The 115343-nt window shown below is 46.5% G+C and carries 102 protein-coding genes, 6 pseudogenes, 1 riboswitch and 1 other annotated feature (1 of these 110 only partly in view); of the genes and pseudogenes, 33 read left to right on the top strand and 75 right to left on the bottom strand.

All coding sequences use genetic code 11. The features are described from left to right. The 10 genes from ABIA61_RS11320 to ABIA61_RS11275 form a co-directional block, all read right to left on the bottom strand. Window positions 1-392: the 5' portion of a hypothetical protein gene (locus tag ABIA61_RS11320; protein WP_165176500.1), read on the bottom strand. It extends 16 nt beyond the left edge of the window; only the first 392 of its 408 coding nucleotides appear in the window; its start codon is at window positions 390-392; its stop codon lies off the left edge, out of view. Then, a complete protein-coding gene (locus ABIA61_RS11315) occupies window positions 385-1365 on the bottom strand; it encodes an XkdQ/YqbQ family protein (RefSeq protein ID WP_404520357.1) in 981 nt (326 codons plus the stop codon). The genes ABIA61_RS11320 and ABIA61_RS11315 overlap by 8 nt, the downstream gene beginning before the upstream one ends. Further along, a complete protein-coding gene (locus ABIA61_RS11310) occupies window positions 1362-2000 on the bottom strand; it encodes a LysM peptidoglycan-binding domain-containing protein (RefSeq protein ID WP_283656213.1) in 639 nt (212 codons plus the stop codon). The genes ABIA61_RS11315 and ABIA61_RS11310 overlap by 4 nt, the downstream gene beginning before the upstream one ends. A 39-nt stretch (window positions 2001-2039) precedes the next feature. Then, window positions 2040-3962, bottom strand: a complete 1923-nt coding sequence (locus ABIA61_RS11305) for a hypothetical protein (RefSeq protein ID WP_404520358.1) — start codon at window positions 3960-3962, stop codon at window positions 2040-2042. 177 nt (window positions 3963-4139) lie between these two features. Further along, window positions 4140-4574: a phage tail assembly chaperone gene (locus ABIA61_RS11300; RefSeq protein WP_025678604.1), complete on the bottom strand. Its 435-nt coding sequence runs from the start codon at window positions 4572-4574 to the stop codon at window positions 4140-4142. Window positions 4575-4639: 65 nt separating this feature from the next. Then, window positions 4640-5047, bottom strand: coding sequence for a phage tail tube protein (locus ABIA61_RS11295; protein ID WP_025685150.1), 408 nt, complete (start codon window positions 5045-5047; stop codon window positions 4640-4642). 63 nt (window positions 5048-5110) lie between these two features. Next, a complete protein-coding gene (locus ABIA61_RS11290; RefSeq protein ID WP_283654931.1) occupies window positions 5111-6577 on the bottom strand; it encodes a phage tail sheath family protein in 1467 nt (488 codons plus the stop codon). A 2-nt stretch (window positions 6578-6579) separates the two neighbouring features. After that, window positions 6580-6798, bottom strand: a complete 219-nt coding sequence (locus tag ABIA61_RS11285) for a YqzN/YkzM domain-containing protein (protein WP_283654930.1) — start codon at window positions 6796-6798, stop codon at window positions 6580-6582. A gap of 10 nt (window positions 6799-6808) precedes the next feature. Continuing rightward, window positions 6809-7780, bottom strand: a complete 972-nt coding sequence (locus tag ABIA61_RS11280; RefSeq protein ID WP_283654929.1) for a hypothetical protein — start codon at window positions 7778-7780, stop codon at window positions 6809-6811. A 361-nt stretch (window positions 7781-8141) separates the two neighbouring features. Further along, window positions 8142-8618, bottom strand: coding sequence for an ArpU family phage packaging/lysis transcriptional regulator (locus ABIA61_RS11275; RefSeq protein WP_404580742.1), 477 nt, complete (start codon window positions 8616-8618; stop codon window positions 8142-8144). Between the two features lie 400 nt (window positions 8619-9018). On the opposite strand from ABIA61_RS11275, the gene ABIA61_RS11270 reads away from it, so the two are divergent. The 4 genes from ABIA61_RS11270 (at window position 9019) to ABIA61_RS11255 (ending at window position 12920) form a co-directional block, all read left to right on the top strand. Beyond that, window positions 9019-9489 (top strand): helix-turn-helix domain-containing protein, encoded by a 471-nt coding sequence (locus tag ABIA61_RS11270; protein WP_404580741.1) that lies wholly within the window; start codon window positions 9019-9021, stop codon window positions 9487-9489. Window positions 9490-9500: 11 nt separating this feature from the next. Then, window positions 9501-9926, top strand: coding sequence for an ImmA/IrrE family metallo-endopeptidase (locus ABIA61_RS11265; RefSeq protein ID WP_404580740.1), 426 nt, complete (start codon window positions 9501-9503; stop codon window positions 9924-9926). A gap of 191 nt (window positions 9927-10117) precedes the next feature. Next, window positions 10118-12004, top strand: coding sequence for a 5'-nucleotidase C-terminal domain-containing protein (locus ABIA61_RS11260; protein ID WP_404580739.1), 1887 nt, complete (start codon window positions 10118-10120; stop codon window positions 12002-12004). A gap of 244 nt (window positions 12005-12248) precedes the next feature. Further along, the gene (locus ABIA61_RS11255; protein WP_283654925.1) at window positions 12249-12920 is read left to right on the top strand and encodes a 3'-5' exonuclease; all 672 of its coding nucleotides are present in this window, start codon (window positions 12249-12251) and stop codon (window positions 12918-12920) included. Window positions 12921-12964: 44 nt separating this feature from the next. Here ABIA61_RS11255 and ABIA61_RS11250 read toward each other — a convergent pair whose 3' ends face one another. The 3 genes from ABIA61_RS11250 to ABIA61_RS11240 form a co-directional block, all read right to left on the bottom strand. Continuing rightward, window positions 12965-13948: a helix-turn-helix transcriptional regulator gene (locus ABIA61_RS11250; RefSeq protein WP_283654924.1), complete on the bottom strand. Its 984-nt coding sequence runs from the start codon at window positions 13946-13948 to the stop codon at window positions 12965-12967. A 71-nt stretch (window positions 13949-14019) separates the two neighbouring features. Further along, a complete protein-coding gene (locus ABIA61_RS11245; RefSeq protein ID WP_404580738.1) occupies window positions 14020-14787 on the bottom strand; it encodes a hypothetical protein in 768 nt (255 codons plus the stop codon). Window positions 14788-15010: 223 nt separating this feature from the next. Beyond that, window positions 15011-15166: a hypothetical protein gene (locus tag ABIA61_RS11240; RefSeq protein ID WP_283654922.1), complete on the bottom strand. Its 156-nt coding sequence runs from the start codon at window positions 15164-15166 to the stop codon at window positions 15011-15013. A 304-nt stretch (window positions 15167-15470) separates the two neighbouring features. Here ABIA61_RS11240 and ABIA61_RS11235 point away from each other — a divergent pair, with 304 nt between their 5' ends. The 6 genes from ABIA61_RS11235 to queF all read left to right on the top strand — a co-directional run bounded on the left by ABIA61_RS11235 (window position 15471) and on the right by queF (window position 19720). After that, complete coding sequence (locus ABIA61_RS11235) at window positions 15471-15911, top strand: SH3 domain-containing protein (RefSeq protein ID WP_283654921.1); 441 nt, start codon at window positions 15471-15473, stop codon at window positions 15909-15911. Window positions 15912-15936: 25 nt separating this feature from the next. Then, window positions 15937-16641 (top strand): AIM24 family protein, encoded by a 705-nt coding sequence (locus tag ABIA61_RS11230; protein ID WP_404520359.1) that lies wholly within the window; start codon window positions 15937-15939, stop codon window positions 16639-16641. A 70-nt stretch (window positions 16642-16711) separates the two neighbouring features. Further along, a riboswitch (PreQ1 riboswitch) is annotated at window positions 16712-16755 on the top strand. Between the two features lie 132 nt (window positions 16756-16887). Next, window positions 16888-17571: a 7-cyano-7-deazaguanine synthase QueC gene (gene queC / locus ABIA61_RS11225; protein WP_404580848.1), complete on the top strand. Its 684-nt coding sequence runs from the start codon at window positions 16888-16890 to the stop codon at window positions 17569-17571. Continuing rightward, complete coding sequence (gene queD, locus ABIA61_RS11220) at window positions 17564-18055, top strand: 6-carboxytetrahydropterin synthase QueD (RefSeq protein ID WP_283654919.1); 492 nt, start codon at window positions 17564-17566, stop codon at window positions 18053-18055. Before queC ends, queD begins: the two co-directional genes overlap by 8 nt. Beyond that, entirely contained in the window at window positions 18048-18926 is an 879-nt protein-coding gene (queE, locus tag ABIA61_RS11215; RefSeq protein WP_404580737.1) for a 7-carboxy-7-deazaguanine synthase QueE, read from the top strand. The genes queD and queE overlap by 8 nt, the downstream gene beginning before the upstream one ends. A gap of 296 nt (window positions 18927-19222) precedes the next feature. Beyond that, window positions 19223-19720: a preQ(1) synthase gene (queF, locus tag ABIA61_RS11210; RefSeq protein WP_283654917.1), complete on the top strand. Its 498-nt coding sequence runs from the start codon at window positions 19223-19225 to the stop codon at window positions 19718-19720. Between the two features lie 167 nt (window positions 19721-19887). On the opposite strand, the gene ABIA61_RS11205 is transcribed toward queF, so the two are convergent. After that, window positions 19888-21657, bottom strand: coding sequence for an acid phosphatase (locus ABIA61_RS11205; RefSeq protein ID WP_404580736.1), 1770 nt, complete (start codon window positions 21655-21657; stop codon window positions 19888-19890). 375 nt (window positions 21658-22032) lie between these two features. On the opposite strand from ABIA61_RS11205, the gene ABIA61_RS11200 reads away from it, so the two are divergent. Then, window positions 22033-23301, top strand: coding sequence for an MFS transporter (locus ABIA61_RS11200; RefSeq protein ID WP_404580735.1), 1269 nt, complete (start codon window positions 22033-22035; stop codon window positions 23299-23301). A gap of 109 nt (window positions 23302-23410) precedes the next feature. On the opposite strand, the gene ABIA61_RS11195 is transcribed toward ABIA61_RS11200, so the two are convergent. Next, a complete protein-coding gene (locus tag ABIA61_RS11195; protein ID WP_404580734.1) occupies window positions 23411-24325 on the bottom strand; it encodes an EcsC family protein in 915 nt (304 codons plus the stop codon). 159 nt (window positions 24326-24484) lie between these two features. On the opposite strand from ABIA61_RS11195, the gene ABIA61_RS11190 reads away from it, so the two are divergent. Then, window positions 24485-25003, top strand: coding sequence for a GNAT family N-acetyltransferase (locus ABIA61_RS11190; RefSeq protein ID WP_404580733.1), 519 nt, complete (start codon window positions 24485-24487; stop codon window positions 25001-25003). A gap of 53 nt (window positions 25004-25056) precedes the next feature. On the opposite strand, the gene ABIA61_RS11185 is transcribed toward ABIA61_RS11190, so the two are convergent. Continuing rightward, window positions 25057-25485 (bottom strand): Lrp/AsnC family transcriptional regulator, encoded by a 429-nt coding sequence (locus ABIA61_RS11185; RefSeq protein WP_404580847.1) that lies wholly within the window; start codon window positions 25483-25485, stop codon window positions 25057-25059. Between the two features lie 160 nt (window positions 25486-25645). Here ABIA61_RS11185 and ABIA61_RS11180 point away from each other — a divergent pair, with 160 nt between their 5' ends. Then, window positions 25646-26401: an MBL fold metallo-hydrolase gene (locus tag ABIA61_RS11180; protein WP_404580732.1), complete on the top strand. Its 756-nt coding sequence runs from the start codon at window positions 25646-25648 to the stop codon at window positions 26399-26401. A gap of 98 nt (window positions 26402-26499) precedes the next feature. Here ABIA61_RS11180 and mmsB read toward each other — a convergent pair whose 3' ends face one another. The 6 genes from mmsB to ABIA61_RS11150 all read right to left on the bottom strand — a co-directional run bounded on the left by mmsB (window position 26500) and on the right by ABIA61_RS11150 (window position 33854). Next, complete coding sequence (gene mmsB / locus ABIA61_RS11175; protein ID WP_404580731.1) at window positions 26500-27663, bottom strand: multiple monosaccharide ABC transporter permease; 1164 nt, start codon at window positions 27661-27663, stop codon at window positions 26500-26502. Further along, window positions 27647-29197: a multiple monosaccharide ABC transporter ATP-binding protein gene (mmsA, locus tag ABIA61_RS11170; RefSeq protein WP_404580730.1), complete on the bottom strand. Its 1551-nt coding sequence runs from the start codon at window positions 29195-29197 to the stop codon at window positions 27647-27649. The genes mmsB and mmsA overlap by 17 nt, the downstream gene beginning before the upstream one ends. A 34-nt stretch (window positions 29198-29231) precedes the next feature. Then, window positions 29232-30317: a multiple monosaccharide ABC transporter substrate-binding protein gene (gene chvE, locus ABIA61_RS11165; protein WP_404580729.1), complete on the bottom strand. Its 1086-nt coding sequence runs from the start codon at window positions 30315-30317 to the stop codon at window positions 29232-29234. A gap of 252 nt (window positions 30318-30569) precedes the next feature. Then, window positions 30570-33014 (bottom strand): DEAD/DEAH box helicase family protein, encoded by a 2445-nt coding sequence (locus tag ABIA61_RS11160; protein ID WP_404580728.1) that lies wholly within the window; start codon window positions 33012-33014, stop codon window positions 30570-30572. Next, window positions 32998-33324: a phosphoribosyl-ATP pyrophosphohydrolase gene (locus tag ABIA61_RS11155; RefSeq protein WP_404580727.1), complete on the bottom strand. Its 327-nt coding sequence runs from the start codon at window positions 33322-33324 to the stop codon at window positions 32998-33000. The genes ABIA61_RS11160 and ABIA61_RS11155 overlap by 17 nt, the downstream gene beginning before the upstream one ends. Window positions 33325-33434: 110 nt before the next feature. Next, window positions 33435-33854, bottom strand: coding sequence for a hypothetical protein (locus tag ABIA61_RS11150; RefSeq protein WP_404580726.1), 420 nt, complete (start codon window positions 33852-33854; stop codon window positions 33435-33437). Window positions 33855-34272: 418 nt separating this feature from the next. Here ABIA61_RS11150 and ABIA61_RS11145 point away from each other — a divergent pair, with 418 nt between their 5' ends. Next, window positions 34273-34620 (top strand): helix-turn-helix domain-containing protein, encoded by a 348-nt coding sequence (locus ABIA61_RS11145; RefSeq protein ID WP_283654897.1) that lies wholly within the window; start codon window positions 34273-34275, stop codon window positions 34618-34620. Between the two features lie 474 nt (window positions 34621-35094). On the opposite strand, the gene ABIA61_RS11140 is transcribed toward ABIA61_RS11145, so the two are convergent. From ABIA61_RS11140 to ABIA61_RS11120, 5 genes are all read right to left on the bottom strand, one after another. Further along, window positions 35095-35817 (bottom strand): hypothetical protein, encoded by a 723-nt coding sequence (locus ABIA61_RS11140; protein WP_404580725.1) that lies wholly within the window; start codon window positions 35815-35817, stop codon window positions 35095-35097. 239 nt (window positions 35818-36056) lie between these two features. Then, window positions 36057-37349, bottom strand: coding sequence for a hydroxylamine reductase (hcp, locus tag ABIA61_RS11135; RefSeq protein ID WP_283654895.1), 1293 nt, complete (start codon window positions 37347-37349; stop codon window positions 36057-36059). Window positions 37350-37445: 96 nt separating this feature from the next. Continuing rightward, entirely contained in the window at window positions 37446-38693 is a 1248-nt protein-coding gene (locus ABIA61_RS11130; protein WP_283656211.1) for a response regulator, read from the bottom strand. Continuing rightward, on the bottom strand, window positions 38641-40734 hold the full coding sequence (locus tag ABIA61_RS11125) for a cache domain-containing sensor histidine kinase (protein ID WP_283654894.1): 2094 nt from the start codon (window positions 40732-40734) through the stop codon (window positions 38641-38643). Before ABIA61_RS11125 ends, ABIA61_RS11130 begins: the two co-directional genes overlap by 53 nt. Continuing rightward, on the bottom strand, window positions 40715-41722 hold the full coding sequence (locus ABIA61_RS11120; protein ID WP_404580724.1) for a substrate-binding domain-containing protein: 1008 nt from the start codon (window positions 41720-41722) through the stop codon (window positions 40715-40717). Before ABIA61_RS11120 ends, ABIA61_RS11125 begins: the two co-directional genes overlap by 20 nt. 198 nt (window positions 41723-41920) lie before the next feature. Between ABIA61_RS11120 and ABIA61_RS11115 the strand changes: the two genes are divergently transcribed. Then, on the top strand, window positions 41921-43144 hold the full coding sequence (locus tag ABIA61_RS11115) for an acyltransferase (protein WP_283654892.1): 1224 nt from the start codon (window positions 41921-41923) through the stop codon (window positions 43142-43144). Window positions 43145-43269: 125 nt separating this feature from the next. Here ABIA61_RS11115 and ABIA61_RS11110 read toward each other — a convergent pair whose 3' ends face one another. From ABIA61_RS11110 to ABIA61_RS11100, 3 genes are all read right to left on the bottom strand, one after another. Beyond that, entirely contained in the window at window positions 43270-43776 is a 507-nt protein-coding gene (locus ABIA61_RS11110; protein ID WP_283654891.1) for a hypothetical protein, read from the bottom strand. A gap of 408 nt (window positions 43777-44184) precedes the next feature. Further along, window positions 44185-44382, bottom strand: a complete 198-nt coding sequence (locus ABIA61_RS11105; RefSeq protein ID WP_283654890.1) for an aspartyl-phosphate phosphatase Spo0E family protein — start codon at window positions 44380-44382, stop codon at window positions 44185-44187. Between the two features lie 234 nt (window positions 44383-44616). Next, window positions 44617-46002, bottom strand: coding sequence for a helix-turn-helix domain-containing protein (locus tag ABIA61_RS11100; protein WP_283654889.1), 1386 nt, complete (start codon window positions 46000-46002; stop codon window positions 44617-44619). Between the two features lie 506 nt (window positions 46003-46508). Between ABIA61_RS11100 and ABIA61_RS11095 the strand changes: the two genes are divergently transcribed. Together ABIA61_RS11095 and ABIA61_RS11090 are read left to right on the top strand one after the other, a co-directional pair. Beyond that, window positions 46509-46955: an AbrB/MazE/SpoVT family DNA-binding domain-containing protein gene (locus ABIA61_RS11095; protein ID WP_283654888.1), complete on the top strand. Its 447-nt coding sequence runs from the start codon at window positions 46509-46511 to the stop codon at window positions 46953-46955. A 226-nt stretch (window positions 46956-47181) separates the two neighbouring features. Beyond that, a complete protein-coding gene (locus ABIA61_RS11090; RefSeq protein WP_283654887.1) occupies window positions 47182-47658 on the top strand; it encodes a L,D-transpeptidase in 477 nt (158 codons plus the stop codon). Between the two features lie 39 nt (window positions 47659-47697). Here ABIA61_RS11090 and ABIA61_RS11085 read toward each other — a convergent pair whose 3' ends face one another. Then, window positions 47698-48486, bottom strand: a complete 789-nt coding sequence (locus ABIA61_RS11085; RefSeq protein WP_283654886.1) for a hypothetical protein — start codon at window positions 48484-48486, stop codon at window positions 47698-47700. A 276-nt stretch (window positions 48487-48762) separates the two neighbouring features. On the opposite strand from ABIA61_RS11085, the gene ABIA61_RS11080 reads away from it, so the two are divergent. Together ABIA61_RS11080 and ABIA61_RS11075 are read left to right on the top strand one after the other, a co-directional pair. After that, window positions 48763-49218, top strand: a complete 456-nt coding sequence (locus ABIA61_RS11080; RefSeq protein WP_283654885.1) for a MarR family winged helix-turn-helix transcriptional regulator — start codon at window positions 48763-48765, stop codon at window positions 49216-49218. 136 nt (window positions 49219-49354) lie between these two features. Continuing rightward, window positions 49355-50233, top strand: a complete 879-nt coding sequence (locus ABIA61_RS11075; RefSeq protein ID WP_404520371.1) for a (Fe-S)-binding protein — start codon at window positions 49355-49357, stop codon at window positions 50231-50233. Window positions 50234-50309: 76 nt separating this feature from the next. On the opposite strand, the gene ABIA61_RS11070 is transcribed toward ABIA61_RS11075, so the two are convergent. Further along, entirely contained in the window at window positions 50310-50828 is a 519-nt protein-coding gene (locus tag ABIA61_RS11070; protein WP_283657658.1) for a hypothetical protein, read from the bottom strand. A 190-nt stretch (window positions 50829-51018) separates the two neighbouring features. On the opposite strand from ABIA61_RS11070, the gene ABIA61_RS11065 reads away from it, so the two are divergent. Next, on the top strand, window positions 51019-51954 hold the full coding sequence (locus ABIA61_RS11065) for a hypothetical protein (RefSeq protein ID WP_404580723.1): 936 nt from the start codon (window positions 51019-51021) through the stop codon (window positions 51952-51954). 75 nt (window positions 51955-52029) lie between these two features. Beyond that, window positions 52030-52266: an NHLP leader peptide family RiPP precursor gene (locus ABIA61_RS11060; RefSeq protein ID WP_014280157.1), complete on the top strand. Its 237-nt coding sequence runs from the start codon at window positions 52030-52032 to the stop codon at window positions 52264-52266. A 98-nt stretch (window positions 52267-52364) separates the two neighbouring features. On the opposite strand, the gene ABIA61_RS11055 is transcribed toward ABIA61_RS11060, so the two are convergent. After that, window positions 52365-54254 carry a sensor histidine kinase gene (locus ABIA61_RS11055; RefSeq protein WP_283654882.1) on the bottom strand — a complete coding sequence of 630 codons (1890 nt, stop codon included), beginning with the start codon at window positions 54252-54254 and terminating at the stop codon, window positions 52365-52367. A gap of 351 nt (window positions 54255-54605) precedes the next feature. Between ABIA61_RS11055 and ABIA61_RS11050 the strand changes: the two genes are divergently transcribed. Together ABIA61_RS11050 and ABIA61_RS11045 are read left to right on the top strand one after the other, a co-directional pair. Continuing rightward, window positions 54606-54848, top strand: coding sequence for a hypothetical protein (locus tag ABIA61_RS11050; protein ID WP_283654881.1), 243 nt, complete (start codon window positions 54606-54608; stop codon window positions 54846-54848). 8 nt (window positions 54849-54856) lie between these two features. Beyond that, window positions 54857-55042, top strand: a complete 186-nt coding sequence (locus ABIA61_RS11045) for a hypothetical protein (protein ID WP_044648047.1) — start codon at window positions 54857-54859, stop codon at window positions 55040-55042. A 93-nt stretch (window positions 55043-55135) separates the two neighbouring features. Here ABIA61_RS11045 and ABIA61_RS11040 read toward each other — a convergent pair whose 3' ends face one another. Genes ABIA61_RS11040 through ABIA61_RS11030 form a run of 3 tightly spaced genes read right to left on the bottom strand, consistent with a single transcriptional unit; the run spans window position 55136 to window position 57392 of the window. Next, window positions 55136-55807: a GNAT family N-acetyltransferase gene (locus ABIA61_RS11040; RefSeq protein WP_283656210.1), complete on the bottom strand. Its 672-nt coding sequence runs from the start codon at window positions 55805-55807 to the stop codon at window positions 55136-55138. A 36-nt stretch (window positions 55808-55843) separates the two neighbouring features. Beyond that, a complete protein-coding gene (locus ABIA61_RS11035) occupies window positions 55844-56515 on the bottom strand; it encodes a GNAT family N-acetyltransferase (protein WP_283654880.1) in 672 nt (223 codons plus the stop codon). Between the two features lie 16 nt (window positions 56516-56531). After that, the gene (locus ABIA61_RS11030) at window positions 56532-57392 is read right to left on the bottom strand and encodes a carbon-nitrogen hydrolase family protein (RefSeq protein WP_283654879.1); all 861 of its coding nucleotides are present in this window, start codon (window positions 57390-57392) and stop codon (window positions 56532-56534) included. 161 nt (window positions 57393-57553) lie between these two features. After that, window positions 57554-57826, top strand: a binding site (T-box leader). A gap of 86 nt (window positions 57827-57912) precedes the next feature. Between ABIA61_RS11030 and ABIA61_RS11025 the strand changes: the two genes are divergently transcribed. After that, on the top strand, window positions 57913-58998 hold the full coding sequence (locus tag ABIA61_RS11025) for a bifunctional 3-deoxy-7-phosphoheptulonate synthase/chorismate mutase (RefSeq protein ID WP_044648050.1): 1086 nt from the start codon (window positions 57913-57915) through the stop codon (window positions 58996-58998). Window positions 58999-59218: 220 nt separating this feature from the next. Then, entirely contained in the window at window positions 59219-60844 is a 1626-nt protein-coding gene (locus ABIA61_RS11020) for a DUF1593 domain-containing protein (protein WP_283654878.1), read from the top strand. A gap of 84 nt (window positions 60845-60928) precedes the next feature. On the opposite strand, the gene ABIA61_RS11015 is transcribed toward ABIA61_RS11020, so the two are convergent. Further along, window positions 60929-61774, bottom strand: coding sequence for a TrmB family transcriptional regulator (locus ABIA61_RS11015; protein WP_283654877.1), 846 nt, complete (start codon window positions 61772-61774; stop codon window positions 60929-60931). Between the two features lie 159 nt (window positions 61775-61933). Here ABIA61_RS11015 and ABIA61_RS11010 point away from each other — a divergent pair, with 159 nt between their 5' ends. Next, window positions 61934-62836 carry a DMT family transporter gene (locus ABIA61_RS11010; protein WP_283654876.1) on the top strand — a complete coding sequence of 301 codons (903 nt, stop codon included), beginning with the start codon at window positions 61934-61936 and terminating at the stop codon, window positions 62834-62836. Between the two features lie 84 nt (window positions 62837-62920). On the opposite strand, the gene ABIA61_RS11005 is transcribed toward ABIA61_RS11010, so the two are convergent. The 5 genes and pseudogenes from ABIA61_RS11005 to ABIA61_RS10985 form a co-directional block, all read right to left on the bottom strand. Next, entirely contained in the window at window positions 62921-63100 is a 180-nt protein-coding gene (locus tag ABIA61_RS11005; protein ID WP_283654875.1) for an aspartyl-phosphate phosphatase Spo0E family protein, read from the bottom strand. Between the two features lie 223 nt (window positions 63101-63323). Then, a complete protein-coding gene (locus ABIA61_RS11000; RefSeq protein ID WP_283654874.1) occupies window positions 63324-63452 on the bottom strand; it encodes a hypothetical protein in 129 nt (42 codons plus the stop codon). Then, a complete protein-coding gene (locus tag ABIA61_RS10995; protein ID WP_404580722.1) occupies window positions 63442-64815 on the bottom strand; it encodes a helix-turn-helix domain-containing protein in 1374 nt (457 codons plus the stop codon). Before ABIA61_RS10995 ends, ABIA61_RS11000 begins: the two co-directional genes overlap by 11 nt. A 230-nt stretch (window positions 64816-65045) precedes the next feature. Further along, window positions 65046-65186, bottom strand: a complete 141-nt coding sequence (locus tag ABIA61_RS10990) for a hypothetical protein (protein ID WP_404520383.1) — start codon at window positions 65184-65186, stop codon at window positions 65046-65048. Window positions 65187-65193: 7 nt separating this feature from the next. Then, window positions 65194-65897: pseudogene (locus tag ABIA61_RS10985) on the bottom strand (MFS transporter); the annotation flags it as partial. A 131-nt stretch (window positions 65898-66028) separates the two neighbouring features. Here ABIA61_RS10985 and ABIA61_RS10980 point away from each other — a divergent pair. Continuing rightward, window positions 66029-66286: a YqkE family protein gene (locus ABIA61_RS10980; protein ID WP_014280142.1), complete on the top strand. Its 258-nt coding sequence runs from the start codon at window positions 66029-66031 to the stop codon at window positions 66284-66286. Between the two features lie 44 nt (window positions 66287-66330). Here ABIA61_RS10980 and ABIA61_RS10975 read toward each other — a convergent pair whose 3' ends face one another. Continuing rightward, window positions 66331-66501: a hypothetical protein gene (locus tag ABIA61_RS10975; RefSeq protein ID WP_404580721.1), complete on the bottom strand. Its 171-nt coding sequence runs from the start codon at window positions 66499-66501 to the stop codon at window positions 66331-66333. 116 nt (window positions 66502-66617) lie between these two features. On the opposite strand from ABIA61_RS10975, the gene ABIA61_RS10970 reads away from it, so the two are divergent. Both ABIA61_RS10970 and ABIA61_RS10965 read left to right on the top strand, forming a co-directional pair. After that, on the top strand, window positions 66618-67295 hold the full coding sequence (locus ABIA61_RS10970) for a peptidylprolyl isomerase (RefSeq protein ID WP_404520384.1): 678 nt from the start codon (window positions 66618-66620) through the stop codon (window positions 67293-67295). Between the two features lie 688 nt (window positions 67296-67983). Next, a pseudogene (locus tag ABIA61_RS10965) lies at window positions 67984-68801 on the top strand (IS630 family transposase). Window positions 68802-68850: 49 nt separating this feature from the next. On the opposite strand, the pseudogene ABIA61_RS10960 reads toward ABIA61_RS10965, so the two are convergent. Beyond that, window positions 68851-69513, bottom strand: a pseudogene (locus ABIA61_RS10960) (tyrosine-type recombinase/integrase); the annotation flags it as partial. A 412-nt stretch (window positions 69514-69925) separates the two neighbouring features. On the opposite strand from ABIA61_RS10960, the pseudogene ABIA61_RS10955 reads away from it, so the two are divergent. Beyond that, window positions 69926-70141 (top strand): annotated as a pseudogene (locus ABIA61_RS10955) (hypothetical protein); the annotation flags it as partial. Between the two features lie 281 nt (window positions 70142-70422). Here ABIA61_RS10955 and ABIA61_RS10950 read toward each other — a convergent pair. The 6 genes and pseudogenes from ABIA61_RS10950 to ABIA61_RS10925 all read right to left on the bottom strand — a co-directional run bounded on the left by ABIA61_RS10950 (window position 70423) and on the right by ABIA61_RS10925 (window position 79036). Further along, window positions 70423-71784, bottom strand: a complete 1362-nt coding sequence (locus tag ABIA61_RS10950) for an MFS transporter (protein WP_404520386.1) — start codon at window positions 71782-71784, stop codon at window positions 70423-70425. A 519-nt stretch (window positions 71785-72303) separates the two neighbouring features. Then, a pseudogene (locus tag ABIA61_RS10945) lies at window positions 72304-73052 on the bottom strand (SDR family NAD(P)-dependent oxidoreductase). A gap of 608 nt (window positions 73053-73660) precedes the next feature. After that, window positions 73661-76090, bottom strand: coding sequence for a glycoside hydrolase family 2 protein (locus ABIA61_RS10940; protein WP_404520387.1), 2430 nt, complete (start codon window positions 76088-76090; stop codon window positions 73661-73663). 63 nt (window positions 76091-76153) lie between these two features. Continuing rightward, on the bottom strand, window positions 76154-76435 hold the full coding sequence (locus ABIA61_RS10935) for a hypothetical protein (protein ID WP_283654865.1): 282 nt from the start codon (window positions 76433-76435) through the stop codon (window positions 76154-76156). A gap of 134 nt (window positions 76436-76569) precedes the next feature. After that, window positions 76570-78852, bottom strand: coding sequence for a beta-glucosidase (locus tag ABIA61_RS10930; RefSeq protein WP_404520388.1), 2283 nt, complete (start codon window positions 78850-78852; stop codon window positions 76570-76572). 46 nt (window positions 78853-78898) lie between these two features. After that, window positions 78899-79036, bottom strand: a complete 138-nt coding sequence (locus tag ABIA61_RS10925; RefSeq protein WP_283654863.1) for a hypothetical protein — start codon at window positions 79034-79036, stop codon at window positions 78899-78901. A gap of 500 nt (window positions 79037-79536) precedes the next feature. On the opposite strand from ABIA61_RS10925, the gene ABIA61_RS10920 reads away from it, so the two are divergent. Then, entirely contained in the window at window positions 79537-80778 is a 1242-nt protein-coding gene (locus ABIA61_RS10920) for a helix-turn-helix domain-containing protein (RefSeq protein ID WP_404580720.1), read from the top strand. A 1887-nt stretch (window positions 80779-82665) separates the two neighbouring features. On the opposite strand, the gene ABIA61_RS10915 is transcribed toward ABIA61_RS10920, so the two are convergent. From ABIA61_RS10915 to ABIA61_RS10900, 4 genes and pseudogenes are all read right to left on the bottom strand, one after another. Continuing rightward, complete coding sequence (locus ABIA61_RS10915) at window positions 82666-83211, bottom strand: 5'-3' exonuclease (RefSeq protein ID WP_283656208.1); 546 nt, start codon at window positions 83209-83211, stop codon at window positions 82666-82668. A gap of 19 nt (window positions 83212-83230) precedes the next feature. Beyond that, window positions 83231-83401, bottom strand: a pseudogene (locus tag ABIA61_RS10910) (MgtC/SapB family protein); the annotation flags it as partial. 64 nt (window positions 83402-83465) lie between these two features. Next, entirely contained in the window at window positions 83466-84902 is a 1437-nt protein-coding gene (locus ABIA61_RS10905) for an N-acyl-D-glucosamine 2-epimerase (protein WP_283654861.1), read from the bottom strand. 196 nt (window positions 84903-85098) lie between these two features. Next, window positions 85099-85917 (bottom strand): YwaF family protein, encoded by an 819-nt coding sequence (locus tag ABIA61_RS10900; RefSeq protein ID WP_404580719.1) that lies wholly within the window; start codon window positions 85915-85917, stop codon window positions 85099-85101. 91 nt (window positions 85918-86008) lie between these two features. On the opposite strand from ABIA61_RS10900, the gene ABIA61_RS10895 reads away from it, so the two are divergent. After that, window positions 86009-86221: a hypothetical protein gene (locus ABIA61_RS10895; protein WP_283654860.1), complete on the top strand. Its 213-nt coding sequence runs from the start codon at window positions 86009-86011 to the stop codon at window positions 86219-86221. A 79-nt stretch (window positions 86222-86300) separates the two neighbouring features. Here ABIA61_RS10895 and ABIA61_RS10890 read toward each other — a convergent pair whose 3' ends face one another. The 8 genes from ABIA61_RS10890 to ABIA61_RS10855 all read right to left on the bottom strand — a co-directional run bounded on the left by ABIA61_RS10890 (window position 86301) and on the right by ABIA61_RS10855 (window position 96959). Continuing rightward, on the bottom strand, window positions 86301-87572 hold the full coding sequence (locus ABIA61_RS10890; RefSeq protein WP_283654859.1) for a methyl-accepting chemotaxis protein: 1272 nt from the start codon (window positions 87570-87572) through the stop codon (window positions 86301-86303). Window positions 87573-87819: 247 nt separating this feature from the next. Further along, a complete protein-coding gene (locus ABIA61_RS10885) occupies window positions 87820-89175 on the bottom strand; it encodes a hemolysin family protein (RefSeq protein WP_283656207.1) in 1356 nt (451 codons plus the stop codon). 139 nt (window positions 89176-89314) lie between these two features. After that, window positions 89315-90028 carry an SGNH/GDSL hydrolase family protein gene (locus tag ABIA61_RS10880; protein WP_283654858.1) on the bottom strand — a complete coding sequence of 238 codons (714 nt, stop codon included), beginning with the start codon at window positions 90026-90028 and terminating at the stop codon, window positions 89315-89317. A gap of 114 nt (window positions 90029-90142) precedes the next feature. Further along, the gene (locus tag ABIA61_RS10875; RefSeq protein WP_283654857.1) at window positions 90143-90946 is read right to left on the bottom strand and encodes a phosphotransferase family protein; all 804 of its coding nucleotides are present in this window, start codon (window positions 90944-90946) and stop codon (window positions 90143-90145) included. Between the two features lie 45 nt (window positions 90947-90991). Next, a complete protein-coding gene (locus ABIA61_RS10870; RefSeq protein ID WP_404520396.1) occupies window positions 90992-91912 on the bottom strand; it encodes a PD-(D/E)XK nuclease family protein in 921 nt (306 codons plus the stop codon). A 165-nt stretch (window positions 91913-92077) separates the two neighbouring features. Continuing rightward, on the bottom strand, window positions 92078-93373 hold the full coding sequence (locus ABIA61_RS10865) for a galactokinase (protein ID WP_404520398.1): 1296 nt from the start codon (window positions 93371-93373) through the stop codon (window positions 92078-92080). Between the two features lie 295 nt (window positions 93374-93668). Then, the gene (locus ABIA61_RS10860; protein ID WP_404520400.1) at window positions 93669-95192 is read right to left on the bottom strand and encodes a copper amine oxidase N-terminal domain-containing protein; all 1524 of its coding nucleotides are present in this window, start codon (window positions 95190-95192) and stop codon (window positions 93669-93671) included. A gap of 102 nt (window positions 95193-95294) precedes the next feature. After that, window positions 95295-96959: a PucR family transcriptional regulator gene (locus ABIA61_RS10855; protein WP_404580718.1), complete on the bottom strand. Its 1665-nt coding sequence runs from the start codon at window positions 96957-96959 to the stop codon at window positions 95295-95297. Window positions 96960-97298: 339 nt separating this feature from the next. Here ABIA61_RS10855 and ald point away from each other — a divergent pair, with 339 nt between their 5' ends. Beyond that, a complete protein-coding gene (gene ald, locus ABIA61_RS10850) occupies window positions 97299-98429 on the top strand; it encodes an alanine dehydrogenase (protein ID WP_283654852.1) in 1131 nt (376 codons plus the stop codon). 95 nt (window positions 98430-98524) lie between these two features. Here the strand turns inward: ald and ABIA61_RS10845 are convergent, their stop codons facing one another. The 13 genes from ABIA61_RS10845 to ABIA61_RS10785 form a co-directional block, all read right to left on the bottom strand. Beyond that, window positions 98525-99073: a mismatch-specific DNA-glycosylase gene (locus ABIA61_RS10845; RefSeq protein ID WP_283654851.1), complete on the bottom strand. Its 549-nt coding sequence runs from the start codon at window positions 99071-99073 to the stop codon at window positions 98525-98527. 12 nt (window positions 99074-99085) lie between these two features. Next, on the bottom strand, window positions 99086-99949 hold the full coding sequence (locus tag ABIA61_RS10840) for an aldo/keto reductase (protein WP_283654850.1): 864 nt from the start codon (window positions 99947-99949) through the stop codon (window positions 99086-99088). Between the two features lie 57 nt (window positions 99950-100006). Beyond that, window positions 100007-101245, bottom strand: a complete 1239-nt coding sequence (locus tag ABIA61_RS10835; protein ID WP_283654849.1) for a beta propeller repeat protein — start codon at window positions 101243-101245, stop codon at window positions 100007-100009. Between the two features lie 141 nt (window positions 101246-101386). Further along, the gene (locus tag ABIA61_RS10830; RefSeq protein WP_283654848.1) at window positions 101387-102841 is read right to left on the bottom strand and encodes a PstS family phosphate ABC transporter substrate-binding protein; all 1455 of its coding nucleotides are present in this window, start codon (window positions 102839-102841) and stop codon (window positions 101387-101389) included. A gap of 244 nt (window positions 102842-103085) precedes the next feature. Beyond that, window positions 103086-103850, bottom strand: coding sequence for a methyltransferase domain-containing protein (locus ABIA61_RS10825; protein ID WP_283654847.1), 765 nt, complete (start codon window positions 103848-103850; stop codon window positions 103086-103088). 136 nt (window positions 103851-103986) lie between these two features. After that, complete coding sequence (locus ABIA61_RS10820; protein WP_283654846.1) at window positions 103987-106083, bottom strand: ABC transporter permease subunit; 2097 nt, start codon at window positions 106081-106083, stop codon at window positions 103987-103989. After that, window positions 106058-106960: an ABC transporter ATP-binding protein gene (locus tag ABIA61_RS10815; RefSeq protein ID WP_283654845.1), complete on the bottom strand. Its 903-nt coding sequence runs from the start codon at window positions 106958-106960 to the stop codon at window positions 106058-106060. Before ABIA61_RS10815 ends, ABIA61_RS10820 begins: the two co-directional genes overlap by 26 nt. Then, the gene (locus tag ABIA61_RS10810) at window positions 106953-107342 is read right to left on the bottom strand and encodes a GntR family transcriptional regulator (protein ID WP_283654844.1); all 390 of its coding nucleotides are present in this window, start codon (window positions 107340-107342) and stop codon (window positions 106953-106955) included. The genes ABIA61_RS10815 and ABIA61_RS10810 overlap by 8 nt, the downstream gene beginning before the upstream one ends. Before the next feature lie 192 nt (window positions 107343-107534). Continuing rightward, window positions 107535-108701: an MFS transporter gene (locus ABIA61_RS10805; RefSeq protein ID WP_404520415.1), complete on the bottom strand. Its 1167-nt coding sequence runs from the start codon at window positions 108699-108701 to the stop codon at window positions 107535-107537. A 105-nt stretch (window positions 108702-108806) separates the two neighbouring features. Then, window positions 108807-109118 carry an ArsR/SmtB family transcription factor gene (locus tag ABIA61_RS10800; protein ID WP_149096077.1) on the bottom strand — a complete coding sequence of 104 codons (312 nt, stop codon included), beginning with the start codon at window positions 109116-109118 and terminating at the stop codon, window positions 108807-108809. 149 nt (window positions 109119-109267) lie between these two features. Beyond that, on the bottom strand, window positions 109268-111943 hold the full coding sequence (locus tag ABIA61_RS10795) for a PAS domain S-box protein (protein WP_283654843.1): 2676 nt from the start codon (window positions 111941-111943) through the stop codon (window positions 109268-109270). A 94-nt stretch (window positions 111944-112037) separates the two neighbouring features. Then, a complete protein-coding gene (locus tag ABIA61_RS10790) occupies window positions 112038-112973 on the bottom strand; it encodes a nucleoside hydrolase (protein ID WP_404580717.1) in 936 nt (311 codons plus the stop codon). A gap of 174 nt (window positions 112974-113147) precedes the next feature. Next, window positions 113148-115304, bottom strand: a complete 2157-nt coding sequence (locus ABIA61_RS10785) for a glycoside hydrolase family 6 protein (RefSeq protein ID WP_404580716.1) — start codon at window positions 115302-115304, stop codon at window positions 113148-113150. Window positions 115305-115343 lie beyond the last annotated feature (39 nt).

The raw sequence follows: 115343 nt of genomic DNA, 5'->3' as shown, positions 1-115343 counted from the left end.
ACCACCTTGCACACCACAACCACATCGTTGCCACTATTCACCCGAACCGCAAGTACGCGATCACCGGGCTTCAGTCCTTCGTTCAGGCTCAGATTTACATCCTCCAGCTCGTCCTCCCCGATATAAAAGGAAGTTTTCAGCTCCTTGCCCTCCCAATTCTCCGACTCTACTGCGGTTGAGGTACCTTTATACATATGACGCGGTACAGACAGCAATCCCGGCAGCTCGGCAACCAAATAATCCTGAAGCTCGTGTTTAAAATCGTCCAGCTTGAGTCCCGTGGAAGTAATCGTGCCCAGTACCGCACCTACTCCACTCAGCGCTTGCCGAGTGTGTCCTGCCATAGACGACTGCATTACACTTACAAATGCACCATAGGGGTCTTTACTCAAGAAAATACCTCCTTTTTACCATATCGAAGGAAGTCAGCTCTAAAGTCATGTTTCCTGGATTCCCCAAATCTCGACTGACTGATGTAACAATCAGCTTCAACCCTTGTAACATTACAGCTTCACCAGCACGTAGGGTATTAATATCTGGTAAATTAACTGTAAAAGTTTCCTGGATCCCAGTTAGATGACTTTTAGCAAGCTTACTGGCTCCACCAGCTGCTTTCACTTGATCATCCTCAACCAGCTTTTGCAAAGTACCCAGCGCTTTAGTATCCCCTTCTGCTACAGCCAGCACCTTAGACGGCACCTCTTGTCCGCTTCCTACATTCTCATTAGCTGTCATCACTTTAACTTTAGTTACGGCTCCCTCAAGTGTCCGCAACTGCGTAAGATCAATAAATCGGTCTAACACGTAGGGGGAAGGATTGCTGCCGATTTTAAATAGCTCCAATCCAGCACTTGTCATGCGTAACTGGTACAAATCTCCGCCCAACTTTGCTGTCTCTTTCAAATCAGCCAGCATCATGGAATATAGAGTCTGGGCACGATAGATACCTTTTCCTAACTGCACTTTCGTATCGGGTATTGAGGCGATTTGAAACTTCCAATCCTTCGCGTATTTGCGCAACCGTTGTGTGGCCGTTTGTCCTTTGGGAAATAAATATTCGTCCTCGGATTTATCCAAATAAATCGTCCTATCGTATACAACCAGAGAGTAACGTTTTGTTCCGCTGTTTGAACTCTCTACTTCCCACACAACAGCAGGATGGAGAAGTGGCACCTTCACATTTTTCCCAAATGGAATTCCACTGACACGAATAGGCATTCCCGGAGTAATCGCGGGCATACCATTTGAAGCAGCTACTCGGATGCTGGCCTGATATGCAATTTGGTTAAGAGCATCTTTTAAAGTTATTTTCTCCACCAGAGGGGTAAGATCATATTTATCTTGAAGTATTACTTGGTAGCTCATGGCATCACCAGCTTTTGACCCACTTTAATCATATTCGGGTTCTTGCCTATGACCTTTGTATTCATTTGATATATACTTTTCCATTTGGAACTATCCCCCAACTCCAGCTTTGCAATTTTGGAAAGTGAATCCCCTGTCTTGACAGTATACGTTTTAGATTTAGCTTTAAGATCCGTGCGTGGAAGGGTTTTTGAGTTCACTTTTTGGGGAGAGCTTCCAGTTCGTAGAGCTATTTTGGGTTCACGCCATGTACGCAAAGTAATTTCAAAATAGATATCCCCTGCCTCTCCTCCACGAAAGGTCGTATTATGGGCAATGATAAAAACCGGAACACTAATTAGCGTATTGGTAATAATAAATTGATATGGGTTCTCTGCTTTTAACATTGCATTTAACCTGTTCATCGCTTCATTAGGATCCGGAATATTTTTATAACGGCAATAAGATGCATCATATACCTTGGGAAAAAAAGAAGAAAAGGTGATTTCTTTCACCTTTTCTCCTTGCGGAAAATCAAACTCTCCGTGTGTAAGCATCGTAACTGTTTCATATCCCTTTTGTCGTGAAATATTCACCTCTTCAGGATTAACCGGGAATTGAAATACACTTCTACCATTAATCAAAAAAAAGTCTATACTCATGGCCCCCCTCCTTTCTACTATGATAGATTTACGTTAGGCTTGTACAACTTTACCCTTTTTAAGGGAGCTATTGTCTCCTCCACCTCTATTAATAATTGCCTGTCGCACCTCATTTACAATCCGGTGTCCCACTTGAAGTGCCATCGTGTCAAAATCAATTGAATCTTCCTGAACTGTTACCTGTACTGCCCCTGGGGGTAACGTCACACTAATCTGATTGTTCATTTCTGTCTTGAAATCCTTGAGAAAGCCTGAAAAACTGCTCATTTGCTCATCCGTTATTCGCACGAGCTGCGGAGCAGGTTTTCCTCCATTCGCTGTAGGAGCTTGTGAACCACCTGGTCCCATGCCTTGAATTACCTTAGAACGGTTTTGGGCATCCTGGATAAAAGATGGTAGCGGCAGTCCCGGATCTACCGAAGGAAATCTTGACAGAGCTAACGACTGCCCAGGTGTGGTGGAAGCGGGATTATAAGCTTGTGAGATCTTATTTTCAGATACAGCAGGTTGTGATTTTTCTGGTTCTTTTGAATAACCAAATATATTGGATAAGTCATTTTTCAAACTATCTGTTTGACTGGAAAACCAATTACCTACATCAGATGCTTTATCACTCATCCAATCCGTTGCTTGGGAAGCTTTTTCTCCAACCCAATCCTTTGCAACAGTAGCTTTTTCGCCAATCCAATCCTTTGCACCAATAGCTTTTTCTCCAACCCAGTCCATTGCAGAAGTAGCTTTTTCTCCGGCCCAATCACTCATTTCAGAGAACTTTTGAGCTAACCATTCACCTGCTAAACTATCTACTATAACACTAGCAATTGCACCAATAAGACCACCAATTACGGTACCTATACCCGGAGCAATCATTGTACCAATACCTGCACCAGCTATGGTAAGACTACTTCCTAAAACTGCTGATGTAATAGCAGCCGGACGTTCTTCCGGCGAAGCAGTAGCAATGTCTACAGCATCTAAAAGCAAGCTAAATGGTCCAAGTAACCTCTTGCCCCCCTTCATAACCCCCTTGCCTAGCTTCTTAAGTGTATTACCCGGATTCTCACCAAGTATTTTTTTTCCGAAATCAAAGATTTTTCCAAACGTTCCCTTATTTCCATTTGGAGTCGGCCGTCCCCCTGGAATTCCCGGCTTATTGGTAGGCTTAGAGCCTGGTTTTGGGTTTAAAAGACTCTTTACCTTTTCCCACAAATCAGAAAACCCTGGTTTTTTTCCAGGATTTTTTTTGTTCTTCTTATTGTCTTTCTTTTTGTATTTACGATCAGGTCCGTCTTGTTCAGGAGCGTCTCTTTTGCGGCCGCCTTTTTTTCCACAACAACAACAATCACAAATCACCTTTATTCTGGGAGAAACTCGAATGGGGCCTGTTTTCACATTGATCTTAGGAGCATACTTTGGAGCCGCCACTCTAATATTCAATCTCGGTGGTTTAACCTTGATATCATAATTAAAGTTAAAGTCAAACTTAGGATCCTTTATCTCTATGTTTGCAGTAACGCTAACAGTCTTCTCTACAATATTAGAGATATTTAAATTGTTCCCCTCAGAGCCGCCACCCCTAGCCTTCTTCTTATTTGTACCCTCTTGATCAATGCCCGTTTTAGCACGCGCAACAATGTAGACATCCTTAAGACTTTTTAGCTTTCTGATGAGCGCTTCAAGCACTGGAGTAGCCTTGTCAATTAGAAAGACTTTCGGCATAATACGCAGGCGACTAAGACGAATAGCCAAACTGTAAATGTTGCCTAGATGCCTATGCATATACTTGAGTTCAGTATTAAGCTTAATCAAGCTCTGATAACGAGCGCGCCCTAGCCGATCAGAAAGTCGCTGTATTTGCTCAATATAACGACTTGTGGCTTTAAGTTCCCGGTTTGTCATGATCAAATCCTCTACATCTGTAACAATATTAACTCTGTAACTACTTGATCCTGCCATATATTCACCTCCTAACGTATCATTGCTGTATTTGTTTGGATAATGCATCCAGTTCCTCTTGTGCAAATGCGATTAACATGGATTTTTCTCCTCTGTTTAAGGCCCAAAACTCTCCGGGACGGAGATGATGCCGTATCCACAAATGATACAGCAGCGTCGTCATCCCGCCGGAGCGAATCAGTTTTTTAGATCATCAATCTCCACACCGAAGCCGGATAGTTCCAGAACTTTGTCACCTACCGCATCCAACTCACCAGCCAAAAGCATACGACGTACTGCCTGTTCACCACCGGACAATTTGAGACGGCTAGTGATTCGCGGATCACCCCATCCATTAATTTGGAGGCCTTTGACTTCCAGTCCAGCCGTAGCTTCAGAGATAAGCAACGCATTAAATGTTTCTGTATCTACTTTTTCATCCACACGGCCTTTAATTGTTTTACGAATTGTGCAACGTTCACGGATGCTATCGACTTTGTTGGAAGTTAAGCCACGAAGTGTGAGAAGCATATCCAAGCGCTGAATACGAACAGTTTCCTCTGGTAATTTGTCTGCGGCTTCAAAAAGACTATCTAAAATTTGTTCTTCTGACATGTTTTCTGGCAAGCTCATTTTATATCCCCCTAATATTTTTTAATTAGGCCTGGATTACTCCAGGCCCACTATTAAGCAATAAATTACTCAGCGACGATAGGATCGAGAAGCTCGTAGCCTTCAAAGGTAAATGTCGTTTCCTCCGGTACTTCTTCTCCAGCGGTCCAGTTAGCCAACTGAATTTTATCTGGCATGCAGCGAATCAAACGAACACGTTCATGTCCAAAAGATTCAGGATCATCCAGCTTGGAAATAATATCGAATTTTGCAAATCCACGACGAATCATATCAGAAGTTACTTTGTAACCGCTCATTGTCCCAGTCCCTTTTTTGGCTCCATTTTTATGCACTTTCCAGGTATTACCTACCAAATTCAGTTCTCTTTTATCAATTTCCACACTGGCTTCCAGCTTGTTGACATGTGTCTGCCATACCCCGTCAATATATGCCTGACCATACGTACCTAAAATGACTCTTGAAGCATCCAACATTTATTTTTCCTCCTCAAAATGATCCATAATATAGTTTTGGATTTCTAATTTTCCACGAAATGCTTATTGCACGTAAAATGTACCGAACAGTTGCTCCATCACGTCGGTCAGCTTCACATTCCATTGCAGGAACACTTGGTCCGGCTCCGGTTTGATGACTGGCGCATCACCATAGTAGGCTGGGTCGAGAATGACATCGTAGCCATCGGCTTCGATAACGTTGCTTAGCGACAGCTGTGCCAGGTATTCTTTGATCGCACCGATGAGTGCCAGACGGCCTTCTACCGTGTTGTTGATTTTGCCGATGTAGGTCTCTTCGGCTGCACGCTGCAAGTCAGCGTTAATAGCATCCATAACGCGGATGGAACGGATTTTCTTCCATGCGTTGTTTTGCCCGGCAGCCGGGTTCACCAAGCTGTTGATCCCACGCAACGCTTTGACCTGACGGCCGTCGAAGAACAGCAGGAAGACACCATTGCGGACAGCCTGCTCCTGCTCGGAGCGTGTCCAGCGGCGGGTTACATCCTCAAAAGGCGTCACCGCATATGTGGCGGATTGATTCAGACGTTGGCCTGCGATCAGTCCGGCTACATAAGCAGCCGTTTGAGCGGAGCTGTAGTCCGTACCTGCCAGACGCACGCCAGTACCCACGTTTACGATACCTTCATGGTTGAGCGCCAGGGAGCGGGCAGAGGCCAGGCTGACAGCGGTTTTGGATACATCATCCGCCGCAGAACCACCGAACACGGCGATAACACCCTTGCCTTCGCTCCGGACACGCTTGATCCACGCGGCAAAGCTTTGCAGCAAGGCCAGATCGGCTGCATAATCCAGCGCGAGGACGTTAAATTCCTGTCCTTCCAGCGCTTCCTGCATGGCGATGTAGTCTGCATTAACCAGCTTGCTATTACCGCTGTTACCGCCTGTGAGATGTACGCCGCTGACATCCACCGGAATGCCGCCGTTGCCGACAACTTCCGCCTTCACCCATACATTTTCGCTGTTCTTGTTCATCGCTTCGGCAATCGAAGCAGCCGTACCGTCGCTGCCTTTATACGTACCCAGCAGCTTAGTGCCCTCATAGAGACGCACCTCACGGGCTTGCTCGTCACCCAAGGTTGGCTGTACCGTTACGGCAAAGCCATTACCACGACTACCTGTGTACAAAGCCTGCAAGCGCAGCACATCGGTTGGGGCCTCACCGCCGCTTTTCAGCGTCACAGTTGCTTGAGCAGCCGTGTCATCTGCCAAACGGTAGGCCAACAGCTTTTTCGGTCCACCCAGCAGAGCCAGATACAGCGTAGAATACGCTGTTGCTCCATCCAGACTGTCATTCGAAAAGATTTGGTTGATCGCCGTTTCGCTGCCAATCTCTACAAACTCACGTACAGGTCCCCAGTTGGCTTTAACCGGCACAACGACCGTACCGCGTGAACCACCTTGAATAGCTGAAGCTGCTGCTGCCTGAAAATTCATATACAAACCCGGCAATACCGGTTTATTCGTGTTTTCCCATGTTCCGCCTGCCATAATTAGTCCACCTTCGCTTTCATAAATTGTTCGATTTTAGTGTGTGCTTCTGCTACCGTGAACAGCTTGTCCTGTGTGCCAAAAAATGCGCCTGCCAGCACTTCTTCCTTCACGGAAAACAATTGTTCCGCGTGTTCCTTAAGCTCCTCCAGCGTATAGCGGGGACCGCTTGCTTCCTGCCCGGCATTAACCGGGGCTTTCCCGTTGTTGTCCAAGGTCACTCGGACCACCTCATTTCAAAATAGGATGAATTTCCACTCTGCGGATTAACGCCGCTTCCTCAGCCGGACGCATCCGCCGCTGTACCAGCGTCAGCCGGAGCTGACCGTCCAAAATCGCATCCGCCTGCAAGTCTGCGGAAGCTTCCGCCGTGGACATATAACGGCCCTTCTCCTGATCCAGAGGAAGCTGAATTTGAGCGCCAAAGCCCTCGACCAGCACGGAAGCCCCGCGGTTCTCTTCAGCAGTGTCCGGGGCAATAACGTGCCCAATGAACCGTTTGCGGAGTTCATACATGGAGGCTCCCGCCATCCTTGTCTCGCAGCCGCTTAGCCGCCATAGCACCGAGTGGCGTCCCGGCTGTGCGGGCCATGCATCGGCGTATACCGACCACGTCTCACCCAGCTGCTTCTGTGTCCAGCGGGTCAGCGCCGCCAGCCATTCATCCGGCTGTGCAACACCGTTTGCCGGAGCGGCCGCCGGACTCCCTTCCGTTTCAGGCACATACACGCCAAATCGCAGCGTTCTGTAGGCCTTGCACGTGACGGTGTCCAGCTTTTCCGCATCCCGCACGCCCAAATAGTGCGCGGTAAAAGCCGACGTGTCCTCGCCTTCGCCTGTCACCGGTTCCCGGTGCAGTCCGGCAATCAGGGCGTTCGCCCATACATCGGCCTGTGCCAGCCCGGCTTGTCCTGCGTACAGCTTGATACGGACAACCTGCCGATATCCAGCCCAGGACGACTTCCAGATTTCCTCGCCCAGCGCCATAACCGCGTACGGCTCCTCTGCCGCCTGCGACGGTGGCTGAACATCGTATACGCGCCCTTGTAGCGCTGGAACAATTTCAATGAGCTTTTGTTTAAAGGCTTGTCTCATCCTGCGGCATGCCACCTTTGCGCATCCTGCACTCGCATGTTGTGGCTGCTTAGCCAGGCTTTTTTCCACTTCCGTGTTCTCATCCGGCGCAGCCTCAACCTCATGCATTGCAGCATCCATTGCTTAGGCAACACGACTCCTCCTTTCTGTAAAACAATTCCCGGGAATCGACAGGGACGACAACCGCATGAAAAAACCGGCCCTGGTGGCCGGCTAACGTTTGACTGTGTGTGTCTTCGGTATGTCCTCTTGTCTTGATTCCCGATGATACAATCTTACACCCTTATAACGAATGCGTTGCCGGGGAAATGGACGATAAAAGCAGAGACTAGGGATGAAGTTGGGCGGATTTTTGAGAACAAGTGTTCTTATTAATAAGAAAGGCCTTAACCCCCGCCATTGCAGGAAATCAAAGCCTTTTAAGAAGCGATATTAAATTAAACATGCGAACGAATGGATAATTATTACATCATCCCAGTTTCCGATCCGCGTCCTTCTGTAAACCCGCCAGATTCAAAACACCTTGATCCGCCAGTGCAAGCGCCATTTTGTAAAAAGCCCGGGTGCGGATTTTCGTGTACGTATCCTTGCTTACTGGCGGGTCGAGCACATAATTGTAAACCTTGTAGTCGAACACATCGTCATCCTTTAAATAACGCTCACGGATGAGCAGCTGTTCGCGTTCATTCAAGCGGCCGACTACGGCATTCACCATTTCACAATAAGCCAGGCGAGCCGCAGGAGCATCTACATTATATACGGCTGTCCGTGCCGTTGGATCGCTGGTCACATTCGTCGGTCCGTTCGGGCGATCCGTATAGCCGGCAGTGATAAAACTTTCCCGGTCCATAAAGGTAATGGTTTTATAAATCCGATATTTTTCAAATACCCCCTCCAGTGCGTTCTGCGTTTTGCGTCTGTCCAATTCGGGTAGGTTATTTTTCATGTAAAGCAACACTCCTTATCTTATGCCTTTTGACAATGATGTATTTTTTAAATCCAGAATTTTGCAAAATCCGATTCCAGTCGCTCCAAAGTGCAATATATAGACGAACTAGACCCTTTCGATCTATATACTGTTCATTGGAAGTCGCTTATTGGATTTTTGCAAAATCCTCAATCGTACAACTCTTACGTTTACATTTTGTTCCCCTTTTGTTCGTATTACGAGTATAACATAGCATTATTTAGGATAGCTATCCATCGGCAAAAAAAGCGATATAGCTTCAAAAACAGGATATTCGCTTTATTTTCCTATGCCTTTTGGCATATTACGTGCTTTTACTATTTACCTAATGGTATAATGGAACTAATCTTTTATTCTGTTGCAGAAGGGAGCCGCCATTGTGGAACAACCAGCATTCGGAACATACTTAAAGCAGCAGCGTGAGCACAAGCAATGGAGCATTAACCAATTGGCAGAAGCGGCTGGCATCAGCAATTCACAAATTTCCCGCATTGAAAACGGGCTGCGTGGCGTACCCAAGCCCTCTACTCTCCGCAAAATAGCGGACGCGCTCGGCGTATCGTATACCGAGATGATGAAGAACGCCGGATATTGGGGAGACGATGATTCAGTAGAGCAGCATTCACACGACTCCTATCGTTCCAACGTACCGGAATGGGCTACTTCCAAAGACCGCCGGGATTTTAAAAAAATGCTGGAGGAAGACGGCGAATTGATGTTCGACGGCATTCCACTGGATAAAGAAGATCGTCAACGGATCAAGGATGTGCTAACTGGTCTGTTCTGGGAAGCCAAACAGATGAACAAGCATAAACCCAAATCGCCCCCAGCGGGCAGTGATCAGGAATAGCAGGTGAGCGCATGAACGAACTCATTCACAAACTCGTCCGAAAATACCGCACGAACTCCCCCTTCGATATTGCGGAAGCTCTGGGTATCCATATCCGTTACTGCGATCTGGGCCCCACAACCAAAGGGCTGTATTACCGCAAGCTGCGCAGAAGATTCATCGTCATCCACAACGGACTTACACCGGAATGGGAACGATTCGTCTGTGCGCATGAATTAGGGCATGATCGGCTTCATAAAGGCGTCAGCCGCTTTTTTATGGAGGAGCATTCCTACTTTTTCCCCGGCAAATTTGAGATGCAAGCCAATCGGTTCGCTGTGCTATTGCTCTGTGAAGGACAACCACCGCTTACTGACGAAACGCAGGAGCACTATTTATCCCGGATCGGTCTGCCCAAGGAGGCTGCCCTTTTTTTTGACCCTAAAACGGAACATTAGTTCTCATGTTTAATTGTCGTTTATTAATTCCTCTTCAATATAGGTAATTTGGCGATGGCTTTAACAACCGATATGCAAAAAAATTTAGTGCCCTAATATAAAATAGAAGTTATTTTTACAATCTTCTGATAAAATGTGGACGTAAGTGGTTTCTCTAATTCATTCATTTTATAGGAGGTTGAAAGAACAACATGAACTCATGGAAAAAAATCTCGTCCATCTTGACGACCGCCGCGCTTCTGCTCGGATGTCTTGGCACAGCAGCAGCGGACCCGGCAGTCAGTACGGGAACAGCGGGAGCTGCAACTCCTCCGGTCAGCGGGAAACACATCACCATCCTACATACGAACGATACTCATTCCCACGTGGTGGCAAACGACAAGGAAATGGGCTTCGCCAAGCTGGCAGGCATCATTGATCAGTACCGTGCTTCCAATCCCAATACGCTGCTGCTGGATGACGGAGATACTGTTCATGGAACGACTTTCGCTACTTTGGTCAACGGTGAGAGCATTGTAAAAGTGGTTAACAAGTTGGGCTATGATGCGATGGTACCAGGCAACCATGAGTTTAATTACGGCTGGAAGCATCTTGTAGAGTTGAGTAAGGAAATTCAATTCCCGGTACTCAGCGCCAATATTAAGCAAACGGACGGAACACGTTTGTTCCAGCCTTATGTCATTAAAGAGGTCGATGGCGTTAAAATCGGCATTATCGGCCTGACCACACCCGAAACGGCATACAAAACGAATCCTAAAAATGTCGAGGGCATTCAATTCACCGATCCCGCGGCTGAAGCCAAAGCGGCTGTAGATGAAATCCGCAGTAAAGTGGACGTGGTCGTGGTCCTTGGTCATCTGGGACAAGATGCTTCCAGCAAAGACACCAGCCTTAAGGTCGTCAAGGAAGTGCCTGGCATTGATATTTTCATTGATGGACACAGCCATACCGTACTGGAAAAAGGCTTGGTCGGTGACAATGGTACACTGATTGCAAGCGCGGGTGAATATACGAAGTATCTGGGCGTTGTTGATTTATGGGTCGACGGCGGTAAGGTTACCCAAAAACAAGCCAAGCTGATTGATTCGACGCAAGCAGCCGACATTCAGCCAAATGCTGAGATTACTTCATTGATCGCTTCCATTCAGAAGGAACAGGAGCCTATTCTCAAAGAAGTTGTAGCACAAACGAGTGTGAACCTGGAAGGAGCGCGTGAAAAGGTACGTGCAGGTGAAACGAATCTCGGCGATCTGCTCACCGATGCCATGCGTGATATTTCGGGGGCAGATGTGGCCCTGACCAACGGCGGCGGCATTCGGGCGTCCATCAAAACGGGAACGGTAACCAAGGGAGACATCATCACTGTGCTGCCATTCGGCAACCAGATTGTTACCCTGAAAGTGAAAGGCTCCGACATTCAGGCAGCACTTGAAAATGGCACAGCCTCCTATCCGGAGCCAAGCGGCGGTTTTCCACAAGTATCGGGGATCTCGTTTAAAATAGATACATCGGCAGCCAAGGGAAGTCGCGTCCACTCCATTCTGATTGGCGGAAAAACGCTTGATCCTGATGCCACGTACACACTGGCAACCAATGACTTTACTGCTGTAGGCGGAGATCAGTATACAATGTTCGCTAAATATCCGCAGGCAGGTATGTTCGGATCGCTTGACGAGGCGCTGATTCGCTACATGCAAAAGGTTGGCTCCGCCAGCCTGCAAGTACAAGCAGACGGCCGCATTCAAGAAGCCAAAGCAGACGGCAAGGCTTCCGTTCCTGCCGCGCAGCCTGTACCATCTGCTCCAACCGCAACACCGGCACCCGTGCAGGAAAAACCGCAAGTGGTCTCTACCCCGTCTGCGAAACCTGCACCAGCCAAAGCTCAAACAGCGAAGCCACAGCAGACACCTGCTTCTGCACAAGCTACAAAAAGCCATGTGTATATTGTAAAGTCCGGGGATACACTGTATGACATTTCCCGCCAATACGGTATCACCTGGCAACAGCTTCAAAAGCTGAACAAGCTGAAAAATCCTCACCGCATTTATCCAGGACAAAAGCTTGACCTCCCGGCCTAATTCAATAAGCTTGCAAAAGCAGCGTCCGGAATCCCAATGGTTTCGGACGCTGCTGTATGTCAGAAGGTTGTTTTTATGCGATAGTCCAAACTCATTTGGACATCGCATATTTTTTTCAAAAGCAAGCCTTTTAGACGCTGACAAGTTGTGAACCGGGAGGTATGATGGAGAAGAGCCATTCGGGCAGAAAATATCAATCCCGTTCTCTAACGGGATCAGTTACATGTGTGGAAGGAGCACAAAAATGCAATATATTATTTATGATCTTGAGTTTACCGTTAGCCGTAACGCCAGATATTCCTCCGAAATCATTGATATCGGTGCCGTCAAAGTCATGAAGGGAGACGATGGCTTGTACGTTGCGGACACGTTCCATAGCTTTGTCAGGCCCTCAAATCGGCCTGTGCTGTCTACAGATACCGTGCAGTTCACCGGTATTACTCAACGAGACATTGATGCGGCCCCGCTCTTCCCTGAAGCTGTGAAGCAATTTATCGCATGGCTCGGAACGGACTCCCCCTATTACTTATGTGCTTGGGGGCCAGATGACCGTCAGAAGCTGGTATCTCATTGCCGCACCCATCATGTGGACCTCCATTGGATTCATAATACGAATGATATACAAAAACAAATCTCCCGTCTGTCCGGCTCCAATGGCAAATACCGTCAACTAAGCCTGTCTCAGGCGCTGGAGCTGTGCAACATTGACTTTGATGGTCAACAGCACCGTGCGCTGGACGATGCACTGAATACCGCTCAGGTTTTCATGCATCATTTTGATCGTATCACATTATCCAATAACGCTTCTGACGATGAGGAAAGCCGGGGTTCGAAGCTTGTATACTCCACACCGGAAGAAGAACAGGAGCAGTACAGTCCATTTGGCAATCTCGCCAACCTGTTTAAGGACCGTTAGGAGGATAGCACCCCGGCCCGTTCCGGGGGATCTATCACCCCTTGTCATTCGTGATTCCCTGCCTTTTTATCGGAATAAAATGCCCCCCAGGTTCGCAGCATTTCCTGCATTCGCTTGCGGTATCGCAAAGGCTCCAAAATTTCCGCCTCCGCTCCATATTGAGTGAGCCAGTCCAGAAATTCACCATCATGATTAACCGTTACCTCAAACAATAGACTTCCATCCGGCAAATCCTTGAGAAAAGGCTTGATGAACAGCTCCTCTTCTTTGACCCGATATACAGATCCAGCAGAAAACCTTACCACAAAACGGATATTCTGGTCTCCCTTGGTAACCGACCAGGTTCCCTTAAAAAACATTTCCATTTCATAAGTATTCTTCTGAAACGTATACGGCAAAATCCTCATATTTCGAAAGCGGCTGATCCGAAAGGTTCTCATGGCGGCTTGCTTGTGACAAAAACCAAGCATATAAAAACGCCGATCCTGTGGAACCAGACAATAAGGATCAATCTGAACCAATGATACATCTTCATTTTGAGGCGAACTGTATTCCGCTTCAATGGTCTGCTGCGTAAGACTTGCCAAAACAATCAGCCTGAGCAGATAGGGCTGGTTTTCCCGCTCAAGTGTCGAGCCGAGCCGGACGATATTTTTCATTTCCTGCGCGAAGCTTGTCTGGTCCATCTTTTTTTTCTGACTGGAGGCCATCACTTTCTCATAAGCACTTTCAAAAGCTGGTGGTAAAAGAGGCTTTACGGTTTCCATGACATCCCCCAGCCTGGCAAAAGCCAGTGCCTCTTCTTCCGTCCAATTGAGAGGATACAAGGCGAAGTTACTAATAAATATGTATCCTTTGCCATGTCCCATATTGGCTATCGGAATATGCATAGCGCTTAGAGCCTCCATATCTCGGTAAATGGTGCGTTCTGATGTTTCACAACGTTCGGCAAGCTCTCTTGCCAATATCCCCGGATTTGCCTGAACAATAGTAATAATCCGCATTAACCGTATCAACCGATCAGTCAAGGAAGTCTCTCCTTTACAAAAAGATAGTAAATTAGACTCACTATATTACATAAATAAACTAGCATAATTGCCTACTTTAAAATATTAATTTCGGTAAAGCGAACATCCTCTACAGCTATCCCATTATTAACAAAGACTTTAGAACTATACGTTTCAAATAATCCAAAAGTCCCATTCCATTTATTGCGTACGGCAAAGAGTAATTCGGCTTCCTGCAGATATTCCATGTCTTCTGTTCTCGCCGCCCGTATAAGCAGTTCATCTGCTTGTCTGGTAAGCACAAACGCCCCTCGCTCCTGTTCCCCCTTCTCGTACATACGCAATACTTTCTTCACAACAGGAGCCGTCTCATTCAGCTTTATGTATTTTTCCACCTTCGGGTTGATTGGAATGCTCAGCAGACCGAGATGATGCGTGTAATGGATATAGAGCTGATCCGTTCGAATCAGCGTCCTTTTTTCCTGAGTTGGCTTACACCAGCTCCACTCCATCAATCCAATGATATGTCTTCCGGAAGAGTGGGCCGGTATAGAAAAGGACAAAATTGCCTGCTTATACTTCCCCCTCCGCATATCACCACAGTGAACAAGCATACACTCTCCGTCTTCCGAGCGATTGAAGCTGAGCCTGGCCCCATCCACTTTTAATAGATTTACCCCACTCTCTGGAATGAACCGGAGTTGCAGGTCACATCCAACTGTTTTCGGCATTAAAGTCCCTTTTCTTTTACGTATAGCCCCATGGCCCCATTCTATCAGCAGATTTACTTGCTCGGACCCATTCGCAGATATAGACTCTTTGTCCCATGTGTACGTTACGTTAATCATTGACTTCACCACTGGTAAATTCCCCCTAAAAGAACATGTAACTCTAAATTAACAGTGTTATCTGACACTATATTGTCAGGGAACATATGTTCGTTACCGAAAATTATACATGGTAATCTATAGGAAAGGGGGAGTACATCAATAAATAACATTTTAACCCATTTAAATTGCATGATTACGCAAAAACAGCCCGGCGTAAGCCGGGCTGCATTATAGTCTCGTTTCATATATAAAGCTAAGATATCATAGTTTCTGTCAAAGAAACATTCGCTTTTGTGAAAATATCGGGAACAGGCGCAAAAGTTATACTGTCCACCACTAGTTCCTTCGACAAAGGCTTTCCGTTTACCGTTATTTTTAACGTTTTATAGGTTTGTTCCTTTTCGTTCATCGTTCATTTCTCCTTCTATATTCTTGCTTAATATATTTATACTCATTTCTGTTCTTCATCAAATAGGGCTGGCTCTTGTACGTGCTCCCCAGAAAATTACCGGAATGTAGTTGCTTCCTTGATATACCCGTTTTGAGGTACACTTAAACTAAAATATCGACTTTTTTTGTAAATATTCCTCCCGGATTTGTCATCCTGTTATTCTAAACTTTGAACCCTAATCATTACACTATGCGTAACCATAAGATATGGGTAATTATGCTTATCATTTAACATCTTGGTGCATCAGAAGGAGGAAGATCTCTTGATACGACAAATTTCTCGCTTTGCTTTCTGCCGCCGTGTCGTCTGCGCTGCTGTAGCGCTTCTGTTTATTTTTGGCGGAAACGGAGTTCCGGGAGCACATGCCGCCTACTGGGATGATGTATACCAGGGCTTTGAGCAATTTTCCCGACTGCCTGGCGATGTATATCAGCTCAAGGAAAGCTATAAGCAAACGCAGGAAGAGCTGCAAAAGGCCCGTAGCAGCATTGAGGCTTATCAGGAGCAAAACGCTCAACTATTAGAGCAAAATCGCAAGCTGACTGACACCGTCACCGAACTGAAAAATCTTCAGGTTCAGCGCGATCAGGCTTCACACCGTAACAAGATGCTGATCCTCACAGCTGTCATTCTGCTGGCTGGTTATTTTATCGGTATCCGCCTATTGCGTTACGGGATGCGTCGACGTTCGGGAAGATACTAGCCCCCTGAAAGGATGAAAGGTCAGAATGGACATACAAGCAGGACAACACCATGATGAAAGTGTCGGTTCTGTCGTAACGCTTGATCTGGCGGAGGGCGAAAAGCTGCATGTTCTTCACCCGCAGCAAATCATCGCGTACCGCGGACCCAGCTCAGGCCGTAGTGACAAACTGATGAATATTAAAGGCATGTACCGCAAGCACAAGCTGATTCAGGCCGATTTTACAGGAGCTTGCCGCCTCATTGCCGCACTTCCTCCCGGTTTCAGTCTGAAAATGATTGAGCTGGAAGGAGGCGACGATCTGCTATACGATTTTCGCAACCTGTTCTGGTACAGCTCCGGTATCCATATGCGCACCAAGCTGCTGAGCATGAAAAACATGTTGTTCAGTCGGGATGTCATTAAAATGAAATTCGATGGCATCGGCCAGATCGGTCTATTGACTCAGGGACTGGTATGCCAGGAACAGCTTCATCCAACAGAGCCGATGTATGTCGATGCAAGCAGCGTCATTGCCTATCCCGAAAACGCCAAGCTGGAGCTGACAGTGTATGGCAACCATTTGGCCAGCCAGCATATGAATTATCATTTTAAAATGACCGGACACGGTACTGTGCTTTTTCATGCGGGTGAGCATCATCGACGGCTCCAGCAGGATATGAACGACGATGGCGTGATCAAACGCTTTTTAAGGGAAGTCATTCCATTTGGCGGAGTGTTTATCAAATAGCTCTGCCATGCTATAATGAAGGCGTCTGTCCTCTGTCAGACACCAAATGAAGAAAGTCCATGCTCCATGCATGGGAGAGGTTCGCGAACTCCCTCTATAAAAAACTAACGATGCTTTGTCCTCCGCATGAAAAATAATCGCGGGGCAAGGCCTGTTTTTTGTTGAAGTCGGTTCAAGAACTCTCCTTCTTCCATGTGACAAGACCCTGTGTCTTACACCATTCCAAGAAGATCGAGAGGTTTTTTTATGTTTGCAAACGAAAAAGCGGTCGTCGTATTTAGCGGCGGCCAAGACAGCACCACCTGTTTATTCTGGGCGAAAAAACATTTTGCCGAAGTAGAAACGGTGACGTTCGATTACGGTCAACGCCACAAGCAGGAAATCGAAGTAGCGGCCGGGATTGCCCACGAGCTGGGTGTTCCGCAATCGGTACTGGATATGAGCCTGCTCAATCAATTAGCCCCCAATGCCCTCACACGCACCGACATTGACATTACTCAGCAGGAAGGCGAGCTGCCCAGCACCTTTGTAGACGGCCGCAACCTGCTATTCCTCAGCTTCGCAGCAGTGCTCGCCAAACAAAAAGGAGCCCGTCACATGATCACAGGCGTATGCGAGACGGATTTTAGCGGCTACCCCGATTGCCGGGATTCTTTTATCAAATCGCTGAACGTTACTTTAAATCTTTCCATGGACTATCCCTTTGTCATTCATACCCCGCTCATGTGGTTGAATAAGTCCGAAACCTGGCAAATGGCCGATGAGCTGGAAGCCTTTGAATTTGTGAGAACCCGTACACTAACATGCTATAACGGCGTCATTGGCGACGGCTGTGGCGAATGCCCTGCCTGCAAACTGCGCCGCGCCGGGCTGGAACAGTATCTGGCTGTACGCGGAGCTTCGTCGCAAGGAGTTGAAGACCATGCGTGAGCCGGGCCCCTTTCGTATCGTCGACAAGCTCCAGCAGTTCGGGACGGACATTGAACGCTCCCAGCTGCGTTATCATCGCAAACGTGTACTGGTCAGCAAGCAATTTACGTTCGATGCAGCACACCATTTGCACTGCTACGAAGGCAAATGCAAAAATCTGCACGGACATACTTATATCGTCGTTTTCGGCATTAGCGGCATACCGGACGAAATCGGTCTGACCCTTGATTTTGGTGATATCAAAACGATCTGGAAGGAGCGGATTGAGCCTTATCTGGATCACCACTATCTGAATGAGACGCTGCCCCCGATGAATACAACGGCGGAAAATATGGTCGTCTGGATCTTCGAACAAATGGAGTCCGCCCTAACCTCGGAAGCATACCGCCATCGTGTGGAAGGCGGGCGCACTGAATTTGTACGGCTGTTCGAAACACCTACCAGCTACGCCGAATTCCGACGGGAGTGGATGCTGGATGAGTAATATCACGGCGACTCACCAAACAGCCGCACCTTCCCGGGGCCCAAAAACAGCCCCTATCCCTGTACTGGAGGTGTTTGGTCCTACCGTTCAGGGCGAAGGCATGGTCATTGGGCGCAAAACGATGTTTGTTCGTACCGCAGGCTGCGATTACCACTGCTCATGGTGCGATTCCGCCTTTACCTGGGACGGCAGCGCCAAGGATCAGATCCGTCGTCTCAGCGCCACAGACATTTGGCAGGAGCTTCAGGCCATCGGTGGCACACGGTTTTCACATGTGACCCTATCCGGGGGCAACCCGGCCCTGTTGCCGCAGCTTGGAGAGCTAATCACGCTGCTGCGCAGCCAAGGCATTGCCAACGCTGTCGAAACACAAGGCTCCCGCTGGCAGGAATGGCTGTATGATATCGACGAGGTAACCCTGTCACCCAAGCCGCCCAGCTCTGGTATGTCAACCAACTGGGACGTGCTGGATGACATCGTAGCCCGCCTGTCAAATCGGAAGATTACTGATTGGAAGGCAACTGGAGAGCCCTCGTCAGCGTCCAACTTCTCTACCGCAACGTGCACGAAGGAAGCTGCTAATGAATCAGTGAGATTTTACCACGGAGCATGCAGCTTGAAGATCGTCATATTCGATGACATTGATCTCGCATATGCACGCACCGTTCACGAGCGCTATCCACATGTACCGCTGTTCCTCCAGACTGGCAACCCGGATGTGAACACGGAGAACACCGGACAGATTGCGGAATCCCTATTGCATCGTTATGAATGGCTTATTGACCGTGTCATGGACGATTCACGTCTGAACGACGTACGGGTACTCCCGCAGCTCCACACCCTCGTATGGGGCAACAAACGCGGCGTATAGCACTGATAAGTAATATATTCCATATGAGCTGTATGTGATACAAAAGTTACACCAAATTCGTTGAAGTACACTTTCGACATCCAAAGTTATAAAAAAGAGAAAGCCTCGTCTCTAAAGACGGGCTTTCTCAAAGTGGCGCTCCTTTAATAAAAGAGCGAACACTATTCACTTCTGCCCCAACCTACATGTAAAACGAGTAGGGATTTTATGGTGTTGATGGCGGAGCGCCTTCCCCCTCCGATCACCATAACTCCCTCCCCCTTTTACCAAACTAAACTTAAGGAGCCTTATCCAATATGACCGGAAGAACACCCGAAGAAATGACCAACGTTACTCTGCTTGGCAATCAAGGCACACAATACACCTTTGCCTATGATCCCGCCATTCTTGAAAGCTTTGATAATAAGCATCCGTACCGCGATTATTTTGTAAAGTTCAATTGCCCGGAGTTCACCAGCCTGTGTCCAATTACAGGACAGCCGGATTTTGCCACCATCTACATCAGCTACATTCCCGATATCAAAATGGTCGAAAGCAAGTCCCTCAAGCTATATCTGTTCAGCTTCCGCAACCACGGCGATTTCCATGAGGACTGCGTCAACATCATTATGAATGACTTAATCAAGCTGATGGACCCGCGTTATATCGAAGTGTGGGGCAAGTTTACGCCGCGCGGTGGCATCTCCATTGATCCATACACAAACTACGGCAAACCGGGAACAAAGTATGAGCAGATAGCAGAGCACCGTATGATGAACCATGATATGTACCCGGAGACTATAGATAACCGTTAACATTTCACGAAATTTCACTACCAATGATTTGCTATTGTAAAGATACTTAAAACCCAATATCCTCATCATTAAACAACAAAGTGCACCCTTAGAATTGACATGGGAATAACCCTTCCGTTATCCGATGAATTCTAAAGGTGCACTTCAATTGTTGTATACCGAGTTTATTACTTTGTAACTTTTAACTGAATACTATCAGCTTTATAGACAACCTTCACTTTGTACTTGCTTGGCAATCCTGTGGTTTCAATAGAAGTAAATGCTCCATTTCGTTTACCATAAGTCATGATCGTGGCACCGTTAGCTGGTACATATTTGTTTGAAAAATTCAGACGCAATTTCCCATTAGGTATTGCAGTGCCTTTAATTTTGAGCAAATCATTTTTACTCTGAAGGTTGAGCTCAAGTGTGCCCTTGGCAGATTGTTTGTAATTGCCACCGATGATCAGCTTGCCAGAAGTATTGGTACGAAGAGTACCTCCATTATTCGCAATACTACCATTTCCGAAAGCTGTCTCCGAATTCCCCTCCAGAATGCCCTGATCGAGCTGTGTACCGCCGGAATACGTATTGTTGCCCATCAGCTTCAACGTACCTGTTCCCTTTTTAGTCAGCTTTCCAACGCCGGAGATATTGTTGCGCCAGCGATCCAAAGCATTGAAACCGCCTTTGGAAGAGTCCATGATCACGGTAACATTATTGGCAAAAGCCCCATAACCATCCGCCGCGGAAAAGAGATTAAGCCGTCCCCATCCCTCAGCATCATCCAGTACAGGATAGCCGGAAGGAAGACCTGTAGTAGCCAAAACCCAACGGCGTTGTGTGCTGTCCAGGTAAGGCAGACGTGTTTCTAGCAGCACCTCAGCTCCCTTAGGCACCTTCATTGCAGTCGTGGTCGGGTTCATTGGACTAAATCCGTAGGTCAATCGTTCAGTATAGCTTTTTTTATTGGCAGAGTAATTGCTGAACCGATCCGAGGCTGTACCCGTTTGCGTTAACAATGTACTGTGAGCATCCTGATAAGCTGCTTTCTTTAAACTGCTATTGGCCGGATCAGACAGGATGGCAGCCGCCGTCGCAGTTGCCATGACGCGCCCTCCCATAACATCAAATGGCGAATGCATACCGGCAACAATACGGTTGTTGCCCAGCTCCGAAGCTCGCGTCATCAATTCCTGATAACGTTCTGGTACGGCATAGGCCATCGCAAAAGCGCTGAGATACGCGGCATTGGTATGACCACTAGGAAAACCGCCATCCTTGCTCGGATCAGAATTTTGCGCGGGCAGCAGGGTTGGAACCACGACTGAATTATTGCTCCAGCGAAACGGACGAGGATAGCTAAAATAAGCCTTAGCCGAGCTCGTCGAAGAGTAATCACCACGCAAGGTATTGACTAAATTCACGATATTGCCTAAAGCGGAACTCGTACTGCCTGCATTGGTTCCGGCATCTTCATATTTTTTAGTCAAGGCATCTGCCGGAATGTCATTGATTGTTGTAGTTGCCCCTGCATTCTTTCGATATACATCGGTAAGCGAACCCAGACCATCGATCACACTGTAGCTCTGATTTCTGCGATCATCCAAATAAGCCGCATCTGCCTCACTGGAAGTACGGCGAGCAGCAATATCAATAACTTTTTGAATATTGGCGTCCAGTACGCTACTATTCAGCTTGGTACCTGTATCCCAGGTGGTGCCGGGAGTCCAAAGCTTATTAAATCCGGAAAGCAACCCGAGTGTCGGATTTGAACTTTCCGTCTTATTATCAGAATTATTATTTTTGTAATGATCTACGAAATATCCCCAAGACGGCTCTGGCGCAGTTACCGTTGTTGGTATGGTTGCCGCACTCGCATAACTTCCACCCAGGGAACCTATAAGTAAGGGTACAGATAATAAAGCAACTGATAACGGTTTCCTTAACAATTTCATTCTCAAATCATATCCTCTCTTGTGCTCTTCATGCGTTCTCTACAAAGCTATCACCTATACAACAAGTTGTATGATATAAAGAATCATATCTTAAGTTTGTTAAATGAAGAGCATGGTTTTGTTAAAAGAAAAAAGAGCACCCCCAGAGCCGCATATACGGACTCTTGAGACACCCTTGTTTAGTCTGTTATAGAAAATCTGGTTTTAATTCCCATGTGACGTGTAGAGAATCCAACTAAATCAAGCAATTGCGAGTATGCAGCAGGATGGGAAAGAACCACCGAGTAAAGGCGGCCTTTATGCCCCTTTCAGCCATTTGCTGCAAACGGATCGCTTCCTATATCTTAAAATATACATACATAATCGGAGGTTGCCATGACTACTAAATCTGCTACAAAAAAAGAAGCGGGCCAATTGCTCCCTCTGCCGGGACCTCAAGCGAAGGGCACCGTTTTTGCGATTCTGATTGCCATCAGCTTCGTCCATCTGTTCAATGACTCGATTCAATCGGTCATTCCTGCGATCTTTCCGATCTTAAAAGAATCCATGAGCCTGAGCTACACGCAGATCGGCTGGATTTCATTCGCCATCAATTTTACAGCTTCGATCATGCAGCCAGTCATTGGCTTGTTTTCGGATAAGAGACCTACGCCCGCGATCCTTCCGATCGGCATGGGCTTTACGCTGACAGGCATGCTGCTGCTCGCCTATGCTGCCGATTATAAAGCAGTGCTCATCGCGGTCATCTTCGTGGGCCTGGGCTCGGCTGCCTTTCACCCGGAAGGCTCGCGGGTATCGCACATGGCGGCCGGACCTCGTCGGGGGCTGGCTCAGTCTATTTTCCAGGTTGGCGGCAATGCGGGCCAATCGCTGGCACCCATGCTTACGAGCTGGATTTTTATCCCGTTAGGGCAATTTGGCGCCATCTGGTTCACAGGTATTGCTGCGGCCGGGATTGTGGTCCAGTCGTTCATCGCCCGCTGGTATGGTAACGTCCTGCGCACGGAAGGCTATGCACGTAAAAAAGCGGCGGCACGCCAGATGAAGCCCGAAGTACGCAACCGTATTATGTTTGCCATGGTTGTTCTCATTCTGCTGGTATTCGTCCGTTCGTGGTATTCGACCTCGGTCGGAAGCTACTATTCGTTTTACCTGATGGAAGTGTTTAAAATGCCTCTGGCTGATGCACAACTGTACATTTTCCTGTTTCTCGGAGCTGGTGCGCTAGGCACCTTCTTTGGCGGTCCACTGGCAGACCGTTTTGGTAAACGCAACATGATTTTCCTGTCCATGGTATTGGCCGCGCCTCTCGCGCTATTGTTGCCTTACGCCAACCAATTCTGGACGGCTATCCTGTTGCCGATTATCGGATTTATTATGCTGTCGAGCTTTTCGATTACGGTCGTATATGCTCAAATGCTCGTACCCGGCAAAATCGGAACCGTCTCCGGTCTGATCACGGGCCTCGCTTTTGGCCTTGGTGGGGTAGGTGCGCTTGTGCTCGGCAACTGGATCGACAAAGTAGGCATCACCAACATCATGTTCCTATGCGGCTTTTTGCCGCTGCTCGGCATTTTGACGTTCCTGCTTCCTACAGATAAAACCCTGAACCGCTGGGCCGAAGAAAACGGAGCCGAAGTGTAACAGGCAAGCGTGTGGCGGCCATCCCGGCCGCTTCACACCTTCGTAATTGCCTAACCTGATTCCCCTAGCAAGCCAAGAAGCATCCCCTCTTGTATCCCGAATCATCCAGTCAGCTCTCTTCTTCCGCCAAACGTAACAAAATACGGCGCTTCCTGTATAGCATTTTACCCGCCTCAGCTACGTCACGAATAGCATTTCGATTTGCAATGGAGCCAAACAAAATGCCCGCAATCGGGACCATCTGGAGTAGCTTTTTCCATCCAAACTGATCGCGGTACGTATTAACGACTTCTCTCCATCCCTGCATCTGGGAAAAGACCTGCGCCTGGCGTGAAGGATCATCAAACAAGGCCAGTTCCTCCAGCACAGCCTTTTTGCCCACAATATCGGATGAAGCGAATTGCATACATTTAATGATAAATATGCGTTCCTCCTTCTCATCAGGATTGAAGCCGTAGCACAACGCCATTTCCTGAAGTACCTTGAGCGACAAGCCGAGCAAAATAGGAATATCCGCCGCAATGGTAAACACACCGCCGATCCCCGTTGTTGCTCCCTGAGCGGTAGCAAAGGTGATGCGGCCTGATATCATATCGTCAGCGGTCTGATCCATGATCGTCAGGGGCAAATCAGCCGCCTGCTTCAATCCCCACGTCGGTTCAGAACTACTGTCCGAATCAACGTTCTCCCCATCATGAAGCCGATCCTGCGTATCAGAAGTGGAATCCGCGCCCTTTTGCCGAATCACGTGTTCACGGGCCGTCCTTTTCAGCTTATTCAGAACCGTTTCTTCTTTCACCAGATATTTACCACCGTTTTGAATAAAGCTTCCCAGCTCATTAAGCAGTTGCTCCAGCTTGTCCTTAATCATTTTGGGTGTCAGTCGATCCAGTAGCATAAAGGGCCATCTGCCGAGCTTTTCCCAGAAAAAAATATCCTTTTGCGCCTTCTCCCACGCCTCAATGGCTTTCAGCTCATGACGCAATAGATCCTGACTTTCACGATATTGTGCAGCCTGCTTCATAGAAGTACACGTCTCCTTTTAACCATGCTTGTTTATGTAATGGGTAATACGTAAGTGAGGAGAGTTCGGGTTTCTCTTTTTGTACATTTTTTAGTTCAACTGATAAAGTCAATGAGATGTTATAGTATGTTAAAAATACGTACGGATCGGAGTATAACCATGAATAAACCTACATGCACCTCACAGCCCTCCTCTACCACTGACGTAGAACTTGTACCTTACCATTGTGAGCATGATGCCATTTTACATACGTTTTATCTGCCTGAGGATCAGCAGCAGTTTACAGGAATGCCGGATGAAATGCTGGCACTTGCCAAGCGAGACCCGCACCGCCATCCTGTCGTCATTACGGCTGCCGGAAGACCGGTGGGATTTTTCATTTTGTACGGTGGAGATGAGCTGACGGACTATACGAATACTTCCGAGGCTCTGTTGCTGCGTGCTTTCTCTATTCATTACGCAGATCAGGGACAAGGATACGCTAAAAAAGGGCTGCTTCTACTGCCCCCATATATCTCCGAGTATTTCCCACATGTTCGTGAAGTCGTGCTGGGTGTCAACGCCCGTAACCTGCCTGCTTACAATCTGTATCTCAAATGCGGCTTTAAAGATGAGGGCAACACCAGGATAGGATCGCACGGCTTGCAACATATTTTAAAAATGAGCCTGCATAGCTAATCCCTATGCGTCCTCTCTAACAAAAAGCTCCCAGCACCAGCCGGGGGCTTTTATCATTTTATTTCTCCTAACGAAAAGCTTAGCTTGTAATTGCCGTACTGCGTCAGTTCATCAAGCATGGTATTTAGCTCTTCCTGTGACGACATGCGCAAGCGCATCCAGTAACAGCCCTCCCCACTAACCCGATGAATCTCAATAATAGAGGGATGCTTCCGTGCGAATGCCTGGAAAGCACTATGAACGGTTCCCGAATTCAAAAACACCGTAATAAAGGCATGAATGGTCTGCCCCATTTTTTCAGGGTTCCAGCGTAGCGTATAGCCTTCGATGATGCCTGCATCCTGCATTTTTCGAACACGCGCTCCTACCGCTTGGCCCGTAAGATGTACAAGCAGACCAATCTCCTTGTGCGATAAAGAGCTGTCCTCAATCAGATGATGAAGAATGCGCAGATCAGTGTCATCGGGTACGAATAGTTCCATAGCCATTTTTCCTTTCATGATGAAACGAGAATTCTTGTTTTCCTTTCAGCAGGCCGTAGCCTGTAGCTTCTTGCATCAGATATGATTGTAACAGAAACAAACAACTGCCGAAAATATTCGGCTAAAAATTAATCTGTCCAACTAAAAGGAGATTCCAAATATGAAAATCACACTGATCCGCAATGCAACCCTATGGTTAGAATATGGTGGAGTAAAATTCCTGATCGACCCGATGCTGAGCGAGCCTGGCGTAAATCCCCCTATCCCGAATACGGAGAACGACCGTCGCAATCCGTTGGTTCCTTTGCCGCCACAATGGGAAACGCTCGGACAGCCTGACGTTGTTATCGTTACGCATTTGCACCCGGATCACTGGGACCCGGCAGCAGCGCAATGGCTGGACAAACAGCTCCCTGTCCTCTGCCAGCCCGGAAATGAAGAACAGATCGCTGCTGACGGTTTTACGCAGGTAACTCCAGTTTGGGTGGTTGGTTCTGTGGGAGGAATTGAGATCATCCGCACAACCGGGCATCATGGTACTGGAGAAATCGGCGAACAGATGGGCCCCGTATCGGGCTTTGTATTTCAGGCTCCGGACGAGCCTGTTGTCTATTTGGCCGGGGACACAATCTGGTGCAGTGAAGTAGCAGAAGCTCTCGACAAGCACCATCCGGAGTGGACGATTGTGAATGCTGGAGGAGCGCGGTTCACAGTGGGTGATCCAATTACGATGACTGCACAGGATGTGACGACGGTTGCGCAATACGCCCCTTATACACAAGTAGTGGCTGTCCACATGGAGGCGATCAATCATTGTCTGCTCACCCGAACAGAGCTATCCGAACATATACGCAACGAAGGACTGAGTGAGCGTGTGCATATTTTGGTAGATGGAGAAAGCTTATCTGATAAATAAGCTCCGCTAGCCTCAAAAACGAACCAACAAGGAACCTCCAGCATCCACATTTCAAGTGGGACTGGAGGTTCTTTTTGTACAATCCTGGAATATGAAGCTTAGGCTGATCTTTTGTTTTTGTTGTAAATATCGAAGGCAACCGCCAGCAGCAGCACCAAACCCTTGATACCTTGCTGCCAGTCAATGCCCAGACCGATCAGGGACATGCCGTTATTCAGTACGCCCATGACCAAACCACCGATAATCGCTCCAAAAACCGTTCCGATCCCGCCGGATGCCGAAGCCCCGCCGATAAAGCAAGCCGCGATGGCATCCAGTTCAAAGTTCGTACCTGCTCTCGGCGTAGCTGCGTTCAGACGTGCAGCGAAGATCAGACCGGAAATGGCGGCCAGCACGCCCATGTTGACGAATACCCAGAACGTTACTTTTTTCGTTTTGACACCGGACAGACCCGCCGCCTTTTCATTTCCACCCAGCGCATACACATGACGGCCCATAACCGTGCGGTTCATCACGAAGGAGTATACGACGATCAGAATAAACAGCAGAACGAGAATGTTCGGGATTCCCGCGTAGCTCGCGAGCATGAAGGTGAACAGATTGATGACAGCAGCTACCACAATCAGCTTGAGTACAAATAGAGTCTGTGACGGAACCTCGAAGCCGTATTTAAGCTGGGAACGGCGTTCGCGAAGCTCGTTGACGATAAACCATACCGTGAGCGCGATGCCGACAATGACGGATACCAGGTTATAACCCGAGGAAGCAAAATCCGGCAGGAAGCCAGAACTGATTTTCTGAAAGCCACCCGGAAAAGGAGAGATGGATTGACCTTCCAGTACGATCATGGTCAAGCCACGGAAGAGCAGCATCCCCGCCAACGTAACGATAAAGGCCGGAATCCGCACATAGGCGACCCAGAACCCTTGCCATGCGCCGATCAGCGCTCCGACTACCAAAGATGCAATCACGGCGATCCACGCCGGAAGCTGCCAATCCACCATCATGATGGCGGCCACTGCTCCGACAAAAGCGGCGATCGAGCCGACAGACAAATCAATATGCCCCGTGATGATGACCAGCACCATCCCGATAGCAAGCACGAGAATGTAGCTGTTTTGCAAAATCAGATTTGTAATATTAATCGGCTTCAGCAGCAGGCCGCCCGTCAGTACCTCGAACAGGATCATAATGACGACCAGCGCAATCATCATGCCATATTGGCGGATGTTATTTTTAAATAATTTAGTTATGGTTTCCATGCTTCACGCCTCCCGACTTGGTCATATATCTCATCAATGTTTCCTGCGACGCGTCCTCACGGCTAACCTCTCCGGTAATCCGCCCGGCGTTCATGACGTAAATCCGGTCACACAAGCCCAGCACCTCTGGCAGCTCGGACGAAATAACCAGCACACCCTTGCCTTCGGCGGCAAGTCGATGAATAATCGTATAAATTTCATATTTGGCGCCCACATCAATGCCGCGCGTCGGCTCATCCAGAATCAGAATATCCGGCCCGGCAAAAATCCATTTGCTCAGCACCACCTTCTGCTGATTGCCGCCACTCAGATTACCCGTTTTCTGTAAAATGCTCGGCGCTTTGATGTTCATACTTTTTTTCATTTCCTCTGCAACGACGACTTCCTCCTGCTCATTGACGACAACACCCTTTGTCAGCTTGTTCAGGCCAGTCAGCGAAATATTACGCTTGATATCGTCCATTAGAATGAGGCCATACTCCTTGCGATCCTCGGTCACATAGGCAAAGCCGTTGTTGATCGCGTCCGTAACCGTGTTGTTCTGGATCGGCTTGCCTCCCTTGATCAGTTGACCGGAAATATTGCGTCCATACGATTTGCCGAAAATACTCATCGCCAGCTCCGTCCGTCCCGCTCCCATCAATCCGGCAATGCCGACAATTTCACCTCGCCGGATGTTCAAGTTCACCTGATCCAGCACCTTGCGCTCCGCATGATGCTCGTGATACACCGTCCAATCCTTCACTTCCAAAATAACTTTGCCAATCTCCGCATGGCGCTCCGGGTAACGGCTGGTCAGATCACGTCCAACCATCCCGCTAATAATCCGGTCCTCTGTGACCTGATCCTTTTTCATATCCAGCGTCTCAATCGTCTTTCCGTCCCGCAAAATCGTGATCGAATCGGATACCTTGGCGACCTCATTCAGCTTGTGGGAGATCAGAATGCAGGAAATGCCCTGTCTTTTAAATTCCAGCATCAGATTAAGCAGGTTTTCGCTGTCGTCCTCATTCAACGCCGCTGTCGGCTCATCGAGAATGAGCAGCTTTACCTTTTTAGAGAGCGCTTTCGCAATTTCAACCAGTTGCTGCTTCCCGACCCCGATGTTCGTAACTAAGGTATTGGGATTTTCGCTCAGACCCACCTTGGACAGCAGCTCGCGGGTGCCGACAAAAGTCTCTTTCCAATCAATCACGCCGCCGCTGGCGCGTTCGTTGCCCAGATAAATATTTTCCGCAATCGAGAGATACGGGATCAGCGCCAGCTCCTGATGGATAATGACGATCCCTAATTCCTCGCTCTGCTTGATGTCCTTGAACTCGCAAGTTTTACCCTGGAAAACAATATCCCCTTCGTAGGTTCCATGCGGATATACACCACTCAGTACCTTCATCAGCGTCGATTTGCCCGCACCGTTCTCACCACACAGGGAATGGATCTCGCCTTCCTTGACCTTGAGGTTTACATTTTCCAACGCCTTCACGCCGGGAAAGGTCTTGGTAATTCCCTTCATTTCCAAAATGATTCCAGTCATGGGATACACTCCTTTCGGTTTGAATAGCCTGCTCTTATTTCAGTCCGATTTGCTCCTTGGTGTAATAATGGCTGCCAACAATATCCTTCTCGACATTCGTCCGATCTACCGAGATCGGATCAAGCAAATAAGCAGGAACTACCTTTATTCCGTTGTTATACGATTTGGCATCATTCACTTCCGCTTGCTTGCCCTGTAAAATACTGTTGGCCATCACAACTGTTTGCTCTGCCAGCTTGCGGGTATCCTTGAACACGGTTTGCGTCTGCTCCCCGGCCACAATCGACTTGATCGAAGCCAGCTCCGCATCCTGCCCCGTAATGATCGGCAACGGCTTGTTCGCTGATCCGTAGCCAACCCCTTTGAGGGATGAAATAATACCTATGCTGATTCCGTCATACGGGGATAACACCGCGTCCAGATTCGCTCCCGAATAGTAGGCACTCAGCAGATTATCCATCCGCGACTGGGCCAAAGCTCCATCCCACCGCAGCGTAGCGATCTGCGCCATCGTCATTTGCTTGCTGCGCACAACGAGTTTGCCGGAATCGATGTATGGCTTGAGGACGGACATCGCGCCGTTAAAGAAAAAATACGCGTTGTTGTCATCCGGTGAACCGCCGAACAGCTCTACGTTGAAGGGACCTTTGCCTTCCTTGAGTCCCAGCTTTTTCTCAATATACGCCGCCTGTAGCACGCCCACCTGAAAATTGTCGAAGGTCGCATAGTACGTCAGATACGGCGTGTTCCGAATCAGCCGGTCATAGGAAATGACCTGAATCCCCCGGTCATGCGCCTTCTGGATGACGTCCGTCAGCGTGTTCCCATCCACGGAAGCAACCACCATAACGTTTACGCCCTTGGTAATCATATTTTCAATTTGGGCAATCTGGTTTTCCACCACGTCCTCGGCATACTGTAAATCCGTTTTATAGCCTTGCTCCTGAAACAGCCGGACCATATTCTCCCCGTCTCCTACCCAACGCTCGGACGATTTGGTCGGCATGGAAATGCCCACATAGCCTTTTTCCTTGCTGCCTGTTCCACTCTCCGCCAAATTACAGGCTGAAAGCATCAAGGCCAAAACCAGAAGCCAGACGACAACAGCTCCTTTTTTCATATGAAGCTCCCCTTTCCTCATGTGATGCGGGTCATTTAGCACTGATTAGAGTAGAAATTAGATAGCGCTTACAATAGAGTGGCGATGAACGCCTCTCCTTTTTTTATGTGCAACCACATGGTATCATTCCAAGCCGGGAAAGGTCTTTGCTGGTTTTGAACTTTTTTTATAAAATTTTAACCTTTGTGTGGGGGGGATTATTTTAAATAAATCAAAAAAGGCTACCCGACATGGGTAGCCCCTACTGTACACCTATTCCTTCGACTTCCGCTCAAAATGAACATGCAACCGATATAGACAAATTTCCTTCGTCCATTGATATAGTAGCGCGCGTTCGTCGGCGCCCTTTACTTTAAAGGCAAGTGTAAATACACCGTCCTCGAATCGCGTCATGCTCCCTTTCGCCGCACTCCACTTGGTCATAGGCATATTTGAAATGAGTTGTGCTACCTTCGTTTCAGTCAACGCATTCCATTCCCACAAACCTGTTGATTCCTTATCGGCAAAATCCTTCTGTCTCCGATATTCCTTTTCCGTAATATACGTATGGAAAAATAATGCCATTCCCTCCGGTGTTACTGGTTCTGTCCAGCGTGCTTCCCCGCGTTCCAGCATATAGAGGAGCACGATCATTTTGTAGCTTTTGTTCATGACAGTCCATTCAACATCCCGCAGCCACGCCTCATGGCGGACATAGGTTTCTTTTTCCTGTTCAGACAGAAGCTCTGCCCAGTAGAGAAATCCGACATAGGAACCGAACTCATTCCGGTACGCCTTACTTATTGAATTACCAAGCAAGTGCAATTCCAGATATGTAGGAATACGTCCTAATTCCTGTTTCAAGTCCAGAAAATCCCGTTGCAGCTTTTCACGGTGGGGCATCCTTTTGCGACTTAGCTCTTGCAGCAAGTTCACAACTTGTGTCTCAAGTTGGATTGCACAGCTTTCAGGTACCTCTGGTACGATAGCTTCTCGCTTTTTCCCTTTGGAATCCTCTTCCTCTGGTCCAGCAAAAAGTTTCAGCTTCACATCCGCATTCCGGTAATTTCCAATCAAATCAATGATGACACAATGCGTTTTCCCCTTAGCCAGCCGCAGACCACGACCCACCTGCTGAGTAAATACGGTCATTGATTCTGTCGGTCGAACAAACAAAAGCGTATCTACACGTGGAATATCCGTACCTTCATTAAAGAGGTCAACCGTAAATACGATCTCTAGGTCGCCCATTCCCAACTGCCGAATCGCTTCCTCTCGGGACATTTGTACAGTTCGTGAGTGCAAGCTTAATACGTTCACGCCTCTACCGTGAAAATAATTTGCCAAAAAATCCGCCTGTCGTATCGACGAACAAAACCCGATTGTCCGTGTCTGCTTGTGCCGAAGCCATGCATTATAGATTTTCTCCGCCTGTTCTTCCTGAAGCTGTACTGCCGCAAGTTGTACATCGTCATATTTTGTACCTAACCAGTGAATTTTCGAGTAGTCCGTTTGGTCGTATACCCCATAATATTGGAAAGGTGCCAGCCAGCCTCGTCGAATTGCTTCAATAAAATGCATTTGGTAGGCTACATTTCCATCACATAACGCATATACATCCTTGCCGTCCAGCCGATCCGGTGTTGCCGTTATACCCAGCAAAAATTCGGGCTGAAAATGCTGGATTACCGACAAGTACGAGGGTGCCGCTGCATGATGAAACTCGTCTACTATAATTAAATCAAACGTATTCGGCTCAAATCCCTCACGGTGCTTTCTCATCCCGAGCGTATATATGGACGCAAACACACAATCTGCTTCCCCATCCTTGAATTGCCCGTTGTAAATCCCGTAAGTACGTTCCGGCATAATCTGCTGAAAGGATCTTTGCGCCTGAAACAAAATTTCCTCTCTGTGCGCAACAAACAGTACACGCCGAAACCGTCGAGCAAAAAAGCCGGCCAGATACGTTTTTCCCAATCCGGTAGCCATGATAACCATTGCTTTGTCATATTGCTCTTCCAGCGTTCCTTCAAGAGCCTCCAATGCTGCTATCTGTGCAGGACGTGGCTCAATCGGTGTAAGCAACTGCTCATCCGATTGTTCAGACGAATTCTCCACCAGTCCCAACCCGATTTCGGCCTCTTCCATGTCTGTTATATGCCGAATCAATTCTGGGTTCTTCCGGTGAACCTTTTCGTATTCCTCCTCATAATAAGCAATAGAATCTTCATTTACTGGAAGAGTCGTTTCATGGTAAAAGCTCTGCATAAATTTGTCCAAAGCTGTCTGAAATGTGTAAGGTTCTGCCTGTGCGTCCATGGCAAGATTCCATTCATACCCCGTCTTCAATGCGGTGAATGAGAAATTGGATGAGCCTACTACCAGTAGACCTTCTCCATTGTCATAATCGAACAAATACGCCTTCGGGTGAAAAGACGTCCCCCTACTCTGCCACAATCTTGCCTCAACCCGATGATCTATTTCACACAACGCCCTCAAACCTTCCGGCTGCGTAATATATAGATAGTCCCCCGCCAACACCCGTACCTCTGCGCCACGTTCTACAGCCTGCTTTAGATGTGGAGCCAACAGCTTTACTCCGGATTGCATAATAAAAGAAGTCATAATATAAATCCCGGAGGCATGTTGTATCCCGGAGATCAGCTCATCCGCCAAATTGTCCGTAATAAGCTTGACATTAAGCTTCGTCGACATCAATTAAAAACACCCGCTCCTGAAAGCCACCCCGTGCCTCGGCTTTGTCTGCCCGCAGCCTGTCCAGTTCTGCCGCATTTGCCCCATGTACTTCTGCCAGCGCCCGGATGACTTCCAGTAAATCCGCCAGCTCTTCCAGCGCGTCCTTATCTTTTGCCGCTTCAAAATATTCCGTTGCCTCTTCACGAAGCTTTGTTCTCAGCTCCTGCTTATATTCCTCCGGGTCCAAAATACGCGTTCGGCATTCCTTACCCTGAGACGTAATGATGTGCGGAATCCGATCCCGCACCAGCTTATTATATGTAGGCATCTGAAATAACACCCTTTCTGTTGTGGAGCCTTAGGCTGCAGCCAACAACTTCCTTTTCGCCATTATATCATTTGTGAGAAAAGGTTGGGTATTATTAACATATGATTTAACTACTTCATGGACTGATTCTTTATAAAAATAGATTGATACCGCTCAGCAGGATCAGCTATAATTCGCCGAGATAAACGGTTTAAAATATGGTCCGTTCTAAAAAGAAGCCTATCGACCTCCTCCAGCTTCATCGGCTTGTTATGTGCATGATCCTCTGCGGAAATAAGGTAATGCACTGTACCCATAAACAGCACCATATCCAAACTCGGCTCAGCATCCGTGTGGATTAAAGTTGGCATATCGGTTATAGACAGGTTAATGGAGGATAGAATGATTTGATTTCGATGAACATAAACGGCCTTAGCCATAGAAAACATCGCCCGGTCACAAAGAATGAGGCAGTTGTGAAATTGATGATGATTGCGCATGATCTGTGCAAGCTTGATCTGATATTGGGCCAGCTTTTGAAAATCCATCATGCAATTCAATATGTTGGGATCGCTAGGATTAGGCTGTATGGAATCTGGATCACTATGTAGGTGGTTGCTTAAGGAGTAATTTTTCACGGGGAGTCAACTCCTGAATTTTAATTTAATGAACAGTGAGGGCATCGTAGTACCAATAAAGAACAATCAAAATGTACAAATTTCTAGCTATCGGACAAGCTTTATAATAAATATTACTATATAGTAGTTTTTAATTCAATTTACTTATTAACAGTTATTAATTAGAAGTAACTCTTTCTCTACACTTCTAACTAGAAGATTTTGCAAAAATCCAATAAGCGACTTCCAATAAATAATATATAGATTGAAAGGGTCTAGTTCGTCTATATATTGCACTTTGGAGCGATTGGAATCGAATTTTGTGAAATCCTTACTATAGAGAGGTGTAAACATGTCTGAACTTTTAGATTTAGTCGGTACACGCATTCGGGATATTCGGAAGTCCAAAGGGCTTTCCCAAGAAGCTTTAGCTGAAAAAGCAGGATTCAATTCGAGTTATATCGGTTTTATTGAACGCGCAGAGAGAAATATATCTTTGAAAAATCTGGAGAAAATAGCGAAGGCATTGAACGTGGGCGTTTATCAGTTGCTTACATATGTAAAGGAAAATGATGAGCTTACCGAAGAAGATTTGAGTGTAAAAAGTATTTTGACTCTGCTAAGAACTCGTGAATCCAAAGATACTGAGCTGGCATTGAAGATTCTTACGGACATATTTGCAAGAATTGATGAACATTAATCCATAAGTAGCTACGTTCGCATTCACTGGGTGTCAGATCGGTGATTACTTACTCCAGGTACACGAAATCCCCCCAAGGAGGGGGGATTCTTTGAAAAAGTTTACATAAAATGATCGAGAATAATGCTCATTTAAAGATTTTGTTATACAGCTTTATAATCAGGTATGAAAGTACAAAGCAGAATACAAAAGAACCCAGAAAGTCACCCATACCAAAGAAGTAGTTTTCGGCCTCTATACCAATTCTAAATACATTTTGACTACCTGTTACAACCTGAGCTGTACGTAAAGTCAGAAAGGGAAACAGCAACCCATAACTATACTCGTTGAAAGGGCTTCCTGATTCGGGGCTACTCGATCCTTGAGGTTCATATGTCGAAGGGTATATTAATGAGGCCATCATAATTAGAAATGCTAAAATCCAGTACTTTTTGGTTTTGAGAAAATTCATGAATCACCTGCCGTAAAAGTTTATTAATAATTGTGTATGCTATCCTCAAATAATACTGTAATGTCCTGAGAATAGCTGAGTGGTGTACCTTTAATTCCCCATGTTAATAAGCCTCTGGCTGTGATATCAGCGCTATTCCCGAGAGCCCTAACATCTCCATCAAGATGTTTCCAATTGTTTGCGACAGCTATGCCCGTTTGCCAACTGGTAAGCACTTTCCCTCTCATAAATAAGCCATCGTACATTCTTCCGTCACTTGAGTCCCCAATTAAAATGTTGTACTGAATATGCACATAACACCAACCTAACGATGGGACACCAGTCCATACTTCAGCTTCCCTCTTATTGTATGTCTTGTAAGTTGGTTTTATGATGTTGTCATCCTCAGGTATCGTTTTAATATTGACCAACTTGGTTTCAATTGCAGATTTATCTACAAAAAATTGAGAAAGGTATTGTTTCAATTCTTCATCACTATAATTCTTGATTTTAGCTGTATACTCATCAGTCAATAATTCTTTATCAAAACTAAGAGCTCCTTCATTTGACTTCTTTGCTTCATTCAGCTCTATAATCGCGTTGTTGAGCCTTTCAGCAATCTCATCTTTGTTATAAACGCTGTCCATTAATCCACTTGATAAGTTGTTAGAAGAACTATCATTTATATTTGTAACCTCATCTGCAAAAGCCATTGTGGGTACCAACATACTACTTGCCAGCATACCTGCAATAAATCTCTTTTTCATTTTTTCAATCTCCTTTAATTTTTCTGTGTGAACACATTGTATTCAACACATACTCATTTAACCATTATTATCCACATGATGAAATAGTGCATTAGTACCAATATGTTCCATAAAATTAATGTAATAAATTGTTGAACATTCTATAATCATGTCATTTCATGACTTACCACAAAGATAAGCAAATAAAAGAAGCCGTGCAATAACACGACTTCTCATGGAGTTGTAACCATTTGTCGCCCCTACGACAATGCCAGCATCGCCTTCATATCTTCTTCCGCGGTAGTAATCAGCTTTAAGCCAAACAGCTCTACCAACACATCCAGCACGCCAGAAGAAATAAACTCGGGCGGCTTCGGCCCGATGCGGATATCCTGCATGCCGAGGCTGAACAAGCCTAGCAGGATGGCAACAGCTTTTTGCTCAAACCAGGACAACACGATGCTGACTGGCAGCTCATTCACTGTACAACCGAAAGCATCTGCTAACGCCAGAGCGATTTTCACCGTAGAACCGGAATTGTTGCATTGCCCCAGATCAATATAACGTGGAATCCCCGTGTCCCCCACGGTGCCATAGTCCACGTCATTAAAGCGGAATTTGCCGCAGGACGTGGTTAAAATAACTGTATCGTTCGGCAAGGAAGTGGCCAACTCTCGGTAATAGTTGCCGCCTTTACCTGGTGCGTCACAGCCTGCAATAACGAAAAAGCGGCGAATATGTCCGTCTTTAACCGCCTGAATAATCTCGGGAGCGAGTCCGATGACCGTCTCGTGATGATATCCCGTCGTAAGCACCTGCTCAGATTCTACATCTGCGGGTGGCAGTGCCAGCGCGCGCTCGATCAACGGTGCAAAGTCGTCGTCCGTAATCTTGGCGACGCCCTCCAGCCCGGCTACTTCATAAGAGAAGAACCGATCTGCATATGTGCCTTTAATCGGCATCACGCAGTTCGTCGTGGCGAGAATCGCGCCTGGAAATTCCTCGAACAGTCTGCGCTGATCGTACCAGGCTTTGCCGATATTGCCTTTCAGATGTGCGTATTTCTTCAACGCAGGATAACCGTGGGCAGGCAGCATTTCCGAGTGGGTATAGATATTAATGCCCTTACCTTCGGTCTGCCGTAGCAATTCCTCCAGCGCATACAGATTATGTCCGGTCACGACGATACATTGGCCTTCAATTTTATTCTGACTGACGGTAATCGGCTGCGGAATGCCAAAACGATCCGTATGCGCGCGATCCAGCACATCCATAATCCGTACGGCTGCATTTCCGACCTTCATCGCCATGTCCAAATGCTCTTGTACATTAAAGTTAGAATTGGTTAAGGTCATATATAACGCTTCATGCGTGATACGATCCACCTCTGGATCGCTATAGCCCAACTGTCGAGCATGTGTCGCATAGGCCGCAATGCCTTTTAACGCAAAAATCATCGTATCCTGCAAGCTCGCTATCGTTTCATTCTTGCCGCACACTCCAACTACGGTACACCCGCCACTCGGCGTCTGTTCACACTGATAACAAAACATATCGTTTTCCTCCAAATATTGATAGATATTTGTTCGTTATCCACAGCGTAACAGACCCCCCAACGCGCAGGTGTGATTACACACACATTTTTCAGCTCACTCCTGATCCGACGCGATTACGCCGATCCCACCGCCTTTGCGGTACTGAACAGGGGAAACACCCATGGTCTTTTTAAAAGCCGTACTAAAATAGTGCTGGCTGTCGTATCCTGTGCGCTCTGCGATATCGTGGATTGACAGCGTGGTGGAGTCCAGCAGTTGCACCGCTTTGCGAATACGGGCGCGCGTGACGAGGGTCACGAAGCTATCGTTTAGCTCTTTTTTGAGCACACGGCTGAGATACACGGTGGATACCTGTAAACGCGAGGCGAGGGATTCCAGTGTCAGCTCCCGGTCCGCAAAGCCTTCCTGAATAAGCTGCCGTGCCCGGCGTACGAGTGGAGACAACTGCGATTCGCCGTACACACGATCACGGCACACTTGGAACGCATCAACCGCACCTTCCAGCCCCCGGGCATTTCGCTCCACATGTGTATGAACCGCTATGTTCAGGTAGCGACCAATAGCCTGCTCCATCGTTGCGCCGATGGCTTCGGGTGCCTCCTGCCACAGGCATATGCCGATCAGCCCGTTTGCATCGCGGAACAACACATGCGGCAGGCCCTCCAACAGCTCGCCAATGATATTTTCAGCAGCAAAAAGAAACAGTTGGCGGTCATTCTCACGCATAATCGTCTGCCGCGCCTCTGCCGCAGGCCACCGTACCACGCCGATCTGAACGGGTGGCCGGGTTGGAAGACGTAAAAACGCCAGTTGTTCCATCACGTCTTTTCCCGTGTTCTGCCCTTCCAGCCATTCCAGACAAAAGCGCTGGCGCAGCAGCGGAATATTCCGCTCAATCTGCCCGGCGGCCTGTTCTACATAGGCGGCACGCTTGCGCTCTTCGTCCAGCCGCTGACAGAGCTGCGACAGCGCAGCGTGAAGCTGCTCCGCATCGACCGGCTTCAATATATAATCCTCCACGCCAAGTCGGACAGCCTCCTGCGCATACGCAAATTCATCATGACCAGAAATGATCAGACACCGACATTCCGGGCGTTCTTCCCGCAGCCGTCGGATCAGCTCAATTCCGTCCATGAACGGCATATTCATATCGACCAGCAAAATGTCGATGCCAAGCCGTACCGCCAGCTCCAGCGCTTCTTCGCCATCCTCCGCCTCACCCGCAACCTCCATGTTGAGAGCCGTCCAGTCTACGCAATCTCGTATGCCCTCACGAATGATCGGCTCATCATCTGCGATCAGTACCTGATAGCGTTTTTTTGTGTAACGTTTTGCCGTCATCGTCGTCACTTCCGTTATGGTCTTGTCCGTCAGACTCGTCGTTGTCGAGGTGCCGATGGTGTGTGATTTCGTCATCCTGATCCGCTCCTTTTTCATGAGGCTTCTTCAATTGTGCCATATCCCGCAGCAACGGATGAATGATCGTAACGCAGGTACCTGCCCCTTCTTCACTGTCCAATACAATTCCATATTCCTCACCAAAAGATAGCCGGATACGCGCCTGTACATTCAGCATGCCATAGCTCCTACCGTTCGCATTCACACTGGCTCCATTTGGCTTCTGTTGTCCTTCCATCGAGTCCAGCGGTGCTTCCAGCAAATGCCGCAGCTCCCGCAACCGTTCCACCGTCATCCCTGCACCATTATCACGTACTGTCAGCAGCAGCTTATCTCCCTCAATCCGCGCCTCGACCCCAATCGTGCCCGGACCACGTCTGGCCTTGATGCCGTGGTAAATGGCATTTTCCACCACAGGCTGAAGCATGAGCTTCAACACGAACAGCTCCCCTAATTCCTCGGATACGTTTAATTCCCAGCGAAGTCTGTCCCGATACCGGGTTTGCTGAATTTGCATATAGCTTGATATATGCTCAATTTCGCTGCGTAGCGGAATAAAGTCATCCCCCTTACTCAACCCGAGGCGAAACAATCTCGATAGCGCCCCCACCATATCGGACACGTCTTCTGCCCCGTTTTTACGAGCCATCCAATGAATCGTATCCAAAGTATTGTATAAAAAGTGAGGCTTAATATGCTCCTGAAGGCTACGTAGCTCGGCATCCCGCTTCTGCCGCTCCCTTAGTTCGCCAAGCGACATCAAACGGCGAATTTGCTCCAGCATCCGGTTGAAGCTCCTGCCGAGCATCCCGATTTCATCCCCGCGGTCACTCCATTGGCGAACCGTAAGATCCCCCGTTTCTGCTGTCCGCATATAGGACATCAGGCGGAAAATCGGCTGCGCAATCGAACGCGACAACCTTAAGGATGCCGTCAGTCCGAACAGACACACAATGAAGACAAAGGAGACGACGTAGAATTGAATTTGTCGTACCTCCAGTGTTGATTCCCGCGCCGGGAATACACCCACCGTTCTCCAGCCCGTAAACTCGGAAGCCCGGAACATGAACAGCAATTCTCTCCCTCCAGCTTCACGAGTAAACATCCCGCTGTCACCTGCCCCGAACCATTCCGGGGGAATACGCTCGATCAGCGGCATATCCGGCATGTACACGCTACGTCCCTCTGCATCTGTCACCATTAAATACCCGGTTTTGCCCAGGGTTACATCTCTGGCAGCCTGCGACACGGCCCGTAGCTTGAGATCAATCATAATCACGCCTAGCACACGTCCAGTCTCCGAATCCGTCACCGACCGGACGACAGACACAATTTCGCTATCCTTGTACTGAACATGAGTCGTCACATTACGATGGCTCGGCTGTCCCAGTACGGTAAAAATACCTGCATGCTGCGACGCCTGTTTATACCAGTCCTCTTCGGTCAGACTGCGCGTGCTTCGAGCATACATTTCGTTACTAATATAGTCGCCGTGTTCGTTCACGATCAGAATACCCGCAATCTCGGGATATAACGTGGTAAAGCCCTGCAAAAATTGCTTCATCCGATACAGCGTATCCTGTGCCCTTTCCTCCTGTTGTTTCTCCTGCGCAACCGACTGCGCTACTGTACCCGTGTGACCGTCAGCCAGCGTCTGTCCTTGCCAGAACTCTCCTATATCCGGGTTAAAGCCAATCAAATACGTCATGTTCTGCAAATTTTCCATTTTGGTATCCAATGCCTCATTTACCTTGCCAATGAGCTGCATCGTATGGTCTTCCACCTGCCGCTCAATAATCCGTTCCACCGTCCAGTTGACCAGCAGACCCAATCCCAGTGACGGTACGATGCCAAAGAACAGGAATAACAACATGAGCTGATACCGTAAAGGCATATTGCGCAAGCGCAAACGCTGCATCCTTTGATCCGACCATGCGCGTATACGCTTCCATCTCCGTTGATCATCATTTCGCATAATAATCATCTACATTCGCCCGTGTGACGACGGATATCCCTGTGTCCACTCGAACAGGTAGAGGGGCGTTGTCACCGGAGGAGGAAGGAGCGGGAATCGTCAAATGATGGTGCAGATGGAACAGGTATTGAAGCGACCAATAGCCCATATTCCACGTTCCCTGAGCAATGGTTGCCGAGATCGTCCCTCCACGGATCATATCCAGGGTCGCTTTATTCGTATCAAAAGAAATGATTTTCAGCGGACGACGGCTCTTTTGGCTCAATATCGCCTCACCGACACCTGTTCCTCCCGTCGCCTCGGTCACAAAAATCCCCGCCAGCTTCGGATACGCCTTCATCAGCCGCAGCGACTCATCCCGGGATACCATTGCGTCACCGCGTCCATCCGCCACTTCCACCACCTTCATGGCAGGATACTGCCGCTGAATGGTGTCACGAAAACCACGGGAACGCTCCTCATGATTTTGCTGACCGGGTAACGTCAGAACAGCTACCTCGCCTTCCCGTCCCAGCAGCTCTGCCATTTTGTCCGCAGCAGTCACACCCGCCTTGTAATTGTCCGTTCCCAGAAAAGAATACGCCCGGCTGCCCGGTGCCCCGGCATCAAACAGCACCACAGGAATGCCCGCGTCCAGTGCCTTATTAATCGCCGGGATCAGCGAGTGTGGATCAATCGCGGAAATCGCAATCCCTGCGGGCTTCCGGGCAATCGCCTGCTCAATCACGGTCGTCTGCTCCTGCGCATCATAACGGGTAGCCCCCCGATACTCGACGGTCACACCCATCGCATCCCCGGCATCCTCAAAGCCCTTAAGGCCGCTTTTCCAATACTCCAAACCGGACTGGAACGTAATCATGATATACGTTTCTCCAATGCTGCCGCGTAGCCCTTTTTCTTCCCAGGTTCCGTTCAACGGCCCGGATTGTTCATATCTGAACACATACAACGCAAAGGCCGCAATCAGCAGAATATATACCACCAGTGTTTTTTTCATCCTTCCTCCCCCCTTTCTGTACCTATCCCAAAGTTGTGAATTCACTTAGATTGTAAACGCAATCATATCAAATTGGAACTACTTCCACTCCTCTTACTTTCAGGTAGCGTTAATCCTGCACTAATGTTCCTGCGTTACAATACCTAAATTGTGTTATGGAGAAGGTATACGATTTCTTTTGGAAAAGGAGTGATAGGGATGAGCAAGCCGCGTATCGCGGAGTGGACAGAACTGCGGGGTCTTGCCTACCTCGCTGTCGTGCTTCAGCATTGCATTGGTGAATATATTTACCGCAGCGATATCCAGCAGCCGGATTCCGTTATGCTCGCAATGCTGTACCATTTGACACGCTTTGGCACACCGACGTTCGTTTTCCTGTCTGCGGCGCTGCTTTTTTATAATGGTAACAAACCGATTGGCTATCCCCGTTACATTGGCAGGCGGTTTCGGGATATTTATCTTCCTTTTCTCTGCTGGACGGTTGTGTATTGGGTATGTAACCAGAACTGGTCGACGGCGCAGTGGGGAAATATTTATTTTTACAAGGGCATGTTCGAGGAAATGATTATACCTGTCAGCGGATATCATCTATGGTTTGTGGTGATGATTTTTCAGTTTTATATTTTGTTTCCCTTATTTGCAAAAGCAGCCGGGCATGTACAAGCGTTCCTCCGTCGCTACAGCACCAAAAAACGCAAACAGCTCGTTCTGATTGTAATGCTGACAGCAGCGGCGGCCTATGCTCTGCTCTTGCAATGGTCCTACTATGACATGTCTGCATGGAGCACCCGTTTGCCGTCCTTTTGGCAGGACTTGTTAGATTATCGCACCTATAACTTTATTATGTACTTTTTCTATTTTATGCTGGGCGCAGTGTGCGCTTATATGACGGACACCTGGCGGGGGCTGGCCAAACAGACGTTGCCGTGGAATGTATTTGTCTTTATTGGTCTGTTCATGCTCATGGGTCACACGATGCTGATCCAGTCGGGCAATACGATTAATCTGAACATTTCCACCTATCTCAAGCCAAGTACCTTTGTGCTGATTGTCTCACAGTTGCTTTTGTTATATGGACTGCTGCTCCATTTGCAAAAAGACCAGCGCTCCGAGCCGTTCCGCCGCATGCTGAACTGGATCGGACGTTATTCCTTCGGGGGATATCTGGCCCATGCGCTCGTACTGGCCTTCATATCCTACTTCACCCGCCCGCTTTCACTGGGCGATCATCATTTTACGGCGACACTGCTTACGTTTGTCGTCGTGGCAAGCGTGTCTCTCGGCATCAGCTGGCTGTTTGCCCATCTGCCGGGAGGCAACTGGATTGTCGGCTCCAAAGGCAAACAGCGCTTGACCTGGCCGTTTCGGTTTCAGCCGCTTTCCTCCAAACGCGCTTCCAAAAGCACGCAGGAGCTTGGCTAATAGAAAAAGAGAGGCTATATCACTAAAAAAGGACACTCCCGATTCATTTCGGGAATGTCCTGTTCTAATGAAAAAGGCCGGCACATTGGCCGACCTGATCCATCTTCAAAACAACTATGAGATAATTACAATTCTCCCCGTGAAGTACCTATACGAACTGCGAGTTCACCAGACATGTAAGCATTACCTGAGGTAAGGCTCACATAAAACTTACCGGTAGACCAAGCATTCGAGCTAACTTCACTATAAATCTGGCCAGGTTTTACAGTTCCAGAAAGCTTCTGCGTACCTGATGGTGAACCTTGATTTACGGAAAACTTAATTGGTTGGTCGCCGTCATTACGTATCCATACTTTAACATATCCATATCTTGAGGGAATTTCAAAATCCTCTGTAAGCTCTGTATTACGAAGAGTTCTATTGACCACCGATTTAGTTTCCTGAGGAGTAATAACATGATCTCCCGTTTTTGGCGTATTCACATCTGTCGATTCATTTGCAGACTGAGTCACTTGTACTGAGTCTGTTGTAGCTGGTGCAAGATCGGTCGTAGCTGCAGCAGAAGCAGTTAATGGAATGGCAACGGCTAAAGACAAAACAGATAATAATGAAGCTTTTTTAATACTTTTCATATTCATAGCCTTCTCTCTCATGAAATTTTGTTGTACCTAAACTGATCTTAACTCACTCTAATTGAATGGAATGAATAATAAGTGACCACCTCTTTCCAAGACAGGAATGGTCTTTATTAATCAACCCCAGTATGTATAAGTTCCAATTTTGCTATATGACTAATAAAGAATTTCCAAAAGTACAGCAATATCATTTAGCAGCTATACTTTCTACATTTTATATGTCAGCCTGGCTACTATTGCGAATGCAAAGTATGCATCTCCCTAACTTATTAACATATTATTCCATGAACATGTATTTTATTTTAAAATAAGTCATTATATAGAATAATGATAAACGTTATGAGGGAGAAGTCACAGTTTTCAATAAAAAGAATGGGGGGATGGACTGAATATAGCATCGTCTTGTCAATGATTTGGCTCTAAACATAGTGAGGCAGATTTCTGGTGAAACATACGGTTGTACTGATTAATCAGTTCATCCAAAAGCATAGACTGCTCAAGTACACAAGCGTGTCCGAAGCCATACTCTTCGTAAAGCTCATGCAAGTGTTGTCTGGCGTATTCCATCTGCTGAATTAACGTTAACGTTTCATCCCTGTTCATCCTGCATACCTCCTAGTGAATCTCATTTTAGGAGGTAATGAACAAATACTTCATGTCCTTTTTTGAGCCAAGAAATTACAAAATAATCCAAAAAAAGACCAGCAATAAGCTGGTCCATTGTAATGAATATGAAGATGTTACTTGGATCAAGATCCACTAACGTGTCCATTAGTTTGGATTATACCATAACTTGGATTCCCAGCTTGCACTGGTACTGCGAATACCCGCAATAAGCTAGTTACCGTCAAGAAGAAAACCATCTTTTTGATCAATTTTTTCCCATAGACTTTGCAACTGATCTCGGGTTTCAGAAACGGCATACGCTTTGAATCGTTCAAATAACATTGCACAATTATGCGAAAGTAGTCCTTTATTAATGAATTCAGCCTTTTCCCATGCATTTAGCAGACATTTGAAACCATATGGATATCTACCTTTATTTAGACTGTACTTAGCCATCTTGTACCAAAACCGTACGTATTCTTCCGGTAAAACTTGTTGTGTATACATGTCAGAAGATGACGGTTCCTGATAAGCTGCAATTTGGGACTCAAAACGCTGTAGAATATGGTCCACATCCACATTGTATCGGTTGGCTACTTCAATGACGTTTAGTAGCTCGGCAAGAATCTCTTTTTCACCAGCTATGTACTCCACGTAATCCGACAGGACACTAACATCTCCAGACATAAGTCTGTTTACGTAAGTATTAATTTTCGCCCATTGCTGATATTGCTGCTTCCAATAAAGCGCATCAGGGTCCTTCTCCTTCACCCAACTTAGATCGGTATAACGACGAATGTGTTTTAATGCCTGTTCATGATCTCCTTTTGCATCGCAAGCACTAGCACACAGAAGTTCGGCGTAAGTTATGTATACAAACAGCGGCCTACTTAGCTTTTTTCGTGGCTCTGTCTCTTTTCGCTTGGAGTTGTGAACCAAATTATATTGGAGCTGTCCTAATTGACCCATTTGAGATGAAAATTCATAAACCTTGTCCCACAAACTTAATGATCTGTACACGTTTGCTAAATCTTTTAAAGCATCTAATTGCTCTATCTCGTCCAAGCGATCAACAAAAGGGGCAAATTCGGTGGCAGCTTGAAGATTGACAGCCCGATCATGTCCGATGTTGATTTGGAACAGGCGATACTGGCAGATCGCCAATCGCTCTGAATGCTGGTGCTTCTCACTTTCAGCCACCTTCTTGTACAGGTATGCTGCTGCTTCATTGTAGCCGTCTTTATACACATTTTCTGCAACTTCAAAGAGCGACGGCGGATAAGTAAGGTTATCCAACAACAGAATTACAACTCGCTGCAAGCAGTCCAGTCGCCCTAGCTCAATGCATCGGTATAGGAATGGGCTGATTTTTTTCCAGTTTAGTGGAGATTCTTCAATGCACTCTTCAATGTAACGTTCGTAAAAATAATCCAGGGGTAAATTCATTCCCGCAGTAATGCAATCCAATTGGTGAACAGAAATAGAACGATTGCCCGTCACAATGCCACTAACTGTACCTACATTCAAATCAATAATGCGACCAAATTCGGTCATGGTTAAGCCTTTTCGTTTTAGATAGGTTTGAATTTCTGCCTGTATCGTAGGTGTGATTTCCATGGATAAACCACCCTTTCAGCGTGAACTTTAAATTAGTACAAATTTCAACAAAAAAATGGATTGGAAAACTTATAGTATAGTTAATATTTTTTCTATTCATGATAATACCATCTTCTGGAACAACAATAAATGCTTTTATTTTATTGCTTTTTATCTTTTTAATAGGAGAGTATTGGTTGATGGGCGTAAAAATGACAAGGAATTTAGAAACTTTTGGTAGACTCGTAATTCCCAAAGAAATACTCATAACCTGTGATATTTGTGCAAATGATGCTATAGAATTTTTCACAGATGAAGAAAAAGGTATCCTATCCCTAAAAAAATACATTGGTCAGTCTTGTAAGTTTTGTCAATCTACCGAGGGATTAAGTTACTTTAAGAGTTCTCTTATATGTACAAGCTGTAGATATATGCTCAAGAGTCATCCAAAGCCCGTGTAAGTCAGCTCATACCAAAAATGCTTGATCAGGCAGGTGACGGTTAAGAAAATAAAAGGAGAAGATCACTTGAAGAATACAGGTATGACACGTTCCTTGGATACGTTAGGCCGGATTGTTGTTCCTAAGGAAATGCGAACCTCTATGGGTATTGATGTTGGCGATCCTTTAGAATTTTATGTAGATGTTGAAACAGGATTTTTGAGTATGCGGAAGTATATTGGAGTCGCCTGCAACTTGTGCAATTCGGTTGAGTCTTTAACCTATTTCAGGGATTCATTTTTATGTAAAAAATGCATACTCGACCTGAAAGGAAACATAGGTGTGAGTCAAATTCCTGCTCCTGCTGTTAAGAAACCGTACAAAGAAAAAAGAGCAAATCGGTCGTCTTCAAAAAAACTGGCTGAACAACTAAGAAGACTCATGAGTGAGCATCCTACAGCCAAGCAAGGCGACTATGCTAAATGGCTTGGCGTGTCACAAGGTCGTATTTCCCAGCTTAAAAAGCTGTTATAGGCATCGCTCACCATTATCCACATTTTTAAGGATGATATGAACCGTGCGAGTAATTTTTTAGAAAACTTGAAAAAATACTAATGACTCGTTGTATTTATCGACTCCAAATTGCCTATCTAAGTGAAGAGCGAAATTGATACAAACACCAAAAAAGAATGTGGAGCCGTTCTGGTGTTTGCGACTCCATCAAATTCACTCTCAATAAAACAATTGGAGGCGTCTAACAATGGGTTTTCACATTCTTGCTAATTTTCCGGCTAATCGGGATTACAAAGGTATTCTGAAAGTATACAACGACAACGGTAAACTGGTATTTGGCCCTGTCGAAGCTTTGGGGCGCGGGTCAAATGATGAAGCGAACGGTGGCGACCATACCAACTGGAAACGTAAAAATGCAGATATCCCTACTGGTGTAGCTAAATGTAAAGTTTATGCTAAGGGTTCTTCGGAGTATTCTTACGGCCCCTACAAACGTGTATGGCTAAATGAAGCAGTAAGCGGGAATTTCCTAATTGCTGCACAGAACGGTCGAGATGAAATTATGGTCCATGGTGGAGATCCTGCTCCAAGCTCTTCCGCTACTTGGTATCCATTACGCCCAACCTATGGCTGTATCCGACTCTCGAATAGTGATCAGCAAGCACTGATTCAAATCTTGGAGGCAAACGGAAGTTCAGGAAAAATTACAATTTCCGAGGTTTAAAAAAACCAGGGCGGGAGCAACTCCCGCCCTTCTTGCTCGTCAATTTGCTTCGTATTTATCAAGCTTTAACCATTGTTGAAATTCTTTTTCACTTAATTTTTTAACAGTCTTCACTTTTTTAGTGATCATAGAGTACGTATACAGTCTTTTTTGATCCGATGGATATTCACTTATATAGTTGAATTGATTCCCATTTTTATTCCATAAAATCAAACTTGTACTAATGTAATCTGTTTCTCTAGGTAAAAAAGTAAACGCACCTTTTTGGGAATCATAAATAGCTATGGAGCTTTTGGCAGGATCTCCGTATGAGAAAGCAAGTTGGTCTGCTTTTGGTGACCAATTATAGGAATTTATTGTTTCAATATTTTTCTTGCCAGCAGCGCTTAACTGGTCATTTAATATTTGATGCTTTCCATTTTTCATATCCATAAGCAGCACCGTCTCCCCTGCGCTACGTCGTGTTTGTATAGCGAGCCAATCATTTGAAGGTGATACTGAAATACTCGATATATCACGCAGCTTATCATCAAAACCATCTGTTTTAATTGTGTAGTTCTTTTCTCCTTTTTGGATCGTTATGGATGTAATAACGCTTTTTTCAGAGCCTGGTACATTTTTCAGCTCCGTTTTTTTCGCCGTTACCGTAATATTCTTTTCTTTCCAAATCGCTTGGCCTTGGCTCTCGCTCTTTTTAAATTTTGTTATCGACTGATATACTGATGGATTTTGGGTTCCTGCATTAGCCATAGAAAGGCCACTCAAGCTGCCCACAAGCACTATACTCGACAGGAAAGCAGTAGCATATTTTGCTCTTAAATTCTTCATTTGAATAGCTCCTTTATAAAATGTATTGACCTACAGATATTTAGTACCACAATTTTGTTCCAAGCCTTTCCTAAAATGATATCTATATACATAGACGATCAAATCGAAATTTTGTTGCTTTTCTCAAGAATTTTACAGATAAATTTTAGATGAGCATAAAGAAGCGTCCTACCAGAAAGACCGACAGAGCCGACTGCTGTGACAAATTTCTCTGACAAAACCTGTTATTTTTGAAATAGTGTAGATACACGAAACAGCGCAAAGAATGGAGAACCTATGGCAACGACAAGGAAAAACAAGCAATCTTCGCTGGAGCGATCAGCCTCAGTCTGTACCTGCATCAATCTGCGCCGTTCCTCAATGGCTGTTACGGGACTGTATGATCGGTATCTGGCCCCAAGCGGACTCAATATTAGCCAATTCTCACTGCTCAAGCACTTAACTGTGCTGGGACCGGCAAGTGTAAGTGAATTGGCGCTGGAGATGCGGCTCGACCGAACCACGATTGTGCGCAATTTGAAGGCGCTGGAGCATAGCGGATATGTGGAGGATACATCTGCTGAGGGCAGTCGCAACCGCTGCCTTACTCTGACGGAGAGTGGAAGAACGACATACAACGACGCAGCAGAGCTTTGGGAGGAGGCGCAGCGTTTTTTGCAGGAGTCATTGGGAAACGGGGAGCTGCAGATACTGACCGCACTCTTATCCAAAATTGAAGATTTGGGTTTGTGATTAGTCACCTTCTTACATGGGCATGGGGTGATGATCAATTCGTGTATATACACGAAAAAGATTGAAATGTTTATCGCGGTATTAAGGAAAGAATGCTTTGCTGTGAACAATAACCACGGAGAGGGATGTGGATAGGATGGTTGAATCCGTACCGGATATGAGAGAAATCATCGCAGCCGAGATGAAGACCTATGTGAGCGAAGACAAAGGCAATGTTTGTGAAGAACTGCAGAGTCCTTATTACGAGGAGCCGATTATTCAATTTGCCGAGGCCAATGATCCTTTGTTTGAGGAGTACAAAAGAGTGGTGGGACCCGACCACGCCACGCCGCAGGAAGCATTTGAACGTTCCTTTGGAATGGGGAGTTTTGATGGAGGCACCGTTATCAGCGTTGTGCTGCCGATCAGCGAGACGATCCGCAAGGCTAATCGTGCCCAAAAAGATAGAGCCTCCAGGGAATGGGCGCTGCTGCGAACCTTCGGCGATGAATATTTTGTACAGTCTGCAAGGCGGCATTTGACGGGATATTTAACAGGCCTTGGTTACCGTGCGGTTGCGCCGCTGGATGCGGATTGGTACAGCATCCATGGCGCCGCAGGGGGGCCGGTCTCCAACTGGTCGGAGCGCCACATTGCATATGCTGCGGGTCTTGGCACCTTCAGTATCAATGACGGCTTCATCACCGAAAAAGGAATTGCCATCCGCCTGCTGTCCGTGGTGACCAATCTCAAAGTGTCGCCTGATGCCAGAACATCTTCAGCAACAGGCCATACCGGAAACTGCCTGCTGTGCAGCAAGGGCATCTGCGGTGTGTGCATAACCCGCTGCCCTGTGCAGGCCATCAGCAAGGACGGCGGACATGACAAAATTGCCTGCATGGAATTTGTGTACGGTCAGGCATCGCGGGACTTTGCGGTGCTCAACGGCGGCGAGGCCAAAGCGGGTTCCGGCTGCGGACTGTGCCAGACCAAGGTGCCCTGTGAGAGCAGGAATCCGATGCGGACCGCCCGGTGAATATGAAAACCTTGAGAACCGCCATTCTCAAGGTTTTTTTAGTACAAAAGGATCATGCTAGTTTTAACTTTTTAACTTAGTTTTCATTAACCGAGGTTGAGGGGGTCCCTGGCTCTTGCTTCAATTGGGCTTCATGTGGAGTCCCGGACTTACGGTCGAATGTAATCGGGCCTTTACGGTTCACGAGCCGTTTCAGATCCACGGTCATTTCATTTTTCAGCTTATCAATGAGCTGTTCCTCTTTGATACCTTTACTTTTGGCGATATCGACCAACGATTTGCCTTGTCCCAGCTCATTCTCTAACCGGGCAGGAGTGATACCCAGAAGCTTGGCGATCTTCTCGTTCAAATGGTAATTCCAGCCGCCTGGCCCTTTACCATGTCCGTGTCCATGTCTATGAACATGTCCTTGCCCGTGATGATCCTGTGGTGCAACCTTCCACTGATGAGCTTCCCCTTGCGTTGATGCGTTGGGAGCAGGAGCTTGCAATGGGTTGCCCGGTTCGGTACCGGAAGCTCCGGCAGCCCCCGCAGTCCCATACATCATCACCCCTCCATATAGAATAGCAGCGGTCAATTTCCATTGATTTTTCATGATGCAGACCCTTCTTTCGTCCTTTTCATACTATATTTTCTCTTTCTGCTTTTTTTATTCACTCTACAGATTTTCGTAAAATCCTTAATGTAAAAATAACAAAATGTTGAAAATTGCAATCTGTTTTATAATGGCGGGTAACAACTAGATATCGCTATAAAATTATCTATAAGAGATGCAGGTGATAGCGATGGAGTGGTATTTTGCATACAAAGATGAATTGGAAATTGTTTTCCGTCAAGCGGAAGAACGGACAGCCGCGTTTCCTGCTCCATTTCAGAGTCAGGGCTTGGACTATCTGGCCCGTTTTAATCCGTTAAGGGAAGACAGCACGCGAAACTACATATGCTATTTGCTTCCGTTCTGGCTGCAGGAACTCACCGGGCTGGCTCCCGAAATTTGTCGTAAGCTGTCACTCGGCAACGTGTTCGTCATGGCTCATTATTTGATTCAGGACGATGTGATGGATACAGCAGCAGACAACCGCAAAATGCAACTCGCTTTAAGCCAATTGTTCTATACCGAATGTTTGGACCTATACCGGGACCTTTTTCCGGCGTCCTCTCCTTTTTGGACGTATGCCCGAACGTATATCGGTGAATGGGCTGTTAGTGTGACATCTGAGGGAACAAAGGACTTTTTTCAGGGGGAACGACATCAGGTGGCGCTGAAAGCCAGTCCGTTAAAAATGGCTGGCACGGGTGCTTTGCTGCTCTCTGAGCGGGCCGATCTGATCCAGGCCATTACAGACATGACAGATACAGCGCTGGTTGTACTTCAAATGTCGGATGACTGGGCCGACTGGTCGGAGGACTTGGAGGAAAATAGCTACAACTGCCTATTGTCCCACATCAGCGCCGAGCAGAAGACAGCTTATCGCGAAGGACTGGGACCAGAGCAAATTCGGGAGGCGATTTATGTACGCGGGGCGCTTGCCAGTTACGTGAGCATTGCTGATCAAGCGGTCCAGCAGTTGGAAAATCTGGAGCCTGACATCCCTGGACTGCGTATGTTCACACGTTCGATCGCAGAAGAACTGGGTGAAGAGGCGGCAGAAATTGAAACCGGACGTTCACATTTGCGAAGAGGCGGACTGGATTTTTGGCTCTCCAAAAATATGAAATAATGCTAGATTTTTACGAGACTTTCGTGGTATACTCACTAGGTAAATATAACCAATTGAATGAGAGGGTGATTTTTGATGGCTACTGAAGTTCTTCAAACACAAGTCATTCAAAAAGCGTGGGAGGATGCCAGTTTTAGAGAAAAACTGATGACAGATCCCAAGTCTGCAATCCGTGATGTGTTAGGAGTCGTTATCCCCGATCATATCCAAATCAAAACACTAGAGGAAACACCAGATCAATTTTATCTGGTCATCCCTCCAGACCCTTCAGGTGTGCTCGCTTCATCTCAAAAACCACGCTCCATGTGGTAAATTTGTTTTTGTAGCTTACTGGTTTTATAATCCTTAAACACCATGCGGGTGGGTTCAGCAAGCTTCCTTCCGTTTTCCCTAGCACAAAAAGCCGGATATTATCCGGCTACGGGGAAGCGGATGGTCGCTTCTGTTCCCACTCCTTTTGCACTTGTAAAAGATATTTTGCCGTTCATCGTTTCAATAATCCGAAAGGTCACCATCATGCCCAAACCTGTGCCTTTGGTCTTATTGGAAAAGTAAGGCTCACCCAGTCTGGATAAGGTCTGCGCGTCCATTCCTTCGCCATTATCCCGAATATGAATAACAGCTTCCCCGTTCTCCACATAAGCCCATATATGAATATGACCCTGATCTCGCAACGCTTCAATGCTGTTTTTAATAATATTGATGAACGCCTGCTTGAACTTGGAGGAATTCCCGCGCACTTTGATTTCCTGGGGAATATCCAAAGAAATTTTGCCGCCTTGCAAATTAGCCATCGGACTGATGATTCCTTCAATATGCTTAAATTCATCCAGGATGGACAACGTTTTGGTCTGCTCAAATTCAGGCTTGGCAAATGTCAGAAAATCGGTGATAATCCCGGAAGCACGATCCAGCTCTTCCAGCGCGATATGCAGATAGTCTTTGTTTTTTCCATCCTCCTGCTTGCTCATCAACTGGAGAAATCCACGGGTAACCTGAAGCGGATTACGTACCTCATGAGCTACAGATGCAGCCAGATCGCTAATAATCTCCATTTTCTCCGAACGCTGAAGCTCATTATTGAACATCTCTAGCTCTCTGGAATATCGAACCACCTGCTTATGCTTTTCTGCCAGCCTTCTGCCCAAAATCGCAATCAGCGCCAGCACAAAACCGAACACGCCCCATTTCCACAGAAACATATTGTAGTGTCCGTCCCTAATAAAGAACCAGGTCAGCTCACCGATGGAAATGACTGCGAAAAAAGCAAATCCTATCGATAAAATGATCGCTTCGTGGTCTCCCTTAAGCGCCATGCGAACCGAAGCAAATACCAGCAACACAAGTAATGCCACGAGTAAAACACACAGGATGATTACACTGAAAAAATAATATATATCGTTTAACCGCTCCTGTACCCCTAAATTCACAATCATCATTGTAAAGCAGAACAAGGAGTAGGCGGTTAGTAATTTTCGAAACTTGCGGATTAGTATGATCGAGTTGATATTTTGTTCAAAAAAGTAAGCTAATGAGGGGAGCAGAATAAACAACCCTACATCAAAAAGCTGTAAATAGAGCTTGCCGTAGCTACGATAGAACGTATACAGGAAGGGTGAATACGTCACGATCATCAGACCAATAGACAGCACGATTGCGCTTAAGGACAGCCACATTGCTATGCTTGGACGGAACAGAAAAAATGAGCAGATCAGCAACACCAGAGCTATAAATATAAAGGTACTGCCCAGTACGATATCCAGAACATCCATTCTGACCAAGGTTCCCAGCAAATCACGATAATCACCAGTCATCACATTTCCGATAATGCCCAGTCTGTTCTTGCTGCTTTCCGTCCATATGTATAATGTTTTACCGCTGTCTTCCGGTTTAAGCGGGATCAGAATACGATTATTTTCATAGTTGTATCCGCGATAGGACTCATAAAAATTGATGCCGTCCTTATACAGCGTAATATGTCTGCCATAAATATTTTCAAAAAGCACCGCTGGCGTTTCATCATTCAGCGTTGGAAGCTGAAGACGAATCCAGGCAGAGCCGGTATTCGCGGGCTGCTTGAACAACTCTGAATCATCATTAATATGCATCCAAACTTTGCTTGGGTCCCGCACCTCATCAAGTGATCCATCCTCCCCTTCCACTCCCCATCTCATATCCCAGGAGGATATCCGGTATTCCATTTCAGGGGTCGTTTTGGCCGCATAGGCGGGTAGGCCTATCGACAACAGTATTACAATGACCGCCAGCAGGGCGGCGACAGCTTTGGGCACAAGCCTCATGTTAAGCACCTCAAAGTTACATAGTAGGATTTACAAAATTGTATACGTTTTATCATTTTTCAACGTCTGGAATAATATTATTCTATACGATGATGTTCTTACCTTCTTCATAAGAAGGGTATCATGTTCTTTTTAATCATTTTTTGTCAAATCTTCATATTGATTGATGATGATTTCCTGTCCTCTTTATCATATCACAGCAGTTACCGAAAAAAACGTTCATTGGGAATGGCAACATCCCGATTTCGCATGATTTTAACCTCGTACAGACACACTAACCCAAGGTTTAATCGTTCTGCCGTTTGGGTAAGGTCGGAATAAGCAATAAACTAACAAAGGAGCTGGAGTACGATGGCAAACCGGGATCATATAAATGATGAGCTTCATGACAACGATTTTGAGCCTTCCCTGCAAAATGCAGAAACGAATTGGGAAAACCTGACCGAAGGACCGGATACTCCACTGGAAAACGTTCCTGATGCCGATGATTTATCCCCGGACAGCCCTATTGACCCTTCCGCACCAGCGGAATTTCTACATGGTACGGATTTACTGAATGGTGCCGATGGGAATGAAAATGACGAAAGGAGTTGAGGTCCGTTATGTATAAAGATCCCATGTCTCAGGCGGATATGGCATATAAACGCTACAAAGCCTTGAATCCTGTGGAAGAGGACGACCGCAGATCTGCGGACAAGTCCAATACAGATGATACCGAGCAATATCTTGTCGAAGACATTCCGCGAGGTGTCGCATCGGCAAAGCCCGTGCCCAACGACCAGGCATGATCAGGGAACACATATGGAAGTAAAAAGGGTGTCTCCGCAAGCCACACAGATGATGAATGGCTGGCTTGGGGCACCCTTTTTCTATACGTATTTTTACAAAGGCAGCAGCGCGATCGTTGATTGGGCTTCCAATCCCTCGACCATTTCATTCCATGCCGCAGGCTTGTTCGGCAACACCGTGTAGTAGCGGCGCAGAAAGGCGGCCACTAACGCTGCGCTCACCTCGTTTGCGCTGTCATCCTCGGGCATAAAACCCAAATTCAGCCCTTCTACAGCGACACCATCGTTATTCCAGGATGGATGTACATAGTCCAGATCCAGTCGTTTGTAGCCCAGATGAGACAGTACCTCACGCCGTACATACGGGTCCATCGGCTTGACGCCGCCAAAGGTATGATCATTGCCACGATAAGGATCATAAATTTCCGCAAACATCCCCTGCAACCGCTGTCCGCTGGCCTGAGCAAGCGAATGCAAATCAGCCTGACGACGCTTCCAAAGGAAACGACCAATACCGAGTCCCGGCTGTCCAATGATCGTAAAGTCCGTCATGGCTACATTAAAATCCTCGTAGTAGCGATATTCGGTTGCACCGACCACCTTTTGGTCCTGTACGGCGACAAAGACACGGATGCCCGGGTCTTCCAACGGTTCTTTCCACAGACTATACTCCAGCACTTCCTCCGGTGGGAATACCTCCTGCATTAACTGATGCATGCTCGAAAATAGCGGATCTTCTATATGGGTAATGCGATGATATTCCATATGGGCATACTCCTTTTAATTTAGTGATGTAGTGATTCAGTAATCGGTATGAAACGGATTTCGCCATTCCATCAAGGCCGCATAATTACGCGATTGTTCATCATCCAGATAATCAGGCATGATACCAACAGGCACCCGCCCGCAACGAAGCAGGAACGTTAACACCGGGTCCTTGAGCTCGCCGGATACTACTGCATCTACATACGCTTCTGCGCTTAACTGGTCGGCATGATGCTGATAACCGGGCATACGTCCCGCACCCAGCAAACGATCCACTCCACGTTCAATGACAAGATGATATAAGGAGAAAATCAACCACTTGCCCAGCCCCAGTCTACGATAAGCGGGACGAACGGCCAAGTCGATCACATACAGCGCGTTACCGTCCTCACGATGGGTACGAATATAACCGTCGTCCGCGACTTCCTCCCATGTATGCTGGGGATGCTCGGGATCATAATGCATCAGCAGGCTGGTCACCGAACCCGCCAGTTCCCCCTCAATTTCCACGCACAGCGCTCCGTCTGCAAAATGCTCAACCTGACTGGCAATCTGCTCCCGGCTCCACAATAGCTCCTGCGGATAGGGCGGCGGAAAGCTCTCCTGCTGAATACGCAGCAGCCCCTCATAATCGGCTATGGAATAATTACGGATGACCGCCCGCAGCGGGCGATCTCCGTCAAAGACAAACCATTCTTTGCGATACATGACGACCTTCCTTTCGTTAGCTCCAGTCTGTGTACAAATCCGTACGGCGGTCACGCCATGTGGTCACTGAGCCGCGCTCGCGTACATCATACAATAGCTGCAAATCCAGATCGGCGGTGACGATCATATCGTTGTTTAGTTCACCTTCCACCATAATGCCGCGTGGCGGAAATGGAATATCATTCGGTGTAATGACTGCCGCCTGTCCATAGTTGGCCCGCATAAAATCAACCGTAGGCAAAGCGCCTACCGTGCCTGTCAAAACCACATACACCTGATTTTCAACCGCTCGGGCGTGGCTTGTATACCGTACCCGGTAAAAGCCGTGGCGATCATCCGTACAGGATGGACAGAAAATGATATCTGCTCCCTTCGCCTTCGCCATGCGTACGATTTCGGGAAATTCAATATCATAGCAGGTCAGCATCGCTATTTTCCCCTTGGACGTCTCAAACACATTGAGTCCCTCACCGGGAGCCATATTCCATTCATGCACCTCAGTCGGTGTGATGTGAATTTTGTCCTGTGTGACTACGCGTCCGTCCGGGTAAAACAAGTGCGCCGTATTATATAAACGTTCGTTTCGTTGCACCACATGGGTACCGCCGATGATATGCATCCCGGTCCGGCGGGCGAATGAAGTGAATAATTCAAGATAGCGATCTGTAAAATCCGGCAGGTCGTTAATGGTCAGGGCCTTGCCTTGACTGTCACCAATCGACATGAGCTGGGTCGTAAAAAACTCGGGAAACAGAACAAATTCCGCACCAAATTCCTCGGCTGTTTTGATATAATGCTCCGATTGAAGGGCAAATTCCTCAAACGAATCAATCGTATGCAGATGGTATTGAACCGCCGATACTCTGATTTTGCTCATAATTCCTCCTTGTACATAACGTCTTTTAGATGGCAAGGGATTCCCGTTGCTGTTCACATTATAACCGATTCAAAACCGGGCGAGAACCGAACCTGACAAACAGGTCTTGCCTTCTGCACCTACTTTGTTTAAAATAAGGTCAACTCTTTTGAATCACATGAACAAAGACATGGACGGAGACAAGTAAACGTCTACCCGGATTTCCACAGAAAGGTACGAATTGCTGAGAGCGTACCGAAATCCCGCGTTGAAATTCACTCCCGAGTCGAGCCTTGAACCAGCATAAGGATTCATTTCTTATCTGCACTAGAGGTTTCCGGAAGCCCCCGTTACGGGCATCAAGCTCAGAAGTAGCTACTGTCGGCTGGAATGACGTTGACGACTTGTATGTATACTTCTGTAATTAGGGTGGTACCACGGCATTCGTCCCTTGCGGCGAGGGCCTTTTTGTGTTATTTTCTGAAAAAAGATCTATGGATTGACAGAAAAAACAATTTTTATTCGTGAAAGGATGTTATGTATGTCGACAAATGAAAATTCTTTGGAGCTGCTGCGGGAACAGCTCGATGCTACCAACCTGCAATTGCTGGAGCTGCTGTCGCAGCGTGCTGAACTGGCCGGACAACTTGGTAAATTAAAAGAAGCTCAAGGGGTGCCTGACTTTGATCCGGTGCGCGAGCAACAAATGCTGGACAAACTGATCGCGGCTAACCGCGGACCGTTCGACGACGCTACGATCCGCCAGTTGTTCAAAAATATTTTCAAGGCTTCCCTGAACTATCAAAAAGAAGAACACAAAAAGCATCTGATCGTCAGCCGCAAAAATCAGCCGGATAGCACAGTCATCAAGGTTAAGGACACGCTCGTTGGTGGCAAAGCCTCCGTTATGGTTGCAGGTCCCTGCTCGGTGGAAAGCTACCAGCAAACTCGTGAAGTCGGTGAAGCTCTGAAAGAGGCAGGCGTTCCGATTCTTCGTGGTGGCGCGTTCAAGCCGCGTACGTCTCCGTATGATTTCCAGGGACTGGGCATCGAGGGTCTGCAAATTCTCAAACGCGTAGGCGATGAGCTGGGACTGGCTACAATCAGTGAAATCGTCGACCCAAGACATTTGGAGGAAGCGATCCAATACATCGACATCATTCAAATTGGTGCGCGTAACATGCATAACTTCGAGCTGCTCAAAGCTGCCGGCGAAACAAGAACTCCGATCCTGCTCAAACGCGGACTTGCTGCTACAATGGAAGAATTCCTTCACGCAGCGGAATACATCGTTTCCCGTGGCAATACGCAAGTCATGCTGATCGAACGCGGTATTCGTACGTATGAGAAATGGACTCGCAACACGCTGGACATTTCCGCCGTGCCGATTTTGAAAAAGGAAAGCCATCTGCCTGTTCTGGTCGACGTGACCCACTCCACAGGACGTAAGGACATCCTCGCTCCTTGTGCCAAGGCCGCACTTGCTGCTGGAGCTGACGGTATCATGGTGGAAGTCCATCCGAACCCGGCAGTCGCTTTGTCTGATGCCCAGCAACAGCTGAATATTCCTGAATTCCACAACTTCCTGTCCGAAGTAAAAGAATCGGGTTTGTTCAAAGTGAAATAAAATAAATCGCTTTCATTTTCTCGGATTATGATGTAATATCAAATCAGGATTGTGACTGATTATGCAGGCAAAACCTAGATACATGTATGCTCAATTTCTTTTTGACGCATAATGTATTTAGGTTTTTTTTATACCTAAAACTAGATATAAAACCATCAATGTATATACAGTCTTAATCCTAAAAAAACACCATGTGTACGTTCAGGAAGGGGAAAAGAAAATGAGAGAAAGAAAATGGTTAAACGTTTTTCTATTAGGTATGATATGTATTTTGATTATCAGTGGTTGCAGCGGCGGAAAAGCTCCTGCTGTTGCAAAGGATGAAAAAGCTACTCCAGCAAAAGAACAAGTGGACAATAAAGTAGAAGCTAAAGCGACGAAGGCTAGAACCGTTATTACGACCGATGGAGAAGTCGATGATATGAATTCGGTTATTCGCTTCCTCCTCTATTCTAATGAAATGGACTTGTCCGGTATCGTACTGACCAGTTCCGTGTACCATTATGCAGGTGATGAAAAAACAGGCATAAAGCCATTCAGATGGACTGGAACTCAATGGGTAACAGATATGATCGATGCTTATGGAGAAATTTACCCTAATCTAACTAAACAAGCCGAAGGATATCCAAAGCCTGAATATATTAAAAGCGTTACCAAGATAGGCAATATTTCATACAAAGGTGAGATGGACAAAGAAACAGAAGGATCTAATTTCCTTAAAAATCTCTTCCTGGATGATGACAAAAGAGATTTATATGTACAAACCTGGGGTGGCACAAATACTACAGCCAGAGCTTTAAAATCCATTGAGGACGAATATAAAAATACAGCTCAATGGGCTGACATCCAAAAAAAGGTGAGCGATAAGCTCGTTCTTTATATCATTTTGGATCAGGATGACAGCTACAATAAGTACATCGCAAAAAATTGGCCGGACATCAGAATTATCAATGATCAATCTAACTTCTGGCATTTTGCATACGCTTGGAAAATGCACACAGAAGAAGTCAACAGCAAGTTACACGGGGATTGGAACTTCAAGAATATCCAAAATGGTCACGGCAAATTGCTCGATATGTACGCTTTGATGGGTGATGGAAAAATGATTCCAGGTGAATTGGCTGAAGAACAAAGAGGCAGTGACACTTATTTAAAGAAAAATCCACAATATGATAAATATGATTTTATCTCTGAAGGAGACTCTCCATCATTCTTCTATCTGATTGATAACGGTCTGCGGAGTATGGAAAACCCAACCTATGGTGGCTGGGGAGGTCGTTTCGGTGTGGTTAACGATAAATTATTTAGAAATACCGTGTTAGACTATGATGTGTATACGAAAAAATTTGAAGCGGAATATTCTCTGATGAGATGGTTTGATGATATTCAAAATGACTTTGCAGCTCGTGCTGACTGGGCGATTGCATCCGACTATAAAGATGCCAATCATAATCCAATTTTAAGCATTAAAGAAGGATTAGATGTGACAGCTAGTCCCGGAGAGAAAATAACACTGCATGCAGAAGGATCAGATCCGGACGGCGATCAATTAACCTATAAATGGTGGAGATATTTTGAAGCCGATACGTATGAAGATTCTAAAGTAAAACCGGCACCAGTTAAACCTGAAATGGGTAGTGGATTGCAACTTGGTCTCCATCGAGAAGTAGCTAAAGGCGAGAAATTAAATACGATTGACTTGCAAGGCAGCGATACAAATACGGTAAGCTTTACAGTTCCCGCAGATGCCAAGTCTGGAAATACGATTCATATCATCGCAGAAGTACAAGACAATGGAAAGCATCAGCTAAAACATTACCAACGTGTGATTGTAACTGTAAAATAACGAACGGAACGTCCACGAAAAAGGCTCATGGAATTAACACTCCATGGGCCTTTATTTATGCATTTTGGACCAGCACATACTCGTTTAAGCCTTCTTTTCAGGTAAAGGGACATAATATCCTTTGCCATTCGGACCCATCGCGAATTTATTGCGAAGATGGATAAGATTAGGGCCGAATTTGGCTTCCAACTCTTCACGAAACTCATACATGATTTCCATAATATAAACATCATGAATAATCACTTCCGTAATCGGCATCACAAGCCCCGGATGCATCGTCCATGCAGCACGGCTATCATCCCCGAGTGAAAGTATACCGGCCACAACCTCCCGGTCATCTACGCTGAGTACAATCCACCGCCCACCAATTTCGGACGTAATCTCTTCACTCATATCATGGTGGTAAATGGTGGCGAATTCAAAGTTAAGATCTCCGTACGCTACAATGAAAATCTCAACTCCTTCCCGCGAAACTTGCTCTAAAGCAGCTCTGAACACCTCGGCATCCTCTTGCCAAATTTCCATCAAGATACGGTGCTTGGCTCCCTTAATTCCTTCACTTATGCGACTTATAATGGCTTCATAACCCGATATATTCCAAATATTCTCTCTGTTTTGGGACGATGCTGTATACTGCTCCAATGTCTCTTGCGCTACATTAAAAATCTGCTCTGCTTTGCGTTTTCTCTGGGCAATCAATTCATGGGGCGGGAGTGGCACATATAGCGGTGTATTATCCTGACTGACCATAATGTCCCCACGGTTAACCATCCCTGATAATACCTCATAAATTTTGGATCTTGGCACTCCGGAATTCAATGACACGGCGTATCCCGAAAGTGGAGAGCTTTCCAACAAGGTTACATAAGCTTTAGCTTCATATTCCGTAAAATTCAAATCCCGCAGAATTTCTAACACATTTGGTTTCATGACGCATTCTCCTCAAATTCATGTTCAACCTTACTATATCACTTCCCCTTGACAAAAACTGATATACGCACTATCTTTTTATGAGTAGTTACTAAAGTAGCTACTCAAGTAACTACTAATATTTCATTTGATATGAGATCATGCCAGGGAGGATTTCACTTGAACAAAGTCATAGCTATCAACAGCAACAGCAACCGTATCTATTATAGTGCTACGATTTTGGCCCTGCTGATTTGGAGCACATCGTTTATCGCCACAAAAGCAGCATACATCACGTTCCCCCCTCTTACGTTGGGATTATCCAGATTTATGATAGCCTCTGTTGTGTTGGGGATTGTTTTGCTTATAAGAAAGGAATTTGTCAAAATTAAGCCAAAGGACTTAGCTATTATTGCATTTAGCGGTGTTTTGGGAATCACTATTTATTTTTCGATGGAGAATATAGGAGTAAGCCTGACTACAGCTTCCAATGCAGCATTGATTGTCGCCTCCTATCCCGCGATCACATCGTTGCTTGAACTCATGATATATAAAGTGAAACTGTCCAAATATAAAATCATCGGCATTGCACTCGCTATGATTGGGGTATATTTTTTAACCTCGGTAGGCGGAAGCTCGAATGGAAAGAATGAACTGATCGGAAATTTAATATTGATTGGAACTGGTTTTGCGTGGGCATTTTATACTTTCATGACGCGCAAGGTTGTGGACAAATACCCGCCCGTGACTTTATCTTTTTATCAAACCGTAGCAGGCAGTATCTTCTTTATACCTCTGGCACTCATTGAAAAAGATAGCTGGCAAGCTCCGACAACGGGATCGTTTATGTTGTTAGTATATCTGGGCGTATTCTGTTCCGTTATCGCATTTTTGCTTTACAATTACGGATTAATCAAGCTGTCACCGAGCAGTTCCGTTTCTTTAATGAATTTGGTACCGATATTCGGGGTATTATTTTCGGTTCTATTGTTGCAGGAAACCATTTCGTGGGGACAAATTATTGGCGGTTTGGTCGTTATCCTAGGTGTCCTACTCAGTGCACATCAACCAAGCAGCAAATAGAACGGAGAAGTATTATTATGTATCATGTGCTACAATAAAGGGGCGAGTGACCTCACCAAAAGTTTCTCGCCCAGTCGGTTGCATTTATGCAGTCGGCTTTTTTTCTTTTACATAAAAAAGGCGGTTATATTGATTAATGAGCTTGTCCAGAATCATAGATTGTCTGAGCACGCTGGCGTGACTGAAACCATGTTTTGCTTGCAAAGCATAAAGCTTTTGTCGAGCTTTCTCCAACCGTTGACGCAAAATGTCGTCCCTTACCATGATATAACCCTCCTTGTTGTATCCTTAGTTTAGAGGGTTATGAATAAGTTTACTAAAAGTAAAGGTTTGGGATAATTATCTATAATCCAACAAAAAAGACCTGCTACGAAAGCGGGTCTACAAGGCTAAAGCTAATTACTATAAGGGTCAAAAAATTTCTGGATTAAATATGCTCTATTATGAATTGGATTAGGCTTAGAGCATATTTTAATATCAAGAATGATCAGAAACCACCATGATGTCCTGTGGGTTCGAAAGTATATCCTTTCTCTTGATATGGGTAAGGAATAATTACTACCATCAATAACGCAAAGCTAGTCACCAATAAGGTTAAAACCATTTTATTCTTCATCTTCGTCCACCTCGTTAATCAAATTACGATAAACTGCCTTTACCTCAGAGGATGCATTTTCTCTAAAAGACTCAAACAGTCTCATACATTTGATTATATATGCTTTATTATTAATCACAGTAGATTTTTCCAAACAGCTTAACAAAAATGTAAAACCATTCAAAAACATACCTTTACGCAAATAGTAGATGGACAATTCAAATGCAAAATGAGTAAAGCGTTCTGAAATGAATTGTTGATTGTACACGCCTACCCCATTTTGTTGCTCCAGAAGAGATAGAATCTGCACTTCAAATCGCTTGAGCAGATCATCTACGTTCATATTATAACGATTAGCCGCCTCAATGATGTTATCTAATGCGGGGAGAACTTCGTCTTCCTTTGTAGAAAAATAAGCTACATAATCAGAGAGTACGCTTACATCGCCTGACATAAGCCTGTTTACATACGTATTGACCTCCGACCACTCCTTAAACCGATTCTTCCACTTCAGGGTCGTTTCATCCGTTTCCTTTACCCAACTTACATCAGCGTAAGTGTTAATATGTAGGAGTGCCTGCTCATAGTCTTTCCTTGCGTCACAAACTTCTGCACGAAGTAAATATGAAACTCCCCAGTATACAAATAGAGGGTAAAACGGCTTTTTTGTATTTTCTTTCTGTGCATTTTGTTGCTTACGATCCAGCTTATATTGGATTTCAGCTAAATTCCCCAAAATTTTAGCGAATTTGTTTACTTTGTCCCACTTACGCAATGAGCGATATGTATTCACTAAATCTCTTAATGCATCCAGCTGGTCAATTTCATCAAGACGATCAACGTAAGTCTCAAACTGGACAGCAGCCTCATAATTTTTCTCTGAGTCATCCCCTTGCCTCGTTACGAATAAACGGTACTGACAAATAGCCAAACGTTCAGAATACTGCTTTTTCTCAGTTAGGGCCACATTCTCATAAAGTATTGCTGCTGCTTCATTCATGCCTTCCTCGAAAAACTCCTCGGCAAGTTCAAATAAGGGATCGGAATATCCCAACTTATCCAATAACATATCCACAACTTGCTGAATACAGTCCAGCTTGTTCAATTTTGCGCAATTATACAAAAAAGGACTCATTCTACGCCAGTTCGGGTTGGAATCGGCCAAATATTCGTCAATATACCGTTCGTAATAATAGCCGACGGGGTGTCCCATCACTTCTGTTATTCGATCCAACTGGTAGACTGAAAACTTACGGTTTCCATTGACGATACTACTCACTGTGCCGGGATTCATCTTGGATTCTCTGGCTAAATCGCTAATGTTCAAACCATTTTCATTCATGTACTTCATCATCTCTGCGAGTATCGTGGTTGTATTGGACAAAATAAACCACCCCTTTAAAGTTAACTTTTTAGGATATCGAACAATTTAAGTGAAAACTATGACAAACAAATAATAATATAGTTTTCCGCAAGTAATCATACCATCTTCTGGAATGTTTTCATATACCTTCAATAGAGTTGCTTTGCGACCTAAACTATTGAAAAAGGCTCATGGAGGTCAAGCTCCACGGGCCCTTTGTAATGCACATCGAACAGTTAACTATACTCCACCTATCCGGCAGGATGAACATCCCGATCCGTTGCGTTATTTTTGGCAGAGGCATGGAAAATCTCTCTTCCCTTCGCCCATAACAGCAATGCCGCCACCAGCAACATTCCACCGTTCAACACAAAGATCCAGCGGATCGGCATCCAGCTACACCGTAATTAGCGGCTCCAAGATCATGACGGAAAAGGTACTTAATCCTGCCAGTATGAGCAAAAAGTACAACGGCCGATTAGCAATAGCCTCCTTGATATCGTCACGGACATGCGAACGGGTACTGGTTCCCTTGAAGTTATCCTCTCTAGCGGCAAAGGTCGCAATTAGCGCAGAGACCAGCACAAGCCCCGCAGAGAACAGAAAGGCATTCCGGTTGCCGTATAATGACTTACCACTCCGCCAATCAACGGACCTATGATGCTGCCCGTCGCCCCGGAGGTTGCCATAATGCCGAGTGCATAACCCGTTTTATCCTCAGGCGAACCCGTTCCGACCAATGCGATGGCAGCAGGAATAAACCCGGAGAGCAGACCCTGAAACAGTCGTACCCCTACGAACACATACGGATCAGTTACAAAGGCACATATCAAATACAATACCGCCAGACTAAAGCCTGAACGAATCAGCATCGGCTTCCGTCCGTACTTATCTGCGAGCGAACCCCAAAACGGAGCAATCAGAGCGCTGGCTAAAAAGGTAACCCCAAAGGCAATCCCCGCCCACAGCTCCAGATGATCGGTCACACCCATTTCCGTATTCAAAAAAATAGGTAAAAACGGAATGGAAACGGAATAGGCCATGCTGCAAAAAAATACACCGATCCACAAAACGACCAGGTTTCGCTTCCAATAAAGATGCATGATGCTACACGTCCCTTCTCCTTATTCCATTATTAACCTCTAAATTAGAAAAGTCCACAGCAAACCTCACCCTTCAGCCGTGGAACAACCATGCAGAAGCTGATATAATCGAATGGAATGGAGTTGATGACATGGCTAAAAAAAGAAATTCGTCTTCCCCCGCTCCTGCGGCTCAGGACAAACCTGCAACGTTAAAGGATCTGTTGAGTCAGGACGTGCTGAATAAGCTCAAAGCTCAGGCCAATGAAGCCCAGGCAGAGCAAGATAAACGTAAGGAAGACGAACGGCAGCGTGCCCTCGAAGCAAGAAAAGCAGAACAGAAGAAGCTGGACAACAACTTCGAGCATCTGCTGAATAACAGCAATTTGGACTGGCACAAATATAAATAAGCCAAAACCATCCCGGTTTTGGCTTATCTCCACGCTTGATTATATTATAGCCAGTCACGGATGTGTTGTACCGAGTACAGCACCCCTACCCAAACCGGCAGACTGAACGCCATCCCCCATATGAGACCTTTAGCCAGCTTTTTGTCTACCTCCACCATGATCCTGCCCCTTTCCTTGTGAATAGCAGCAGTATGGGTCAAGAATACGGTATTCAAACCCGTATTTCCTAATCCCAACAAAAAAAGGTATGATAGAAAACGGAAAAGTGCTCTGCGCTGCCCCAAACTATAATTTAGGATTTTACACATCTAATCTTTCAGGAGGAATACAAATGATCCGAAAAAAGATACGTCCCTGGTATATGCTTTGCCTGCTGGCTACCATGCTCGTGCTGGTTGCCGGATGTGGCACAAAAGCGACAGATGTAGAAGCCGCAAGCCGGACAAGCAGTACAACCCCTGCCGCGACTAAAGACAAAAGTAAACCTGTTTCCCATCCTGTCGTCACGATTGTCATGAACGACGGTAAAAAGATCAAACTTGAGCTGTACCCGGAAGTAGCACCGAACACCGTTAACAATTTCATTTCCCTGGTGCAAAAGGGCGCTTACAACGGTACGATCTTCCATCGTGTCATCCCCGGCTTCATGATTCAGGGCGGTGACCCGCAGGGTAACGGTACAGGCGGCCCCGGCTACAGCATCAAAGGCGAGTTCAAGAGCAACGGTGTCAACAATACGCTCAAGCACACGCGCGGCGTACTATCCATGGCCCGCTCAGCAGATCTGAATTCAGCCGGATCGCAATTTTTCATCATGGTTGCCGATGCGGATTACCTTGACGGTCAATACGCTGCTTTCGGCAAAGTAACGTCTGGATTAGACGTGGTAGATGCCATCGTGAACTCCAAGCGTGACAGCAATGATAAACCCATCAAACCAGCTACGATGAAAAAAGTAACCGTGGACACGCTGGGTAAGAAATATCCGGCTCCAGTCAAAGTGAAGTAAGATTATATCGGCCCTGTGCGTATGCATGGGGTCGTTTTGCATGTTATACAAAGATGTTTATCGTGTTCCACAGTAATGTTTACTTGGCTGCTGCCTCTGTGATGTAGTAAGAGTATATACACAAAAGGAAGCGTTTTCAATCATTATTTTTAAAGCTTTTTCACTGTTACAAGGGCCTGTCAGCGTTCGACAAAAGAAGCACTGAAAGAGATACTGTATGAGCAGTATAAGCCGTCTAATTGGATTTGGTTTCTACCGAACGTTATATACCCCTTCATAGGGAAAATTCATCTTACTACGATACTTTATCGAAAATAACCATATGTATCAAGCGAAATATAACATTTATTTATCCCACTATCTTCTGTCTTGGGAGAATATAATAAGGTAAGTATTGAATAAGAAAGTGCATGGTGTTGAATAAGGCGGAGGGTCTAGCCTCTGTGCGAAGCAGCACTCCACAGAATGAAGTTAGAGAACTTTTAATTCTCAATGCTTGCATCTGTATATAATTCTAGAGAATTAACACCACTTAGAATGAATTATATCATTTAACTTCATATGGAAGTAACTGCGGTCTGGATTGTCAACACTAAACTATATAGAACGCAATTAACAAACCAACAGAACCACTTCAAACGCCAAATCGGGTAATGAATAGTAAGATCAACCCAAGGTGGCGATAAAAATGAAGAGCGAAGAAATCGAGCAATTGAATAGAGCCATGAAAGAAACATCCGATAAACGGCTTTACGAAAGGTACTTGGCCGTACGTCTTCGTCTGGAAGGACACTCGTTTTTGGAGATCGGCGATTTGCTTGGTCGCATTCGTCAAACCATCAGTATCTACTGGAGGAGCTACCAAGAGCAGGGTCTTGCCGGGCTGGAAATGAGTCACTCCCCCGGACAGCCGCCTAAACTTACGGAAGAGCAGCGTCATCAATTAGCTGCTATGCTGGAGCAGCAACAGCCAGCGGATGTGGGCTTTGAAGCTCTCTATATCTGGACACTGCCGCTCGTAGCGAAGTGGATCAAGCGAGAGTTTGGCGTCACTATGAGTGTGCGTGGAAAGCAACGCCAAGTGCCAACGTACGGCAAACATGAAGGCGCCAAGTTGTTTGGAGCGATCCACTACGAAACCGGACAGGTGCATCACCGTGAAGAAGAAAAGGCTGATGTGGAGGCCTTTATTCGCTTCCTCCAAGATCTTCTGTCGGCGTACCCTATCGGGAAGATGGCTATGATTCTGGACAACAGCCGGATTCATCATGCCACGGGGTTGCAGCCTTTTTTAAAGGAGCATCCGCGTTTGCAACTCGTCTTTCTGCCACCTTACAGTCCAAACCTGAATCCGGTCGAAGGATTATGGTTGTGGCTCAAATCCGATGTGGTCAACTACGTCTTTTTTGAGAAGTTTTATAAGATTAGCTTCACGTCAGCCAGTTTATGAAGCGAATCAATAAGCAACCGATGGAAACGATTGATCGCCTGTTGATTAGGTGTTAATCTTAATTGCGGTTTAATTAGTTAATCATTTATCCATATTATTCACTGCATATTGTTCTTTATTACCTTTACGTATAACACGCACTAATGCTTTATTCATATCCAGATCTTCAAGGTTAATACCTGCCACCTCAGAGAGTCTAAGACCTGATCCTAAAATGAGGGAAACAATGGCTGTATCACGTTCACGATTCAATTGATGGAAATTGAAAATGCGTTTATTCTCTTTATTGATTTCTCCGTAATCATAGGCTACAAATAGCCTAAACGACTCAAAATCATCTTCTCTGAGAATTTTCCCTTCAATGCGATTGGCGATGGTTTCTTGGCTTTCTTTAACTACATTTAAATCCATTTTGTCCATGACATTGCGCTGGATATATGGCTTTAGGTCACTTGTTTCAGCTTTGTTCTGCAAGTAATCAAATAAGGATTTTAGTGATGACAATTTACGGTTAATGGTTAGCTTGGTATTCCCTAGTTGATACTCCAAAAAAGATAAAAAATTCTCCACTTCACGAATGGTTAGTTTCTCTAAAGTGGCTAAATTAATGTTTTTACGGCTATCTGCGATAAAGTTTTCTGCAACTAACCAATCAAAAAATATAATATAATCGTGGCAATAGTTCAGAAGCGTTGTGGGAGAAAGTTTTCGTTTTCTGCTATCAATAAATTCCGTAACAAACCACGGAAGATCATCAATTCGACTCATTTAATGAACTTTTATTTGTTTATTCATATGTACAACGACCTCCTTAATTATTATAATCTTTTAATAATTATTCGTTAAAATCATATTTTTCGTAATTATGTATGTCCTGCACTAAAATCTTTCTTGTATTGTTTGCCTGCATTACTCTCTTAAAAGGTCGATAAAATTGCCGCCCCCCCCCGAGGACTCAAAAAAGGAAACGGCCCTGCCTGTGCACAGGCAGGGCCGTCCCTCATGCAAATAAGTCGCCCCTACAGCAGCCCGAACCGCAGCTGGGGCTCAGGAACCTCAGGTTTCCCTTGCGGGTGAGCCGTGCCGTATCCCAATGCCGAGGAAAATGCTCGTCACATTGATAGACATTGTCTTTTCCCAGCCTTCGACAGTCAGGTCCATAAAAGACGTTGCGTTGGACACCCCCAAGCATGGAAGCTGGCTCAACATCGCTGAAATTGAGCAGAGCTCACTAACGATCCAGTGTCTGAGCCGACGAATCGCCTCGATGGAAGAATTGCAGCGTGAGGCAACGGCTTGAGAAGTCGAACGCAACCAGGCACAGAAATCGGGCGATTGGCAATTTACAACCGAGCAGGCGAGAGAAAAATTAAAGCACCTATATCCTGAAATTTGATTCGGTCAATGTACTAGTGGCTTGCGAAATTCAAAGGAAACAGAGCTGTTGGATCTTAGGGACTCACCAGAATAGCTGTTCTTGTCCTTTTTTTAGCCCGTCACAGCGGGGCAGCACCTATACCCGGTTTCATCTTTGTCCAGACTAGCCACCCCTTATATCTTCCTCCCGAACAACACGATTTTCGTTCTGCATTTCCTCCAGAAGATTTGGTTGACCCAATCCGTGCTTTGAAAAATCGGGCCTCCAGGGAAATACTAGTTCTATTTTTGACACAACGATTATTCTGGAACTTCTTCCCGTCTTTTCTTTAGGTCATCCAGAATGCCAACGTACTGCTTCTCTAGTGAGTAGAAAAATAACAAAATAGCCATGCAAATATAAGTGAATAATGGCAAATAAATATTCATAACAATGATCATCGATTTTGCAGTATCTGTCTGTATTAATGCGCCCTCCTGATAATGCCCGAAAGCAAGCAACCAGCCAATGAGTGCCGTTCCAAGCGCCGTACCGATTTTACCACCGAAGGAGTTCACACTATTCGTCAACCCAATAATCCGTTGCCCATGCTTCCATTCGCCGTATTCAATCGTACTCGTCATAAGCGGTCCTAGCACAATCATCAGAGGAATCACACCGAACCCTTGCAGTACGGATCCAGCCAGGCCAATCGGGATGCTGTTAAGATCAATGAATCGAATTAGAGAGCCCAGGATCCCAACTGCCAATCCGAAGATGGCAGTATTTCGCTGGCCCCATCGCTTGATGACAGGTCCAGAGACAAGAAAAACGAGTACCATCGGGATAAAAGAGAGCGCTCCCATGATTCCTACCAAATTAAGATTGCCCCAGATATACTTGGCGTAATACATCCCGGCTGAAGCGGATACAGCAAAATTAATATTCGAGATTAGTGCGATAAAAAATATAATAAGCCAATATTTGTTCGTAAAAAGCAGTTTAAGACCTTTTCTCATTGTATAGTTTTTCTTTATCTCACCGACATCTTTCAATTGTTGGGTATTATATCTTTCTTTGGAATAACGGAAGGTCAAAAAGATTCCAAGAGAAGCGATCAACCCCAGGATTGCTGTTAAAAGCGTCCATTCTTTCTTGCCTCCTCCAAGAGCATTGACAGCCGGAATGAAAGCCATGACGATGATTGCTCCTGTGAAATAATTAGAAGAGGCTCGTAATATCCCCATTAAGGTTCGATCCTGCTGGCTTCTTGTCGTTAAAGCCATTAGGCTCTGATAAGGAATCGATGTAGGAGTAAACACAAAAATATAAAATATGATGTTAGTTATAACAGCGTAAGTTATTTTTGCCCCTGGGCTTAGATCGGGAACGCTGAACAGCAGCAAAATGGATACAAATATCGGGATGATCATTCTTAGCAGCCAAGGGCGGGCTTGACCGTGCTTAGAACGAGTTCGGTCTAGAAGTACCCCCATTCCAATATCTGCGCCAGCGTCTAGAAGCTTGGTAAATAACAAGGCTGTACCTACAACACCAGCCGAAACTCCAACAATGTCGGTGTAGTAGAATGTCATCAGACCTAATAGGGCTGTCATGATACTCAATGCAATTGAACCTGCCGAATCACCGATTAATTCTTTAGTAGTAAGTTCCCGTTCCATCCAAAATTCAACTCCTTCGGTTAACATCCAAATATACGACAAAAGATTCGGAGAAGAAACTCTTCTCACGCACCACGGTCGTCTTGTCTCATGCTGTCATATTGAATTTGGAGCTCGCGCGGATACCTGAGGAGAAGTCGATGAATCACTTACCTCACCGAGTGATTCTCTTCGACATCTCACAGTATCCAAGCGGAACGGAATATTTATCCGCAACATTCTAATTGAAATTCATCCAGTATAGATTCAACACCCTGGTTCTGATGGTATTCACCGGGTTATTCACAAGACGGGCACAGTTAAGCTACCTTCTCTTTCAATATCATGCTTGCCAATAAATCTTCCATTCTTTAAAACAAGTTCAAATCAGCGTTCTTACATGCAATCAACATATTTCATCCCTGAACCTACTCATGCAACTTGTAAACATCATTTGGTATCCGCATACAATTCAACTAGCTATCGAACGGGCCTCAGAAGTAAGCTTGACTCATTCTGGGTGATATGGATTAACTGCGATTACAACGTCAGTCCACCGTCAACCACGACGACCGAGTCGGTCATATAACTGGACTTGCCTGAGGCTAGAAACACGACCATCTCGGCAACTTCGGCCGGGTCGGAGAATCGTCCCATCCTCATGGAAGGGAATTCCTCCGGCATATAGCCACTGTCTTGCATCATGGCTGGGACTGTCTGCGTCAGCGCCGTATCGACACCGCCAGGGCAAATAGCGTTGACCCGAACGCCTTTTCTTACGTATTCTATCGCTGCAGATTTCGTCAAGCCAATCACAGCATGCTTGCTTGCGGAATAGACGGCCATACTATGTTCGGAGCGAATACCTGCGGTCGAAGCAGTATTGATGACCGAGCCATATCCCTGCTTGCCCATAACCTTCAGCACATGCTTCAAGCCAAGGAAGACGCCACGGACGTTGACGTTGATGACTCGCTCGAACTCAGACAGTTCGATGTTCTCCAGCAAATTGAATTGTTGCAGAACTCCTGCGTTATTAAAGAAAGCGTCGATTCGTCCGTATTCGTCGATGGTTGCCTTCACGTACCATTCGACATCTTCGTTTTTTGAGACGTCGGCTTGCACGAAAAGACCCTCACCGCCTTGTTCACGAACAAGGTGTAACGTTTCTTCACCCGTCTCCGCATTGAAGTCGACGACAACAACGTTGAATCCAGCCTTGGAGAGCTGAAGCGAGGCAGCACGACCAATGCCACTGCCTCCCCAGTGATGATGGCGACGGAACCAATCGGTACGGTTCTATCCAGAAACTCACCAGTTTTAGTCTCGTCTGCCGGGCTTCTCTCATGAGGCTTCGTTTGAACGCCTTCTTCCCCGATGCCAGTCAGATCGGAAACTATAGCCGTGATTAACTCTTGGGGCATATTGGCTTGCGGAATGGCGGCCAGTTGCTTAAGCGACATGCCCTTGCCCATGCTCGCCATCGGATTGGTCGAGATTCCAGGCAAATGCTTCTCCAACACCGTGATCGCAGCTTTGTTCGCGAGCAATTCGCTTAATTTCGAGTTTTCGTTAAAGGCCATTTGTGATTCCTCCACTCTTTGGTTTTTTCAGCGTCTGCGTCTGTCATCGAACGCAGCCCAACACGCATGGATCAAATTGAAAGGTATCTCCCTCTTTATCGCCAGCAATGTGCCATCGACATAATGGACATGTCCGTAAAATTCATACTTGCCAGCAGGAGTATCACTTACAGCAACGGCAATTACTCCTAGTAAATCAAAAGCATAATAAATACAATATATTCCATACGGTCCCACTTGAACGTCTGCTGCATCTTGAAAAATCTCGTACCCAAAGGGTTAACTCACATTCCTGATGGAAAGTCCGAATTCCACTATTGTGCGTTAATTGTAATGGATTGCGGAGTACAGCCTTCAGCAGTGACTGTCAAGGTGATGACGCCTGCGTCGGTTGGACGTACAACCGCCAATGCTTTGCCGTCGAAGGTGGTATGCTCCTTCTCGAAGTAATTCTCTTCGGTTGCGGGGTTGGCACTGCCAAAGCCCTGAATCAAGCCAGGCCCCTCAATCATCACAGAAACCTTCCGGTCCATGGTGTTAAACAGATTACCTTGCTCGTCTTCCAGGCTAATCATTACGAAAGCCAGGTCACTGTCGGATGCGGCAATCTCTGTTCGGTCCGCTTCTACTGTGAGCATGACGGCACCGCTTGCCGAATGGAGTGTCATCCTGCCGGTTTCTTGTCCGCTAACGTAAGCCACCGCTGTAATTTCGCCCGCTTCATAGATGGTGTCGAATTCCGCTATAAAGCGTTGTCCTTCGCCTGCTTCAGCTTTTCCGACCGAACGCCCGTTTACCAGCAACTCGACTTCTTCTGCATCGGCATATACTTCCACTTTAATTGGCTTACTCTCATATCCGCTCCATGACCAGCTAGAGACAGAATCGCTCCAGCTCCAATTCGACAGAGAGGCTTTTTTAGAATAATGTTCAGGCCGCTGTACAGCGATATACGGAGCCGTGCGAAGACCGAATACAATCTCACGGTAATAGGATACGGGTCTCCGGTTGCCAAGAATATCAATGTCGCCGCACCAGCCTGTAATCCACGGATACATGCCTTGATTTGAGGGTGATGAGCTATCCACATCATATTGGACTCTTCCTATCCCCGCTTCCCCCAGATAATCCCATCCCGTCCAGGTAAAATCTCCAATGATCTGGCTAAGCTCTTTCACGAATTTCCAGTTAACATCGATTTTTTTCGGAAAAGTCTCGCTCCCGACGATAATCCGGTTAGGAAACTGTTCTATATCCTTAAGGTATCGTGATTCTGCATAATTGTAGCCCGCAATATCCACACATGCGAACGATTCTGCCGTTTGCGTCGTGCATAATTCGCTATTAACGATCGCCGAGAGGATGTCACCTAAATTGTTCATCGTTGTATTGATGCCGGAGTCTTCACTGATGTTAAAATGTCCAGCGTCAGCCATTTTAGGCAATTCCTTCATAACGGCCAGCAAGAAATTAACCGAGTTCGTGGTGAAGCGGGTAGGATCAAGGGAGTGAATCTTCTCCGCGATCTTGCGTCCCCACATTGAACCGATAGAGCTGCCCGTTTCCGGAATTTCGTTACCGATGGAATACATAATTACGCTTGGGTGGTTAAAATCTTTATCCACCATCGCTTGTACATCCTTTTCCCACCAAACGGGGAAGCTCAGCGCATAATCATATTCGGTTTTGGTAGAACTCCACATATCAAAGCTCTCGTCCATAACCAGCATGCCAAGACGGTCGCATGCGTCGAGCAGCGCTTTGCTCATCGGATGATGCGCGCTACGCAGCGCATTGAATCCTGCCTGTTTCAGAATCTCGACTCGCCGCTCATCGGCTCGATCAATGGTAGCAGCACCAATCACGCCATTATCGTGATGGATACACGCACCGCGCAGCTTGACGACCTTCCCGTTTATACATAACCCTTGATCCGCATCCAATGTTAGCGAACGAATGCCGAAGGTCGTTGACTCTTGGTCCACTTCTTCCTCGTCGGCCTTAATCGTCGTTCTGCACGTATATAGATTTGGCTCGTCTACATTCCAAAGTTTGGGGGACTTTACCAGAATAGACTGACGAAGCGTTGCCGGCTCGCCCGCAAAGGTCGTGACCGGAGCAAGATCAGAGGCAACAACCGTTCCATCCGCATCGATAATCTCAGTCAACACCTGCGCCGTCAAAGTGCTTAAGCCTTCATTTTCAATCACTGTCGCTACTTTTACGACTGCTCGGCCATCAGATATCTCAGGCGTGGTAATCTTCACACCATCCAAGGCAATATGCGTGAGATTGCCTACGATCAGCTTGGTATTCCGGTAGATGCCAGCTCCTGTGTACCAGCGGGAGTCTTTGTAATTATTAGCGATAACACGGATCTCATTTTCTTGGCCATATTTGAGGAAGCGGTCAGCCTTTACATAGAAATTGCTGTATCCAAAGGGATGCTGACATGCAAAATCTCCGTTAATGTATACCATCGCTTGATTGTATACGCCTTCAAACTCGATGGTGACCCGCTTGTTCCGGTACTCCTCGGGTACAAAAAATGACTTTTTGTACTCATATTCTCCTTCCGGATAACAAGCGATACTCGGGCTGCCGTCTTTCAGTCTCTCCTTCTCCCACATCGCATCATGCGGCAATGTAACAAGCTTATGCGGCTTTTTATCCGTATCGATCTCACCAAAGTAGCTAGGTTTTGGGCCAACCAGCCAATCAGCATTAAAAGATGTTTTAATCATTTCTAAGTCATCCCCTTCTTTTATATCAGAGCTTGGAGTTTTCTTTATTGTTCTTTCTTGGATTTACAGGGCCACACTAGACTGTATCTCAAGTTTATATTGGTTACGCGAAGACATCTTCGACGTTGTAGGACCCTGGAAATAATTTGGTATATCCATTTCCCCTTCACCTTCCATAAGGGAAACCTCTTCCTGAAGAAGTCTGGTTCGTGGATATGCATTTTCCTTCTTAAGATTCAGATCGTGCCAAGCTTCAGTGAAATGGGCAAAGTAAGAACCAAACAGGACAAATTTCTTGACTCTCGCCTGCTTAGCCAAGCGCGCCAGCCGCTGAGTCGGGAGCACATCCGATGCCTCCTAAAATAAATACTTTTTTCATACTCGTACACTCTCTTGGCTGTCGATTTCAGTTTTAAATCAGAAAAATATGCTTTCAGCTGAACACTGAAAAAGATATTTTAAAATCTTGGATTGTGCATTTATTGGCGAACTGCCGCGTTCAAATGCTCCAGAAGCATGGAGAGCGTCTCCTCCGTAAGTGCTCCACCTGTAAACGGAATTAAAGCCCGCAGCGACATATAGCGCATGGATGCCTGAATCATCTCCGCAGATACAGCATCTGAATGTGCATTTTCGGCCCCCTGGGGAGCCAGCCCCTGCATTTGGGCCAACACCGCCGTCGTTTTCGGATTCGAAAGCAATTCGCCTAGAGCTGTATTTCGATCGTATACCGGCACGATTTCTCTCGTAGTAGATTCCACCATAACTTTCGTTTGCAAAGCGATATGCCGTGAAGAGGACCCTAGTAGGATATCAAATCCCCCACTCTCCACGTGCCAGTCCTTGCGCTCGACACTGTAGTGTGCAAAGCTTCGTTTTTCCAAAGTGAAAGTGATGGTTTTCTCTTCTCCGGGTTTGAGCGCAACTTTGGCAAAGCCTTTCAGCTCTTTCTCAGGGCGGCTTACCGTGGATTCACAATCATGGACATACAGTTGGACCACTTCCTTGCCAAATACGGGACCTGTGTTTTTTACATTCACGGTTACAGAGAGCGTTTCGTTATCCTTAATTTCAGTCTGACTCACGGTTAAGTGGGAGTATTCAAACCGGGTGTAGCTTAGACCATAACCGAAAGGAAACAAAGGCTCGATATCTTTCATGTCATAATAACGGTAACCTACGTAAATCCCTTCCCGGTATTCGACGCGGTCGCCATCGCCAGGGAAGAACAAATAGGATGGATTGTGCTTCAAGGATTGCGGGAACGTTTCCGCTAATTTACCGCTAGGGTTGGCATCTCCAAACAACAAGTCAGCGATAGCCCCTCCGGCAGCCTGACCGCCCAAATATCCCTCCAGAACAGCCTTGACATCTTGGAGCCACGGCATGAGAATCGGTGATCCGTTGCACAGCACCACAACTACATTGGGCTGAACGGCAGCAACGGCAGAGATGAGTTGCTGTTGATTGAGCGGCACATCCAGATGAGAACGGTCATAACCTTCTGATTCATAGCGGTCGGGCAGACCCACTACGAGTACAGCTATATCTGAGGCTGCTGCAGCCTTTATCGCTTCATCAAGCATAGACTGGTCGGATTCGTCCGAGTCCTGATCGTAGCCCTGCTTGTAAGTAATGGACGCGGCAGGTCCTGCGGATATCGTAATTTGCTCATAAATGCTGTCCAACTGTGTAGGCTTGATATGAGAGCTTCCTCCACCTTGATATCTAACCTTTTCAGCCATTTGCCCGATAATTGCGACTTTTCCTTCCTTTTTCAAAGGAAGGATTTGATTCTCATTTTTCAGCAGGACCATCGTTTCTCTCGCAACTTCTCTGGCCAATTGATGATGGGTTGTCTGATTATAGCTGGCATGTTCACGCTTGGAATCGACTGCTTTAAAAATGACATGCAGCAGCCTTTCTACCGCTTGGTCCAGCTTTTCTTCGGATAATTTGCCGTGGTTTACGGCTTCAACAATTTGCTTGGGCCCTTCTCCGTTCGAAGAAGGCATTTCCAGCTCCATACCGCCGGCAATACTGGCCACAATTTCACTTACCGCAGCCCAGTCGGAGACCACGAATCCTTCGTGGCCCCATTCTTCTTTCAGAATGGTTGTCAGCAAGTATTCATTCTCAGAGACATAAGATCCATTGAGCTTATTATAGGCTGACATGACGGTCCATGGCTGAGATTGCTTTACAGCCTTTTCAAAACCGGTCAGATAAATTTCTCTTAATGTACGCTCATCTACAATGGCATCTGTTGTCATCCGTCGATGCTCCTGGTTATTAACGGCAAAATGCTTCAGAGAAGTCCCGACACCTTGACTTTGCACACCTGCGATATGCGCTGCAGCTAATTCCCCGGTCAAATAAGGGTCTTCCGAGAAATATTCGAAGTTTCGTCCGCACAGCGGCGAACGCTTGATATTGGCGGCAGGTCCAAGGACGATAGCTACATCTTCTGCCTGCGCTTCCTTGCCGATGGCCTCACCCACAAGCTGTACCAGATCGCGATTCCAGGAACTGGCCAAACCAGCAGCTGAAGGGAAACAGGTGGATGGTACACTCTCATTGAGACCCAGATGATCCGATTCCCCGTCCTGCTTTCGCAGACCATGCGGGCCGTCAGTCAATATAATGGACGGAATACCCAATCTGTCTACGGCTTGGGTTGACCAGAAGCTGGCTCCAGAACAAAGTTCTGCTTTTTCGTTCAATGTCATCTGTCTTACCATATTTTTAATATCACGATTCATTCTTCTCAACACTCCTCGATTATAAAACTCTGCAGGCAAGCTTTAACTATTGTTCCAGAACGATCGCCGCGAGCTGAAGGTCCAGTTCATTCAACAGCTCTTCCGGCGCCTCAAAGGAAGGATAACTAGCAAGGTCACGGATTGAGGCTTCTCCCCCAGCCAACCATGTTTTGTCCCATATCAATTACTGTTTCACCCGCTGGTGTAGTCATAATCTCAAACTTCAGTAATGCTGACTTTTACTTCCTTGCTTTCTACCGGTTGCAAGCTCACATTTTCGAATGCCAGTGGAACAATGTTGTTACCAGCCTCATGTGTAGTAAATTAAAACTATTCCACTAAATTATTATTTAATGTTTATTTATGGTTTTTTTAGTTTTAATTCCAATAAAATCACATACGTTCTTCTCTAATCTGCTACGTTCAATTTTCCCTCACTTACCCTCTCAATGATGGGCTTCTAGTTTAGCTAAATTCATGTGATCACTGAAATAGTATTAAAATTCGTAAGCGCTTACCACAATGAATTAAAATTTTCTACTCTGTCCTATTATTCAGTGAGTCTTAACCCCTTTCGTTTTCTTAAAAGTAAGATAAGTCTTATTATAAGGAATAAGCGTTTTTGATTGTGGTATGATTATTATATAAATCATACAAATCATCACTGAAAATGAGGTGAAAATGATGAATGTGGCTTTTCATAAGCTTGCATTTTTAAGCAGGTTGATTTATGAATCCATACAACTTCCGGTTTTTTATCCAGCTTCAAATACTGATAATAGCATTAATGTAGAATCCAGTGATGATGCTAAAAACAGCATGTACTTTAGTCATCAGATCGAAATTGCTCGTTTACTTATGGAGCAGTCGATTCACAACAGGATTCCAAGTATTCATAAAACCCTCTTTGATGAGTCTTACATCACGATTCCATTCTCAGCAGAAGAACAAACAGTTTCTACAATCATTATTGGCCCTGTTTATTCATATCCCAGTTCTGCGGAAGAAAACAAAAATTCATACCATGAGCCTGACTTAGATGACAAATTTCAGCAGTACGTACAACAATTATCTCATGTAAATAACAAGCGTCTTTATCATATTTGTATCCTTGCTTTCTATCTTTTGAATGGTGTATGGTTAGACATTTCGGATGTAATAAGTAGCGATTTCCTTATTATGGATGATAATAATTCAATCAGAAATAAAGTGGATTTAATTATATCCAAACAACGTGAGCTATCTGAGTATAAGGATGGGCGTGACCTGGAGGAACGTGTTCTTCAAATTATCAAAGATGGAGATAAAACTAAATTGCTTAGTATGTCTTTTTTTTCAGCTGCATCTCATTTTGAAGAAGGAGGGCTGTTAGCCAAGTACAGCCAACTCCGAAACATGAAAAATTTGAGTATTTGTACGATTACATTAGCTTGCCGTGCTGCAGTAGAGGGAGGATTATATACAGAAATTGCATACATGATAAGCGATCATCATATTCAACACATTGAGCAATTGTCTGATATAAAAGCGGTAGAATATGCAACTTTTAATGCATTGGTTGATTTTGTAGAACGAGTGTCTAAAGCAAAACGGAAGCACCTCTCCAAAGCCATATCCTTATGTCAGGAATATATTAACAAACATATTTATCAAAATGTGAATCTTACTATTTTGGCGGATTTAACCCACCTAAAGCCAAACTACTTAAGTCAAAAATTCAAAAAAGAGACAGGCATCACGATAAGTAATTTTATTCAAATGGAAAAGGTCGAAGAGTCAAAAAAATTACTGCTATTAACAACTGATTCTATTCACAGCATTGCTTTGCGACTGAGTTTCTATGATCAGACCCATTTCGTGAAAATATTCCAAAAACATACCGGGGCAACGCCTGGTCGATATCGCAGAGAGAATAAGCTAAGATAGAGCATACTGCTTGAGCACTGAAAAGCTGCTTGATTTCCTGTCCATTAGTTAAAAAGCAGCCGAACGTACTGCTGTAGTGCTCCGTTTTCCTGTTGGCATAATTTATCTTACCTTGAAATCATCCTCTTGGTGAAGTTTGAGCAGGCGGTCAATTTGTTCTATGACCTTCTGGAACGAGCCTTTGCCCCGGATTAAATCATGCTCCTGTTCAAAGCCTTCAATGGCGATCAGAAGTCAATATTTGCATCGCCTAATGGGATTGGCAAATTCACCAAAGTAAACTGATTAACTTCATCGGTGTGAGTTTCCCAGATTCCCCATACAAGCAGTATCTCATACTCACAGAATACAAATTAAAAGCATCCTGATATTTTCGCAAAATAGAAATTTCATAAAATCAACTACTCTCATCCATACAACTATATATTAGTTGTAATTTCAATGACCCAATACAAGAATACAGTTATGCTCAATTAATTTTCTGTACCGCTTTAACTTCAAATTCATGATCCCAATTTCCTGTTTGTCCCCTAGGTTAAACTTTCGAAATCCTGAGATTAAATTGGATTCAAGATCTTCTATTTGCACGAAATAGCCCGCTATTAGAAACTACCGCCTCTTCAAGTAGCAGCCAATCTAAATCAACACCGAAATTTAGTTTCAGAGCAATTATGGTTTCTAAAGATAGTTTGTATTTATCTTTTTTCCAATTCACTCAATGTCCCTTGTGATACACCAATAATCTGTAAAAATTCAATTTGATTAAGCTTGTTCAATTTTCAAATGTTTTTTATTTTTTTCCTATATTCTTTACCGTTTCACCTGCTATCCATAAAGTACAAACAGCCCCGAAATAAAGAATTTTTCATCGGGACTGTTTAGGTTAGATATTAATTTGTCCTGTAGGTAAAAATATGTATAACAAAACTTTATTGTAATCGAGTAAACGTAATTTTCCTATTAGATAATGTTTGTCTTACTTCTTGTTATAAAAATCAGGCTGTCCTTTTTCACCTTAAAATAGGATAATTCAGATCCATCATTAACAGATGATTTTGGATTTAATTAACCTTTATTCCCGTCCTTACTGGGTTCGCGGGGATTTTTACTGTCTCATTTAGATGCTATAATCAGTCTCATTTAACTATAAAATTAGTCCAACTGATTTTATAGACCACAGCGATTTCCTTATCAGTTCTGTGTTGAAATAATTTCAGATACAGTACTTTTTTCTTAAGTGCCTAATGTGTCTAGCTGGCTTGTGAAGCACTCTAAAATCCTCTATTGTAACTGTGGTGGTTGCCCCAATATAAAGGTGATGTTTGAACCTCCTCGAACGGCCCAACATGAAAAGAATCCCGATAAAACTTCTTGAAATAATCCCTGCTCAGCAAGGTATCGGAATGTGCGGTCTGTATCTGAAATTAATTACATGCTGACCACTCGCGCCTGTAAAGAAAGTTGTCTTACATACCACGATTTATAAGGATAAATGCACACAAAATCCAAGAGAAAACTTTCATGTAACAAAGATTTACCTGAATTACTGAGTTGTCTTTGTATAATTCAAAATCAACCTAAGCTACCTTTGTATGTTTAGGATCGCCTTCCTCACTCTTTTATCCAACAACGCCGTGCCCAACAATGAAGTCGGTTTGATACTTCCCAGCATTAGTCAATGTTCTGGTTAAAATAATTGACCTAACCATTCACTACCTTACCGAGTATATTTACAAGAGCGCCAAACTCCAATTCTTCAAATTTCCTTGAGGCAGCCTCATAACGTAGATCCCATAGACATTCATTTAAATTACATTCAATAGGCACATCAAGTCGAATTCTAGCCAGATCTCTTGAAAGATGTAACATTTCCAAGTTTTCTTCAATTTACTTCTCGATACTTGCTGGAAGCATCTCAAAACATTCGAGACAGCCTTCAACAGATCCATACTCATTCAACAGCTTAAGGGCAGTCTTTTCACCTATACCTTTAACCCCAGAGTAATTATCACTAGAATCTCCCATAAACGCCTTTAAATCTATCACCTGTGAAGGAGTTAATTGCCTTACAATAAAAAGTGTCTCTAAATCATACACAGTGTAATTTGATCTTCCCTTATTCATAATTATTAATTTCACCTTTTCAGTAATCAACTGAAGCATGTCATGGTCTCCGGTTAAGATAAACACCTCAGAATCCTCCTGAAGCTTATTTGATATAGTACCAATACAATCATCCGCTTCGTACCCTGCTAAGCCAATATTGGGTACACCCATTTCAGCCACTACTTCTTTGACTAAGTCGAATTGTGGCAGAAGTTCAAGTGGAGCTTCCAAACGATTTTGTTTGTATTGGCTGTAGCTCTTGGTACGAAAAGTACTTCTACCCATATCCCAACAACAAATGACATGCGTTGGGTTAAAATTTTTAATTGCATCAAAAAAGTGCTGTTTGATCCTGAAAACCGTATTTGGATACCACCATCATGAGCGACGCGCCGATACCGACAATGAAATGCGTGCGAATGCCCGCCTCCTTCATCCGACTTTTGCGTTCATAGCCGATTAACGCGCCGCACAAGCCGGCGAACATGACCCGAATCAGATAATCCCAATCCCACATACTCTTTTCACTCCACTACATTTTATTTCTCGAACAGATGTCGTACCTTGTTATTACCCCAATTTTAAGGAACTGGCACTTCATGCTCCGGCAGATTGCGGTGTGCCTTCCTTCCCTTGAGCAGCCATAGCTTCGGTGTATCCTGTACCCCTTCAAGTCTCAAACTGAACGCCCTCGGCGGCAAATTACGTATACGTAGCAGCAGACGGTTACCGTCTGCCGCTGCGTCCACAAGCTCTAATGGCCTCAGTGAATCGTTCCTGCCTGTGCGAATCAGATCGCCCGTGGCATCAGCCGCACTCTCCCGGCTCCAGACACGCAGCTCATTCACAGACGGCGTGGCAATCCGCTTGCTGAAAGAAACGACCACCTCATCATCTGCGGTCGATCTTTCCGCACAAAGCGGGATGGGCGGCTCATCGTACATATAGCCGCCCAGATGGTATTCGTAGGCGGTCCAGGCGTCATAACCGCCCTCCAGGGCGGTAGCCCCGAACTGCCGGGTCCATTCGCGGTCCCGAACCATACTCGCGAGTGAACCGATATCCGCCTGCACCCCGAGGGGCAGATTCGGATAAGCGGCGCGTATCCCCTGCGCTATGCGGGCGTAGCCGCCAATATAATGCGGCGGCAGGCGACGACGCATCCAGTCCGGCCAATGGGTCTGGAGCACATGCATATCCGGGGCTACGCATCGGATCATCGCTACTGCGTCCAGCCCCTGCCATTCCCGTAGCTGGCCGGGCACATCGCCGCGCCCGTTCACGGCCAGCGACCACGTCGCTACGCAGATGTCCGGCCGGACATCACGCACGCCGCCTGCGCCGTTCACCAGCTCGCCGATCAGCGCGTTCACGGCGTCCACGCGCAGATCGACCCACTGCGCGTACAGCTCCGGGACCTTCCGGTAGTAATTCCGCGTATGCTTGTCGCGGAAATCCGGAATGTCCTCACCGCTGCGCTCGCGGAAGGCCCGCCGGGCATGCGGGCCAATATCCCCGTACACTCCACTGCGCAGCCCGTTCCATTCGGGAAAATAAGGCTCTGCCACCTCGAACCCGTCAAACGGAATGTCGGTGACCAGCCGGGCAGCGGCTTTCTTTTTCCACTCTACGTATTCCTGTGCAAAATGCGAAAGCCGCTGAAACCCGTCATTCGGTTCGCGCAGCAGTTCCATGCGCCATCCCTTCCACTCTGGCGGCAGCTGTGACACACCGAAGGAACCATTGCCAAGCACCATCGCCCATACCGCGATTTCCCTGCGTTGAAAGGCCGCAACGAGCGCTCCATCTACTTCATTTTCACGCACAACAAAATAATGAACGGTCCGGTAGCCTGCAAGGGCGATTTCATCGGCTATACTGTCCAGCGAACGGTTGGCGTAATAGGGAAACAACGGATCTATTTGAATACTGGGGCCGCTCAGCGCCCATGGCTTTATTTTTCCGGTCAAAGTTATAGATCCTGTTGATTGTGTCCCGTCATTACCGTTATAGCTCAATTGGTTCCACCTCCGTTACCCGTCTCTTCGCTATATGCTCCTGCTGGTTCGCCTATGCTACCATACTTCGCAAATTTGTGAAATGCAGACTTACAGACGGAAATGCAGCACATACTGCTTCACCGTCAGCAATCAGGATATTGGAATAAAGAGTCAGATTAGCTTATGAGCGGATGAGGAGGAAATTACTGATCCCTCAGCGCAGTGTTTTCTCTGTGCTATGGTCTTCCCCAAGACGTTCAGCTCTGTGCACAGCTCCTTTGCGAAAGCGGGCATATAGCCTGCCTCCAGGCAGCACCTCGAACAGTAACATCGTAAGAGAAAAGAATAAGAGCGCAATGACCTCTTCTGCCAAAATATACAGCGGATATGGTCCCAAAACATCCAATATCGACGGTGTTGACGGCTTTCCGGCAAGAAACATATAGTTTGCTCCGAGTACATTATCTACGAGCCAAACGATCAGCGCCAAGCCATTGAGGAAAAGCATTGCTCCCCCAACGCCCTTCCACGTCGGTTTCAGTCCTTCGATCCATGTCATGTACAAGGCAGCCCATATAATGGCACTATGAGCCACAAAAAAATGAATAAAACGATAGTGCGGAAAAACGTATGCCAAATTAGGCGTGAGTACCGCTTGAAGCGCTCCTCCAATTCCGGCAAAAAGTATGATCGGATACAGCCAGCGGCTACGGAAAATCAGCATCAGAATCGACAGCAGCAGCGTCACACTGCACAGCTCCAGCGGCAATGATGTCTGAGCATCCCAAATGTGCTGCGTCACATACCATATATTCAGAGTTACCTCTGACAGAATGAGTATGGTAACCAGGAGCCAGCGAATCCCCTCACTTAACAGCTTATGCGACTGAATCAGGCCCCGAGTCAGCCAAAGCAGTAAAGCACATAAAATAAGCCCTAGTACAGCCAGCCAATGTGACGAAGTAAAAGCCTCGAATCCTTCCGGTGCAGCAGCATCGAACCAGAACCAGGACCATGACCACGGCTTGTCCATCAAAAGCCCCCTTCTATCTTTTTTCTCTTTCTTGCTTGTTCGACACCTTAGCCTTTATGATAAAAGATATCATATTCAAAGGAGACCTCTCATGCCCATTAATCGCCGTTTGATCACAGATCAGGACTTCACCGAGGCGTTGGAACGACATCTTCGTGTCCGCATTTTTCAGAATGACCAGTTGATTGGTTCGGGCGGAGTCATTATCCGTTTTGACGATCAAACTATAGTCGTGCAATCCAGTGTCAGTGATCTGGCCTACCATCCCAGAAAGCAATGTGAGTTTTTTGAAATAAAAAAATAATCGCTACACACCGGAGAACCATCTTGCTTCGTTTTCCGGTATATAGCGGTTACATTTGCATGTTCTGACACGTTACGTTCTACAGCTGCATTCCACGAGTTTTCATCATGAGCTTGTTCGTAAGCACTTTCAAGTCCTCGGAAGAAGACGAAATTTCCTGCATAATAGCTGTTTCCTCATGAGCGGCTGTATAAATCTTGTGCGCACCTTCCGAGAAGGCTCCTGACATTTGCTGAATACGATTGATCTGCTCGAAGGTTTGATCTACCCGATTCGTTTGCTCTGTCACAGCTTCTTCCATTAAGCGAATACCTTCAACAAATTCACGCACAATCGAGTTCAAACGACTCAACGTCTGATCCACCGAGCTTGTCCGTTCCGCTTCAGCACTGACCAGTGATGTTTGCTGGTGCATTAATTGTACCGTTTCCACAATTTGCGACTGCACACGGCTAACGATGGCATTGATTTGCTGCACCGATTCCGTGCTTTGTGAAGCCAACGCGCGAATCTGGTGAGCGACTACGGCAAACCCGTTACCTTCTTCTCCGGCACGTGCGGCTTCAATGGAGGCGTTCAGCGCCAGCAAATGAGTTTGTTCCGCGATATCCTTGACGGTGCTTGTAATCGCTTCAATTTGTGAAGCTTCCTTTTCCAGTCGTGCAATGACCTGCTGCGAACGACTATGCGAAGCAGTCAGCTCCCCCATTCCCTCCATCAGGGATGAAAAAACCGTCTGCGTCGAATCGACCGAATGCTCCATGTGGCCTGACAGTTCCAGCATATGGCCCGATTTGCTGCGCATCATTTTAAAATCGCCCAACATTCGATCCGCTGTTTCAATAGATTGGACAGACGCATCCTTTTGCTGCTCTACGCCTTCCAATATATCCTCCACCACCGAAGTCATGGATTCAATCTGTGCCGTAGCCTGTACAATAGCCGAACTAAGGTTTTCCGCATTTTGTGAAGTCGCTCTTGAGCTATACGATATCTCGTTAAACATATCCTTGATGTTTAGCATCATACGCCGGAATGCATCATAGAGCACCTTGATTTCATCATCTGAACGACGCTCAGGAATGACTACGGACAGATTCCCTGTCGAGGCTTCCTCTGCCGCCTTTGCCAGTCTAACAATCGGACGTGTGAGGAGTTTGGAGATCAACCACCCCAAAATGCCACTCCACAGAACGCCCATTAACAGAATGATTGAGATATACAACCATTCCTGCGTACCTTGAGCAAGCCAGTCCTTGAGTACAAAAATAAAAAAAGCGCTTGTTCCATAGGTGATTGCAGAAATAGCGACAAATGCAGCAACCATTTTCGTACCTAGTGACATTTTCATGTAATGTAGCCCACCCCAAAAAACTCAAATTTGATTCCATTTTACCATATAATTGCTACATTTCTAGTGGTGTTTTTCACAGACAACCTTATTTATGAGCATAAAGATAGAGAGACTTTAGGCCCTCCACCTTAACAGCCAAAAATAACATGTAACAGGCATCAGCGTACATTAAAAAATGGACGGACCGCACTTCTGCTTGCTTTTCAGGCCATTCGTCACCTATTAAACCATTGATTTCAGGCACTCAACCATTCCACCATTCGGAATTATTGTCATTTTCCTGTTCACCAGCTGTTTTTTTGACTGCTTCAATTGTGTCTATTTGGTGACTGTTTTTTTCCAGTACGGTAAACTCCCATGAGCCTATGGTCATACTCTCTCCCTGTCGGATATCAAAATGCTCTGAAAGCATCCATCCGCCAATCGTATATACGTCTCTGGCCTCAATATCCGTCTCCAAACGCCGATTGACTTCATGAATGAGCGCTTGCGATTTGAGTATGTAACGATGATCGTCTGTTTTTGTAATGAGAGGAGTTAGTGCCGCAGGCGTTTCGGTATCGGTATAGGAAGGAATGTCCCCTACAATCTCCTCCATAATATCCTCCAGTGTGACCAATCCGGATGTGCCGCCATATTCGTCCACCAGCACCGCTACGGGAATACGCCGCTTTTGCATCTGAATCAGCAGGTCCCGGGCCTGAATGGTTTCAATCACCTGAAGCACCGGATGAATATAGGAAGCCATCGTGGTATTCCCTGTGCTGTGCCCTCGGGCCAAATCATGCAGCGCTTCCTTCACTCGGATCATCCCGATAATACGATCCCGATCCCCGTTTTCGGCTACAGGCAGAAAGTTATAGACCTTGTCCTCAATCAGCTCCATAAACTCTGCTACCGTTGCCAGATGAGAAATGGAGCGGATGTGAATACGTGGTACCATAATCTCTTGCGCCGCGCGGTCGTCAAAATCAAATACATTGTTCAGGTAGCGATATTCTGTCGGAGTAATTTCACCACTGCGGTATCCTTCGGATAATGCCAAACGCAGCTCTGCCTCACTGAGAGCCGCATCTTCCTCGGAAACCTTTTTCAGCCCGAACAGTCCCGTAATAACACGCGAGGAACGGCTGAGTACCCAGTTCAGCGGATACGTCATTTTATAGAAGATCGTAATGGGACGGGCAAAAAACAAAGCCATCGGCTCCGCAATCTGTATAGCGAATGTTTTGGGCACCAGTTCCCCGATAACCACCTCGAAATACGTCAAAATCAGAAAAGCCAGCAAAAAGGATAATACTCCCGTGAGTCCGGCAGGAATATGTGCCAGCACAAACAGCGGATGCAGCAGCTTTTCAACCGTAGATTCCCCGAGCCAGCCTAACGCCATCGAGGTTAACGTGGTCCCTAGCTGACAAGCAGATAAATACTCGTCCAGCCGGGACAAAATATTTTTGACAGCTTTGGCATTTTTATTCCCTTCGGATGCAAGCTGATTGATACGGGATACCCGTACGCGAATAATGGAATACTCGGATGCAACGAAAAAAGCAGTTAACGTAATCAGTAAAATGACCAGGATAATATTCACAGTTTCCACAGCCCTCTCTTGCCCCGCCATACGAAGCAAGAAGCCCCCTTATGGCGTTCATTTTTGGATGGACAGATCCTTATAAGTCATTATGTCCATAATCGTGTATTACCCAAAAATGATAAGGAGTAGACTATGGTTGACCAAGTTAGCGAATCGCCAGCGGACTCTTTTGTACGATATCTATCCATTGATCAGCTATCAACTGGTGCCCAACCGCTGTCGGATGAACTCCGTCATGCAGCCAATAGGAGGCGTCCGCCTTGGTAGCTGCCTCGTTCAGCACGCTTTGGAGCGGCACAAATACGGCCCCAAATTCGTCCGCAAGCTGACGCACAAGACGCTGGTAGCCCGTTATTTTTTCCTGCCAAATGTCCCATCGTGCCTCGGTAGCTCCTGTTTTCAAAATAAACGGCTCACACAGCACCAGCCCGGTATCAGGCAGTACTTCACGCGTTTCCTCCAAAATGTGGCGATAGGCTCGCTCAAATCGGTCCGTCACCCCGGACGGCTCCTGCTCCACGATCCGCCAGGCATCGTTCACTCCGATCAGAATACTGAGCAGGTCCGGCTTCAGGCTAAACGTGTCCTCATTCCAGCGTGCATACAAATCCGAAACCCGATCCCCCGAAATCCCCCGGTTCACAAATTCTGGCTGCGTAGCAGTCAAACGGCTCCCCAGTGCACCTGCGATCAGATACACATAGCTCTGACCCAGCCAATGGTTCGCGTCCTCATTCCGTCCTCTTCCTCCATCTGTTATGGAATCACCCTGAAAAAGAATACGTGTGCGTCCTGTATTAGTGCTGCTAGTCATATTCCACATTCCCTCCTTAACCTTTTCCAATAATATCCTTATCATACCTCGTATTCCCCAAATTAGAAAGCGGTTTCAAAACTTGAGAGAATTGTAGATTTGCCATACACTCTTAGGCTGGCTTGTCGTAATGATACGGGCTAGATTGTATAAGCGTACCTATATGTTTTGGAGCCGATGATTAATCAGAAGCAGTAGCCACTCTTGCTCACCAGGAATTCCCTCTCGTAACCTGGCAGCCGCTACAGGTAATATCCAGCTATTCATGCTATCAGCTTTTATATTGGAGCTTCTGCAATATTCATTCAGGTAAGCTCTGTTTAGTATTCTTTTAAATAGACACAATAAAGGCTCCATCGTTCTTGGTGTCCCTGGTGGATTAAACGGAGAAAGCAACATTAATGAGGTTCTTGCTACATCGCACATCGGGTCTCCTATACTTGCGTTTGTCCAATCAATTGCGATTGATTGATGATTCGTCATTAAGATATTGTCGGGGTGAAAATCACCATGACAAACCCAATTACCAGTTGGTAAAGTGTCCATAAATTCACAAATCAGCTTTGTTTTCTCTCCCAATAATTCTTTGGAGTCATTTATTGCTTGCTCCAATCTGTCTTTTTGGCGAGGAAGCTTGGTCGTTGAACAGCGATGAATGCTCCAATGAAGCCAAGCCATTTCTCTTGCATATCTCAAAATTCTATACGGAGAGCTTTGTATCATAGCAAGCATAGATACTCCCGGAATTCGTTCGTAAAGCAGTCCATGTCGCCCCCCTTCTTCCAACATCTCGTAGACACTTGGCGCAGGTACCCCGGCTTCCTTTACGGCTGCGCTAATCTCGGCTTCAAATCGTACCCATTCAGGCTGATAGTTATCGTAATAGAGCTTTAAAACCTGCTGATCGCCCCATTCATAAACCTCAGCACTCATGCCTTTTCCTATCATGGCGCCTTTGTTCAATGTGATCCCTCCATCCGCATTGGTTGCACCTGTCACAATCCCATCCTATACCGCGCGGTACTTGCACACCTCCCGAAAATTACAGCCTCCACACGCTCTGCGGGATGGCATCGGCGTGAAGAAGGACTCGGGTTTCGGCCGATTATAATAATCATCATCGAGACAGGACTTCATTTCCTCGATGTATCGCCCGACATTGCCAACCACCTTGTCGATATCCTCCTGCGCAGGATGGTACACTTCATGCTCTCCGGTCATCAAATATTCCACACGTACCTCGATCTTCTCCAAGGGAAGCTGGTAATGCTCCTGAACATAGGAAGCATACAAAAATAACTGGTCGGAGAAGTCGCCTTCCTTGCCTGTCTTCCAATCTACGATAACCATGTCTCCATTACCTCTGCGGTAGAGCAAATCCATTTTGACATACACCTTGGTCTCATGAAGCAACATCGTATCCCACTTTTCCACCTCGACGATTCGCGCCTCACCCTGCTGCAATTCACGCCAAACCGCAGTCCGGTACAGATTGTGTACCACCGCATGCTGTCGCTCCTTAATCCGGGCAATTCGTTCCGGCAGCACTTCGTCATCATAATAAATTTCAGCGAGCATGATGCGATTTTTGGGGTCTTGCAGCCATAGCTCACGTTGTTGCAGCGATTCCTTGTAACTGTCATTCAGCATGTTCTTCATCGCTGTCTCCAGATACGCCGGACGTGGAACAGCGCCTTTTTCCACCCAACCACGTATGACCGATTCACACATTTGATGCGTAATATTCCCAAATAAAATATATAAGTTGCTCAGCTGCTTGAGCCGATACAACGTAACCTGCTCTTCACTGCCCTGTGCAGGGTTCCAGCCGTTATGCGAGCCGTAATAATGGTAATAGTATTTGCGTAGGCATTCATCGAACGTTTGGGCCCTCGATTGCGAATAGGACCAGGACGGGTACATAGCCATGAATAGGCCCTCCTTCGTTAAAACTTCCATGCTCTATTATACCGCAAGCCTGGACTGCATCGTCCAAAAAAAACGAAGACTTTAACCCAGAGGTTAAAGCCTTCAACGGTCTAGTATAGTCAATTCGCAATAACTCCTGAGATCCGTCCAACTCTGGCTTCATTTTCAATCCTTCGTTGCCGCATGAATCAAATCACTTACATTAACGGCACCCTGCTCACGGACGTTGACAACGAGTACCGGAGTTCCCAGCATTCCGCTGATCCACGTCTTATAATCGTCAACACAATCATTGGGAAGAATCGTCAAGATGACTCCAGCAAATCCACCACCATGTACCCTGCATGCGCTGTCATCTATTGATTGCAAAAACATTTCCGTTAATGCAAGCGCGACAGATACGTCCTGTTCCCGGTCAATCCCACTTCTATATACGTTTTGAAGCCATTTCCATGAAGAATTACCGGATTCGGTGACGAGCCTCAAGAAATCAGAAAAACGTCCCTCCTCCAGCGATTTCACCTGTTCATCGACACGTCTATTTTCTTCAAAAAAATGCAACGCACGCAGCACTGCACGATCTCCTGCTTTTTCCCTGACCATTTTGAGGTTGGCATACAGATCCTCCGGCGATAAGTCACGGCAAACAGAAGCACCTAAGGACTGAGCCACTGCACGCATTTCGTTGGGCACCGCCGCGTAATCGTCCGTTAAATCAGCATGATCTCCGCCTGTATTGACGATAACCAGGGAATATCCGTTTTCTTGAAAATTCCAATGAACTGGATTTATGATCGGTTCCTTGGGGTTTACAAAATCAATGGCAACCAATCCTCCATATGCGCAAGCCATTTGGTCAAGCAGTCCCGACGGCTTGTTCCAGTAGCCATTTTCGGCGTACTGGCCGATTTTGGATTTGACGACAGCATCCAACGCTCCCTCATTATAAAAATGACTGATTATCGTACATATCAACATTTCAAATGAAGCAGAAGAGCTTAATCCTGAAGCAGAGAACACATTGCTTGATATATAAGCCCGGAATCCTCCGATGCGATAGCCGAATTCGAGCAAGCCGGCCGCAATACCGCGGACCAGAAGCATCGTACCGTCATCCTCCGGTCGTGGTGACAAGTCATTTAAATCAATGACGTATTTCGTTTTGTAGCCTTCGGAAAAGAACGTAATTACAGGCTCCTCCACTTTAGCAGCTACAGCGATGGTATCAAGTGTAATACTGCCTGCCAGCACCTTCCCGTGATTGTGGTCTGTATGATTCCCCCCAATTTCGCATCTTCCCGGAGCACTAAACCATTCAATATCCCCGACGCCGAAGTGCTCCCGGTACGCCTGTAGAAGTGATTGATATCGCGTCGTTTGCTCTGCTACCTGCTGTTGACCGTACATTCGAGCAAGTACAATTTGTCCCTCACTAGAATTCAACAGTTCCATATCTTTCATCGTTATTTCCCCCTAGTAGGTAATTTCCACCGTGGCGCCTGGCCGCAATTATATATATGGCGCAACAACAATATAATTATCTCAATTTTCCCTGTGCAAAAATAGGGTACTATTTTAATCTGTAATCGCTTATTTAAATCGTTTCTGTGAGAATGCTTCCTTATTTTACGATAGATTAGATTCGTAAGGATATGCAAAAAAAGAACCGACCCTTGAACGGGCCGGTTCCTGTGTCTATACCTGCATATTCCATGCACCAGCGGTGCAGTTGGACACAGATATGTGGAATTTCTTTTTAGTCGCGTTTCAACACATACTCACCATTACTGTTACGGGTTACTGTAGCACCCAATGCTTCGGCAACCGATTTGAAAGGAACATACAGCGTACCATATTCATCCGTATATGGAGCTTGTGGCAGCGTTAATGTGCTTCCTTCCAGTTCAGCCTGTTTGGAGCCGCTTTTCAGCTTGATGGTCTTACCTGTAATATCATCCACAACTGTAATTTGCTTGGCAGCTGCATCCCATTTTAATTCGGAACCCAGTTCGTACGTCAGCTCACGCAGTGGAATGAAGGCCGTACCTTTACGATTCACCAGCACATAGTAATCGTCTTTAGGATCGAAAGTGGTTTCAACTTTTGTAATTTCCAAATCATTTTTTAAAATATTGTAGATCGGAGAGTTCGCATCAAAATTGCGAAGTGTCGCTCCTGGTGTTAATTCAGCTTGTTTATTCAGGTCGATTACACCATTGGAGATATCTACCTTGTCGGCTGTTACACTACCGTTTACGTTCCAGGATTGAGTTTCCGTAACAATCGAGAAGGACTTCACTGGAAGACTATCTACTTCTGGCAAAGCAACCGTCAGGTCTGACACTGATTTGCGAACATTTCCTTTTTCATCAAAATACATATCGGTTTTCAGAACCGTATTGGAACTCAGAACCGTTTTAATTTCAGGAGACTGTGCATATAAAGTGCTTACGCCTACATCATATTGAGCAACGGCCAGATCCAAATACTTTTTAACCTCGGTATAAGCCTCATTGACCAGTTTTTCCTTGTTCGTGTTCAGTTGGCTTGTGACTTGATCAGCACCATCAACATTCATGCTGGAAGCGATATTTTTAGTAAAATCAATCGCTTGCCCGATCAGTTCTTTCAAGCCTGCCTCGTCCTTGGCCAGATTGGTCAGGAACGGTTTTACCAATGTTACCAGCTCATCCCCACGAAGCTCCGCATGCAAGCGGGTCAGCTTCACTTTATCCTTCTCACCGTATACTTCCTCGGTTACAGACGTTGCAGAGATGGTCGAAGGGTTAGGAGCATGCTTGAGTACAAGTGCTGCGGCTGTTTTCGTCAGATCTCTTACATCTTTGGAGTATACATAAGGATCAAATCCGGCAGGCAGACCGCTCAAACTCTCCTGTGAGTTCAAAGATATGTAATAAGGTTTTTTGGCACCTTCCAGTTGAATAGCCACACCTTGACGGTCCAAAGCAATTTCAAACGGCAAATTATACTTGTCGATGTGCAATGTGCCCTTGGCGGAAGCGAGTTCCTCCGATTGTACCTTGGCCTCATCCACTGTTACGGAAATGGAATTGATTAAATCAACAATTTCCTGATCTCCTTGTGTAATGCCTGCTTTTGGAGTCAATTTAAGAGATATCTTCTCCGTTGACTGCTGGGATTTCACATCAAGTGTGCCCAAAAGATTTTTACTTACATCAAATCCGCCTACTGCCTGGCAACCCGTCAAAGCTACCATTAGCAGAATAAGAGGGACGGCAATCCATTTTTTTATATTCATATTAATCCCCTTTCAAAGATATTTCCGTTATCTCTTCTATTATCTCAGTGTTGACACGCATTGTAAATGAGTAGATTGAAAAATAGAAGTAGTCATTTAGGATCATTTTTCGGCCTGTAGCATCCGGTGAGCCAGCAATGCCATCTCCAGACAACGACGTTTATCCGGGTCTGCCAGATTTCCTCCTATGATCTCGTTAATTTTGTCCAGCCGATTGTAGAGAGTTTGCCTGTGAATGTACAGGATTCCGGCAGTATCGCGCTTGGAGCCATAGCATCGAAAATAAGCATCCAGCGTATCCAGAAGCTGCATATGGTGCTCACGGTCATGCGAAATCAGCCCGCCCAAATGATCCTGTACAAACTCTTGTAAAAAAGGAGTGCGGGGCACGGCCTTCAACAACTGATAGATTCCGATACTGTCGTAAAAAAATCGATCTCTCATGGCCGGAACGCTTCGCGCCACTTCAATAACCTGATAAGCCTCTTCAAAGCTACGGCCTGCTCCGGTCATCTGGTACCTCACTTTGCCGAAACCTGCATGAATGCGCACCTTGTCAAGCTGCCCAGCAGCATAGTTCTGAATATATTGCACGGTATGGGCAAGCACTTTCTTCATTTGTGCCCCGGAACGCAGAGTCAATTCCTCCTTGGCGCAAAGAATGTAGCACTGGTTACCCTTCATCATGAGCAGATTGTGCAGCGTCTCCTTTTTCAGCAAAGAACGGAGCAATACCAATATATCCTGGTTAATGGACTCCTTGCGCACCTGACTGGCTTCCTTATCCTGATGCTCCACCTCAATAACCCCAGCCCAAAATAAATACTGTCCCTTGGGCAGCAGACGCAGCCCCATCCGGGTCTGAGCCTGTTCCTCGCTGGGAAGCTGTCCGTTCAGCACATCCTGAATCAGTTCATTCTGGTTGCGTAACAACCGGTCTTCGAGGAACTGAGTTCTCAGCACCAGCGTAGCGGCTGCCTTGGCCGTGTAATCCAGCAGCAGTGACAGTTCTTCCGTCGGCGTTTCGCCATGCAGCACCAGAGCTACTGCGGAAAACACCTGCCCGAAGCAGACAACCGGCTGAAACAAGACGGCGGTGGATTCATTGAGATGAAACAGCAAGTGACCTTCCCGGTCAGACGTCATGCTGGATTCCACCTCATTGGCATAAAAATTCGCAATGCGGTCAGCCACATCAGGCTGGATAGAAGGCACGAACCGATTGGTATCAATGGAAGACATGTAGATGACCTGTCGGGCGGCATAATCATGAAGTACCCGTAAAAGGGCACTCATATCCGTGCTGCGCAGCGTCTCCTGCTGAAGCTGGCGCGAGAAGCGCTCCAGATCTTTCAGCAGTTCATGGTGGCGGTTAATAAGCAGGGAATGAATATCTTGCGTGATTTCAACAAAGCGTACCGGCTGTTCAAATACGATGACCGGAAAATGATGCCGTTCCGCCAGCTCCAGGATTTCCGGCGGAATCTCATGGATGCTCGTACCCAGCTCCACGCACAGTCCTGCGGCTTCGGAACGGATCAGCTGCTCCATATACTCAGCGCGTTCCTCCCCTTCCCGGGTCAGCCACAGGCCAGTCGTCAAAATCAGGTCATGACGGCTCACAAAGGGGGTTACGTTTGTGATTTCCAGCACATGGACCCAGCCGACCCGGTGACTCGTGCCCTGCTCCCCGGCCGCCAGCTTGGCCCGCCGGAATACCGGACGTTCCAGCACATCCGCAATGGTAAAGGTTTTTTTACCGTTCATCGGGATTCTCCTTATGTATATGTCTTTATGTCATTTTATATGACACCTATTCATCAAAAAGTCGAGCCTTGAAGTCAGATAATCCGACAAAATGTATGATGTCAAGGAGCTTTCCCACTTGTAAACTGTACCTAATCTAACATGAATTGCATTTGTCGGCTTGAGTCCATTTAACTAATTGGCAGGCTGCACAAAAATGATAATGCAATTTTTGAATCCGTTTGGTGCAGAAACATTGCAACACAGAAACACAGCAGCACTGCAACAAAGCAGCGCAGCTGCCCTGAAGAACAATTATTTGCCGTTGGATAACAATTATTTTCAGGAGAGGTGAACAAAGTGAACATTGGAATTCCGAAAGAGATTAAAAACAATGAAAATCGTGTCTCCTTGACACCTGCTGGTGCAGCTCAGATGATCCAGCACGGACATCACGTGTTTGTGGAAAGTCATGCAGGGGTTGAAAGTGGCTTTACAGATGGAGATTATGCCACGGCGGGTGCAACGATTGTACAGCACGCAGCGGATGTGTGGTCTCAGGCGGATCTGATTATCAAGGTGAAGGAGCCGTTGTCCTCAGAATACGGATATTTCCGAAAAGGGCTGATTTTGTTCACCTATCTTCATCTGGCTGCTGAGCCGGCACTGGCCCGGGCGCTGACGGACAATGGCGTAACTGCTATCTCCTATGAAACATTAGATGTCGGGGGAAGCCTTCCACTGCTCACCCCCATGAGCGAGGTCGCAGGCCGAATGGCTGTGCAAATCGGGGCACAATTGCTGGAAAAACCGAAGGGCGGCAAAGGCATTCTGCTGGCAGGCGTGCCGGGAGTCAAGCGCGGCAAAGTGACCATTATTGGCGGCGGGGTCGTCGGCACGAACGCTGCGAAGGTCGCCATCGGCCTCGGCGCGGACGTGACGCTGATCGATCTGAGCCTGCATCGGCTGCGCCAGCTGGACGATATTTTCGGCAACCAGCTTCATACGCTGGTGTCCACACCATCCAACATTGCCGAAGCCGTAGCGCAGAGCGATTTGCTGATCGGTGCTGTCCTGATCACTGGAGCCAAAGCCCCTCGTCTCGTAACGGAGGCTATGGTGCAGACGATGCAGCCCGGTTCTGTGATTGTGGATGTCGCTATCGACCAGGGAGGTATTGTCGAGACGATTGACCACATCACGACACATGATCAGCCAACCTATGTGAAGCATGGCGTCATTCACTATGCCGTAGCGAACATGCCGGGCGCAGTGCCGCAAACCTCGACGCTTGCTTTGACGAATGCGACGCTTCCCTTCGCCCTCCAGCTTGCAGATCAGGGGGTTCAGGAAGCCCTTCGCAGAAGCAAGCCATTGCTCAGCGGCACGAATGTCCTGAACGGTCATATCACCTACGAGGCGGTAGCCCGTGATCTGGGTTATCCTTACGTTCCGGTGGATCAGGCGTGGCAGACAAAAGCCTTAAAATAGAGTCGCGGTAGCTCAAAGAACCACACGTTCTTCCCCTCGGGGCATGACCATGTGGTTCTTTTTCTTCTAGCTGAATCCATTATTCTCGCTGCATATCAGACGATTTCTGCTGTCAGAAACGTCTGGAGACGGCGGTAAATATCTGTGATCTCTTCCAGTGACATGCGAACCAGTCCGCTGGACGAAGGGGCTACAAACTCATACATCTCGGGGATCAGCGGCTCGGGCTGGAATCCCCAATCTGCTTTGGATTTTTTACTGTATTCGGTATATACACCTTTGCCAACAAAGCAGGCAATCTTGGGACGGTATTCCTTTAGCTTGGCATACAGCTTCAGACGTCCTTCGGCGTATTCCTCGCGTGCAATGTCCTCCACTCCCCTCGTGGGCCTGGAAACAATGTTCGTAAACCCGTAGCCAAGCTTGAGCAGCTCCCGATCCTCTGATGGATCGTACAGGCGAGGGGTCAAACCCGCTCCCTCCAGTATGCGCCAAAAACGGTTGCGCGGGTTCGCATAATGATGCCCCACTTCTCCTGACTTCAAGCTGGGATTGAAGCCGATGAATACGACAGATAATCCGTAATCCAAATGATCATCTACCTCATGCAGCTCTGTCTTGGTTCCTGTTTCTCTCTCTTCCATGGCGCCCCTCCCTCAAACGATATCCAGCGGCTGCTTCTGCGTAGGCGGCGGAAAAGCTTCATCTATTTGTTGCAGTTGTTCAGGAGTGAGCCGGATATTCGCTGCCGCTGCATTTTCCCGTACATGTGATTCCTGTACCGCCTTCGGGATTGCCCAGATATCGCCATCTCGTATGACCCATGCGAGTGCAATCTGGGATGGCGTTACCCGGTGACTGGCAGCGATGTCCTCCATGACGGGATGTTCCAACAGCCCCCGCCGTAGACGTCCGCCTTGTGCAATCGGGCAATACGCCATCACAGGCACACCATGTGTACGGCTCCAAGGAAGCAGATCATATTCAATCCCCCGCGAAGCCGCATGATATAGCACTTGGTTAACCGCGCAGGTATCGCCTCCAGTCAGGCTCCACAGCTCCTCCATGTCGGACTTGTCCAGATTGGACACGCCCCAGTTGCGGATTTTGCCCTGCTCACGCAGTTTTTCCATGCCTTGTATCGTCTCTTCCAGCGGGATATTCCCTCGCCAATGCAACAAATACATGTCCATGTACTCCATTCCCATGCGGGTCAGGCTCGCTTCGCACGCTTGAGCCAGCCCTTGGCGGTCTGCATGATGAGGGTAAGCCTTGCTGACGAGATACACCTCGTCCCGACGGCCCCGAATGGCCTCCCCGACGATCTCTTCTGCACCGCCCTCAGCATACATTTCAGCCGTATCGACCAACGTCATGCCCAGATCCAAGCCAAGTTGAAGCGCGCGCACTTCCTCTTGCCGAAACGAAGCTTTTTCACCCATATGCCATGTCCCCTGTCCGATCAGTGGCACCTCACGGCCATCAGCCCATGTGATTGCACTTTTCTTCTGTTGGCTCATGTGTTCTCCCTCCTTACTATATCTGCTCAGGACTTATCTGCTAAGGACTACATCTGCTCAGGAACCTGATGCCGCAGGCTTGTCAAAGACATGGCTCTGGGTCCAATGCTGTCCACCATCCGAGGTGGTATACATAACCGGAGCCTTCTCTGAATCCGAGAAAATAGCCCAGCCCTCCTTGGCATTGGCCATTCCGATTTGCTGGCTACCATAGCCGTCAAAGCTTTGTTTGCCATTGTTCCACGTCTTGCCTCCGTCATTCGTCCAGCCGATGGTATTAGGCTTGTCGCACGGTGCGCAGTAGCCACCCATCAACGCGGTACTGCTGTTTACCGCATAGAGCATCCCCGGTGCCGCCCCTTCGTTCTTGGGAACCTGATGGTCTTGCTGGCTAATGCCGGGCGCCGGACCGCCGCCAGCGGTCGCATTGGCCAGCACAGCACGCCAGCTTTGGCCACTATCGGCGGTATGCCAAAGCGAATATGAGGTCTGATTCATACCCGTATCCCCAACCAGCTCAATCCAAGCGTTTCCGCGTTCTACCGAACGAATGATTACACCGTTCAGAGGCGCTTCGGTTGTCCGAGACAGAACGGTGGTCCACTTCTGACCGCCATTCATTGTATGTAAGATACGGAACGAGCCCTCTTTGCTTTGCGTTACTGCCCAACCGTTTTGCTGATCATGATAGTATGGTTCCCCAACGGTATGATCAGGTACGGGAAACGCGGACCAGGTTTGACCACCGTCCTTCGTATATTGATTTCCGCTGAATCCTTCCTTGGACGATACAAAGTGCAAAAAGCCCGCTTGTCCTTGCTTCGGCACCGTCCCGGTACTTTCCCAGCGTTGGCCTCCATCCTGAGTCGCCAGCAGCGTACCGCTGTCTGCCACGACGGCCCATGCCTGCTGCCCATTCAAGGCAAAAATTTGCTGCACTGTCCCTTGGCCCTGATATTGCACATCCCATGCCGCTCCGGCTGAACCGGATGTACCTGCGTCTGTCCGGGCAATCCAGCCCTTCCCGCCGATCCAGCCGGATTTACCGTCGATCAGGCGCAGCGCGGTAACATCGTCCATGCGAACCTTCGCCGCATTCGCATCTGTGGATGCTTGTCCACCTGCCCCCGAAGCACCCGGTTGCGCGGAAGCAGAGCCCTTTTGCCCATCCTGAACGGTTTGACCGTTCTGCTCTTGCTGTCCGGTTTGTCCTGCTTGTGTTGCACCTGCTCCACAACCTGCTGTCATGATGGATACGGCGAGCAAAAGCGCCCAGGCCGGTAATTTTTTCTTCATTTTCGTTCATCCCCTTACTGTGTTAGTACAATGCTGCTTGGGTATGTAATCGCAGCAAGGTATATCCTATGTATTACCCTGCTGTCTTCGTTTCACTCTTGACGGATGAAAACCCAAAATCGACGGTATGGAAAAACTCGTCTACGGATGTACAGGAACAAAACCGCCTTGTTCAATGATCCGTTTGCCATCTTCGCTTTGCAGCCACTGGAGCAGCCGTTGAACCGAAGGGCTGTACTTCTCTCCTTCCCGTGTGACCACGAACAATTGAGCGGTGAACGGATATTGTTGCGAACGGATATGCTCCTTGTTTGGCACTACTCCGTCAATGGACAAAAATCTAACTTCTTGCCGCTTATGCATCACATTGGCAAAATAATAAAACGAATACCCGAGCGCATTGTGATCCTTGTTATAATCGGCAACTGCATTAATCATACCACCCATGATGCCAATCGTGCGCTCCCGGGGCGGCTCGGCCATCTCATGGTCTGCCATCACTTTCTTTTGCATATACGTCTGACTTCCCGAATTTTCTTCCCGCTGATAGGCTACAATCGGCTGGTCCTTGCCTCCCACTTCACTCCAATTATGAATGGAGCCTTCATAAATGCGACGAATCTGCTTTGAGGACAAATTATGAACCGGATTATCAAAGTGAACGAGAAAAATAAACGCATCCCGCCCAATTGGAGTAAGCTTTATTTTCACTCCCTGACTTTTCGCAAGTTGCAGCTCTCCATTGGATGGTCCTGCCACCAGAATGAGATCCGCTTTCTTGTTGATCAGATTTACATACGCCTGATGCGTTGTGTTGAATCTCAATTCGTGCGCCGCGCGCGCCTTGCTCATTCCGGTCAGCTCATGCAGCATATCCTGTGCGAACGGAATCGCCGCTGTAGCCCCATCGACCACTGGAAAATCCCGTTCTGCGATCAACGGACGATGAGGCAGCATCAGTGCAATGGTCAGCACAATAACGAGCGCGGCAGACATGGCGGCAACGACCCATTGCCATCTACGATCTACCTTTCCGTTCTTTCCTGTCACCGCCGGATAACGATCCACCCCAACACCCACTACCATTCCGGCGATCGGCAGCAGTGCAGTCAGCAGAAACCAGATTTCACCATGCTGTGTATACGGCTCCAATACCTCCAGTACAGGCTCCGCCCACGCGTGATAGATTGAAAACAGTTGCCACGAGTCGCCCCACACTTCGGATGGTTGGCCGCCAGAGCCTTGTAACCCCACAATCCATAAACCCAGGCCACATAATAATGATAACAGCCCTGTCAGCATGAGCGGAAGTTTTCGCAGACTGAAAATACGCGCACTCCAGACACCGTAAGCCGCAAAAATCAGACCGATGATCCAGGCGTATAATATCATCATCACAATGACCGCAGTATCCGTCACACCTTCGCGCCTCAGCAGAAGCTGTACATTAGACGCCACAGCCATACTCCAAAATACATTAAACATGACTGAAAACAATCCAAACATAAATGTACCGCCCAGCCACGGCCAAAACCATGCTAGTCGCATGGAGGCGCCTGTTTCCCGCTCGGTTATAATTCCCTTTGGATCAGACATGTACATCCCCCTATATCTTTTAAATAAAATGAGTCTTTAAGCCACTGCTCTTTCATTGTACAATTATGGTAAAGATTAGTATACGAGGAGATGGTAAAAATGTCCTTACGGTATTTCACTGCCAACCGCCGCGTGGCTTTTGATTTTGTTTTTACCATAAAGGAGTACACCCAAAAAGGACAAAAAGAAGCCTCCTTTAGAGGAAGGCCTTCTCGGTATTATTCGGTATTATAATGTAACAATTCTATACTGCTCTAGCATGGATCAAAAAACGGTGCTGTTTCACGTCCCAATACCCATCACGTTGAATGTCCAGATGTAGGCCATACAGCTGTTCTATATATCTCTCTGGTTGAAAATCAGCAATCTGCCATTCAATCGCCTTTAAGTAGTAGACAAGCGCTCCAATATCGAAAAACCGCTGTATCGGAAACTGTTCCCGCTGCTCCACGATTTCGAAGCCGTTGCTTTTCAGACCGGTAATCGCTTGAGAAAGGGACCAGTCCGCATACTCGCTATAAGGCGCTCCCAAACGGTCGTTAATGCCCACACAATCCAGGCCCCCCACCTGTTGGGTCAAGAACATCCCGCCCGAACGCAAAATACGCCGCACTTTCGCTGGAGAAAATGCCTCATGCTTGTTCAGCACGAGATCGAACCCGTTATCATCCAATGGAAGTGAGTCGTCGTCATCTATAGCCATCACGCGTACGCCAAGCGGCTCCAATCGTTCCTTGGCAACAGGAATATTCGGTGCATATGCTTCTGTCGCGCATACGATCTCTGGAAAAGGACGCAGCCGTGACAAAAGTTCGCCTCCGCCTGTTCCCATATCCAGCATCGCCGTGGAAGAATGGATGAGCGTCATAGCCTTGCTGGCATAAGACCAGTCCAAGGGCTCGCTCGCTACGCGTCCTGTATCCGAGATGAATGAAAAATCCCATCCGGCAAAGGATTGCTTATAGTGATCCAACAACTGTATAAACTCACGATCTTCTGTATATCTCATATTGTACTGCTCCTTCCTGAATTGGGCTGGCATCATTTACCGAACATTATACTCTTTACGTTCTGCGTTCTATCTCTATATACCTCTACATCTGCCCAAATCAGGAGGAATTTCTTATCTGCCGTTCGGTGCCGTTTTAAGGAGTGGCGGGTAGAGCCTTTGCAAGCTCAGGTGTCATGTCTTTTGGAGTTAATAAATAATAGCCTGTGTGAGCATTTAAACCATATAAAGGTTTGATTTTGATCTGTATCAGGTAAGTGCCCTTCTCCATATCCGGAGTATAGTTATAGGATCTGCGGTTTTCCAAAATAGCTTTCCAGAGCTTCATATCTTCAATGACGATTGCTTTATGCTTCTGTTGTATATCTCTGAATAAATTGACGTCTTCGATATACTGACCAGATTGATAAGGTTTCATCTCCTGAGAAACAATTGGAACAGCACGCACAGAAAGTATATCCTTCGACGTGACAATTACCCTGTCGGCATATCCCTTCTGTTTCAGCCAACCCTCCAGTTTGTGAAAGGATAAACGCCAGTTATATGCAATATTACGAGCCCATTCCGGCTCATATTTGGAAATAGAGGAGGCCTTATGCAGAATCTCGATATTCCCCAGCGGATAACTTCCAGACTGCATTTCGCTATAGCTCATATCCAAAATTTCTTCTTTCAGCACAGCTTCAAATTCGCGAATTTCTTTCGGATCGGTCAGTATCACCCTCCGTTCCTCATCATCCCCTGATTTAATGCTGATCGTTTCGGCTGCACCATATAGCTTATCCAACGAGTATGCTACTGTTTTGTACGGCTCAGACATCATGACCTTTGCCAGTTCTGCCCGGAAAGGCTGCTCGGGAAATGTATAGCTTCGGGTCATAATTGAACCATCGTCAAGATGATAGGCAATGGCTATCATTTGAAGAGGTTCATCTTTGGTCATGGGCGTCTGTCCTGATGAATGTGCCCGCACGAGTTCACGCTGTAAATTCAGCACAGAAGCGATATAAGCCTTATCCTGCGAAAAATAAAGATCTTTTCGTGTAATGCCCCCATCCAAATACAAACTTGGTCCGGCATAAACTTGCTCCACGGAATGCGCAGTCGGAATTCGATCTTCGTAACCTACCCAACTTGAAGTCGGAATGTACATTGCCAGACCTAACACTGCGGTGTAAGCAACCAATTCCAGCAAAGCACGTACACGTACAATTTGCCACGTCTTGCGAATCACCATCTCCACAGCGATATAGCCCAAAATAGCTCCAAGTATATAGCCGAAGATAGACCAGTCTTTACCTTGTCCGCCTACGCCATTAAAATAGTCCCCTACTAGCAGCATAGCGCACAGCATCACACCTGCTTTAAATAAGGGCTGGAAGAAGGTAAATGCCATTGCTTGCGTTGCCTTCTCTACCAGCCGTTTGCGATACAACACATAGCTCAAGATCACAAACAGCAGAGAAACACCAATATAAACAAGCAGTTCAATATATGAAAATGGAGTTCTCAGCAATTCCGTAAAGCGAACAAACGGCGATAAAGAATGCCAAATATTATTGTTACTACGTAACTCCATGCCATCACTATAACGAACTATTGTTCCACTGGCCTGATAGTAACCGTACAAATGATGCCCCAGAAAGCGACTAATCATGGATGACAGAAAGAAGGGAAGCACCATCAAAACGTACACTACAGCAATTTGCAGCAGCGATTGCCCTACGCAAATACCTACAAACACAGTAAAGGCGAAAAGAAAAATGCTAATGACCGAGACGACCAATGCCCATGATCCAACATCATTCATGTGAAAAATATAAGGCAGATCATTCGTGGCGTTAACCCAAGCCGTCACTCCCGCCGTGAGCCACACGGGTACGAGCAAGAGGATAAGACCACTGATCAAATGTGCCGTTAGCAGATGTTCCCTGCGTAATGGCAGACTGTGATACAAATCAGATGGCCCCTGCCGCTGAATAAAACGAAGCATTATCACACCGGCCAGCACCGGTACGGTCAGCAGTATCGGAGTGTGTAAGTCGTTGTACTTGCTTGTATAATCGAACAGACTTCCCAAAACCGTGGGCATCCGTTCGTCTCCGATGCTCATAAATAACGGCAGCGGCACTGTAAACAATAATCCCGCCAAGTACAACAGACCGATCCAGCCATGCTGTCTCAGGCTTTGACGAATCACGCCGCCGCTACAGAAGAATCGGTTGGATGTCATAACCTGCGTCCTCCATTTCATAAATGAAAATTTCCTCCAGCGTCAACGGCAGTAAATCGAACACATGCGGCTCATACGCCTGAATCGTTTCTGTAATCTGCTCTCGTTCCCCCCGGATAATAAGCAGCAGAACACTGCCTCTGCGCTCCTTATGTACAATCGGAAGTTGTCCACAGACGGCTTCCTCATGCGTGCTGTCACGAAAGGCAACCTGCACCTTATGTGTATCAGACTTGAGATCGTCAACCTCTTTTTCCAACAACATACGTCCCTGATGCATAATGCCGACATGATCACACATGTCTTCTATTTCACGCAAATTATGGGATGAAATCACGACGGTCATCTCACGTGCGGCGGTTTCTTGGAACAGCAAATTTTTGATCATTCGTCGCATTACCGGGTCCAGTCCGTCAATCGGTTCATCCAAAATCAGCAGCTCAGGCATGCAGCTCAAGGCAAGCAAAAAAGCGGCCTGACGCTTCATCCCCTTGGAAAAACGGTGAAGTTTACGCTTCGGGTCAAGCTTGAAAATGTCGGTAAGCTGTATGTAGCGTTCCTCACTCCAGCTCGGATAAATGGAGCGGTAAAACCGGGCCACCTGGCGAATCGTCGCTTGCGGGAAAAAATAAGGGGTATCCGGCATAAACAGAATGCGCTGCTTGACTTCTGGCTGCTCATACACGGGCTGTCCACCGATTAGCACCTTCCCAGTATCCGGTCTGTAAATCCCGGCGATGATTTTGAGCAGCGTCGTTTTACCTGCTCCGTTAGAGCCCAAAAGTCCAAAAATAGAGCCTTTCTTCACCGTAAGGGCGAGCTGATCGACAGCCTTTTCTTCTGTAAATGTCTTTGTGACTTCCCTTAACTCAATCAAGGGACATCCCCCTTTCCTTCAATTGCGTAGCTTCCACGTATAAGGCGTCCACTTCCTGATGCGTAAAACCGAAATGGACAGCTTCGATCATCTGCTTCAACAGCGCCGCCCGAATCTCATCCCGCTTCATTTGCTGCGGCTGATGCTCGGCAGGGGTGACAAAGCTGCCCTTGCCTTGGATGGAATAAATGTATCCTTCGCGTTCCAGCTCTCGATACGCCTTCTGAATCGTGTTGGGGTTTACCGTAAGCTGAGCGGATAAAACCCGTACCGAAGGCAATTGCTCATCCGGCTGAAGCGATCCGTATACAATCATTTCCTTTACCTTGTCCGTTAGCTGTTCGTAAATCGGCTTGCGGCTGCGGATATCCAGCTCGAACATGGACTTCCTCCTTTCAAGACTTGATCAGTTTCATCTGCATCCTCTTTACTGTTCTAACTGTACTATTATTAATAATACAGTTAGAACAGTTTGTCAATCATTTCTTTGGGGATTTCTTGCAGAAAAAAAGACCAACTCAGAAAGCTGGTCTTGAAATCAACGTTAACCTGTAATGATTTCGGCAAAAGTTTGTTACATATTTTTTGACTTCGTATGTATCCCAAAAAATATAGATTTCACGATAATACATACAAGAGACAATACAACAAAAAGTAGGCCACTCCAAACAACATCTCCTGTTCCTAATTGAGAAATAAACCAGCCTCCCATCGCTGTCCCTATGGTGACACCCAAATTTGAAAAAGAAACATACAGACTATTCGCAAATTCCGGGGCTTCTGGAGCCTCCGAGGTAAGCCAAATTTGACTTACAATCAATCCACTCGTATGAACAGCTCCCCAGACAATAATAATCCCACTTGTGAGAAGAAGAGTTGCACCCACATATTGAAGCAGTAAATAACAAACCCCTAAAGCAACAGGATAAAGCAACACCGTTTTCAACATATGATGGTTTAACATCTTTCCCGAGTACCAGTTACCAGCCACACCACTAATCCCGAAAAGCACAAGCATCGTGCTAATCCATTCTCCACTCATATGCGTTTTCTCTCCTAGATACTCCGCAAAATAACTATATACAGAAAACATCGCAGCAAATATGAAGCATACACTACCGATATTCAACCACAATGTGGGTTTCCTCAATATTTTAAGCTGGTTCCTGATAGGTACTTCCTTCTGCTCCAATCTGGAAGGAACCATGAGCCCTATTCCAACACACGCAATAATATTTACAACAGCAGAGAACAGAAATGAAGTGCCAAGAGAGAATTGATCAGCAATATAAGAAGTAAGCGGAACCCCCAATACCATCCCCACACTAACTCCAAGAAATACCTTTGCACTTGCTTTAGCAGCCTCTTCTTTCTTCGATAATGCAACAGCTAGTACGAAGGCAATGGAGAAATACACCGGATGAAAAAAGGCAGGGATTATTCGGAATACGACAAGTGTATAAAAGTTCGGTGCAAAAGCTGATATCACATTCGAGATGGAAAAAATAATCATGATGCTCATCAGTAACCATTTACGATTCCATTTTGAAAATAGCAGAGTTACCCATGGCCCAAAAATGGCAATAGTGAGTGCAAAAAGACTGACCAGTATTCCAGCTTGTGGTGCAGTAACGTTATACTTATCCATGACCATTGGCAAAATCCCAACGACTCCAAGCTCCGTATTTATAATGCCAAATATACCTAATGCAATAAAAAATAATGGACTGTTTTTGTTCACGATTTCCATCTCCTTGACCTCATAATTCATATATTCGAAAATCTATATTTATAGATATAATATACACAAAAAAGTAGGTAACCTTGTTCATTATTTTGTGGCTACCTACATTTCATTCTTGATATATTCAGCGAATTTGCAAATATTCTCTTCATTTCTTCGGTAATAGGTCCACTGTCCAAATCGCCTGGATTCCAAAAGCCCAGCCTTCTTCATGAGCGTTAAGTAACTGGAAATAACAGATTGTGCTAATCCTGTTTTTTCCTGAATGCTACCTACACAAATCCCTCCTTTAAAGTTAGCATCCGTTGGTAAAAACAATTGCGGTCCGAAATTTTCATCTGAATTTTTTAACCAATCCAAAATTTGCAGGCGTGTATCATTCGACAAAGCTTTAAAAATCATTAGAGTATCCATAAACCTCATTATATCTCTTTTTTTAGATATGTAAATATCTATTTCAATAATATAGCATCGACTGTTGTGTGTTGTGCCATTCTTTCATACACTCCACTTGAACATAAAAATAGCCGTGATGCGTTAAGCACCACGGCTGGCTATTTCTTTTAGCATTCCGTTGATTCGTAAGGCTCGTCACGGCTTATATTCGCAAGCGCTTCCCCTTCTGGCAGCATAAGATCTAGCTGAAACCGGAACGTGGCTCCTCTGGCCTCGTCACTATCCACATCAATGGAGCCGCCCATCAGACTGACCAGGTTTTTGCAGATGGACAGTCCCAAGCCTGTTCCTCCATATTTCCGGTTCAGTGCCGGATGAAGCTGGGAAAAGGGCTGAAACAATAGATGCTGGCGATCTGCGGGAATACCGATGCCAGTATCGGTTACACTGAACTCAATCAAGCATTTCTTTTTACGGCTGCTGTAAGCCTTGCTCTCGGCAAAGATGTTTACACGCCCTCGCTCCGTAAATTTGATTGCATTGCTCACCAAATTCACCAGCACCTGCCGGATACGCACATGGTCACCGACAAGGACCCCCGGCAATTCCTGATCCACATGCCACTCCAGCTCAATGTCTTTTTCCATAGCTTGCTTGAGAAATAGATCCGCCACACTGCCCATCATATCCTCAAGTTCAAAAGGTTCGTGCAGCAACGCCATTTTTCCAGCCTCAATTTTGCTCAAATCCAGTATTTCATTCAATATTTGCATTAAAGCACTACTGCTATTGGTAATAATATCGATATAGCTTCGCTGTTCCTCATCCAATTCAGTGTCCGCGAGCAGTCCAGCCATTCCGATAATTCCGTTCATAGGTGTACGAAGCTCATGACTCATCACAGAAAGAAATTCTGACTTGGCCCGGTCGGCCCGCTCGGCGGATTCCTTGGCCCGGATGATTTCCTTTTCATTCGTTATATCTACAAAAACCATTACGGCCCCTTTACGCTCCCCATTATCCATCAGGGGACTGATCCGGTATGAGACGAGGAAGCTGGATCCGTCTTTTTTCCAAAATACGGCTTCCTCAGCCTGATAAGAAGCACCACTGCGGATCGCCTGAAGAATGGATGGCTGCTCATCCGGGTAATGTCTGCTTATCTCATCGACATGGCGGATCATATCCGTGCATGTCCCGTTCAGTGAATTTTCGGCCCCCACTCCAAACATTTCGACCGCCGCCGGATTCATAAAACGGACATGCCCCTCGGTGCTCAAGCCCACAATGCCTTCGGATACGGCGTTCAGAATGAGTGAATGCTCGTTGCTGAGCTTTTCGATTTGGGCGATGTAGCTTTTGAGCGGAGTAACATTTTCAAAGATGCCGTAGCAGCCAACAATTTGCTCATACACAAAAATCGGGATATTGGTTACCTTGATAAACAAGCGCTCCCCATCCTTATGTATGAACTCTGATTCATAGGTTTGCGTTTCTCCCTGCTTGGCCAGCTCCATATGATGCCTAATCTTGTCCTGTTCCTCGGAAGAAGCCATCACAAGAACTCCAGTCCCAAGCAGTTCCTTCCTTGTATAACCAATAAGTTCCTCCAGACTGGGGTTCACGCTCAGGATTTGACCTTCCATATTCATGGCGCATATGCCGAGCGGGTTATGCTGAAACAGCGATTTATAACGGTTTTCACTTTCACGAAGGCGTTGCTCCATTTTTTGGTGCTCCGTGACATCCTGTACCATACCGACAATTTGAATTGGCTGTTCTCCGCGCTCGTCCATTTCCGCTTCCCAGGTCGAACGCAGCACTTTCTGTTCACCATTAGGCAGTACAATCCGATAAAAGGTTTCTTTATGAATCCCTTTTAAAATGACGTTCGTAATGATCTCGATCATTCGCTCTTTATCCTCTGGATGAATAGCATCCAGAAAAGAATCAATACTTGTCTCGACCGGCTTTACGCTAAAGCCGAAAATGCTGCGGAATTCCATGGAAAAATGCAAAACGTCGTTAACCAAATCCCAGTCCCATGAACCAAACATCGCCAGTTGCTGGGCTTTTGCAAGATTATCCTCGCTCTTCTGGCGCTCCGTGATGTTGCGGCCGATAGACAGAACTCGCTTGATTTTGCCTTCCTCATCCCGAATGATGCGGTATGACACTTCCAGCCACAAATAATGTCCGTCCTTGTGACGGACACGCCGCTTCATAATACCTGTTTCCTGGAAGATTCCATGTACGCGCATATAATCGGCATCTTCTGCATGATAAAATTCGAGCCGTTTTTTGCCGAGCATTTCCTGCCTGGTGTAGCCAAGGAGCTTTTCTACCGAAGGAGAAACATATTGAAGGTTGCCGTCCGGCGTGCTGAACGAGATCACATCTGGCGTATTTTCTGTAATCAGCATGTACAAGTCCTCATTATCCGAGAGTACCTGCTGCATGTCTTTTTTCTCTGTGATGTCCATCGCGTAGGCAATCAGATACGTTTGACCCGTAGCCGGGTCATCAAATATCGTTAATTCCAGCGATAACCAGACGGATGTTCCCCGCTGATGTCTTAAACGAAGCTCTGCCTTGTACACTTGATCCGTAGCTTTCAGCCAGCCCGTATAGGCGTCCCGCAACGCTTGTCGATCTTTATCTCCTTTATACAACAAATGATAATATCGGGTTTTCAGCAATTCCTCCTGCTTGTATCCGACCATGCGACAAAGGGAGGGATTGACGTACAGACATTTTCCGTCCCTCGAAAAAATGGCTATCCCTGTCGGGGCATGATTGTACATGTGTTCCAGCAAAGGCAGTCGTTGAGCAGCAGAAAACACAATAAATCTCCTCCTTTGTGGTTTATGAGGACGCGCCTACATGTATACACAAAATTGCCGATGCAGAGCCATCGGCAATCTTTTGAATTATTTTTTATACCACCCGACTCAGAAAATGGCGCAAAAACCGATCCGCATCCACTTCAAGTGCCACGTCAATACTTGTCTGTAAATGAGCTTGATCCTCGCCCGGTACTTCACGGGTACGACCAACCTCGGCGGAATCCCCCACCTCGACGGCAATGTGCATCGGGCGCTTCTCCACAAAGCTGGAATCAATCGCCAGCCCTACGGCCAACGGATCATGCAAAGCACAGCCTGCAATACCGGGTCTAAAATTACGATAGGCTTCCATATAGAAGTCCGTCATATCTGCCATAAAGGTGCCTAGCTCGGTCCCTTGCTCACGCCATTTGTCCACTTCATGCTGAGGAAGCAGCGTCTGCATGGTCACATCCAGCCCAACCAGCGTGAGCGGGAAACCCGCCCCCAACACATAGGCTGCGGCTTCAGGATCGGCATATATATTCGCTTCAGCCGTTGGGGTTACATTGCCTTTTACCGTGACTGCACCGCCCATAATGATCAGACGGTCAAGCAATTGCGGCAGTTCGGGGCAACGATCCAGTGCAATCGCAAGGTTGGTCAACGGTCCCACCGCTACAAGGGTAAGCTTGCCTTCATAGCGACGAGCCTGTCCGATGATAAAATCGGCCGCATCACCAGACGCTGCCTGTCGGGAAGGCGAACCCTTCAACTGGTTGCCAATGCCGTCTTCACCATGAATATGGCGGGAATACGGCTTGAACAGCTCGCGGGCATACGGCTTGTGAGCGCCGGACACGACCGGGGCCTCTACACCCAGCTTTTCCAGCAGGATCAGTGAGTTGCGTGTTGCCTCCTCTACCGAGATATTTCCAAAGGTGGTTGTAATGCCAAGCAGTTCCAATTCCGGTGAATGGACCGCGTACGCAATGGCAAGTGCGTCGTCGATACCCGTATCTACATCTAAAATTAACTTTTTACTCATGATGACCTCCACAGTAGAACAGCATTCTTTTTCATTATACACAATTTGAATGCTTATTCTCTTGGTCATGAGGTTCTTTATCTGAACACGATCAAAAAAAAGCTACGGCAGTTGTGCCGTAGCTTTTCCTTCGGGGCTCTTCCATTGCTTAAGCGCACATCTTCTGTCCCAATCCTAAGGCTCGATTCCCCACACCAGCTTATCATTATGGAATAATGTTACTTTATTCCATTCTGTATAAGAGGTTTTGGTAGGATCGAAGGAGTAATCATTGGATTCGTCCAGGTTAGACCAGTCGCTTTTGTTGATACGGATCTGAATATCACCTGTTTGCGCTCCAGCAGCAAGCGTGCCGGCAGCAGCATTGAAGCCAATTTCGATATAATTGTCAGTAATGGTTCGCAGCACATTATCATTGCCTACTTGCGCATAGTCTACTGCGGATTGCAGCTCCTGGCTGCCATCTTTCGTGAAATAATACCGGACTTTCAGCTCACTCAGCTTCACGGGTGTTGTACCATTATTTTTCAGATTTAAGAAAGGCTTGACTGCGTTATTAGCTGGATCGGTGTCCCCGGCCCGATACATTACAACCAGATCACCCGCTGGTTCTGTAGGGTCCGTTGGATCTGTAGGTGTACCTTTTGGCTCAGCGCTTACCGCAGTGGAATCCTTGCTTGTTCCTTTCGTATTCGTAGCACTTACAACATAGAAATAAGTTGTTCCGTTCGTCAGTCCCTTATCTGTGTACTCTTTCTCAGTAACAAGAGGCGCAACGGCTGTAAAAGGACCTGCTTCGCTGGTTGCACGTTTTACCGTGTAGCTGTCGGCCCCAGTGGACGCATTCCAGGTCAGCTTCACTTCCGCATTACCGGCTGTCGCCTTTAAGCCCGCTGGTACTGCCGGAGCCGCTGGTGTAGGAGTTGTTCCGCCACCAGATGAAGGGACAATCGCTGGATATGCATTTTGCACAAGCATAACAAACTGATCATGGAACCAAGCTCCTGAAATAGGTGCATTCGGTAAAGCATCTGTTAATGTGCCATCCTTGGTTGTATAGGTAGGATCACAGTACCGATCAAAGCCTTTACCCTCATCGTTCGGAATGAGCGAGCTGGAACCATCGGAATCACCCGGAGGTTTCGCCCATACATAAGCATCGACATGGGAAGCTGGAGCTGTTTGCGGCGGTGTGCCCATACCTGCTCCGCTGTTATTACACCAGTTGCCACGATGCGAGCGTTTGTCTACACGGCCTGAGTTCACATAGGAGTTAATATCACTGCCGACAGCGGCAGTCGGACGGTTAGGTCCTCCCCATCCGTTACGGCCCGTATCAATGAGCATACCGAGTGAGCTCGGCCAACCTGCGTTTACAAAATCTCTATGCAAAGACTCTGTGAAATCCAGTTCATCGAAGTTAGGATTCCATTCGTAGTACTTGGACGATTTGATCGGCTGTCCGCCGATATTCAGGTTTGGATCGGGCAGATTAGGCTCTGTCAGTGGGGAAGAGTTGGCTGTATTCGTGATAAAGCCGTCCACGCTGGACAGTCCTTTGCTAGTATCTCTGAAAATATTCGTGAACAATGAAACAGTTGCTGAACGGTTGTTATCCCAACCCAGCCAACCGGAGTGACCGATATCTACATATTTGTAGACGTTCGGAATCGTGTTCAGTTTGTTCATGGTATACTTAACGCCAGCTTCATAAATCCCTGTAGATTTGGCTTGAGCACATTTGGGATCATCCAGATTCGTTACCAGATTCGGCAAACTGTCCGGCTCAATAATCGCTACAATGCGGATATCCTGATACTTCGGATTGGCAAAAATAGCAGCAATTTTATCGACATAGTCCTTTTTGTACGTTTCCAGACCCGCTTGGGTCAGCGGAAGCTCACCATTGGAAGCCAAGGCGTGACAATCCCGTCCGGGCAGATCATATACAATAAACTCTGCCGTAATTGGTGTGTTGCCTTTCTTTTGCGCCAACACTTGATCCAAATGCGCTTCCAAACCAAGCTTGCCTCCACCGCCGTTAATAGCAGCGATGCGATCGAGCCATACGGCAGTCGGGAACGTTTTGATGGTTTGCATTTTCGCTTTCAGTGTTGAATCTGTAACCTTGGCAATCGATGTATCGACACTAGCCGCATAATCAGGACTAACGTATTTTGTCGCCCCTTGATAAGGATTGTCCACATGGGATTCTGCATGTATTTTATCCGTAAATCCCGCACCTGGTAGAAAGCTGCTTGCGACGAGTGATAGCGCAAAAGCATACTTCATGCCTTTACGAAGCACTTGCTTTGTTTTCAATTGCTTCACCTATCTTTCCGTAGATTTTGTTGAATCTTCCTATGGCGG

The sequence above is a fragment of the Paenibacillus sp. RC21 genome (assembly GCF_044907935.1).
Lineage (GTDB): Bacteria > Bacillota > Bacilli > Paenibacillales > Paenibacillaceae > Paenibacillus > Paenibacillus terrae_A.
Note: the sequence above shows the minus strand (reverse complement) of the source record. Positions and strands in the feature narration are given on the sequence as shown.

Coding starts and splice junctions, on each gene's coding strand:
- ABIA61_RS11315 (WP_404520357.1), bottom strand. CDS start 1,365: ATGAGCTACCAAGTAATACTTCAAGATAAATATGATCTTACCCCTCTG.
- ABIA61_RS11305 (WP_404520358.1), bottom strand. CDS start 3,962: ATGGCAGGATCAAGTAGTTACAGAGTTAATATTGTTACAGATGTAGAG.
- ABIA61_RS11300 (WP_025678604.1), bottom strand. CDS start 4,574: ATGAGCTTGCCAGAAAACATGTCAGAAGAACAAATTTTAGATAGTCTT.
- ABIA61_RS11295 (WP_025685150.1), bottom strand. CDS start 5,047: ATGTTGGATGCTTCAAGAGTCATTTTAGGTACGTATGGTCAGGCATAT.
- ABIA61_RS11290 (WP_283654931.1), bottom strand. CDS start 6,577: ATGGCAGGCGGAACATGGGAAAACACGAATAAACCGGTATTGCCGGGT.
- ABIA61_RS11280 (WP_283654929.1), bottom strand. CDS start 7,780: ATGCATGAGGTTGAGGCTGCGCCGGATGAGAACACGGAAGTGGAAAAA.
- ABIA61_RS11275 (WP_404580742.1), bottom strand. CDS start 8,618: ATGAAAAATAACCTACCCGAATTGGACAGACGCAAAACGCAGAACGCA.
- ABIA61_RS11265 (WP_404580740.1), top strand. CDS start 9,501: ATGAACGAACTCATTCACAAACTCGTCCGAAAATACCGCACGAACTCC.
- ABIA61_RS11260 (WP_404580739.1), top strand. CDS start 10,118: ATGAACTCATGGAAAAAAATCTCGTCCATCTTGACGACCGCCGCGCTT.
- ABIA61_RS11255 (WP_283654925.1), top strand. CDS start 12,249: ATGCAATATATTATTTATGATCTTGAGTTTACCGTTAGCCGTAACGCC.
- ABIA61_RS11240 (WP_283654922.1), bottom strand. CDS start 15,166: ATGAACGAAAAGGAACAAACCTATAAAACGTTAAAAATAACGGTAAAC.
- ABIA61_RS11230 (WP_404520359.1), top strand. CDS start 15,937: ATGGACATACAAGCAGGACAACACCATGATGAAAGTGTCGGTTCTGTC.
- queC (WP_404580848.1), top strand. CDS start 16,888: ATGTTTGCAAACGAAAAAGCGGTCGTCGTATTTAGCGGCGGCCAAGAC.
- queD (WP_283654919.1), top strand. CDS start 17,564: ATGCGTGAGCCGGGCCCCTTTCGTATCGTCGACAAGCTCCAGCAGTTC.
- queE (WP_404580737.1), top strand. CDS start 18,048: ATGAGTAATATCACGGCGACTCACCAAACAGCCGCACCTTCCCGGGGC.
- queF (WP_283654917.1), top strand. CDS start 19,223: ATGACCGGAAGAACACCCGAAGAAATGACCAACGTTACTCTGCTTGGC.
- ABIA61_RS11205 (WP_404580736.1), bottom strand. CDS start 21,657: ATGAAATTGTTAAGGAAACCGTTATCAGTTGCTTTATTATCTGTACCC.
- ABIA61_RS11200 (WP_404580735.1), top strand. CDS start 22,033: ATGACTACTAAATCTGCTACAAAAAAAGAAGCGGGCCAATTGCTCCCT.
- ABIA61_RS11195 (WP_404580734.1), bottom strand. CDS start 24,325: ATGAAGCAGGCTGCACAATATCGTGAAAGTCAGGATCTATTGCGTCAT.
- ABIA61_RS11190 (WP_404580733.1), top strand. CDS start 24,485: ATGAATAAACCTACATGCACCTCACAGCCCTCCTCTACCACTGACGTA.
- ABIA61_RS11185 (WP_404580847.1), bottom strand. CDS start 25,485: ATGGAACTATTCGTACCCGATGACACTGATCTGCGCATTCTTCATCAT.
- ABIA61_RS11180 (WP_404580732.1), top strand. CDS start 25,646: ATGAAAATCACACTGATCCGCAATGCAACCCTATGGTTAGAATATGGT.
- mmsB (WP_404580731.1), bottom strand. CDS start 27,663: ATGGAAACCATAACTAAATTATTTAAAAATAACATCCGCCAATATGGC.
- mmsA (WP_404580730.1), bottom strand. CDS start 29,197: ATGACTGGAATCATTTTGGAAATGAAGGGAATTACCAAGACCTTTCCC.
- chvE (WP_404580729.1), bottom strand. CDS start 30,317: ATGAAAAAAGGAGCTGTTGTCGTCTGGCTTCTGGTTTTGGCCTTGATG.
- ABIA61_RS11160 (WP_404580728.1), bottom strand. CDS start 33,014: ATGTCGACGAAGCTTAATGTCAAGCTTATTACGGACAATTTGGCGGAT.
- ABIA61_RS11155 (WP_404580727.1), bottom strand. CDS start 33,324: ATGCCTACATATAATAAGCTGGTGCGGGATCGGATTCCGCACATCATT.
- ABIA61_RS11150 (WP_404580726.1), bottom strand. CDS start 33,854: ATGATGGATTTTCAAAAGCTGGCCCAATATCAGATCAAGCTTGCACAG.
- ABIA61_RS11145 (WP_283654897.1), top strand. CDS start 34,273: ATGTCTGAACTTTTAGATTTAGTCGGTACACGCATTCGGGATATTCGG.
- ABIA61_RS11140 (WP_404580725.1), bottom strand. CDS start 35,817: ATGAAAAAGAGATTTATTGCAGGTATGCTGGCAAGTAGTATGTTGGTA.
- hcp (WP_283654895.1), bottom strand. CDS start 37,349: ATGTTTTGTTATCAGTGTGAACAGACGCCGAGTGGCGGGTGTACCGTA.
- ABIA61_RS11130 (WP_283656211.1), bottom strand. CDS start 38,693: ATGACGGCAAAACGTTACACAAAAAAACGCTATCAGGTACTGATCGCA.
- ABIA61_RS11125 (WP_283654894.1), bottom strand. CDS start 40,734: ATGATTATTATGCGAAATGATGATCAACGGAGATGGAAGCGTATACGC.
- ABIA61_RS11120 (WP_404580724.1), bottom strand. CDS start 41,722: ATGAAAAAAACACTGGTGGTATATATTCTGCTGATTGCGGCCTTTGCG.
- ABIA61_RS11115 (WP_283654892.1), top strand. CDS start 41,921: ATGAGCAAGCCGCGTATCGCGGAGTGGACAGAACTGCGGGGTCTTGCC.
- ABIA61_RS11110 (WP_283654891.1), bottom strand. CDS start 43,776: ATGAAAAGTATTAAAAAAGCTTCATTATTATCTGTTTTGTCTTTAGCC.
- ABIA61_RS11105 (WP_283654890.1), bottom strand. CDS start 44,382: ATGAACAGGGATGAAACGTTAACGTTAATTCAGCAGATGGAATACGCC.
- ABIA61_RS11100 (WP_283654889.1), bottom strand. CDS start 46,002: ATGGAAATCACACCTACGATACAGGCAGAAATTCAAACCTATCTAAAA.
- ABIA61_RS11090 (WP_283654887.1), top strand. CDS start 47,182: ATGGGTTTTCACATTCTTGCTAATTTTCCGGCTAATCGGGATTACAAA.
- ABIA61_RS11085 (WP_283654886.1), bottom strand. CDS start 48,486: ATGAAGAATTTAAGAGCAAAATATGCTACTGCTTTCCTGTCGAGTATA.
- ABIA61_RS11080 (WP_283654885.1), top strand. CDS start 48,763: ATGGCAACGACAAGGAAAAACAAGCAATCTTCGCTGGAGCGATCAGCC.
- ABIA61_RS11075 (WP_404520371.1), top strand. CDS start 49,355: ATGGTTGAATCCGTACCGGATATGAGAGAAATCATCGCAGCCGAGATG.
- ABIA61_RS11070 (WP_283657658.1), bottom strand. CDS start 50,828: ATGAAAAATCAATGGAAATTGACCGCTGCTATTCTATATGGAGGGGTG.
- ABIA61_RS11065 (WP_404580723.1), top strand. CDS start 51,019: ATGGAGTGGTATTTTGCATACAAAGATGAATTGGAAATTGTTTTCCGT.
- ABIA61_RS11060 (WP_014280157.1), top strand. CDS start 52,030: ATGGCTACTGAAGTTCTTCAAACACAAGTCATTCAAAAAGCGTGGGAG.
- ABIA61_RS11055 (WP_283654882.1), bottom strand. CDS start 54,254: ATGAGGCTTGTGCCCAAAGCTGTCGCCGCCCTGCTGGCGGTCATTGTA.
- ABIA61_RS11050 (WP_283654881.1), top strand. CDS start 54,606: ATGGCAAACCGGGATCATATAAATGATGAGCTTCATGACAACGATTTT.
- ABIA61_RS11045 (WP_044648047.1), top strand. CDS start 54,857: ATGTATAAAGATCCCATGTCTCAGGCGGATATGGCATATAAACGCTAC.
- ABIA61_RS11040 (WP_283656210.1), bottom strand. CDS start 55,807: ATGGAATATCATCGCATTACCCATATAGAAGATCCGCTATTTTCGAGC.
- ABIA61_RS11035 (WP_283654880.1), bottom strand. CDS start 56,515: ATGTATCGCAAAGAATGGTTTGTCTTTGACGGAGATCGCCCGCTGCGG.
- ABIA61_RS11030 (WP_283654879.1), bottom strand. CDS start 57,392: ATGAGCAAAATCAGAGTATCGGCGGTTCAATACCATCTGCATACGATT.
- ABIA61_RS11025 (WP_044648050.1), top strand. CDS start 57,913: ATGTCGACAAATGAAAATTCTTTGGAGCTGCTGCGGGAACAGCTCGAT.
- ABIA61_RS11020 (WP_283654878.1), top strand. CDS start 59,219: ATGAGAGAAAGAAAATGGTTAAACGTTTTTCTATTAGGTATGATATGT.
- ABIA61_RS11015 (WP_283654877.1), bottom strand. CDS start 61,774: ATGAAACCAAATGTGTTAGAAATTCTGCGGGATTTGAATTTTACGGAA.
- ABIA61_RS11005 (WP_283654875.1), bottom strand. CDS start 63,100: ATGGTAAGGGACGACATTTTGCGTCAACGGTTGGAGAAAGCTCGACAA.
- ABIA61_RS11000 (WP_283654874.1), bottom strand. CDS start 63,452: ATGAAGAATAAAATGGTTTTAACCTTATTGGTGACTAGCTTTGCGTTA.
- ABIA61_RS10990 (WP_404520383.1), bottom strand. CDS start 65,186: ATGCCGATCCGCTGGATCTTTGTGTTGAACGGTGGAATGTTGCTGGTG.
- ABIA61_RS10980 (WP_014280142.1), top strand. CDS start 66,029: ATGGCTAAAAAAAGAAATTCGTCTTCCCCCGCTCCTGCGGCTCAGGAC.
- ABIA61_RS10970 (WP_404520384.1), top strand. CDS start 66,618: ATGATCCGAAAAAAGATACGTCCCTGGTATATGCTTTGCCTGCTGGCT.
- ABIA61_RS10950 (WP_404520386.1), bottom strand. CDS start 71,784: ATGGAACGGGAACTTACTACTAAAGAATTAATCGGTGATTCGGCAGGT.
- ABIA61_RS10940 (WP_404520387.1), bottom strand. CDS start 76,090: ATGATTAAAACATCTTTTAATGCTGATTGGCTGGTTGGCCCAAAACCT.
- ABIA61_RS10930 (WP_404520388.1), bottom strand. CDS start 78,852: ATGAATCGTGATATTAAAAATATGGTAAGACAGATGACATTGAACGAA.
- ABIA61_RS10920 (WP_404580720.1), top strand. CDS start 79,537: ATGAATGTGGCTTTTCATAAGCTTGCATTTTTAAGCAGGTTGATTTAT.
- ABIA61_RS10900 (WP_404580719.1), bottom strand. CDS start 85,917: ATGGACAAGCCGTGGTCATGGTCCTGGTTCTGGTTCGATGCTGCTGCA.
- ABIA61_RS10895 (WP_283654860.1), top strand. CDS start 86,009: ATGCCCATTAATCGCCGTTTGATCACAGATCAGGACTTCACCGAGGCG.
- ABIA61_RS10890 (WP_283654859.1), bottom strand. CDS start 87,572: ATGAAAATGTCACTAGGTACGAAAATGGTTGCTGCATTTGTCGCTATT.
- ABIA61_RS10880 (WP_283654858.1), bottom strand. CDS start 90,028: ATGATAAGGATATTATTGGAAAAGGTTAAGGAGGGAATGTGGAATATG.
- ABIA61_RS10870 (WP_404520396.1), bottom strand. CDS start 91,912: ATGGCTATGTACCCGTCCTGGTCCTATTCGCAATCGAGGGCCCAAACG.
- ABIA61_RS10865 (WP_404520398.1), bottom strand. CDS start 93,373: ATGAAAGATATGGAACTGTTGAATTCTAGTGAGGGACAAATTGTACTT.
- ABIA61_RS10860 (WP_404520400.1), bottom strand. CDS start 95,192: ATGAATATAAAAAAATGGATTGCCGTCCCTCTTATTCTGCTAATGGTA.
- ABIA61_RS10855 (WP_404580718.1), bottom strand. CDS start 96,959: ATGAACGGTAAAAAAACCTTTACCATTGCGGATGTGCTGGAACGTCCG.
- ABIA61_RS10845 (WP_283654851.1), bottom strand. CDS start 99,073: ATGGAAGAGAGAGAAACAGGAACCAAGACAGAGCTGCATGAGGTAGAT.
- ABIA61_RS10840 (WP_283654850.1), bottom strand. CDS start 99,949: ATGAGCCAACAGAAGAAAAGTGCAATCACATGGGCTGATGGCCGTGAG.
- ABIA61_RS10835 (WP_283654849.1), bottom strand. CDS start 101,245: ATGAAGAAAAAATTACCGGCCTGGGCGCTTTTGCTCGCCGTATCCATC.
- ABIA61_RS10830 (WP_283654848.1), bottom strand. CDS start 102,841: ATGTCTGATCCAAAGGGAATTATAACCGAGCGGGAAACAGGCGCCTCC.
- ABIA61_RS10825 (WP_283654847.1), bottom strand. CDS start 103,850: ATGAGATATACAGAAGATCGTGAGTTTATACAGTTGTTGGATCACTAT.
- ABIA61_RS10820 (WP_283654846.1), bottom strand. CDS start 106,083: ATGACATCCAACCGATTCTTCTGTAGCGGCGGCGTGATTCGTCAAAGC.
- ABIA61_RS10810 (WP_283654844.1), bottom strand. CDS start 107,342: ATGTTCGAGCTGGATATCCGCAGCCGCAAGCCGATTTACGAACAGCTA.
- ABIA61_RS10800 (WP_149096077.1), bottom strand. CDS start 109,118: ATGGATACTCTAATGATTTTTAAAGCTTTGTCGAATGATACACGCCTG.
- ABIA61_RS10790 (WP_404580717.1), bottom strand. CDS start 112,973: ATGAGTAAAAAGTTAATTTTAGATGTAGATACGGGTATCGACGACGCA.